102 protein-coding genes, 4 tRNA genes and 1 riboswitch (1 of these 107 running past the window's edge) are annotated in these 115,343 nt (G+C 41.4%); of the genes, 14 read left to right on the top strand and 92 right to left on the bottom strand.

Going from position 1 to position 115,343, the window contains the following annotated elements; all coding sequences use genetic code 11:
• The 24 genes from G631_RS0103390 to G631_RS17820 form a co-directional block, all read right to left on the bottom strand.
• Positions 1–583, bottom strand: partial view of a class I SAM-dependent methyltransferase gene (locus G631_RS0103390; RefSeq protein WP_026488249.1) — the 5' portion only. Its footprint begins 233 nt before the window's first position; the window shows 583 of its 816 coding nt (coding positions 1–583); its start codon is at positions 581–583; the stop codon falls past the left edge of the window.
• A gap of 35 nt (positions 584–618) precedes the next feature.
• Complete coding sequence (locus G631_RS0103385) at positions 619–1,278, bottom strand: flavin reductase family protein (protein ID WP_013280303.1); 660 nt, start codon at positions 1,276–1,278, stop codon at positions 619–621.
• 37 nt (positions 1,279–1,315) lie between these two features.
• Entirely contained in the window at positions 1,316–1,492 is a 177-nt protein-coding gene (locus G631_RS20875; protein WP_155833865.1) for a hypothetical protein, read from the bottom strand.
• A 29-nt stretch (positions 1,493–1,521) separates the two neighbouring features.
• Positions 1,522–2,397 (bottom strand): NAD-dependent epimerase/dehydratase family protein, encoded by an 876-nt coding sequence (locus tag G631_RS0103375; protein ID WP_026488247.1) that lies wholly within the window; start codon positions 2,395–2,397, stop codon positions 1,522–1,524.
• Positions 2,398–2,445: 48 nt separating this feature from the next.
• On the bottom strand, positions 2,446–2,913 hold the full coding sequence (locus G631_RS0103370; protein WP_026488246.1) for a hypothetical protein: 468 nt from the start codon (positions 2,911–2,913) through the stop codon (positions 2,446–2,448).
• 443 nt (positions 2,914–3,356) lie between these two features.
• A tRNA-Leu gene (locus G631_RS0103365) sits at positions 3,357–3,440 on the bottom strand.
• A gap of 96 nt (positions 3,441–3,536) precedes the next feature.
• Entirely contained in the window at positions 3,537–3,764 is a 228-nt protein-coding gene (locus G631_RS0103360) for a phosphopantetheine-binding protein (RefSeq protein ID WP_026488245.1), read from the bottom strand.
• 14 nt (positions 3,765–3,778) lie between these two features.
• The gene (locus G631_RS0103355) at positions 3,779–5,002 is read right to left on the bottom strand and encodes a diaminopimelate decarboxylase family protein (protein WP_026488244.1); all 1,224 of its coding nucleotides are present in this window, start codon (positions 5,000–5,002) and stop codon (positions 3,779–3,781) included.
• Between the two features lie 2 nt (positions 5,003–5,004).
• Positions 5,005–6,546, bottom strand: a complete 1,542-nt coding sequence (locus tag G631_RS0103350) for an amino acid adenylation domain-containing protein (protein WP_035789281.1) — start codon at positions 6,544–6,546, stop codon at positions 5,005–5,007.
• On the bottom strand, positions 6,546–7,595 hold the full coding sequence (locus G631_RS0103345; RefSeq protein WP_026488242.1) for a hypothetical protein: 1,050 nt from the start codon (positions 7,593–7,595) through the stop codon (positions 6,546–6,548). Before G631_RS0103345 ends, G631_RS0103350 begins: the two co-directional genes overlap by 1 nt.
• The gene (locus tag G631_RS0103340; RefSeq protein ID WP_026488241.1) at positions 7,582–9,216 is read right to left on the bottom strand and encodes an MBOAT family O-acyltransferase; all 1,635 of its coding nucleotides are present in this window, start codon (positions 9,214–9,216) and stop codon (positions 7,582–7,584) included. Before G631_RS0103340 ends, G631_RS0103345 begins: the two co-directional genes overlap by 14 nt.
• 370 nt (positions 9,217–9,586) lie before the next feature.
• Positions 9,587–9,670, bottom strand: a tRNA-Leu gene (locus G631_RS0103330).
• A gap of 39 nt (positions 9,671–9,709) precedes the next feature.
• Positions 9,710–9,792, bottom strand: a tRNA-Leu gene (locus G631_RS0103325).
• 20 nt (positions 9,793–9,812) lie between these two features.
• The gene (locus tag G631_RS0103320; RefSeq protein ID WP_026488240.1) at positions 9,813–10,145 is read right to left on the bottom strand and encodes a hypothetical protein; all 333 of its coding nucleotides are present in this window, start codon (positions 10,143–10,145) and stop codon (positions 9,813–9,815) included.
• A gap of 69 nt (positions 10,146–10,214) precedes the next feature.
• The gene (locus G631_RS0103315; RefSeq protein WP_155833864.1) at positions 10,215–10,940 is read right to left on the bottom strand and encodes an arginase family protein; all 726 of its coding nucleotides are present in this window, start codon (positions 10,938–10,940) and stop codon (positions 10,215–10,217) included.
• Positions 10,941–10,951: 11 nt separating this feature from the next.
• Positions 10,952–11,725, bottom strand: coding sequence for an adaptor protein MecA (locus G631_RS0103310; protein WP_026488238.1), 774 nt, complete (start codon positions 11,723–11,725; stop codon positions 10,952–10,954).
• Positions 11,726–12,025: 300 nt separating this feature from the next.
• A complete protein-coding gene (locus G631_RS17830) occupies positions 12,026–12,664 on the bottom strand; it encodes a sortase (protein WP_051196782.1) in 639 nt (212 codons plus the stop codon).
• A 74-nt stretch (positions 12,665–12,738) separates the two neighbouring features.
• A complete protein-coding gene (locus G631_RS0103300; protein WP_026488237.1) occupies positions 12,739–13,821 on the bottom strand; it encodes a Cna B-type domain-containing protein in 1,083 nt (360 codons plus the stop codon).
• Positions 13,822–13,844: 23 nt separating this feature from the next.
• Positions 13,845–14,696: a class C sortase gene (locus G631_RS0103295; RefSeq protein ID WP_026488236.1), complete on the bottom strand. Its 852-nt coding sequence runs from the start codon at positions 14,694–14,696 to the stop codon at positions 13,845–13,847.
• A 160-nt stretch (positions 14,697–14,856) separates the two neighbouring features.
• Positions 14,857–16,299, bottom strand: coding sequence for a SpaA isopeptide-forming pilin-related protein (locus tag G631_RS0103290; protein ID WP_026488235.1), 1,443 nt, complete (start codon positions 16,297–16,299; stop codon positions 14,857–14,859).
• A 72-nt stretch (positions 16,300–16,371) separates the two neighbouring features.
• Positions 16,372–21,387: a Spy0128 family protein gene (locus G631_RS0103285; protein ID WP_081671211.1), complete on the bottom strand. Its 5,016-nt coding sequence runs from the start codon at positions 21,385–21,387 to the stop codon at positions 16,372–16,374.
• 39 nt (positions 21,388–21,426) lie between these two features.
• The gene (gene lepB / locus G631_RS0103280; RefSeq protein ID WP_026488233.1) at positions 21,427–22,005 is read right to left on the bottom strand and encodes a signal peptidase I; all 579 of its coding nucleotides are present in this window, start codon (positions 22,003–22,005) and stop codon (positions 21,427–21,429) included.
• A complete protein-coding gene (locus G631_RS19870; RefSeq protein WP_051196780.1) occupies positions 21,998–22,780 on the bottom strand; it encodes a hypothetical protein in 783 nt (260 codons plus the stop codon). Before G631_RS19870 ends, lepB begins: the two co-directional genes overlap by 8 nt.
• Before the next feature lie 255 nt (positions 22,781–23,035).
• Positions 23,036–23,125: riboswitch (cyclic di-GMP riboswitch) on the bottom strand.
• A 250-nt stretch (positions 23,126–23,375) separates the two neighbouring features.
• On the bottom strand, positions 23,376–24,704 hold the full coding sequence (locus G631_RS17820; RefSeq protein WP_035789280.1) for a flagellar hook protein FlgE: 1,329 nt from the start codon (positions 24,702–24,704) through the stop codon (positions 23,376–23,378).
• Between the two features lie 471 nt (positions 24,705–25,175).
• Here G631_RS17820 and epsC point away from each other — a divergent pair, with 471 nt between their 5' ends.
• On the top strand, positions 25,176–26,078 hold the full coding sequence (gene epsC, locus G631_RS0103265; protein ID WP_026488232.1) for a serine O-acetyltransferase EpsC: 903 nt from the start codon (positions 25,176–25,178) through the stop codon (positions 26,076–26,078).
• A gap of 160 nt (positions 26,079–26,238) precedes the next feature.
• Here the strand turns inward: epsC and G631_RS0103260 are convergent, their stop codons facing one another.
• Positions 26,239–27,255: a tRNA dihydrouridine synthase gene (locus G631_RS0103260; protein ID WP_026488231.1), complete on the bottom strand. Its 1,017-nt coding sequence runs from the start codon at positions 27,253–27,255 to the stop codon at positions 26,239–26,241.
• A gap of 3 nt (positions 27,256–27,258) precedes the next feature.
• Complete coding sequence (locus tag G631_RS0103255) at positions 27,259–28,257, bottom strand: hypothetical protein (RefSeq protein WP_026488230.1); 999 nt, start codon at positions 28,255–28,257, stop codon at positions 27,259–27,261.
• 344 nt (positions 28,258–28,601) lie between these two features.
• Between G631_RS0103255 and G631_RS17815 the strand changes: the two genes are divergently transcribed.
• Positions 28,602–28,943 (top strand): hypothetical protein, encoded by a 342-nt coding sequence (locus tag G631_RS17815; RefSeq protein WP_035789278.1) that lies wholly within the window; start codon positions 28,602–28,604, stop codon positions 28,941–28,943.
• Positions 28,944–29,020: 77 nt separating this feature from the next.
• On the opposite strand, the gene G631_RS0103245 is transcribed toward G631_RS17815, so the two are convergent.
• From G631_RS0103245 to G631_RS21295, 5 genes are all read right to left on the bottom strand, one after another.
• On the bottom strand, positions 29,021–29,239 hold the full coding sequence (locus G631_RS0103245; protein ID WP_026488229.1) for a hypothetical protein: 219 nt from the start codon (positions 29,237–29,239) through the stop codon (positions 29,021–29,023).
• Positions 29,240–29,255: 16 nt separating this feature from the next.
• Entirely contained in the window at positions 29,256–29,672 is a 417-nt protein-coding gene (locus G631_RS0103240; protein WP_026488228.1) for a hypothetical protein, read from the bottom strand.
• Positions 29,673–30,228: 556 nt separating this feature from the next.
• A complete protein-coding gene (locus G631_RS21085) occupies positions 30,229–30,876 on the bottom strand; it encodes a PBECR4 domain-containing protein (protein ID WP_196803808.1) in 648 nt (215 codons plus the stop codon).
• A gap of 847 nt (positions 30,877–31,723) precedes the next feature.
• A complete protein-coding gene (locus G631_RS0103215) occupies positions 31,724–32,050 on the bottom strand; it encodes a hypothetical protein (protein ID WP_026488226.1) in 327 nt (108 codons plus the stop codon).
• A 19-nt stretch (positions 32,051–32,069) separates the two neighbouring features.
• Entirely contained in the window at positions 32,070–33,824 is a 1,755-nt protein-coding gene (locus G631_RS21295; protein WP_242829054.1) for a flagellin N-terminal helical domain-containing protein, read from the bottom strand.
• Between the two features lie 153 nt (positions 33,825–33,977).
• Between G631_RS21295 and G631_RS0103200 the strand changes: the two genes are divergently transcribed.
• Positions 33,978–34,325, top strand: coding sequence for a helix-turn-helix domain-containing protein (locus G631_RS0103200; RefSeq protein ID WP_026488225.1), 348 nt, complete (start codon positions 33,978–33,980; stop codon positions 34,323–34,325).
• A 302-nt stretch (positions 34,326–34,627) separates the two neighbouring features.
• Here the strand turns inward: G631_RS0103200 and G631_RS0103195 are convergent.
• From G631_RS0103195 to pyrE, 22 genes are all read right to left on the bottom strand, one after another.
• Positions 34,628–34,700: transfer RNA gene (locus G631_RS0103195), tRNA-Pro, on the bottom strand.
• A gap of 111 nt (positions 34,701–34,811) precedes the next feature.
• Positions 34,812–35,894 (bottom strand): substrate-binding domain-containing protein, encoded by a 1,083-nt coding sequence (locus tag G631_RS0103190; protein WP_026488224.1) that lies wholly within the window; start codon positions 35,892–35,894, stop codon positions 34,812–34,814.
• A 186-nt stretch (positions 35,895–36,080) separates the two neighbouring features.
• Positions 36,081–36,752 (bottom strand): hypothetical protein, encoded by a 672-nt coding sequence (locus tag G631_RS0103185; protein WP_026488223.1) that lies wholly within the window; start codon positions 36,750–36,752, stop codon positions 36,081–36,083.
• A gap of 17 nt (positions 36,753–36,769) precedes the next feature.
• Complete coding sequence (locus G631_RS0103180) at positions 36,770–37,282, bottom strand: hypothetical protein (RefSeq protein WP_026488222.1); 513 nt, start codon at positions 37,280–37,282, stop codon at positions 36,770–36,772.
• A gap of 16 nt (positions 37,283–37,298) precedes the next feature.
• A complete protein-coding gene (locus G631_RS0103175; protein ID WP_155833863.1) occupies positions 37,299–38,279 on the bottom strand; it encodes a transglutaminase domain-containing protein in 981 nt (326 codons plus the stop codon).
• Positions 38,280–38,294: 15 nt separating this feature from the next.
• Positions 38,295–39,386: a hypothetical protein gene (locus G631_RS0103170; protein WP_026488220.1), complete on the bottom strand. Its 1,092-nt coding sequence runs from the start codon at positions 39,384–39,386 to the stop codon at positions 38,295–38,297.
• A gap of 135 nt (positions 39,387–39,521) precedes the next feature.
• Complete coding sequence (locus tag G631_RS0103165; RefSeq protein WP_026488219.1) at positions 39,522–41,333, bottom strand: hypothetical protein; 1,812 nt, start codon at positions 41,331–41,333, stop codon at positions 39,522–39,524.
• A 121-nt stretch (positions 41,334–41,454) separates the two neighbouring features.
• Entirely contained in the window at positions 41,455–42,834 is a 1,380-nt protein-coding gene (gene radA, locus G631_RS0103160) for a DNA repair protein RadA (protein WP_026488218.1), read from the bottom strand.
• Between the two features lie 66 nt (positions 42,835–42,900).
• Positions 42,901–43,308 carry a hypothetical protein gene (locus G631_RS0103155; RefSeq protein WP_026488217.1) on the bottom strand — a complete coding sequence of 136 codons (408 nt, stop codon included), beginning with the start codon at positions 43,306–43,308 and terminating at the stop codon, positions 42,901–42,903.
• Positions 43,309–43,410: 102 nt separating this feature from the next.
• Positions 43,411–45,993, bottom strand: coding sequence for an ATP-dependent Clp protease ATP-binding subunit (locus G631_RS0103150; protein WP_026488216.1), 2,583 nt, complete (start codon positions 45,991–45,993; stop codon positions 43,411–43,413).
• 70 nt (positions 45,994–46,063) lie between these two features.
• Positions 46,064–46,441 carry a GntR family transcriptional regulator gene (locus G631_RS0103145; protein ID WP_026488215.1) on the bottom strand — a complete coding sequence of 126 codons (378 nt, stop codon included), beginning with the start codon at positions 46,439–46,441 and terminating at the stop codon, positions 46,064–46,066.
• Between the two features lie 658 nt (positions 46,442–47,099).
• Positions 47,100–47,744, bottom strand: coding sequence for a hypothetical protein (locus G631_RS0103140; RefSeq protein ID WP_026488214.1), 645 nt, complete (start codon positions 47,742–47,744; stop codon positions 47,100–47,102).
• Positions 47,737–48,696, bottom strand: coding sequence for a hypothetical protein (locus G631_RS0103135; protein ID WP_026488213.1), 960 nt, complete (start codon positions 48,694–48,696; stop codon positions 47,737–47,739). The genes G631_RS0103140 and G631_RS0103135 overlap by 8 nt, the downstream gene beginning before the upstream one ends.
• A gap of 92 nt (positions 48,697–48,788) precedes the next feature.
• Positions 48,789–50,291: an SH3 domain-containing protein gene (locus G631_RS0103130; RefSeq protein WP_026488212.1), complete on the bottom strand. Its 1,503-nt coding sequence runs from the start codon at positions 50,289–50,291 to the stop codon at positions 48,789–48,791.
• Positions 50,292–50,293: 2 nt separating this feature from the next.
• Complete coding sequence (purD, locus tag G631_RS0103125; RefSeq protein WP_026488211.1) at positions 50,294–51,574, bottom strand: phosphoribosylamine--glycine ligase; 1,281 nt, start codon at positions 51,572–51,574, stop codon at positions 50,294–50,296.
• A gap of 98 nt (positions 51,575–51,672) precedes the next feature.
• Positions 51,673–52,314, bottom strand: coding sequence for a phosphoribosylglycinamide formyltransferase (purN, locus tag G631_RS0103120; RefSeq protein ID WP_026488210.1), 642 nt, complete (start codon positions 52,312–52,314; stop codon positions 51,673–51,675).
• A gap of 79 nt (positions 52,315–52,393) precedes the next feature.
• Positions 52,394–53,419: a phosphoribosylformylglycinamidine cyclo-ligase gene (gene purM / locus G631_RS0103115; RefSeq protein WP_026488209.1), complete on the bottom strand. Its 1,026-nt coding sequence runs from the start codon at positions 53,417–53,419 to the stop codon at positions 52,394–52,396.
• Between the two features lie 110 nt (positions 53,420–53,529).
• Complete coding sequence (purE, locus tag G631_RS0103110) at positions 53,530–54,030, bottom strand: 5-(carboxyamino)imidazole ribonucleotide mutase (protein WP_026488208.1); 501 nt, start codon at positions 54,028–54,030, stop codon at positions 53,530–53,532.
• A gap of 149 nt (positions 54,031–54,179) precedes the next feature.
• On the bottom strand, positions 54,180–56,282 hold the full coding sequence (locus G631_RS0103105; RefSeq protein ID WP_051196779.1) for an aminopeptidase: 2,103 nt from the start codon (positions 56,280–56,282) through the stop codon (positions 54,180–54,182).
• A 65-nt stretch (positions 56,283–56,347) separates the two neighbouring features.
• Complete coding sequence (locus G631_RS0103100; protein ID WP_035789276.1) at positions 56,348–56,710, bottom strand: DUF6142 family protein; 363 nt, start codon at positions 56,708–56,710, stop codon at positions 56,348–56,350.
• 11 nt (positions 56,711–56,721) lie between these two features.
• Positions 56,722–56,874, bottom strand: coding sequence for a hypothetical protein (locus G631_RS21070; RefSeq protein WP_026488205.1), 153 nt, complete (start codon positions 56,872–56,874; stop codon positions 56,722–56,724).
• 57 nt (positions 56,875–56,931) lie between these two features.
• Positions 56,932–57,609 carry an orotate phosphoribosyltransferase gene (gene pyrE, locus G631_RS0103090; RefSeq protein WP_026488204.1) on the bottom strand — a complete coding sequence of 226 codons (678 nt, stop codon included), beginning with the start codon at positions 57,607–57,609 and terminating at the stop codon, positions 56,932–56,934.
• A 251-nt stretch (positions 57,610–57,860) separates the two neighbouring features.
• On the opposite strand from pyrE, the gene G631_RS0103085 reads away from it, so the two are divergent.
• A complete protein-coding gene (locus G631_RS0103085; RefSeq protein ID WP_026488203.1) occupies positions 57,861–59,525 on the top strand; it encodes a bifunctional metallophosphatase/5'-nucleotidase in 1,665 nt (554 codons plus the stop codon).
• Positions 59,526–59,691: 166 nt separating this feature from the next.
• On the opposite strand, the gene pyrF is transcribed toward G631_RS0103085, so the two are convergent.
• The 6 genes from pyrF to larB form a co-directional block, all read right to left on the bottom strand.
• Complete coding sequence (gene pyrF, locus G631_RS0103080) at positions 59,692–60,612, bottom strand: orotidine-5'-phosphate decarboxylase (protein WP_026488202.1); 921 nt, start codon at positions 60,610–60,612, stop codon at positions 59,692–59,694.
• A gap of 28 nt (positions 60,613–60,640) precedes the next feature.
• Positions 60,641–61,411: a response regulator gene (locus G631_RS0103075; RefSeq protein WP_026488201.1), complete on the bottom strand. Its 771-nt coding sequence runs from the start codon at positions 61,409–61,411 to the stop codon at positions 60,641–60,643.
• A 29-nt stretch (positions 61,412–61,440) separates the two neighbouring features.
• Positions 61,441–64,503 carry a response regulator gene (locus G631_RS17795; protein WP_051196777.1) on the bottom strand — a complete coding sequence of 1,021 codons (3,063 nt, stop codon included), beginning with the start codon at positions 64,501–64,503 and terminating at the stop codon, positions 61,441–61,443.
• A gap of 51 nt (positions 64,504–64,554) precedes the next feature.
• Positions 64,555–66,027 (bottom strand): 4Fe-4S dicluster domain-containing protein, encoded by a 1,473-nt coding sequence (locus G631_RS0103065; RefSeq protein WP_026488200.1) that lies wholly within the window; start codon positions 66,025–66,027, stop codon positions 64,555–64,557.
• A gap of 23 nt (positions 66,028–66,050) precedes the next feature.
• Positions 66,051–66,632 carry an ATP-binding cassette domain-containing protein gene (locus G631_RS17790; protein ID WP_051196775.1) on the bottom strand — a complete coding sequence of 194 codons (582 nt, stop codon included), beginning with the start codon at positions 66,630–66,632 and terminating at the stop codon, positions 66,051–66,053.
• 240 nt (positions 66,633–66,872) lie between these two features.
• Positions 66,873–67,661 (bottom strand): nickel pincer cofactor biosynthesis protein LarB, encoded by a 789-nt coding sequence (gene larB / locus G631_RS0103050; protein WP_026488199.1) that lies wholly within the window; start codon positions 67,659–67,661, stop codon positions 66,873–66,875.
• A 179-nt stretch (positions 67,662–67,840) separates the two neighbouring features.
• Between larB and G631_RS0103045 the strand changes: the two genes are divergently transcribed.
• Positions 67,841–68,038, top strand: coding sequence for a hypothetical protein (locus G631_RS0103045; RefSeq protein ID WP_026488198.1), 198 nt, complete (start codon positions 67,841–67,843; stop codon positions 68,036–68,038).
• Between the two features lie 85 nt (positions 68,039–68,123).
• The gene (locus G631_RS0103040; protein ID WP_051196772.1) at positions 68,124–68,783 is read left to right on the top strand and encodes a YczE/YyaS/YitT family protein; all 660 of its coding nucleotides are present in this window, start codon (positions 68,124–68,126) and stop codon (positions 68,781–68,783) included.
• 671 nt (positions 68,784–69,454) lie between these two features.
• Here G631_RS0103040 and G631_RS0103030 read toward each other — a convergent pair.
• From G631_RS0103030 to G631_RS0103010, 5 genes are all read right to left on the bottom strand, one after another.
• On the bottom strand, positions 69,455–70,249 hold the full coding sequence (locus G631_RS0103030) for a hypothetical protein (protein WP_026488195.1): 795 nt from the start codon (positions 70,247–70,249) through the stop codon (positions 69,455–69,457).
• A 132-nt stretch (positions 70,250–70,381) separates the two neighbouring features.
• Entirely contained in the window at positions 70,382–71,143 is a 762-nt protein-coding gene (locus tag G631_RS0103025; RefSeq protein ID WP_026488194.1) for a hypothetical protein, read from the bottom strand.
• Entirely contained in the window at positions 71,140–71,667 is a 528-nt protein-coding gene (locus G631_RS0103020) for a pentapeptide repeat-containing protein (protein WP_026488193.1), read from the bottom strand. The genes G631_RS0103025 and G631_RS0103020 overlap by 4 nt, the downstream gene beginning before the upstream one ends.
• Positions 71,668–71,677: 10 nt before the next feature.
• A complete protein-coding gene (locus tag G631_RS0103015; RefSeq protein WP_026488192.1) occupies positions 71,678–72,022 on the bottom strand; it encodes a hypothetical protein in 345 nt (114 codons plus the stop codon).
• 20 nt (positions 72,023–72,042) lie between these two features.
• Positions 72,043–72,270 (bottom strand): hypothetical protein, encoded by a 228-nt coding sequence (locus G631_RS0103010; RefSeq protein WP_026488191.1) that lies wholly within the window; start codon positions 72,268–72,270, stop codon positions 72,043–72,045.
• Between the two features lie 542 nt (positions 72,271–72,812).
• On the opposite strand from G631_RS0103010, the gene G631_RS0103005 reads away from it, so the two are divergent.
• Complete coding sequence (locus tag G631_RS0103005; protein WP_026488190.1) at positions 72,813–73,061, top strand: hypothetical protein; 249 nt, start codon at positions 72,813–72,815, stop codon at positions 73,059–73,061.
• A 95-nt stretch (positions 73,062–73,156) separates the two neighbouring features.
• On the opposite strand, the gene G631_RS0103000 is transcribed toward G631_RS0103005, so the two are convergent.
• Genes G631_RS0103000 through G631_RS0102990 form a run of 3 tightly spaced genes read right to left on the bottom strand, consistent with a single transcriptional unit; the run spans position 73,157 to position 76,974 of the window.
• Positions 73,157–73,894, bottom strand: a complete 738-nt coding sequence (locus tag G631_RS0103000; protein WP_026488189.1) for a hypothetical protein — start codon at positions 73,892–73,894, stop codon at positions 73,157–73,159.
• Between the two features lie 21 nt (positions 73,895–73,915).
• A complete protein-coding gene (locus G631_RS0102995; RefSeq protein WP_026488188.1) occupies positions 73,916–75,568 on the bottom strand; it encodes a sensor domain-containing phosphodiesterase in 1,653 nt (550 codons plus the stop codon).
• 29 nt (positions 75,569–75,597) lie between these two features.
• The gene (locus G631_RS0102990) at positions 75,598–76,974 is read right to left on the bottom strand and encodes a sensor domain-containing diguanylate cyclase (protein ID WP_026488187.1); all 1,377 of its coding nucleotides are present in this window, start codon (positions 76,972–76,974) and stop codon (positions 75,598–75,600) included.
• Positions 76,975–77,155: 181 nt separating this feature from the next.
• On the opposite strand from G631_RS0102990, the gene G631_RS0102985 reads away from it, so the two are divergent.
• Positions 77,156–78,175: a CPBP family intramembrane glutamic endopeptidase gene (locus G631_RS0102985; protein ID WP_026488186.1), complete on the top strand. Its 1,020-nt coding sequence runs from the start codon at positions 77,156–77,158 to the stop codon at positions 78,173–78,175.
• Positions 78,176–78,351: 176 nt separating this feature from the next.
• Here the strand turns inward: G631_RS0102985 and G631_RS0102980 are convergent, their stop codons facing one another.
• From G631_RS0102980 to G631_RS0102965, 4 genes are all read right to left on the bottom strand, one after another.
• Positions 78,352–79,752: a glycosyltransferase family 39 protein gene (locus G631_RS0102980; RefSeq protein ID WP_026488185.1), complete on the bottom strand. Its 1,401-nt coding sequence runs from the start codon at positions 79,750–79,752 to the stop codon at positions 78,352–78,354.
• 111 nt (positions 79,753–79,863) lie between these two features.
• Positions 79,864–80,310 carry a type II 3-dehydroquinate dehydratase gene (locus G631_RS0102975; RefSeq protein WP_026488184.1) on the bottom strand — a complete coding sequence of 149 codons (447 nt, stop codon included), beginning with the start codon at positions 80,308–80,310 and terminating at the stop codon, positions 79,864–79,866.
• Between the two features lie 190 nt (positions 80,311–80,500).
• On the bottom strand, positions 80,501–81,160 hold the full coding sequence (locus G631_RS0102970) for a DUF1961 family protein (protein ID WP_026488183.1): 660 nt from the start codon (positions 81,158–81,160) through the stop codon (positions 80,501–80,503).
• A 9-nt stretch (positions 81,161–81,169) separates the two neighbouring features.
• On the bottom strand, positions 81,170–81,922 hold the full coding sequence (locus G631_RS0102965) for a hypothetical protein (protein WP_026488182.1): 753 nt from the start codon (positions 81,920–81,922) through the stop codon (positions 81,170–81,172).
• A 286-nt stretch (positions 81,923–82,208) separates the two neighbouring features.
• On the opposite strand from G631_RS0102965, the gene G631_RS0102960 reads away from it, so the two are divergent.
• Genes G631_RS0102960 through G631_RS0102940 form a run of 5 tightly spaced genes read left to right on the top strand, consistent with a single transcriptional unit; the run spans position 82,209 to position 87,902 of the window.
• Complete coding sequence (locus tag G631_RS0102960; RefSeq protein WP_026488181.1) at positions 82,209–84,038, top strand: peptide ABC transporter substrate-binding protein; 1,830 nt, start codon at positions 82,209–82,211, stop codon at positions 84,036–84,038.
• Between the two features lie 10 nt (positions 84,039–84,048).
• Positions 84,049–85,008 carry an ABC transporter permease gene (locus tag G631_RS0102955; protein WP_330365632.1) on the top strand — a complete coding sequence of 320 codons (960 nt, stop codon included), beginning with the start codon at positions 84,049–84,051 and terminating at the stop codon, positions 85,006–85,008.
• On the top strand, positions 85,005–85,922 hold the full coding sequence (locus G631_RS0102950) for an ABC transporter permease (RefSeq protein WP_051196770.1): 918 nt from the start codon (positions 85,005–85,007) through the stop codon (positions 85,920–85,922). Before G631_RS0102955 ends, G631_RS0102950 begins: the two co-directional genes overlap by 4 nt.
• Before the next feature lie 13 nt (positions 85,923–85,935).
• Positions 85,936–86,928, top strand: coding sequence for an ABC transporter ATP-binding protein (locus tag G631_RS0102945; protein WP_026488178.1), 993 nt, complete (start codon positions 85,936–85,938; stop codon positions 86,926–86,928).
• Entirely contained in the window at positions 86,928–87,902 is a 975-nt protein-coding gene (locus tag G631_RS0102940) for an ABC transporter ATP-binding protein (protein ID WP_026488177.1), read from the top strand. The genes G631_RS0102945 and G631_RS0102940 overlap by 1 nt, the downstream gene beginning before the upstream one ends.
• A gap of 823 nt (positions 87,903–88,725) precedes the next feature.
• On the opposite strand, the gene carB is transcribed toward G631_RS0102940, so the two are convergent.
• From carB to G631_RS0102840, 20 genes are all read right to left on the bottom strand, one after another.
• Positions 88,726–92,013, bottom strand: coding sequence for a carbamoyl-phosphate synthase large subunit (gene carB / locus G631_RS0102935; RefSeq protein WP_026488176.1), 3,288 nt, complete (start codon positions 92,011–92,013; stop codon positions 88,726–88,728).
• 3 nt (positions 92,014–92,016) lie between these two features.
• Positions 92,017–93,228 (bottom strand): carbamoyl phosphate synthase small subunit, encoded by a 1,212-nt coding sequence (locus G631_RS0102930; protein WP_026488175.1) that lies wholly within the window; start codon positions 93,226–93,228, stop codon positions 92,017–92,019.
• Positions 93,229–93,442: 214 nt separating this feature from the next.
• A complete protein-coding gene (locus G631_RS0102925) occupies positions 93,443–97,249 on the bottom strand; it encodes a phosphoribosylformylglycinamidine synthase (protein WP_026488174.1) in 3,807 nt (1,268 codons plus the stop codon).
• A 284-nt stretch (positions 97,250–97,533) separates the two neighbouring features.
• Positions 97,534–98,121 (bottom strand): TetR/AcrR family transcriptional regulator, encoded by a 588-nt coding sequence (locus G631_RS0102920; RefSeq protein WP_026488173.1) that lies wholly within the window; start codon positions 98,119–98,121, stop codon positions 97,534–97,536.
• Between the two features lie 85 nt (positions 98,122–98,206).
• The gene (locus G631_RS17785) at positions 98,207–98,692 is read right to left on the bottom strand and encodes a hypothetical protein (protein WP_051196766.1); all 486 of its coding nucleotides are present in this window, start codon (positions 98,690–98,692) and stop codon (positions 98,207–98,209) included.
• A 138-nt stretch (positions 98,693–98,830) separates the two neighbouring features.
• The gene (locus G631_RS0102910; protein ID WP_026488172.1) at positions 98,831–99,745 is read right to left on the bottom strand and encodes a LysR family transcriptional regulator; all 915 of its coding nucleotides are present in this window, start codon (positions 99,743–99,745) and stop codon (positions 98,831–98,833) included.
• Between the two features lie 52 nt (positions 99,746–99,797).
• Positions 99,798–100,691, bottom strand: a complete 894-nt coding sequence (locus G631_RS0102905) for an HAD family hydrolase (RefSeq protein ID WP_051196764.1) — start codon at positions 100,689–100,691, stop codon at positions 99,798–99,800.
• Positions 100,692–100,892: 201 nt separating this feature from the next.
• Entirely contained in the window at positions 100,893–101,384 is a 492-nt protein-coding gene (locus G631_RS0102900; protein ID WP_081671207.1) for an RNA polymerase sigma factor, read from the bottom strand.
• A gap of 119 nt (positions 101,385–101,503) precedes the next feature.
• Positions 101,504–103,681, bottom strand: coding sequence for an ATP-binding cassette domain-containing protein (locus tag G631_RS0102895; protein ID WP_026488169.1), 2,178 nt, complete (start codon positions 103,679–103,681; stop codon positions 101,504–101,506).
• Positions 103,682–103,693: 12 nt separating this feature from the next.
• Complete coding sequence (locus tag G631_RS0102890) at positions 103,694–105,877, bottom strand: NHLP family bacteriocin export ABC transporter peptidase/permease/ATPase subunit (protein WP_051196763.1); 2,184 nt, start codon at positions 105,875–105,877, stop codon at positions 103,694–103,696.
• Between the two features lie 20 nt (positions 105,878–105,897).
• On the bottom strand, positions 105,898–106,314 hold the full coding sequence (locus G631_RS0102885; protein ID WP_026488167.1) for a hypothetical protein: 417 nt from the start codon (positions 106,312–106,314) through the stop codon (positions 105,898–105,900).
• Between the two features lie 4 nt (positions 106,315–106,318).
• The gene (locus G631_RS0102880) at positions 106,319–106,942 is read right to left on the bottom strand and encodes a hypothetical protein (RefSeq protein WP_026488166.1); all 624 of its coding nucleotides are present in this window, start codon (positions 106,940–106,942) and stop codon (positions 106,319–106,321) included.
• Between the two features lie 26 nt (positions 106,943–106,968).
• Complete coding sequence (locus tag G631_RS0102875) at positions 106,969–107,268, bottom strand: STAS domain-containing protein (RefSeq protein WP_035789273.1); 300 nt, start codon at positions 107,266–107,268, stop codon at positions 106,969–106,971.
• 117 nt (positions 107,269–107,385) lie between these two features.
• The gene (locus G631_RS0102870; RefSeq protein WP_026488164.1) at positions 107,386–107,721 is read right to left on the bottom strand and encodes a hypothetical protein; all 336 of its coding nucleotides are present in this window, start codon (positions 107,719–107,721) and stop codon (positions 107,386–107,388) included.
• A gap of 2 nt (positions 107,722–107,723) precedes the next feature.
• On the bottom strand, positions 107,724–108,212 hold the full coding sequence (locus G631_RS0102865; RefSeq protein ID WP_026488163.1) for a hypothetical protein: 489 nt from the start codon (positions 108,210–108,212) through the stop codon (positions 107,724–107,726).
• A 26-nt stretch (positions 108,213–108,238) separates the two neighbouring features.
• Complete coding sequence (locus tag G631_RS0102860; protein ID WP_026488162.1) at positions 108,239–108,646, bottom strand: ATP-binding protein; 408 nt, start codon at positions 108,644–108,646, stop codon at positions 108,239–108,241.
• 17 nt (positions 108,647–108,663) lie between these two features.
• Complete coding sequence (locus tag G631_RS0102855; RefSeq protein ID WP_155833862.1) at positions 108,664–110,325, bottom strand: PP2C family protein-serine/threonine phosphatase; 1,662 nt, start codon at positions 110,323–110,325, stop codon at positions 108,664–108,666.
• A gap of 69 nt (positions 110,326–110,394) precedes the next feature.
• Positions 110,395–110,595, bottom strand: a complete 201-nt coding sequence (locus G631_RS0102850) for a hypothetical protein (RefSeq protein WP_026488160.1) — start codon at positions 110,593–110,595, stop codon at positions 110,395–110,397.
• Between the two features lie 43 nt (positions 110,596–110,638).
• Complete coding sequence (locus tag G631_RS0102845) at positions 110,639–110,872, bottom strand: hypothetical protein (RefSeq protein ID WP_026488159.1); 234 nt, start codon at positions 110,870–110,872, stop codon at positions 110,639–110,641.
• A 912-nt stretch (positions 110,873–111,784) separates the two neighbouring features.
• Positions 111,785–113,500 carry a methyl-accepting chemotaxis protein gene (locus tag G631_RS0102840; RefSeq protein ID WP_026488158.1) on the bottom strand — a complete coding sequence of 572 codons (1,716 nt, stop codon included), beginning with the start codon at positions 113,498–113,500 and terminating at the stop codon, positions 111,785–111,787.
• A gap of 283 nt (positions 113,501–113,783) precedes the next feature.
• Here G631_RS0102840 and G631_RS0102835 point away from each other — a divergent pair, with 283 nt between their 5' ends.
• Positions 113,784–115,082, top strand: a complete 1,299-nt coding sequence (locus tag G631_RS0102835) for an adenylosuccinate synthase (RefSeq protein WP_026488157.1) — start codon at positions 113,784–113,786, stop codon at positions 115,080–115,082.
• Between the two features lie 69 nt (positions 115,083–115,151).
• On the opposite strand, the gene G631_RS17780 is transcribed toward G631_RS0102835, so the two are convergent.
• Positions 115,152–115,343 (bottom strand): IS3 family transposase (locus G631_RS17780; RefSeq protein ID WP_035789270.1); only part of this gene is annotated, 192 nt, incomplete at its 5' end.

The raw sequence follows: 115,343 nt of genomic DNA, 5'->3' as shown, positions 1-115,343 counted from the left end.
TCCTTGAAGATCCTGTATTATCAGTCACCAATGCCTTTTCATGATCATAACCTATTGTGGTTATTTCACCTGCCGGATCTTCAGACATGAATATCTCATGAATAAGCGGCGCATCCTGAAGACAAAAGGCTATAAATACCGGCGCTCCGGGTTTAGCAATCCTGAGAGCCTCTTTGCATGCCTGTTTTCTTTCATCAAAATCTTTCAGACTGTATATCGGCCCCATAAGCAGGACAAGATCATATGCATCATCTTTTAAGAAAGACAGATCCCTCGCATTTCCTTCAAACACCCGGATGCGGTCGTTCCCTGCAAATTCTTGTCTCATCTGCTTAACATATTCCGGTGTAAGTTCTACAGCATCAACTTTATGTCCTTCTTCAGCCAATGCCTTTGTATAAGTTCCGCCACCAGCACCTATATCAGCAATAATAGCCCCATCCTTGAGAAATTTATGTAAGTAATGCATTGTGATAATAAATTCCGTCTCATTGGCTTTTGTATAAGACAATCTTTTTCCTTCCGGAAAACCGGAATATTGTTCTATCACTTTTTTCTCTTGTGCTGTTAACTCCTTGCTCACTGCCTAAACCCTCCATTTTCAGGTTTATTCATTTTTTAATACTCCATAACATCAATTTTCTTTTGCAGTACTCCGGCGTAATCATGTGCGGTTTTGCCTACATTTTCGGGATTTACCTGATAGTGGATGTTATATAGGATCCCGCTTTCTCCGGTTCTGTCAGGTAAATGGTTTTCATCGATATGAAGGCCGATCACCTCCAGGCAAAGCATTGCATGGTCATCACCGGGAACTATTTCCTTTTCCCATTTAAGCTTACATTCAAGATTCATGAAGCATTCCTGTACCAGTGGTGCATTAACCCAAGATGCCTTTTCTACAGTAAGCCCGGATGCTGTGATCTCGTCTTCCTCATACTGATTGTTCTTGATGGTGCTCATACAAGCGGCATGATATTCTGCCGACATGAAATTGATAACGGCTTCTTTGGTTTCAGAGATACTCGTGTATAAGTGGCCGTTTTTATTGACGCTGGCAAGGATAGCATAAAACCCATTACCATGATCTGCGCTTGTAAATGTAGCCCAGGACTGCATACAGGCATTAGGCTGACCGTTTGCCTTATATGTTGTTACAAGAAATAACGGAGATGGTACTGTAACAACAAATTCTTTCCACGAAAATCCGAAGTTACGAGAAAAATCCCCAAATGTTCCTTTCATCTGTTCTGGCATTTCTTTGTATGAATATTTCATCTTCGTACCTCACTCATCTAACATCAGTTTGCCGGCTTTAGCTTTTTTCTGAAGCCGTTCCATTTGTTCCGCTATAGCCATCTTTCTTTGCGTAGATATGCTTCGCGAACGTAGCTTCTATCCCCTGTTCATAAAGGATAGTTTCTAATTCCTCGTTCTGTTTTTCCCATTCTTTCAATTGCCCATCCGAGCATGCAGATATTCCAACTTTCATACATTACCTTCACTTTACTAATGCTATCGTTATTTTACTTTCTCTAAGCTCTTTATACGAAGATCGATTAACGGATACAGCCACTCCTTCAGCTCACGAAATCTATAACCGATAGCTTCCGCCTTTTCAGTATTAAAACTAAGTGTATCTTCAAGGCCATTATAAGGAGCATTATCCCCTTGTCGGTTCATAATGGCTTTCTTACCGAGGTGTTTTTCTATGTACTCAACTATACTTGATATTTTAACTGCTTCTTTTGAACAGCCGTTTATGGGACCAGGTACAAAATGATCAACGAGATATGCGATAAAATCACCGGCATCTTTCTCACATATGAATGCCCTCTCCTTATCGAGATCATCTATGTTCATGGCCTTTTGATCTCTGATGTGTTCTATGTAGAAATCCAGTCTGCCGGTATAATCATTCTCGCCCATAACAATCGGGTATCTGACAAAAGAAATATTGGCAGGGCTCATGAACTCAAATATCGCTCTTTCAGCCTGCCTCTTGGTCTCCTGATAGTTCTGTATCCTGTCTATCCAGTGAAGTTCGTATTCTTCAGGTCGGAACTCATCCTCTGTGATACCAGCATGTTCTTTTGGGTAAACAGAGCATGTAGACATCTGTATATATTTATCACAGCTTACATTTTCCAAAAGCGCCTTAACATCATTGGAGCTGTAAGCAATCTTATCGATTATCAGATCAAAATGCTGACCCCCCAATGCTTCTTTAACACTTTTAGAATCCATTCTGTCTATAACTACATAGTCTACAGGACCCTCAAATTCAGGTTTTGAATTGCCTCTCGTGGCAATCGTGATTTCATGCCCATTTCTGAGCAAGGTATTAACCATAGGTATACCAAAATATCTTGTCCCACCAACAACCAGAATTTTCATGGTCATTCTCCATTTTGAGGTGCCAAATTGGAACCTCAATACCTTTCCTTATTCAATATTGTTAAGTCCATCATATAGGTCGTTGAAGGATTTCATTGTCTTGCATCGGCCATAAGACAGTTCTTTGTTATCTCCAAACTCGAACAAAAAGCATTTCGCCATCTCCTCTACCGTCTGTTCTAATGCATTGAAGAACTGATTATAGGCAAAGTTCCATGCAGGTGTCCCCTCTTCAAAATTGCTGGTAATCAAAGATTCTGTTACCTGATCCAAGGGATACATCTTAATGTGCATTAGCTCGTGTATAATCACTTCCTCAAGATTTTCCTGCTTGGGGTTTTCAATGTTTAACAGCAAAATTGCCTTCTTGTCGTCACAGTCAATCTTAAAATCTCCGGTTTTACGCCATGTTTTATCTTCCACAAATTCTAGGCTTATATCCCAATTTGGCGTGATACGAAGTTTTTTAATATATTTGTCGAATAATGCTGATAATTGCTCTTTAGTGTATTTCATAGAAATGCTTCCTTTCCATCCTGCTAATAAGTTTTAGCAGCTGGCTCACTTTTCAATATATTTTGTCATTCCACGACTTTTAGCAAATCCAAACCGCTCATAAAAGCCTTTTTTACTCAAGCGTCATCCGTCCGAATAGTGCAATAACCCCGCTGTCCTTAAATAGACAGCGATACAACTATTCTATATCCAAATTGAATTGTAATAAATAGGAATTTTAGCTTGATATTAGACAAAATGGTCTCTTAACCCCGTCCCCTAGTTCCACTCCCGGGTCTCACTGCAACGCGGAAGATAGGGACTTGCGACGGTGCCGCAGGCACCTAGTCCTGACAAAAGCGCAGCTTTTGCCAGGAAACCCACGCAGCGAAGCTGCTGGGTGAGAGTCCCCTTCCGCGCAAAACAAAAAGGACCAACTCTTTCGAGTTGATCCTTTTGTTTCGTGCGGAAGATGGGACTTGAACCCACACGATGTAAGCATCACAAGATCCTTAGTCTTGCTCGTCTGCCAATTCCGACACTTCCGCGAACCCGTCGCTGCTCTCTCGCGGCGACTTGTATATAATAGCAAGAATAAGAGAAAACGTCAACAAAAATTTACAAACTTTTTTTCGTAAATTTTCTCAGTCCTCCTGAAGTCTCTCAACCATCTCAAGCAGGGCCTGTGCTGAGTTGAAATTCTCTGGGATAATTTCTGAAGCAGGAATTGAGATATCATATTCCTCATTAAGTGCGCTGATGATCTGCAAAATATCAAAAGAATTTAAAATTCCATCATCGATAAGTGCATCCTCATTCTCGAAATCCACATCCTCTTTTACTTCTGATAAAAGCTCTAATAATTCTTCCATATTAACCTCTCTAGTTACCTTATCGTATTGATAGTGCTACTCTCAAAGAAGTCTCTTGCAATCTGTATCTGTCCATCAGGCATAGCCAAAAGAATTCTCGGCATAGTTCTGGACAAAAACAGGTAAATACCTTCTGTAACTGAATAAGCACCAATATTACAAAATGCAAGTATATCATCTATCTCTAAATTGTCAAAAGAAACTTTTCGAACCAGCACATCAGCTGTGGTGCACAAACTTCCGCAAAGGGCGTAGTCATTGCTTCCCTGGGGCAGTCGGCCGCTGATACCAAGTTCAGTTTCTGAAGCCGCATTTTCTTTTGCCTCGCCCTTAATATGGTGTATTACAGGAACCTTCATGCCCATGATCTGGCCAAGATAGTTCACATGATTCATACCACCATCTAAAATGCAATAATTTGTGTCCTTATTGCTCTTTATGTCCATAACCCTGGTGAGATAATAGCCGCACTCAGAAGCAAAAAATCTGCCCATTTCTATGGTCAGGTCGCACCAGCTCTTTACCTCTTCCAAAACAGGCGCAAGCTCCTTCATTGGAGACAGAGTATCCTCAAAACTATCCCCTACAAAATATGGATAAGAAAGTCCCGGCCCGTACTCAAGCCTTTTAAGCCTTATTCCAAACTCTTTTTCCACTTCATCATAAAGGTCCCTGAGCATAGTCAGCTCTTTTACCTGATGAGATATCTTGGTTCTCTGAGTTCCAGCAAAATAGTGGATTCCAACAATCTCAAGATTGCTATATTCTAAAGCCTTGGAAAAAAGCACAAATAAATCCTCTTTGGACATTCCAAACTGGCTTCCTGCATTAAGTCTTGGAAGAACAGGAAGTTTTTTGCCAAGTTCTATAGCAACCTCATTTAGATATTTGACATGCAAAAGAGATTCCGCAGTATAAACTCCGCAGCCAAACTCTACAGCTTCTCTTATGTTCTCTTTGGTCTTGCAGACGCCGGAATAAACTATTGTCTCAGGCTTAACACCAAGAGACTTGCATATAGAAAGTTCCCCAGGGCTGCACACTTCAAGCCTGTCAGTAACTTCTCCCATTGCAGGAATGAGGAAAGGATTAGCCTTTATGCTATAGCAAAGCTTTACACCATCAGGAACAATTTCTCTGATACTGCTCACTCTCTCCTTGAGCCCCGCCACATCAAAGACGTAGGAAGGAGTTCCATATTCATTTGCAATTTCTTTTAATCTGTTTTTATCAAGCATGCTCATTTCTCTTTATAAACGGATATCAGTTTCTGTCTATCTATTTTACCATTTTTATTAAGGGGAAGCTCTTCCATTTGCCTTACTGCTGTAGGCACCATGAACTGTGGAAGCGCCTCCTTAAGGCTTGCTACAAGCTCCTTTTTATCAAGGTCTCCGCAATAGAAAAGAACTATCTTTTTCTTGTCATGATCATAAATACAGCAAGCTCTTTCTACGCCAGAAACGGCCATGGCTGCTACTTCTATTTCGCCAAGCTCAATTCTCTGTCCCAGATGCTTTATCTGGAAATCCTTGCGGGATACATAATACAAAAGCCCGTTCTCATCAAATTTCCCCAGATCCCCTGTCCTGTACATTTCTTCGTTAAAGAGCTTGTTAAGCGGATTCTGCATAAAAGAAGCCTTTGTCTTTTCATCATCTCCAAAGTAGCCGAGAGCAAGGCTTGTGCCTGTTACGCAGATTTCTCCAACTTCACCCGGCGCTGTAACCTCTTTATCCTCATCATCAAGAAGGAAAACGTGCTCGTTGGGGAAGGTTTTTCCAGCAGGAATAGTCTCTGTAAGTTCGTACTCCCTGTCCAAAATGTGATAGGTGCAATTGCAGGTAATCTCAGTTGGGCCATAGAGATTTACGTATGTTGCATCAGGATAAAATTTCTTCCAGTGATTAAGATGCTTGATAGGCATAACCTCGCCAGAGAACATGATCATTCTGATATCCTCAGGCTTTCTGTATTCAAGGCCGTTCATAATAGCCACAAAGCACATGGCACTTACTGCCCAAACCAGCACAGTCACCTTCTTGTCAGCAAGGTAGTCCATAAGCTTTGTAGGATTGCTGAAATAGTCTCTTGGGATCAGCTGAACCTTAGCACCAGTCATAAGGCCAGAATAAATATCTTTTACCGAAACATCAAAGTCGAAGGGCGCCTGATTGCCCAATATATCGTCATTTGTAATTCCAAAAATATCTGTAAAGTAGCTTATAAATTCAAGGACAGACCTGTGTGAAACCGTAACGCCCTTGGGAGTTCCGGTGCTTCCACTTGTAAAATTAACGTACAGAGGGTCAATATCAAGCGCTGTACTTCTAATTTTTTCAAGCATTCTGTCATCAACGCGCTCTGGATCGTAGCTTATTATTTCGTCCAAAAGAACTACCTCTGCCCCCTTGGGAATCGTCAGTTCTTTTGACTTTTCAAGCATCTGGGAGTCTGTGAAAATGACCTTTGGGGATAGTTTTTCAATTATCTTGTCGATCCTTCCTGCAGGCTGTCTCACATCAAGAAAAGAATAAAAGCCACCTGCGTAGACTATTCCAAACATGCCAACAAGGGCATCGCAGCTCTTTTCCATATAGAAGGCCACCGCATCTCTTCTCTTTATCTTGTCGGAGAAAAAAGATCCAATAAACCTGGCGCCATAGTAAAGATCCCTGTAAGTGATGTCTCTTTTATCATCGCCAAATGCAATAGCATCCGGAGTCTGTCTAAAGCGCTCTTCCAATAATTCAAGTACATTTCTGTAATACCTGTTACCCATCAGTAATACAACTCCTTAAACATATAGCTAATATCCTTGTCCTTATCTGAATCCAGGATAAAGTTTCCAATGATCTTTGAAAATGTTGTTGAGCCAGTATTGTTCATATGGCCGATATCTCTATAATTTCCCAGACTGAGTGTTTCGAAATACTCATCCTTTAGAAGTGCAAGATCATAATACTGCAAACCATATTCAGAAAGTGTATCCCTCACAGTTTCTGTAAATTCGACATATCCAAAATAATCATAGTAGGTAAAATTATTTAAAGCCGGCGGAGATACCACATAGAGCTTCACGCCTTGATTATTGCAAAATGAAGCAATATCTTTTAACGTCTCAAGATTCTCAGGAATAGTTTTTAAAACGTGAAGGTCCGTATGTTCAAGACTCCACTCCTTGGCCTTTTCAATACCAGACTGAACAAAATCAGTGCTATATACAACATCCGATGGGCTATAGCCATTCTCGTCCCTGTGTTCATCAGGATTTAGAACCCGGCCCTCTATTTTTTCCTTAATGTTAAGGCCTATACTGGAACTTCTGTCGTAGGTCCATGGGAAAAAGTAGCTGATAGAATAAGGTTTGGTAAAAAAGTCTGAGTCAAAAACAATACTCATAGTCCTAAATCTGTCATACACAGGAAGAGTATCACTTAAGTTTCTCACAAAGCACTGCTCAGCCCTAAAGTTGCTGCCCCTCTCCATTTCAAGAGTCTGGGGATCAATCAAAAGAACTACTGACTTCACATTTTTCCTGTTAACAGCCTCTTTAATCGCTATAAATGAGCTCTGAATTGACTGCATGTTGGTTCCCATGTTGTAGGAAGAAAGGCCCGTAACCTCGTCTACAACGGCTGGATTTATATCGCATACACACTGGGATGAGCCAACAAAGACCATGTCTACGTCACTTTTTTTATTAAAGCCCCTCCACATCTCGGCCCCAGATCCACTATAGGGTCTAAGGGCAAAAGATAAAGCGGCATTTCCCGCCAGGAACAAGGCAAGAAACAGGGCCGCACCCTTTACTTTATTAGAAATTCGCATACAAAAATCCCCCTGTTGAGGTCATAAATACAAAGGATATAAATATCAAAAAGATAAATAAAAGTGACAGGAAAATCCTGCGAATATCCACAGAATTGTCTGCGCTTTCCACTTTTGTAATTGCTCCAGTTGCTCCGCTAGTTTCATGCGTCTCAGTTTTCCGTGATGAAGCTGGTCCAAAAACGTCCACTCCACTCTCAAACAATACGCTGATCACAAACACGATGATGCAGGAAATTGTTGCCAGGGCCATTCCTCCAAGAACATATGAGGAATCGGCAGCATTTGGATTAAGGAGCACATTTCCAAAACTCCACATAAACTCTACATGGTTAAAATGAAAGGCTGTTCTTGCAAGGCTTGCTATGCACTGGCCAAAGTCCTCAATCCTGTCAAAATACCAGCCAATATTAACTATGATAAAGGTTCTGATGATCCTGAATATATGTACTCCCTTACTGTCACTCTTAATATGAAGTGCAGGGAAAACCTTGCTAAATGCAGGCTCTAAAAGATCGCTAAGGGCGATCACGATACCGTTATAAAGTCCCCACCAAATGTAGTGACTCTCTGCTCCATGCCACAGGCCCACCAGGAAGAATACCAGGATATTGGCAATTCCAGCAGGAAGCACTCTTCCAAAGTGATTTCCAAAGTGCTTGCTGCACCATTTTCCAAACTTCTGCATAGGCTTTAAAAGCGCAAAAGGATAGAAAACATAATCTCTCATGAATGCTCCAAGAGAAATATGCCATCTTCTCCAGAAATCTCCCAAAGATGTGGCAAAATATGGCTGTCTGAAGTTTGGCATCATCTCAAGATCAAATAAAAGCGCCACTCCCAGCACTATATCAATACCGCCTGAAAAATCCGCATACTGCTGAGCGGAATACATAAGTATTGCAAAGGCAATAAGCGCACCTGGCACAACATCAACTGGTGAACTGATCACAGCCTCAATGCTGTCTACAAGCATATTTGCAATGGCATACTTTTTCATCAGGCCATAAAGAATGAGCATAAGTGCCTTCTTTACCCTCTCGCCATCTATCTTATGGGCTCTTTTAAGCTGCTCCCCTAGTTTGTCATATCTATTGATGGGTCCCTGGATCAGCTGTGGAAAAAAGGATACGAACAAGAGAAATCTGAAGTAGTTCTTTTCCGCCTGGTACTTATCCCCATAAACGTCGACAATATAGCTGATTGCCTGAAAGGTATAAAAAGAAATTCCAAGAGGAAGAAGCAGCCCTGTAACAGGAGTAAATACCTTGAAGTACTTGATAAGCGCCAGTATTCCAAGATTAAGAATAAGAACAAGCCAGAGTACAAGCCTCTTTTTATTCTGGAATCTATTCTTGAGAGCCTTCTTATCCTCTTTGGTAAGCTCTTTGTTCTTCTTTAAAACCTTGTGCTGCGCTGACAAATCACTTAGTTTTCTGCCTCCAAGCCACACGCTAAGTGAAGTTATCAGAATAAAAATGATGTTCCACTTGCCACAGATCAGATAAAAAGAAATATTGGCTATCAGCAAAACTACCCACTGAAACCTCTCAGGCAGTCGGTAGTAAAAAATAAGTGCTATTAAAACAAATAATATATATGCCAGCGAAAAAAAATCCATCCCGCAAAACCTCATTTAATCAAATTTCAACTATTGTATAATACCATATTTTCCCCCTGTGCAGAAGTAGCCAGAATGGTACCTGGGGACGGAGTCAGTGGTCCATTTTGGCTGTGCGATCCTACCAAGGAAGATGGAACTGCGGCAGAATTGACGAGATGGGACTTTGAGCAGAGCACTTGGCGAGGTATTTTCGAGCCTAGTATGTAGCAACGCGGAAGATAGGGACTTGCGACGGTGCCGCAGGCACCTAGTCCTGACAAAAGCGCAGCTTTTGCCAGGAAACCCACGCAGCGAAGCTGCTGGGTGAGAGTCCCCTTCCGCACAAAACAAAAAGGACCAACTCTTTCGAGTTGATCCTTTTGTTTCGTGCGGAAGAAGGGACTTGAACCCTCACGATGTAAGCATCACAAGATCCTTAGTCTTGCTCGTCTGCCAATTCCGACACTTCCGCAAACCATATTGAATTCGCAGCCGCTCTAGTTGAATCTAGTGCAGGAGAAGGGACTTGAACCCTCATGTTGTTGCCAACACATGGACCTGAACCATGCGCGTCTGCCATTCCGCCACTCCTGCGAGCGACAAAAATTATATTATCACAACATTGAGAGTTTGTCTACAAACATCTCTAATTTTTTTATAACATCTGCAATAATCTTGTATCTCATGGTCATGTAAGCCGCCAAAACAGCCATAATAGCGGCCAAACAGAAGCTAATAATTTTTCCTCCAAGAAGTCCTGCTGACAAAAAAATACTGGCGCAGATAAGAAAACCAACGATTCCAATAAGGATTCTGACAAGTTCCTGGTGCAAAATAGAAGTCTTAACCTGGAGATTTGTCTTTTCATCCATTATCTCCTCATCGGAAAGAACATCATAATCGAGCTTTTCAAAGTGTTTGAGATATTCCCTGAATCTTTTCTCCATATTCCCCATCCTCTACATGCAAGCATGTACGCATTTTGACTTTTGACACCTATATCATATTATACTATATTACGTTTCTTTTAGTAACCTAATATTGAATTTATCATTTCGCTTAATCTCAGTATCCACTGATATTCCCTCCTGATCAGGAGCGCATTCGCCGCATACGTCAACACCAATCACATTTCGAGTAGAAAGCATCTCTTTTACAAAAGATAAAAGCTCATCCGCTGACATTTGCCCCTGATCCCAGTTGGTAATAAGCTCGTCCGTTGTCAATACGTCCTTGTCAATTGAAAGATACACTGGGTACTGAGGATCTACTCCCTTTGTTGAATCGTAAAATAAAGCCCTGTTTCGAGCGTTTTCATCAAGCTTATCTATTAGCCCCCTATCAGCACCAATAACGTGAATATCCCGGACAAATTCGTTTTTCTCGATAACATCAAGAACCCAGCCGCCGCAGGATAAAATATCTCCAAACATCGGGGCCTGCATATCCGGATGGTGATCTAGGACCACAAGGGAAAATGGCTCTTTTACCTGCTCCAGCATAATGGCCGACATATAGTGATAATTCCCATTATCGATAAAGTGGATTCCATTTGGGCTGATGCCCTTTGAAGCTATGAGACCGCGAATCTGTTCCCTTGCAAAGTCATCACAAAAACAGTTGGTACCTGATATATTCTTCAGATCTAGAAAATCACAAAGATAAGAGCCTTTATCACCTCGATAAAAGCTCTCTGATTCATAAACACCTGTAAAATTAAAAACTGTAAGTTTATTCTCCATGTAGGTCTGTCTCATCTAACAAGGTCTGATAAGTGTACTATCGCATCCTCTCCAATGATGCAATCTCCGTGCTCAGCTATGAACATAGCCTCAGGCGAATTAACAGTAAGCATCTGGGAATACTCAACACCTGCTCTTCTCATCTCATAAATAATGCTCTCATCAGCAGACATGAGCCCTGCCAACATATAGTAACGCCCCTTGTATTTATAAAGAGCTGAATCAACGATTGGAAGCCTCTGAACAACCTTGGAAAATCTCTTGGCCTCTTCAAACTCGTCAAACTCCATCATATAGCGGGCATATTCTGTAAGGGGCTGGTACATGGCCTGTGTGCCTTCCATGCCGCTATCAAGTTCCGCATCTCTGCCATAAATCCTGTTGATGGTATCTGTTACGTTAGTAATAACCTCATTGAGGGCAACACCTTTATCCCTGCCAGTCTTGGCCTTGATCTCGTCTACCCTCTCCTGAGTCAGCATCTTAAGGATAGTCTCGGCAGCGCCTCTGATGCGGTCTGTTGCCTTCTGAATATCCTGATTACTCATCTTAACAGCAAAGATACGCACGCTTCCATCCATCATCATGTTCTTGCTCATCATCATGACCTCAGTCTCGGGATCATAATCAAGCTGCGCTCCAACCTCTTTATTCAGCTGGGCAAAAAAGGAAGTCGTGTTCTCTGCGCCCTCTATAACTGCCTCTGGAGTAAGACCAATTTCATGAAGTTCTGATGCTGCGATACTACATTCTACAGTTGTCTCATTCATCTTAACTATAATCACAATGCATCATCTCCTCTCCTTGGAAATCTATCATACCCGGTAAAAGATATCTCTAAAACAGGTACAATGACAGTTACTCCTTCTGTATAGTCATTATATCACGAAAATTAGCACTGTCCACTCGAGAGTGCTAAAAATTCTATGAATATTAGGAATTTTCTATATCTATTATATCGGATCAGATGATTAATTGCTTTATATACAAATGATGGAGACGACAAAAAATTCTTTGACAGCTACTCCATATAATATATCCATATAAAATTACTTTAAATACTTGAGACTATATAACTCTAAAAGTCACTTCCTGATATGTTTACTCTTTTCCGCAGCGTCAATAACATCAGGCACTTCTCCGATTTCTGTCATCTCACCTGTTGCTTCGCACCTTACTGTAACTCTATTTGCGCCTCCTATAGTACAGGTAAAAAGAGTCAGGTCCCACTCTCCAGCTTCCATCTCATCCACATCGTAAGCTCCAAGAGTTTCAATATTTGCTACCTTATAATAAAAGCTTCGACCATTCATATCTGTGACAATAACATCATCACCTGTACTAAGCTGATTGAGATTTCCGAAATGCTCAGTATAGTTATGTCCGGCAATAATAAGATCATTGTCGTACACAGAGCCCTTATATCTGCACACAGCATATCTTGCAGCCTTACTGTCCCACTCGCTCTGAACTGGTAAAAGAAGTCCCAAAGCCGGAATCTGTACTGTGCCAATAAAGCTGTGTCCATCAACATCCACAACTGGCATGTCTCCAGAAAAATTAAGTACTGTACCCGGCATTTGTGCTATAACTCCGCTCAGGTATTCATCCGATGCATCTCCAGCATCAGCATTTTCCTTTAGATTACTATTTACTATAACAGCTGCCAGAATAATAAGCAGGGCTCCAACAGCAATATATATGTATCCAGATTTCTTTTTCAAAACAATCTCCTATTTTCTATAGTAAACGCAAAACGCCATTGTAAGAATTTCTCCCCACAATAGCGTTCTATATTTTAAGCATTTTTACTGTTTGTCCTGATTCCCTTGAATATAAATATCACCCCAACTATCAAAAGAACAGGTACTGGCCACCACAACTGGCCTGTCTGAGGAAGCCTTCTTGCTCCTAAAACCTCTGGCAGATCTCTTATAGCGCCGAGAACTTCAGGAAGTGTAGGAAGTTCTGGCTCACCAGGAGTATCTGGTGTTTCTGGTGTCTCTGGCGGAGTCTCAGGCGGATTATAAGTATTAGTAATCCTAAAGGTAGTTCCGCTAACAGTTACTGAATTAGTATAAGGAATATTGCCATTTATTATCTCGGCAAAGGTCCACTCATGACCTTCTTCGTAGGTCCATGTAAATCTCCAGTTATTACTCTGATCAAGAGTTGCCTCTGTAAAAAGAACTCCATCGCAGTAGATAAGCACTGTGATCGATGCTGGTCTATAGTTCTCATAGCCTGCATCATCCCAAGTCTTTAGCAGTTCATAAGTAATCTCGTGAGGAAGGTAAGTCCTGCTACACTTTACAAGTCCAATTACATCATATACAGGATTGACCCACTCATCATTCTCGTCAAGTCCTGGTACAGAAACAAGGAAAGATGAGAATGAATAAATACAATCATCAACTCGTCTTGTAACACCGCCTACATAGTATAATCCAAGTTCTATGCCCTGGAAATGAGCAAGACCACTCTCATCAGTAGTAACAGTATAAGAAGGAGTTACATTATTCTGATATATATATCCACCAATTGATGTAGAAATCTCTTTCCATGTATCCTGACTCTTAATAGTATTAAGATCCGTAACAGGGAAATTACTTATATTACTGTAAGTATCTACAAGAGTAAACTCACCATTTGCACTAATATCGGCCACTTTATAAATACTTACATCAGCGCCGGAAATAGTAACAAAGTTACTACTGCCCTCAGTCTCTTCACATCTGTACACAAGGGATAAATCTCCAGGAACAGAAAGATCAATAAGACCTCTAGCGCTTACCTGAAGCGGCAGCCCCAATATAAACAAGGCAAGTACCAGTAAAAAAGCTGGTATATTCAATTTTCGCCACAATAGTTTCATATTCATAAAAGCTTCCTCATAATCGTAGTTTAAGCCTTCTTTTTCTTTCTGCGCCTAAACCACCTGGATGTAACTATAATATATGCTATAAAAGCAATCAATAGTATAGGTGCTCCGATAAATGGTGCTACCACTATATTTCCATATCTTGTAGCATCTGCCGGAACAATAAGCTTTGTTTCTTCATTATAATCAACACGCTTTGCTCTCACAAGGAGCCTATGGGTATTCACACCATAAGGTGTACAGGTTACCAGCGTGACATATTCTTTATCATCTACTATCGCAAGATCTGTTGTTTCTTCTGGTAATACAATATTTATCTGATCTATCTGATAGGCAAAAGTCTGATCAAGTATATGAAGCAGGAATGTATCTCCCACTATCATCTGATCTAAGTCTGAAAAAAGTTTAGAGGATGGAAGTCCTCTGTGTCCTGATAGCACAGCATGTGTACTAGTCTTGCCCGTAGGAAAAGAGGTACCTTCAAGATGTCCTATTCCCACCTGCAGAACAGTTTCCTCTGTTCCATGATAAATTGGAAGGTTTACTCCAATATTTTCAATTTCTATATAACCCATGATACCTGTTCCCGTAGGATCAAGTATACTTTCGTATTTGGCCTTTTCTTCATCAGTAAGCTTGAAGTTTAAAGGCTTTGAAGCAAGCTCTTTATTGTATTCATCAGCAGCCTGCCAGAATTTGGTGTAGTCTTCCTCAGAAATGGCTGCCATGGCCTCTTCATAATTGGATATCGCTCTACTCTGATTTTTTGAATTGATGTAATTACTAACTGAAGGATACAGGAATATCGCAAGTCCCGCCAAAAAAATCAGCCCAAATATTATGTTTGGTAATTGCTTTTTAAGCTTTTTATTCATCCTAATTCCATCAGCGATAAAACAAACTTTTTTGAATCAAATCTGTACTTCCCGAAAGAGCCCCGGCTCTTTCGGAAAATACAGCAAAACAAGATTCAAATATATATTTTTATCGTCAAAACTAATAAAACAAATTAACTTTTTTCAATAACCGGGTCGATTACTCAGCCAATGCCTTTCTGCGAAGGATGAAGTAAGCTACTCCAGCAAGGATAAGTACACCACCAAAGATGTAGAAGATAGTTGTTCCGATGCCACCTGTTGAAGGAAGAACAGAACCTGAGTTGTTCTCAACTGTAATTGTCTGAAGCTCAGTTGTCTCTGATACTGTTACTGGCTTTCTTACTGTAAGAAGGTTATATCCTGTAGGAGCAACTTCCTCCTGAAGGTAGTACTGCTTAGCATCAAGACCAATGATAGTAGCCTCACCATTTTCGTCAACTGCTACATTTACTGCTTTTGCTGCTTCCTCAGCATTTGCAACTCTGTAAGCGTTTGCCTTAGCATCCCATACAAGCTTGATCTCATTGCCACCTTTTTCTGCATCCCAAAGTGTAAACTCAGCACCTGTAAGAGGCTTCTTATCTACTCCGTCAATCTTAAGGATATTAAATCCAAGAGTTACAACTGTAACTTCTTTTGTCTCAGCTGATGTATAGTTGTCATATTTGATATAAGCTGTGTTCTTTTCAGGAACAAGAACTACTGCCTTCTCATTAGGTGTACCTGTGTACTTAAGAACAATTGTCTTTCCTGCATTTGCTGTAACAACTGCCTTGTCAATTGTAAGGCTGTAAATAACGTGTGTATCTGTAGTTTCTGAAACTGACCAAGCATAAGTGCCTGTAAGAGCTACATTATCAACTGTGGCTGTTACAGCTGGGTTGATTGTAAGACCAACTGTAGCCTTATCATAAACTACAATGTCCTTATTCTCTACAGAAGCAGGAATCTTAACTGTTACAGTATAGTTGATAGGTGTCTTTGTATCAAACATTGAATCAACTTTTCTATCCTCTTCCTTAGTAACTGTAGGATATTCATTCTTTTCGTTGATTGTTACGTTACCAAGTGTCTGTAAAGCTGCCTTTGTTCCAAGTGATGAAAGAACAAGGTAATAACCAGGCTCAACTGAAACTGTAGCTGTCTTTGTAGCCTTGTTATCTGCACCTAAGTTATCGAATGTGCCGTGTGCAGAAGCTGCCTTCTTGAATTCCTCTGTGTTAAGCTTTTCAACTATATCAGAAGCTGTTGTCTTGCTATCTGTAAGCTCAACATTCCAACGAGAGTTATCTGCTGACTTAGTTACTGTGAAAAGACCTGTCTTAGTTAAGAGATCTGCAAGTGTTTCACTCTCTACATAATAAGCTGCTGTTCCTGTCTGGAATGCACCATCATTTGATACATTCTTTACATCAGCCTTTAAAATCTGATAGTAATCATAAGTGATTTTTGCAACTTCACCACTATTGTTGTTCTCGTTAGTAATAGTGATAGATGTAGTTGCTGTTGTCTGTGCGTCTGTTGCCATTGCTGTGATACTTGCGCCCATGATCATAGTTGCTGCAAGTATGCCTGTGAGTAACTTCTTAAATCCTTTCATTTCTTCTCTCCTTTGAATCTTGTGTTTTAGTTTTCTAACTAGTTGTATTTAAAATCTCGCGATTCTAAAACCTTAAATAATTGTTTTCTTCCTCTTGTTAACAAGTAGCATTCCAATAAATGCAAGTGTGATCATCAAAATACCCGATGTAGCAAAAGGAATTGTTCCAACACCGCCTGTAGAAGGAAGTGCGTATGTGCTGATGGCCTTGTTTGTAATAGTTACTGATCCATAGCTATTATCATTTCCAAGGTTCATCACGTATCCAGTATCTCTCTGGCTATCTGAGCCAACCTTTATCTTTTTCTGGGCATTACCATCTACAGCTACTCCTTGGTAGGTGTAAGTCACATGGAATGTGGATAAGTATTCATCCGGCTCTTTTACACAGTACTCATATTGACGGCCCTTCTCATCAGTAAGAGGAAGGTTCTCTACAGTCTGTGTCCAGTTATTAGTTGCAGAAAGCTGAATTGTAGTGCCTTCATACAGTTTCCACTTTTTAGTTCCAACTACTCTCTGCCAGATATATAGCGTAAGTGACGTATGACTTGCTGAATTTTCATTGCCATCCTGATCAAGCCACTGTTTACTTACTGTTAGATTACCAACAAGCGAGTTGTTGAAGGCTATATCCTTAAGAGCACCTATTGTCCATATCTGACCGAAGTCATTCAAGAACTGAAGTGATGTATCAGGTCCAATTCCCAGGTATAGCTCACACTGACCAACCTGATTTGTAAAGGAACCATCTGTTGCATAGGTGATATCAGCTCCCAGGTACCAGAAATCTTCAACTACTGTTACAGTCTCCTCTGAGTTACCTGTAGGATTGTGATAACTCTCCGGAAGAGTCATATTGCTATACTTGTAAGTCTTGTTGAACTGAGTGTACTTCTTGGTTACATGGACTTTTAAGTAGTAGGTCGTTGAGTCATACTTAACACCATTTACTCCGGTATTCTGCTCAGTAATCTTGTAGTAATACCATCCTTCATACTTAAACGGTATAGAGCCAAAGTCTACTATAGCTGTATATTGTCCAGTCGTTGCATCAAACTGGGCATTAGCGGATGATACGCTTACCTCAGTTCTCTCAGGCATTGGCTGAGCTCCAAGTACAGCCGTATCAATCTCCTGTCCCTCTGAGTTATAAGAAATATAACCATATCCCTCAATGTTAAATGTAAAGCTCTGGCCTTCTGGCCACTTTCCACCAGAGAAGTTCTTGGTAACCTGTATTGGTCCAACAGGGATACTGTAGTAGTTACATACCTGAACTGTCTGTATTGCTCCGCTTCCAACCTTAACATCGGATGGTGCTTCATCTCGCTTACCATAAAGGTCGCGGGAGAAAACTTTACGTAAATTATTACCGCCAGTACCATAAGAACTACTATTGGCATCACCATCAATTGTCACATCGTATTTTGTTACACGATACAGATGATGCTCATTATCTATTACTGTGCTGGTATTTGTATTCGGATCATAAGTAAATGTGAGGCCATCTGCCACCTCATCTACTGTATATGTTCCTGCCTTAAGTCCCTCAATAGTCCACTGTGCACTCTGGTTGTAGGTTACATCATATTTCTTGCCAGTTTCTTGATGGGTCTTTCCATCGTACTCAGTAGCAACTCCCTTACTATTGGCTCTTCCGGTAAATCCTGTAAAGACAATGTAGTCCTGGGTCTCGTTATTGGTTATGCGGAACTTAACATTTGATAAAAGAGCTGTTCCTGTAGCATCTCTTACAAAGCCTGATCCAAAGTCATTAACAACCATCTTGTGGATTCTAAGCATCGTTGCATTTTTGCTGATGTTATAGAAGGCTTCCTTACCTGATGGATGGCCTATCTTTGACTCATTCTGGGCATTCATGCGATGAGCATTGTTTGCATACCCAGAAGGATTGCCTTTAATAGCATTGCTTACTTCATCCTTGGATAGTCTGTAATAACAAATCTCTTCTATCTCTTTTTCTACCACATCCGAAGCATTTTTCTTGGGATAAAACTTAACCTTTACAAGAATTCCGCTCTCGTCTTTCTCATAGTCCTTGGATGTATCATTCTCAGTCAGAAGGAAATAGTACACCTGATCAGCACCATAAAGCATATAGAACGGACTATCTGCCGGATTGGTTACTGTGTACTTGATAGTATCTCCGACATTCTGAATATTGCTATCTATAGTAGCCCAGTGATCAGCCCATGCCTGGTAGTATCTCAGTGTAAAAGAGAAAACCTGATTAGGATCGGGCTCCTGATTATCCACATACTTGTAAGCAACAATTTCAAATGGATGATTCTCAAGTCCTTTATTAGTAATCTCAAATGTCGCTGAGGAATCAAGATAGCTTCTAAGATCCATCTTGTGGATTTCACAGTACTTGTTTACTCTGTTTGCAATGATTGTTCCACTGTATGAACCGTATACATTTATCGTCGCATCAGGAGCAATCAGAGTTCCTGAAAGAATATCCGTATTAACTGTTCCCTTGAATGGAACGTAATTGCCACTTGAATCCTTCTCAACAAGATTTATCACAACGTGGTTGGCTGCCTGACTCCAGTCACCAGTTCCCTCTCCGTTATAGGTAAATTTATTAAGTGTATAATTCTTGGTTCCTGTAAGATCAACATTGATCACGATAAGCTTATTTTCATCAAGCTTAAATCCAGTATTTACTGCGTAGTTGTTAGGATCTTTTGCATCCTTGAAGTATATGGTACTAAGGTCAGTCTGAAGGTCTCCATATTCCTTGGTAGCTACAATGTTAACAACTTCAACATCCGCATAATTAGCAGCATATACAAGATTCTTGGATAGTTCACCTGCAGTATTACGCATACCAGAAGCACTTACAGGCATTACCTTACCAGTATATTCAGTGTATACGTAGTTAGTCCAACCATAGGTGCCATCAGCTTTTCTGCCATATACCTGATTCTGATGGTATGTAACTCCAACATAAGAATTCCCGGAAGTTGGATAGTAAATAGTTGCTCCATCGACCTTCTGAAGAACATACTCTGCTGTGTAACTTCCAAGTCCAACAGTCTCAACATAGTTATCAGCAAAGGATCCAACTGTATCTGAAGGCGCTTCCGCTGAATTGCCGCCATAGCTTACTTCATATTTACCGGCAAGTCCGCCTTCCATGACAGCTTCATCATTTTCATTAAGCTCAAATACATATAATCTTGGATATTTACCTGTCTTTAACAGTTCTCCGTAATCAGCTGTATATTGTCCTTTACCATTAGCATCTGTAGTAATAGAAAACTCTGTCCCAGGTATCCTGTTCTTGCCATCAGGGTCAGAATACATAGCAAACTTAAATGTTGCCTCTTTAGGAGAGCCATCAACTACTTTGTAAACAGTGATTTTATACTCATCAAGGCTGTAGAACACTTTTGTAGAAATACCAATAGTAAAGTTCTGAATATTAGTAATCTCTCTTACCGCAATGTTAGCCTCACTGTGGTTGTTTCCACCGTTATAGGTATCAGCAACTACACCGAAATAAGTTGCATCACCAAGACCTTTTATGATTTCCTTGGCTCTATATTCCTGATTACCAACCCAGCTCCTGCCATCATCTGTATATTTGATTGCTGCATAAACTGAGAAAGACTCTGTCTCAAAAGACACAACGTCCTTGTTATCTAAAAGCTCAACCTCAGCCTCTTTAAAAATCTCTACTGAGATGTCTGAGCTTGTTATGTCAGTAGCATCGCTTGTTGCATCAAGCTCCTGCATGATCTCTTCTGCAACAGGAAGGTGAACCAGCGCAACTTCATCGGAGTTCTCTGTTCCAAGACCATCAGAAAGCTGCTTGTTATTAAAGCTGATTGATACTGAAACTGAACCGTCCTTAGGTTCATACTCGATATCCTCATACATGAAGGCGATATCAAAAAGAACTGTATTGTTGTCTGTATACTCAATTGCCTCAGCAGCACCATTTGCAGCTGCTATCTTGTTGGCATTTTCGTTGAGTGCATCTATATATGCTGCGTAGTTGTAACCTTCTGTTTCCTTATCCAGGGTCTTAACAGAAAGTTCTGCCCCCTCAGGAAGGATTCCTGGCTTGGAGAGCTTGACCGTTACAGTCACTTCATCATTCTGATATACGAACTCTTCCTTGGTATTTCCTGCAACATAGTTAAATACCAGATCAGTATCTTCTTCGATTTCTATTTCCTGACCATCAGAAGTCTTGGCAACATAGTAGGTGTATGTAAGAGAGTCTTCTAAAGTTTCTTCTTCATCAGTGCTTACTGAGAATGCTGCAGCTGTATCTGTCTGCGCGTTCTCATCTAAATCTTCCTGGTCATCTGTGATAAGTTCTGCCTTAGCAGTCTTCTTTTCAAGGCTTACAACCTTTTTGGAATCAATGGTTGCATTCAGGTAGAAGTATTTCTCTATCTCTTTTGCCTCTTTTGTAAGATCAGCCTTGCCATCCTCAGACTCTATCAAATACTCGTAGCTGTCAGCTATTTCCTGACCCTGTGCATCTATAAATCTTGCTGTAAGGACAACATCTTTAACGTCCTCAGCATTTATCTTTTTAACAATCTTACCTTCCTCAGAGGAAGCGTTTGTGGAAGCGTCTGTGCTCTCTTCATCTGATGAAACATAAGATGAAGCATCTGAAGCATCCTCGGACGAAGCTGAGATAGAAGCATCTGCCCCAGTTTCATCCTCCGGAATAACTTCAATAATTTCCTCCCAGGTTTTAGAAGTTTCAGTAGCAGCATCTTCACTACCTAGTTCTGAAACATCTAAGGTAACAATCTCGTCAGATGATTCTGTTACCTGTGTATCTTCTTGAGCAGCAGCTTTGTCAGCATTCATCTGCTCGATAAGACCCATTTCAAAATCGTCATCCGCAGTTTCTAGTACAAGCCCCACCTGCTTGGCTCCGTCTTCTGTCATAGCTGTTGCAGGCTTGTTCAAAAGATAAAGCGTTACCGTTCCAGTAAAAATCGAAACACACAAAGCAAAGGCCATCCATCTCCTATTACCGCGGTGCTTCTTTATGTAGTTTTGTGCGCGATTCTCGTCAACTTTGCGCATGCTTCATTACCTCAAACTAAGTTTTCTATGCATGTATCTTCACAGGCCACCGAATTCACTGAATGGAAATACCCTAAATACCACTTTGCCGATCAGCTGTTCCTTGGTCACGCATCCTACAACACTTGATCTTGAATCAATGGACACGCTTCTATGATCTCCCAAAACAAACCATCTGTTCTCGGGAACCTGATATGGAAATGTTATGTCAGTGGGCTCCAAGCTAAAATCTGATGCATAATCTTCAACTAGTTCAACTCCGTTAACTGAAACCTTACCATCTTCATCGATGTTCACCCAGTCTCCCGGGGAACCGATAACTCTTTTTACCAAAACTTTGTTGTTATAATAGAACGCCAGTAAATCTCCTACCTCAAACTCCTTGCTGTTCTGGGCTATGACTATCTGCCCCGTCTCAAGTGTAGGAGTCATACTGTCTCCTGTAACCTTCAAAACTGTAACAAAAAAGCTAGATACAAGAACCGCTAAAGCTGCCACAAAAACCACAACTATAAGTGTGTTGCGCAGAACCTTACGGTATTCTTTTTTGCTGTTTTCCCTTTTAAGTTCCTTCCTCAGTTCATCTATCGAAGGTTTAAGGTTTTGTGTATCACTCATCTTTTTTCTTTCTTGCAGAGGTACTCTTCCTGGTTTCCTTGATGTTATCTTCTGTAGTTTTTTTAGCAGTTGTTTTCCTTGATGTTGACTTTTCTACTGTCGCTTTCCTTGATGTCTTATCCTTTGTTGTCTTCTCCCTCGCTGCTTCTGTTATATCCACAGGAATTTCTTCCTGCCTGTCATTCTTGTTCTCGCTCTCAGAAGCTTCTTCCAAAACTTCCTCAACTGTCTTGCCTGCCTTCTCGGCAATTTTCTTAAGCTGAATCTCCTCTGCTCTCTTAACCTTGAGCCTTGAAGTTTCTATCTCCAGCATAAGTTCCTTGTATTCAGCCTCAGCACTCTTTTTCAAAGTGCTGACATAAAGATCTGCTGCTCTCTGAGCCGACTCCATGATGCCTCCAAGCTTGATGGAAGCCTCAGCAAGAGACTGCGAATTCTCCATCTTAAAGAGCTTGTCGTCCACCTGCTCCTGCATCTGAGCCTTTTCTCTCTCAAGCCTTGCCTTGAGTCCTGCTATATCCTTGTCAAATTTCTCCTGCATCTGAGCCTTCTGTTCATTGAACTTGGCTCTCATCTCCGCCTTTTCTTCATCGAAGTTCCTTAGCATCTGCGCTCTCTCTTCAGCGAAATCATGCTGGAGTATCATTTTTTCTTTTTCTAACTCTTCCTTGAGTTCTGCTTCGTGCTGCTTGGCAGCCTCCGCTTCCTCGGAAAAAGAGATCATCATCTCTAATAGTTCTGCTCTGCTCAGCTTCTTAAGATTCAGTTCTGCCATTTTCCCTGCCCTTCAAACGTAAAAAAGGTATCTATCGCAGACAAACTTCGCGTAGATACCTCAACAATAGTAATAAAAAGGCCTCGCAAAGCTTAAATTCCAGTCACAAAAAAATAATTCCTTGTACTAAGTCCGCATAACCAATGCAGACCGTTCATCCATGAACTACCATGTACTTTCATTTCTCCAAAAAAATAGACCGTCTGTGGGAATTACTTCTAACAGTTCGGCCATCATCTTAGTGTCAAAAATGACACCAGCAACTGGCTATCTGGCACTCAAAAAAGTGCTTAAGACCCTTTAGCTTTGCGTCACCATCTTCCGATGGTTTTGCCTTTATATTAAGTATGAATCTTAACTGTTTTAAGTTAATATTATCTAGTGTTTAGCTAAGATTATTTCTCGCCGTGTAAGCCTAATATATACCTTAGCGAAATGAAATACAACTACTTTTTCAAAGTTTTTTCACAGTTTCCAAATATAAAAGAGCTGAACACCAGTCCAGCTCTACGATTCAAAATTTCATAACATTGTAAAAATTTACACAGTTTCCATTTTTTATAAAAACTTTATACATTTTTTATACTATTTACCATTATCTTTTAAGGCCTTTGAGGACCTGTAAAAGCTCGTCAGATGTCGTTATTACGCGGCTATTTGCTTGAAATCCCCTTTGCGTTGTGATCATGTCTGTAAACTCTTTTGCAAGATCAACATTGCTGGCCTCTAACACTCCGCTGTTAATATATCCACCATCAGTCGTTACATCCATAACCTGTGCAGCTCCGGAATTAAGTGAGGCAGCATACAGATTATCGCCTACTTTTTCAAGACCCATAGCGTTGTTGAACTCGGCTACTGCAATCTGTCCTTTCTTAATCGTCTGGCCGTTAGAATATCTTCCATATATAGAACCATCGGTTCCGAATGAAATCTGAGTAAGTTCTCCCTCTGGATAACCTTTGTTTAATCCTTGGGTATCGCCCTTGTAAGCGTAAATAGTTGAATTGTGACCTGACATTGAGCTTGCAAAATTGGTGGTGTTTGAAAGGTCAAGATTAAAGCTGCCTATATTAGCACCCTCGCCGCTTACGTTTATCTGGACATTGTCTCCACTTGTCAGTCTTCCATTATGCTTATCATATTCAAGCTTTATAGGCTCAAACTGGTCAACCGTTACTTTTTTACCGTCCTCATCTATAACAGAATCCAAATTAAGATTGAATGTACTCGGATCTTCGTCCCCTGCTGTATCAATTGTAAATTTTAAAGTGTATGGTTTACCGTCATTTCCATAGATTTCAAAAGCAAGGCCTTTTCCTTCTTTTAATGAAGGATCATCGCTATCGATATTTCCCTTAAAATAAGCCTGAGTAGTTGGCGAACCCGCCATATAATCGATCATTCTGGCCGGATCAGTCGGATTTTTGCCAGGAACAGAAACTCTGTTTATGACATTTAGTTTGGTTACTGTCGCTCCATTAGTAACTCCACCTTCTCCCATTACGCCCATTACGTAATATCCGTTGCCTTGCGTAACAAGATCTCCGTTTGCATCTATGGCAAAAGAACCATCTCTACTATAGTTTCTGGTTGCATTGTCAGGAGTTACTATAAAAAATGAAGGTCCTGTGATCATAAGATCCAGTGCATTTCCTGTAGTCTGCATTGAGCCCTGGGCTGAAATATTTGTATATACTGAACTAACCTTAGATCCAAGGCCCACCTGAGTAGCACTTATGGCACCAGTATTCTGTCCTGCACCAGAACCACTTTTTATGGTCTGATAAAGAACATCCTGAAAACCTGTGGCCTGTGATTTATAGGCTGTTGTATTTACGTTTGAAATATTATTTCCGATGACATCCATCTCAAGTTGGTGTGTGTTAAGGCCTGAAACAGCGGACCAAAGTGATCTCATCATAGGACATGTACCTCCACATTTATAAAGGTTACCGACATTCTTTCGTCAGTTACAATCTTATATTACGTGTACATCCATGTACCTTATGACAAATCCCTTTGTCAGATTTATATGACTTCTTGTGAATCTAAAACTTTTTTTCTTTAACGCAATTCTATATAAATATATTCCCTCGCTACATTTATCGACATGTTTCTTATAATATATTAGAGAAAAAATATTTTTTTATTGGAAACACTCATGTTATAGAATAATTATTTCCTCAGAAACACAGAAAACATATTGGACTAGTTTTCACAATCTATAGGTAGAGATACCATTTATAGAATTAGATTATAACTCCCAACAGCAGATTTATCTTTTACACAATGGATTTTGTGGTACAATATAAAAAAATCATTCACCGCTAGAGATACCTAGGTTTTGGGCAAAAACATGGTGAAGATATTGAATATAGGTAGGAAGATCATTATGGATTTCAAGTCAAAGAAAAACACTGATGAATTAAAAAATGAGATAAAAAATATAGTAGATCTGATCCTGGATGACTACACCAAAGGCCGCGATGTGGATCAGATGGATGTCTTTAACCAGCCAGACAGGGACGCGGTAAAAGATATTGTGGTTAAGCTGTTAAGGATTATTTATCCCGGATATTCAAGAGATAAGATTTACAAGAGCTACAACGACAGTAACCGCATATCTATTGTCATTGAGGACGTTATTTACAACATGCAGAAGCAGATTGCAATTGCTTTTCATCATAGTCCAGAGTATGCAAATGCTTCTGATGAGACTCTTGAGTGCGGCGCAAGATGCATCACTCACGAGTTTTTCAAACAGCTTCCTAAAATAAGGGAATATGTAGATACAGACCTTCAGGCCTGCTACGACGGCGACCCGGCAGCTTACAGTAAAGGAGAAGTTATCTTGTCCTATCCTGGACTTCTTGCAACTACAATTAACAGGATAGCCCATGAACTGTACCTTCTAAAGGTGCCGCTTATCCCCCGCATGATGACAGAGTATGCCCACAGCAGAACTGGAATTGATATCCATCCCGGAGCTACAATTGGCAAGTATCTTATGATTGACCACGGCACAGGTATTGTTATTGGCGAGACTTCAATTATCGGAGATCACGTCAAGATTTATCAGGGAGTTACAATAGGCGGTCTTTCCACAAGAGGCGGTCAGACACTTAAGGGTGTAAAAAGACATCCTACTATCCAGAACAATGTTACTATCTACGCTGGTGCTTCTATCCTGGGCGGCGAAACCGTTATCGGCGAAGGCTCAGTTATTGGAGCTAATGCCTTTATCACCGAGTCAGTTGCTGCTGGTAGCAGGATCAGCATGCAGAGATGCCAGTAATAAAGCTCATCTTTAGCTAGTTTTTTCCTTTGAGAGTATAATGATAAAATTATATTATGCAAAAAGAGGTTATTACTCGTTCATCACAAGATTACGGGTAATAGCCTCTTTTTTATTCACATATTATTTTGAACAGCATCTGATAACAGCCATCAAAAAATCAAACAAACTTACAGTCATGAAATATTGCGTTAACCGCTGCAAAGTACTCACCCTTACTGCGGGCCTTGCGGATTAGCTTGAGGTTTCTTTCACAGTCCTCAAAGTGAACATGAAGAAAAGCCCAGTGCTCTAGCATCTTAAAGATCACATTTCTCTCTTCAGGAATGAACTCAGCATACTCTTCATAGAGTCTTTTCAAGTATTCTCTAAGTTCTTCTGACTTTAATGCATCGCCTCCGCTTAGAACTCTTGCCAAAGCGGGATCTGTCAAAAGGCCGCGCCCCAGCATCACAGAGGAGATATTCTCTGATTTTATTGTCGCATCAAGCCCTGCAAGGTCATCTGCGGAAAAGATATTTCCGTTGTAGCAGATATCCGCCTTTCCGCCTTCGTTTCTATAGACTTCTGCAGCTCTTTTAAAAGCTTCAAGCCTTGGCTGACCTTTATAAAAATCTTCACGAACTCTGGCGTGGATAGTTAGCTCTTTTACCGGATATTTGGCATAAATACGCATGAGGGAATCTGCCTCTGCTTCATCAGTAAAACCAAGGCGGGTCTTAATGGAAATATCAGGAAGTGTCCTTGCATCTGCGTTTGAAGCGCTTTGAACATCCTTGTCATATTCCATAAAAATATCGCCTAGCATCTTGTCAAGATACTCAGTATCTGTCAGGAGTCCAGCTCCCTTATTGCTGTTTGTCACAGTGGCGGCTGGGCATCCAAGGTTTATGTTAACTTCTTTATATCCAAGCTTTTTCATCTCTCTGGCCGCCCACAGAAAAGTATCTGGGCGGTTTGCCATGATCTGAGGAACTATCTGCTCTTCATAGTTTTCAAAGCCGGCAATATACTCAGGCTGGGCATCTCTCTTTTCCCTCTTCTTGAAATGGAAATTGTGATGAGCCGTAAGGAACGGAGTGTAGTATTTGTCGATAGTTCCACCAAACATTTCATGGTGGATATTTCTAAGAGGATAAAGAGTTATCCCCTCCATTGGTGCAAAATAAAACTTCATAAATCAAAAACTTCCATTTGAATCATCGTTATTATAGGTTCCGTGTTCATTGTACCACTGTTTCTCAGCCTTTTTAGTTTTAATCTTGTTGATCACAGCAATTATAATGATAACAAATACAACTAATAAGCCTCTTGCTGTCCATTTACCTATAAGAAAGAAAATATTTGCTTTCTTCTGTGCTTCTTCCTGTTCTTTCCAAATATCGCCCATTTTCTTACTGCTATTTGGATCATTTTTTAATCTGTCAAGCTGCTCCTGAACATACTCGTCCTGCGTCAGAGTTTGTGGAGTACTGGTGCTTTCTGCAGCCGCATTATCCAGCATTTCTTCCTCTGCCTTATATGCATTGTAGTAAGTAACGCCTTCAACCAGCGCCTCTGTAGACTCCTTCAGAGAATCCATCGTGGTTTCTGGTGCATAAGACCTGGTGTAATAATAATAGCCCTTGCCATCAACTATTGTTCCCAGGCAGTAAGAGGTGCCATCGCCATTTTCATCATGAGTAAATGTCATCTGAAGGCTAACATAAGGTATTCCATTTCCGTCCTTGTATACTCCATCAAATGTTGCCTTCAGGTTGTTCTTATAACCTTGCATGGTCGCTGAAGCAGCTGCGGACTTACCAAATCGATCAAGATCTTCGTCAGACAAAACTTTAAGATTTTTAAAGTCTGTATCTGACACGTTGTAGGTCATATAAGATTCGCTGAAATAATCGTTATCAATATAAAGAGCCTCAAAAAATGTATTTGCGCCTTCAAGACTCTCCATAGCAGCATTGACATCTATGCCATAGTCCCCCAGATCTCCGCGATAAGACTGGGTTCTATCAAAAACAAATTCATAGAAATCAGGAACAGCAACTTCCATGTTCAAATCTTCAAGCTTTATCACCAGCTCATCAGTATTGTCAGCCTCTGCAGCGTATGCAGTAATAGGAGATGCAGCAATAAAAACAGTTCCTATAGCGGCTGCTATTCTTGTTAAATTTCTTTTCATCGTATCCTCCCAAATTTAAAAATCTAAAATAACATATCATTAATGCGTTCAATTAATCAACATATTCACCGCCTTATCCATTACACATATCAGCAGAGATTTTGTTTGTATTTTGTTATCTTTTCATAACACTTTTATCACATTTAGGGTATAATATATTCTTGTCTAACAAAAAAGAAATATGGTTGCAGTTATAGGTATTGGGAGAGTTGATGTCCAGACTGTGCTATACAAATAGCTGTTTGGATTGATCGGGTGTAATTAAGTCTTAGATTCCTGTATTGTTAGAAAAATGGAATCGTATGACAATCTTATTACTGCACCAGGAAATGGGGAATAAGGAAATGAGTCAGGAAAAAGTCGACGCTTACAAAAAAGAAAAAGCAGGACGTAAGGCAAGGATTGCCAAGCATGAGCTGCACGTTAAGATTGCTAAGATTACAAGTATTATAGTTGCTATCGCACTTGTTGCCGCAATCGCAGGTTCTATCATCTATAGCAAGGTTGGCGGATCAAGCGAAGCTGCAGAAGGTGCAACCGCAGAGGTTTCTTTGGATATCACAGGAACAGAGGAGTCTGCTGATGATTCTGTTTCAGAAGCTTCCGATGATGCTGCAAGCACAGAGGAATCTGCTGCTACAGCTGAAGAGTCTACCGAGGCCGCAAGCGAAGCTTCTTCAAACTAATAATATTAAATGTATAATAAAAACCTCTGGAGAGACATTTGAATTGTTTTTCTCCAGAGGTTTTTCTATTATTCGTTTTACTTAGTTTTTATAGGAATGAGTTTTAAATTTCCTGTACCAAAGAACAAGGAATTTCTTACCATTCCGATCCTGAATAGATTCAAAATATAGAACATCATACATATGATGGTAGGAACCCCAAATGTTCTAATGAGTTCCTCAACAGTTGGCGGATAGCCATGCTTTCGTGAATAATTTCCTACATATTCTGCAATTTTTGATTGAAGTTTCTCCATGAAATAACCTTCCTTTTTATCTGAGCATTGTTTGTAAGTCATGCTTTATTTTTGTAACCTTCTCTATTGCCTGTTCACATTCTCTTTTGGCTTTTCCAATTTGTGACTGCACGATGACATCCATAAGAAAACCATCGCAGAATAGGTCTCCAAAAGTAAGAAGTCCGTTAATATGAATTGAAGAGTAGCCTTGAACATCTCGCAGTTCTTTTGAGAACCTTTCAAGAGCCTTCTTGGCAGCATTTATTTCTGCTTCTGCATCGCCCATCTTGGCATGTTTGATCAGACCACTTATAAATCCACCACCTAGTGTATCAAAGAGCCCCCAGCCGCTAGCGCTTGAAAGGCTTTTCTTTGCTCTAAAGAGGTGCTCAAGTGCAACGTCAGCAGCTTCTATTGCTTCCTGTATCTCTCGTTTATTTATTTCATACATTGTGTATTCTCCATTTGGACGTGATAGTGTTCTACTACAATTATTATGGTAGTACCTTAAAAGAAATTAAAAAATATTTAAAGGTGCAAAATATAATAGCTTATTTTTCTCCCATATAAATCGTTCAATACCACTTTAATTCTTCATGTTAAAAACAAGCTAACTTTTTCTTCTACAATTCTTATATTCAGAGGTCTCTCAAGAGTTTCCATCGTGACAATAAGATTATCTCCTAATATCAGTCCATTCTTTTCATAATCCATGAGCTTACTCATATTCCTAATGACATATGATGCATCATCTACTTTTCCAAGATGTTCCCAATATATAAGCTAATACACACAAGCCAATACATATAAGCCAATACATATAAGCCAATACATATAAGCCAATACATAAAAAGAACCGCATAAATATGCGGTTCCAGCAATCGGAGTGACGTGATTCGAACACGAATTACACTTCTCCGAAACCAGCGTAGAAAGGAGGTTTGACGGCACCGACTTGACCTCTGGTCAAACAACTGGTCAAACACTTTTCTATACATATGTATTAATCATTCCTGATTGCTTACTTCTGACTCACAAAGCTCTTTGGTTATGAGCATTCGTACGCTTTCAGGTATCTCTTTGCGTTCGTCCTTAATCGTCAAAGTATCATAGATTGCTTTACTTGCATCTTTAGAAAAGATAAAATCGATTACCTCTCCACCGCCACTTTTGTTAACAGATGAATCTTCCACACGTAGAGTCATTGGAATAAACCTGTTAGGCATTGCGTTACCATTATTATCAGTCTGCTGTACTAATCCCAAAGTAAACTCCAAATTAGTAACACTCAACTTATATGTTATAGAAAGCGTTTGCATATCTTTCAATACACATACCATAGTATTTGTAAGCTCAGGAGCTCTTTTTAAGCACGGCAGTTTCTTTCGAGCCGAGTTATAAGGGTGTTCAGAATTAAAAAAGAACTGATCACATGTTAAAGTTGCATTCTTAGCATTTTTATAAAATTCTTTACCAGACAAATAAGTTGCAACACCAGTCAGATGCAGAAATCTGTTTGTTGGAAAGTATAATTCAAAATATTCCTCCCCATACACATATAAAAAAGACCGTCCTGCAAGATTCTGACTGTACACAATAGCAGCATCTAATATCTCTTGACGTATGTTGTTTTTCTTTTCGGCCTTAGTTAGCATTTATTCTCCGTACACATAAAGAGGAGTGTGCGGTTAAACACACTCCTCAAATCTTTTTTTGCTAAGAGTTTTCTGCTGGTTGTCAGCCTTGGCACCCAGTTAAGATGCCTTAAAGGTGCAGAAATAATTAAGTCCCCTGCCTGGACTACAACGTTTATCCCCGTTGCCGGGCTCGATACCTGCAAATGGTATCTTATGAGATGGAATAATTACCCTGCTCCATCCGCAGCACAACTTTTTACGATGCTCTTACATCGGAAACATCTCTATTTCTACTTTCATTATATCGATTAGAGACCAAAAATCAATGCACATTTTTACCAATTCATAGAATTTTAACAGGCATCTTTAACAGTTATCTAAGCTTGTTTAAATATTTTTAATTCTTCACTTATCAGATTTTCAATAAGGATTGTATTAGAGTTGTATTTGTCACGACTTTTTTGTCTTGCAAACTTGACTAACAAAGAATGCCCGCTCTCGTCATTAACTTTTAGCAGCATACAATCTGCTAATTCCATTTGTCCTAGCAAATGATACTTACAGATAAAATCGGCAACAAACCATTGCAGTTCTGTCTGCCTAAAGCCATTGGACTTACTTTCGGGCGATTCAAATTTGCATTCTATCAGAAGCAGCTTTCTCTTGTCTCCTATGTTATATGTTACCGCAAGATCGGGCTTACAATTCATCATAGCGAACAGATGTGCACGCTCATCGCTTTTCAATGGGGGGATTCTATTGAGGAGGCTCATTGTGGCCGTAATTTATTTCAAGTATCTTTCCATTATCAAAAGCATTTTTAAGTCCATCATCATCACCCTTTACATATTCCAGCAATTTGTAGTTAAAATCTTTGTTTTATATTGTCTACCTTATAATTATTTCGTTTGGGAGTAAAGTGCGTCTGCAATATAGTCTTTTCAAAATCTTTTGACAAGTAAGTTCTTCTGTTTCTTTCAAAATAATCTCGCATAAATGAAGCTTCAATGAAAACCTCATCGATAGCAGCATCAGGAGGAATGGCACATGCGTTGAAAATCTTCTTGGCATCAGGAACAGCACTTCTTCTGGATTCTGTATTGTAATATCGAAGAATATTACTTAAATATAAAGCATATTGTCGTTCTTCCCGACACACTGAAAGCTTGTCCGATACATATTTCTCACACATTTTTTACACCTATGGATTTCTACTGAAGCAGTGACAATACGCCCTGGTTGGTCTGATTGGCTTGGGCCAGAATAGCCTGACCTGCCTGTGCCAGAATGTTTTCATTAGAGTATCTGACCATTTCTGTAGCCATATTTGTATCACGTATAATTGACTCTGCAGACTGAGTGTTCTCAATAGTATTATTCTGGCTCTTTATAATATGCTCCAATCTATTCTGCTGGGCACCGATATCACTGCGAATTCCGCTAAGAGCAACAATTGCATTCTTGATACGATCAATAGTGTTGAGAGCTGTCTGCTGAGTTAAGACGTCCAGTCCACTTATACCAAGGATGTTGGTATCCATTCTGCCAAATGCCAAATATAATCCATCATTTGATTCCGAACCTGAATGTATCCAGACATTCTTATCTTCATCGGAGGAAATTCTTTGTTCCGGAGTTATGATTTTTCCGTGGTAATTGGTTGAAATGGTTTTATCTAAAGCAAGTGTTACATTGGTTTCTATTATTTTGTCGTTTGGGTAATGGATGCTTCCGTAACTACCATCATTAACTCTGTAGACTTTTGAAGACTCATAACTATCTTCAAATTGTTCATAGTCCATTGTTATCCCTGTCAAGATGTCAATTGCGTCCTTCACTGTCATATCTTTAACAGCAGCATAATCGTCATCTTCAATCCCGAAGTATTCTATCCATAATTGCGGTATAAATAAATCTGAAACGCCCTCAGATCTAAAGTCAAAATGCGCAACATTTATATGTTGAGAATATTCATCAAATATTTTTGTATCTAAACTTATGCTTTCTCCATAAGGCGTTTGATCCCAGTGAGAATGATTATTCAAGTCGCATATGCCTACTATTTCTTCACCGGAGTAATAATCCAAAAGTCCTGTTTCAAACGAAAGCATCATGTCTTCAGCACTAAAAGTGATACGAGGTTCTTTTTCTGTAGGAATCCCATTTGCCGACCAACCGGGATTGAAGCTAATTTTAATTAGATCAGAAAGCTTTTTTGTCTCAGAGCTTGTTACTTTTGTTGTGAATCCTGCCCCATTCAATGTACCAACAACATCATCAATAGATGCATCATTTTCAGCATCGACTGACATTGTTACTCCGTTATAAGTAAACGAATATGTTCCTGGAGAAATGAAAGAATCTCCTAATGATCTGCCTGTCCCATTTGTGAATTCTGACCAGGAATGGTTTGTGCCATTTATTGTAAATCCACTCTCATTTGCAGAAATCCTGTACGTTCCTGCACTATTTCCAGTCGGAGTGCCGGATACTCTGTAATTACTTATCGTAGTTGGCTCATATATTGCAGGAATAATAGTAACGCCTGTTGCTCCTTGAAAGATTGGCTGTTCATTAAAGGTTGTAGTATCACATACTCTGTCTATCTCAGTTAATATCTGATTTATTTCTTGTTGAATGTATTGTCTGTCATTAGAGGTGTTAGTATCATTTGCAGCTTTAACCGAAAGTTCATTTACTCTCTGGAGCATTGCACTTACTTCGTCAAGAGCACCCTCAGCGATCTGACACATAGAGATTCCATCCTGAGTATTCTCGGTTCCTTGTGTTAACCCACGTATTTGCCTGCGCATCTTCTCAGAGATAGCAAGCCCTGCCGCGTCATCTGCAGCGCGATTAATTCGGTAGCCTGAAGAAAGCTTTTCAGATGATTTTGCTGTAATGCCCGTAGTAATATTGAGTTGTCTATTGGCATTCATGGCAGCCAGATTATGTGAAATAACCATACTCATCCCCAGATTCTGATAGTCTCACTATTTATATCGAAATAATACGTCAGAAACATTAGCTATAACTAAACGTTTTGTAATAACTCATTATTCTAATAAAAAACCCTCTTTACAATTAGAGCATATATGAAAATATAAGAGGTCTTTTGTATGAATGAGCTTAATTATGTGATGATTGGGAAGCAAATAAAGAAGCGTAGAAAAGATATGGGAGTTACACAAGAACAGCTCGCTAATTATCTTGACGTAAATTCCTCACATATAAGCAACATAGAAAACGGAAGAGCACATCCATCATTATCAGCGCTTATCAATATTGCCAACTATTTGAAATGTAGTGTTGATCTGTTTATAGCATCTGAATATGATTGCGATTTAGAGAAGATTAATTCAAAGGTTCATTCAAAAAGCAAAATCGATAAACAGCTTGAGCTTAAACTAAAAACATGCGATGACGTGGTAAAAGAAAAGCTAATCAAGCTTATAGATATCCTGTAGGCACACAAGATGCCATTTTGAGTCTATTTGCAACCGCCAGCAGTCAAAGTGAGACTTCCAGCTAATTTCACAATCGTTTTTAATATGATATTGTTATACTGGCAAAAAGATATGCTTTACAAAAAGATACAGCAAAAAGTCGTGGACCTTTTTGACCTTTTTTTGCCCCTAACTTCACCTTTTATATTTTTACTGAGTATGATAATGTTAAGCTAAGATGTCCTGTTTGGTCACTCACTTGGTCACTCACTTTTTTGAAAAGTGAAAATAAAAAAGCCGCTAAACAAGCGGCTTTCCGACAATCGGAGTGACGTGATTCGAACACGCGGCCCCTACCTCCCTAAGATAGTGCTCTACCAACTGAGCCACACCCCGATTCTTGCTAGTCCAAGTAACAAGCGTACTTGAATCAGCGACGTTTTTCATTATATAACGCAAGTCCAAATAAAGCAACCCCTATTTTTTCGCACCATCATGTCAACCAGATTAGTTTTCTTGGCCCTGGTCCTTCTTCTCATTATTACTGTTCTGGATCATCTTCTTGATAACCTGAGCATTTTTAGCGCTGACCTTTTTGTAGTCGCAGCCGACATAATGCTCATTACCATTTCCCTGAAGGTAATTCATCACAGCATCTGCTGCCCTGTGGGACTGCAGGATATAGTCATTAAACACTGTACCAGCAATGTCACCATCTTCAATAGCAGCAATAGTTTCCGGAAGAGCATCAACTCCAACCACATAGATATCCTTGCCTGGAACAAGTTTTCCACTTTTAATTGCATCCACTGCTCCAAGGGCCATGGCATCATTGTTACATATAACAAGTTCCGGGATAAGTCCCTGAGAAAGTCCCTCCCTTACAAGAAGCTTGGAAGTAGCCCTGTCCCAGTTTCCAACCTCATCCAAAAGACATTCCATCTTAACACCGGCATTCTTGATAGTCGAGACTGAATACATAGTTCTGTAGCCAGCATCAACATTCTCTGGAGCGCCCTCTATCATGAAATACTGAATTACCCCATCTCCATTTTTATCAAGCTCATCCAATCCAAGGTCCAGAACAAGTTCCCCCTGGTAAATGCCTGACTGTCTGGCATCGCACCCTACATAAGTAACATCAAAACCGTAATTTTCCCACCTGAGTTCCTCTTCTCCACTAGGCTCACGATTGATATATACAAGCGGAATCCCGTTAGATACCGCTTTATCAGTGATAGCTCGGGCTACAGAGGAATTAACAGGATTGATTATAAGCGCATCAACCCCCTCGTCTATCAGCTTCTCAACTTGTGATAGCTGGATAGATTCGCTGTTAGCACTACCATAAACTATTATATTATTCTTGGAAAATCCCTTAGAAACAAGGTAATTAACGAGTTCATTATTAAACAGAGTCATAAAATTATCAGAAATCTGATAAATACACACTCCCACCTTTGTTCCACTATACGAACTAAGGGTTACAGCTTCCTGCGGCTTTTCTTCTACTACTTGACTAGAGCACCCCACTAGTAGGGAAAAAGCCAGGGCTGCCATAACCATATAGCAAACTAATTTTTTCTTCATTACAAAACGCCCCGCACTGCTTAAGCTAAAAAAACTAATTTTAGCAACGTATCTAATATTATCACAGATTGTGAAAATATAGAAGATAATTTCCGACTATTCTCATTAGTACGGCTCTCATCAGCATTAGTATCCCACTGTCTGAGTCATACTCAAGCAATTATTATGTACTTTCCAAATAGCCTTTTACCATCGCTTACTATTTTTGTGCAAGCGGTCGAGAACAGCCCATAATATCACCAGCGCAGCAATTCCTATAATTGCCAGATGCGTTGTCTTTATCCTAAAAACCTTGTCATCTCTTTCTACAAGACTTTCTCCAATATCCTGGTAAAGCACGACCCCTGGACACATAATATCTGTGCTGATGGTAAGGACATCCGCGTCAGGAGAGGCATCTTCAATAAGTTCACAGTTTCCCATATTGCTTGATAAAAAGAAATATGACCTGCCCTCACCTATAAGATACAGCGGAATATCCATCTGTACATCGACATCAGAAGAAAGCGTTACTAAAGAATTCTCTTTATCATCAGATATTGTCTTGCTTGCTTTGACATCCAAATATATTCCTTCAGTCAGCCTTCCTATCTGCTCTTCATTTTTCTCTATTGCCTCGCTATATTGAGCCAGAAGCTGCTCATCATCCACCTCATCTGACACAACAAAATAGAAGGTGAGAAGCGCATTTTCACCTTCACTTATCCTTTCAAGTTCTTTTTGAGTAAAGCAGGATGTTACAACACTCGAATAGTCACCAAAGCGAAACTCTGGTGCTGTGACTTCCATCTGACTGGAAGAATCAAGAACTATATTTACAGAACCTTCTCCATAAGAAATATTTGTCACCTGATGCATATGTAGCCCCCAGTGCTTTATTTTTCAATGCTGGTTGTGCCATCCTCATAGGTAATGACCCAGTAGCCTTTATCGCTACCGCAGTCCTCGTAATACTTCTTATCAACTACGCGCTTTTCGCATTTTTCCTGGGCCTTAGCATCTTCTTTTCCAGTGCCTGAATGTTTCTTCTGATCTGCATCATCTTTTTCTGCCTGCTGCCCGGAAACCATTTCATCCTCCAGCTCCTGAGCACTAGAATCTATAGTCCCGGAAAGAGGAACACTCTCATCAATCCCAATTTCTGTAGTATCCAGCACACTAAGTGCCTTTGAAGCCTTGCTATTTCCAAAAGTCATCTCATCTCTTCTGATCACAACAGCTTCGTTATTTTCATCAATAACAACCATCGGAATCTGGCTGTCTCCTGCAACTGCCATCTCAAGCGCATCATGATAGGATGGAACATAGTTAAAGAGAAGCAGGTTCGCCAAAAACAGTAAAAGCACCGATCCTGATATAGTTAATGAAATAAAAGCTAAACGTCTCATAAATCCTCCATGATAATTATTCAAAGCTCACTAAAAAGCTTCCCGTTTTTTCTAGCGGCCCTGCAGGGTAGCTATCATAAGTCTGCTTGTAGTAGCCCCCGCCCTTTGCATCCTGCATCTCCGGATCAAAGACATACCATCGGTTTCCAAGTCTTACCTCTGTCCAGGAGTGTAAGGTCCTGCCTCCAAGTGATGAAGTGACTGTTCCTACGCAAACTCTTGATTCATAGCCAAGGCCACTGGCCAAATAGGCAAAAGCTGCAGCATATCCATAGCAATTAGCCTTACCTGTTGAAAGAGCTTTTTCTGCATAAGCCTCAGCCCAATCGCCCGTCGGTATTTCTGTGCTGCGCTCATAAGATAAAATTTCTGTGAGATAGTCAAAGCTACTCTGAAGCTTGTCTGTTCTTCTCATATTCATAGTTGTACAATCATTTAAAAGAGCTGCAGACATAGCCATGAGACTGGTGTTTGGCACGATGATAGTGCCATCAGCGCATTTCCACTTAACAGTTCCACCATCATGTACAAAATGTGCTCCCGGAACATCAACTTCCGGTCCATATTCAAGAGCCTGGCTTTCAACCACAGAAACTATACTATCCTTTAAATCCTGCGGCACTCCGTGAAGAGCATACTCTCCAATAGAAACAACCGTATCCGGGATATAGGCCCCCGAAAGAGCCGGTGGAAAGCACAAAAGTTCTGTCATCTGCTTGTCATATAGGCATCCACTGTAGGAAGCATATATTGGATTATTTGCACTCACAGTTATCGCCTGAAGATTGATCAGGTTTCTGAAGGCATTTGCTGTGATCTCATACACATCACTTCCTATGTGGATAGTAGTGATCTTATAGTTGCTTTTGAAAGTGGAAGAGTCAATGACTTCCCCGGCATCACCAGCAAAAGCCCTGCATGTAATTGTATTGGCGCTCAAAAGAGCTACCGCCATAGCCAAAGATGTAACTCTGGCAAGCATACTTTTCATCATCATATCCCCGCAAAAAGATTAGTAGTCATTGGATACGCCCTTCATAGGGTTAGCATTTTTAGGAAGGTCCTGAGTACTAGCCTTGCCATTGTCAGCATATGGCGGCCTTGTATTCATAATCTGGGAAATTGTTGCATAAGTTACATATTTCTGTATATCCTGCTCTACGCCGCCCTGCAGAGGATGCTTGCCATAACCGGCAATTCCATAGATTGCATCTGCGTATGCCTCGTGATTATCGCAGGCAATCTGGCAGTATTGCTGCTCCCAGGTATTTGCATTCATATGTACCCATTTTAGTGGCGGAGCACCCGGATAATTCTGCTGTATCATGGCATCAAGGTAATCAAGGATAAGACCCAAGGCTCTCGTTGCACCTGCGCTAGTAAACTCATGTGCACAAAAGACTCCATAAGCTGTCCTATATACTTTGCTGTTAGTGCTCTGAACCTCTTCCCTTGTCAACTCTTTTCCCGCATTGCAGTATGCCTGGACTATTCCCGTTGCATAGGCTACCATCTGGATTTCATTTACCGGAGAAGCATTTGCATCCTTCTTATTGCTCTTCTTATTATTGTCACTGCTGTTAGCGGCCATTACCTGGTTGTAAATATTGGTCGCAAGCTGCTTGGCAACGCTCCTGGCCTCTGTCTCCTGGCGTCTATTCATACCGCCATTACCATGGAGCTGCTCCGGAATAACTACCATCCCATCTTTCTTATCCTTGGTCAGCTGATAGGAAGGAACAATGTACTCATTGCTACTGCCCCAGGAATGGGCGCCCCTTGTTATCTGCGTGTTAGCTACTCTGTTCTCTTTTAAACCATAAATCGCATAATGCTCAACCAGCTTGGCTGGATTAGCCCCATATGCAATTCGAAGATCATTGTAGTTCAGGAAATAGTAAAGCGGATTATATCCATACTTTGCCCCATAATCCACGCCATTATACACAGTAGTGCCCTTTATAAGCGTATTATAGGTATCTTCTGATAAAGAAACCGTATCATCATAGGCTCTGCAGCTTATAGGAGAGTGCAAAAGAACTGCCACTGCCAAAACAAAACAGGTGATAACCTTACAAGATCCTTTAAGAAAACTACCAGACATAATAAAGCCTCCGTCACCATATCCGTGGTGAAGCGTTCTTGTGTTCTAAGAAAGTTTTGTTTTTCCGCAACACAAAAAGTGCCAACAAGATTTCATACATTAATCTTATCGACACTTTTTCAAATTTATTTAACTCTAATTTTGTTTATTTCTTTTAATATTTATGACCATTATGATCATAACACACAGGATGATAAGGCTAAGCCTTGCTCCCGACGGAATTCCTTCATCTGAAGTTTCTGAGCTTCGCACCCCGTGGGCTCTCTGCCCATCAATGCTATCTGAGTTTCCGTCTCCACCCCTCTGTGCACCTAAAACCATCGGTTTATTATCTACAGTAGTTTTCTCCTGGTCCCTTACAAGAATGCTTGTAACTGCTGATCCAGTGCTGTTGGTTCCATTAGAATCTTCTCCTGATACAGGAACCAGCACAAGCTGGCCATTTACAAGACTGACATTATAGAACTTCTTGACACTATTACCATTTTCATCAACTATATCATAGCTTGTGATCTCATTAAGGGATGTTCCAGGACCTGTCTGGCTTCCCACAATCGTAGTTACCAATTTGTGGCCCTCTATAAGGCTTCCGGACGTTATACTGACCTTATCGTTTGTAAGAGTCTGCCCGTCATCATTCTGGACTGTACTTCCAGCAGTTACAGTAATACTGCGTTTTAAAACCTCTGTCTTGTCGCTTCCGCCCTTGGGATTCTTGCTGATTCCAGTATCTATAAGCTTGCCACTCTCATCCCAGATTCTGATATCGTCCAGTGAAATCTCTTTCCCACCGCTCAAAAATGGAATGCTATACAATCCTGGCTCTGTCACAGACAAATATGCACTGTCCACATTTACTTTATAAGATGCTCCAGCAAAAGAAAAAACGGTGCCAGAAAGGGCGCTTTCACCTTCTGTCCTAAATGACATCCGCATCCCAAGCCTGTTACCGAAAGGCCCATAGTCAAATTCCTGCAGAAGTTCTCCCGTTTCCTTATCCAGAACCTCTATGACATATCCACCAATAATATGCTCCTGCCCGTCATACTCAAAAGGTTCTGCAAAGTTCTTGGTATAGATATTAAAGCTATACTCTGAAGGAACTGTCTCTTCTACAGGTTCCTCGATTGGTTCATCTATCGGCTTCTCTCCTGGCTCTGGTTCAGCAGGTTCTTCTATCGGATTCTCTCCAGGTTCTGGTTCCGTTGGCTCATCGGGCTCAACACCATACTGCGAATAAACCCTGCTTCTGATAACTCCGTCCACATGTACCAAAACATCAGCATTTGGAGGCGTCGTTAAGCTACTCTTAATAACATACCAGACAATGTAGTGTTTAGCCGGATCAAACTCAGGCGCAACCTCTTGTATCTGTTCAAGCGTTGGCCTGGCCAAAAGGCAACTGGTCACCTCATTCTTTATAGTGCAGCCATCCTCATCCAGATTGTCCTCTTTATCTTCAAGATCCTGTCCTAATACTGTTCCAGTATATTTCACAGCATCATTGACTCTTATAGCATCAGAATATGCATCAAATAAATGCACTGACGGTTCATATGGAATCTCAGCATCTATACCACCTCGAATATAAAAACACACATCCTCTGTATATGAGTCTTGAGCGTCTTCCTCACTTTTTCCAATTTCAATTACAATTAGCTTACTCTCAGATATATCAATCTGATTCCCCTCATCAGATGCATCTGTAGTAGCCTCATCAGCATATTCTGGTTTCAGATTTCCCTCTAAAGAAATCTCTGTAGTACTCTCATCACCTAAGGCTTCAAAATCCCCCTTCTCATACACGGCCTGTTCTGATTCATCCACAGATATTAAGGTCTGGTCATAATCACTGGCAATAGCAATAACCCTACTGCTCCCCATAGCAGCTATCACAAGAAGTGATAAAAAAACTCTTACCAGCGCTATTATTTTCCTCCTCGACATCTAATTCACAACTCCCTAATCGTATTACCAAAATCTATGATCAACATACTTGAATATAATATCAAAAGAAAAATCACAGATTCAATCATATTCAAACTATTTTTTGATTTGTTTGAGATTTTTATGATACATATTTCATGGCATCGCTAACTGAAGAAACTCCAATTATCTCAATGCCTTCAAAGCTCTTTTTAAGCTTACTCTCAAGAGCCTTAGGAACGATCACAGTCTTAAACCCAAGCTTAAGAGCCTCTGAAACTCTGCTCTCAGCCATGTTAACTGATCTGACCTCTCCAGATAGGCCGACTTCTCCAAAAGCCACCACATCATCGCTTATTGGCCTGTTCTTGAAGCTAGAGATGATTGCAAGGCAGATTCCAAGGTCAAGTGAAGGCTCTGCCACTTTCATGCCACCAGCAAGGTTCACATAGGCGTCAAAATCCCCAAGCTGAAGACCTATTCTCTTTTCCAGCACAGCCATAAGGAGATTAACCCTGTTATAATCTGTGCCGTTAGCCTGTCTCCTTGGAAAGCCAAAATTAGTGTGCGATACAAGGGCCTGAACCTCTATAAGAATAGGTCTTGTTCCCTCTACAGAGCAGGTAACTATTGATCCACTTGCCCCCTCTGGTCTTCCATCTAACATAAACTCAGAAGGATTAGTCACCTCCACAAGCCCCTTTTCCAGCATCTCGAAAACTCCAATCTCGTTAGTGGAGCCAAAACGATTCTTGACCGCTCTCAAGATTCTGTAGGAAGCATGCCTGTCGCCTTCAAAATAAAGAACCGTATCAACCATATGCTCTAAGACTCTTGGGCCTGCTACCTGCCCTTCCTTGGTCACATGACCCACTATGAAGATAGAAACATTCATGCTCTTGGCAATGCGCAAAAGAACTGACGTGGACTCTCTAACCTGTGACACGCTGCCAGGTGCTGATGAAACAGCCTCACTGTACATGGTCTGGATAGAATCGATTATAACAACCTCAGGCTTAGTGCGGGTTATAGCCTCCTCTACATTCGAAAGATTGGTCTCGCACATGAACTTAAGACTTTCAGAAAAATCCCCTATTCTATTGGCGCGAAGCTTGATCTGCCTAAGAGACTCCTCTCCTGATATATATAGAATGTCCTTTTTGTCACCGGAAAGATTGCCTGCCACCTGCAAAAGAAGTGTAGACTTACCAATACCCGGATCTCCGCCAACCAGAATAAGAGACCCTCTTACAAGGCCTCCTCCCAGTACTCTGTTAAGTTCACCAATATGAGTATCCGCCCTGTCTTCATCCTTCATGACTATCTGGGACAAAGAAACAGGTGCTGTGTATTCTCCAGAAACTACAGATGCTGATTTGTTAGCCACAGCCTTAGCCGCAGGCTTAACTGTTTCCTCAACAAAGGTATTCCACTCTTTACATCCTGGGCACTGCCCCATCCATTTGGATGATTCATAGCCACAGCTCTGGCAAAAGAAAACTGTCTTTATCTTAGTTGCCATTTTCCCTCCAATAAACTAAAAAAGGGCTTTCCGCATCAAGCGGAAAGCCCTAAACTTACTTAATTCTTATTTCTCAACTCTTACCTGAGCCTTTCCTCCAGAAAGCTCAACGCTGAGATTAAGCTTCCCCCCAAGGTTTGTGCTCATCTTACCGATACTTGTATTATTTACAAATACGCTGTACTCTGTGTTTTCTAGAAGTCCAAGTGTGATCTGGGCATCACTGTCGCCCTCTACACTAAACTCTACTCCCTTATCTGTTTCCTTAAATCCAAGAACCGCTGTTCCCGGAACAGATTCATAAACGAAATTCTCGTTGCTCTCAAGCTTTGTGATGTCCTTGAAAGTCTTGACCTTGAGCAAATCCCCGTTGTGCTCAAAATTCTCAACCTTCTGTTTCTCTGGAAGCTTGTAATTACCAAAGCTAATGCTTCCATCCTTCTCAGCTCGAAGAAGCTCCTCTACGACAGCCATAAATTACCTCCTAAGTGAAATCTGACTACTTCGAAAATATGTTGTCTGCATTTCTGCACCTTCATTATAAAGCATAAGGCCCATATATAAAATTAAATCTTTTTAAACTTTTTTAGTCTTTTTTGTGGCCTTTGCACCAGCTTTTTTAGTGGGCTTTTTAGTAGTTATAGCAGCCTTACTCTTCACCTTGCGAGTAGTCTTTGTAGTCTTTACGTTGGCTTTTTTGACAGAGGTTCTGCCTTCTCCTGTTGTAAAAACAATCTTCTCGTCCTTGAGTGATACTGTAACATCGCTGTTAGCCTTGATATTGCCCCTAAGAAGCTCTTCTGCCATAGCATCCTCGATAGTAGACTGGATAGCCCTCTTAAGAGGTCTTGCGCCCATCTTGGCATCTGAATGCTTGGTCACAAGGAACTTCTTGACTGCTGGAGTAATTGTAAGATTGATACCCATCTGAGTCTTACATCTCTTGGCAAGATTCTGAGACAGAAGTGTAACAATATCCATCATCTCTTTTTCTGTGAGAGTATGGAATACCATGATCTCATCTATACGGTTGATGAACTCAGGTTTAAAGAGCTTTTTAACCTCTTCCATTACTCCTGACTTCATGTCCTCGTAATCCTTCTTGGCATCCTGACCTGCGCCAAATCCAAGTTTCTTAGGGTCTACAATCTTCTGAGCTCCAACATTTGAAGTCATGATAAGGATAGTATTCTTGAAGCTGACCTTTCTGCCCTTGGAGTCTGTGATATGGCCATCATCCAGCACCTGCAACAGTACGTTAAAGATATCAGGATGAGCTTTCTCAATCTCATCAAAAAGAATTACTGAGTAAGGATGTCTTCTGACTTTCTCAGAAAGCTGTCCGCCATCGTCAAAACCAACATATCCTGGAGGTGATCCGATCATCTTGGAAACGGAGTGACCTTCCATATATTCTGACATATCAACTCTTATAAGAGCGTTCTCATCTCCGAACATTGCCTCTGCAAGAGCCTTGGAAAGCTCTGTCTTACCTACACCAGTAGGTCCCAAAAACAGGAAGGAACCAATAGGTCTGTTAGGATCCTGAAGTCCAACTCGTCCTCTTCTGATAGCCTTGGATACGGCCTTTACAGCATCTTCCTGTCCAATAACTCTCTTGTGAAGCACTGATTCAAGTTTAAGGAGCTTTTCAGTCTCCTTCTCAGCTATCTTCTTGACAGGGATTCTGGTCCATTCAGCCACTACTTCTGCAATGTCATTCTCATTAACTATAAAGCCCTGGCTCTGCTCCTTCTTTTTCTCAGTATTTTTGGCTCTGCCCAGCTTACTAAGGAGTGAATTCTGTTCCTTGTTAAGCTGTCCTGCCTTGTCAAAATCGCTGTTCTTAAGAGCATCCTCAATCTCAATATCGAGATTTCTGATCTTATCCTCTATCTCTTTAACCTTGGGTGATACACCCATAGTGCGAAGTCTTACTGCACTTGCTGCCTCGTCGATTAGGTCAATTGCCTTATCTGGAAGGTTTCTGTCATTGATATATCTCTCAGAAAGATCTACAGCAGCCTTGATGGCTTCCGGAGTAATTGTAACCTTGTGGTGCTCCTCATATTTGCCAACTATTCCCTTAAGAATCTCTGTAGCCTCTTCCTTGGTAGGTTCATCTACATTTACAGGCTGGAATCTACGCTCAAGTGCTGCATCCTTCTCAACATATTTGCGATACTCAGTGATGGTTGTGGCACCAATCATCTGAATCTCGCCTCTTGCAAGAGAAGGTTTAAGGATGTTGGAAGCATCAATAGCACCCTCAGCGCCACCGGCACCAATAAGGGTATGCATCTCATCTACAAAAAGAATGATATTGCCATCCTCAGATACTTCCTTGATGACCTTCTTGATTCTCTCCTCAAATTCTCCACGGTACTTGGAACCAGCAATCATTCCAGACAGGTCAAGAGTTACAAGTCTCTTATTCTGAACAGTAAGAGGCACATCGCCTGCAGCAATTCTCTGGGCAAGTCCCTCAACTACTGCGGTCTTACCTACACCGGGCTCACCGATAAGGCAAGGGTTATTCTTGGTTCGTCTTGAGAGGATCTGGATAACACGCTTGATCTCACGCTCTCTTCCAATTACAGGGTCAAGTTTATTCTCAAGAGCAAGAGCTGTCATATCACGGCTGTACTGAGCCAGGATAGATGCCTTCTTGCCAGCCTTGGGAGCTGCCTTCCTGCCAAGGTCCTCTTTCACCAGATTGGGGTCTTCTCCCATTGCAGCAAGAGTCTCTGCATAAATCTTCTGAGCAGGAACGTTAAGAGTGCTGATAAGTCTGACAGCTACGTTCTCTCCTTCCTTGATAAGAGCAAGGAGAATATGCTCTGTTCCTGTCTTGTCAGCGTGAAAACGCTCTGCCATTCTGTGGGCCTCCTCAAGAACCTTCTCAGCTCTTGGAGAAAAGCCATCTTTATCAAGGGTACGAACGCTGCTGTCTGGAACGATAAGGTCTCTTATCATATCCATCATCCTGTTCTCATCGATTCCATTGTCAATAAGAATCCTGGATGCAACACTGCCATCCTCAAGGATAAGTCCCATCAGGATGTGCTCAGTACCCACGTAGTTAAGTTTAAGGCTTCTGGCTGTGCGCTTCGCAAGTTTAAGGGCGTCAGCCGCCATAACGGTAAACTGTGAATCCATTTAATATTTCCTTTCTATAAATCTGCTCGGCAGTTATAGCACATGTCAAATTGCGCTATCTATCTGCCACTCATGAGTTACGCTCATAGTTATCGTAGAGCTTGTCCACCAGTCCATGAATGTCCTCCCTGCCAATTCCCTTGCAGATTGCTCTTGCAAGTACAACTGCCAGCTCTGACTGGGCTTCCTGAAGTGCCTGAAGTTTGTTGATATCAATGGCTATGATAGCTCCTCGCCTTCTGTCTATCTTGACAAAGCCGTCCTGCTGCAAGATAGAGTAGGCCTTGTTGACAGTGTGCATATTGATACCAATTGTCTCCGCAAGCTGCCTTACGCTAGGAAGCTGCTCACCCTCACGAAACTGAGACGTGGCAATACCCAATATGATCTGGTTACATAGCTGAACATAGATAGCTTCATCACTATTAAAATCTATTTCTATGATCATAAAGCGCCTCCTTTTCTGTGATAACTTTAGTATAACAGATGCTACAGATATTTCAAGGTGGTGGAATTGAGTAGCATCAACCACGTTCATAAGGCACAAAACGTTAATATTGACACATTCGAGAAAGAGCTATTCGCAAAAAGAAATAATTACACTAAAATAGGCTATCCTAGCATAATGCATAGGGTAGCCTTTGTTTTGTATGTTTGGAGCATTTTCGTGGTTTACTGATGAAGTAAGGTCAGTTCCATTTATCGTGCAAGTCATATTCAGACAATTTCAAACAAATCGTCAATCGTGAGCACTTCTGAGACTTGTTCCATATGCGCCGTGCCAGAAGTACCTTGTGCGGAAATAAGTATTATCTTTACAGCGTTTTTTGTTCCAGTTATTTCCTTGAAAATATCACAAAAGACCAATTATCTGCAATTTTTTTGAGATATTTGGTCTTTTGTTATGTTTTTAGGTGCGGTAAGACCAATTATCTACATTTTTTTGCAGATAGCCGTTTTATGAGTTGGGATTTATAGATATTGAGAAAATCTTTACATATCAATACGCTCTATCAAAGGGAAATGCTTGCTTTGTGATGCCTTAGCATCATAATAATTTAATGTAAAATTGTGTATCTGTTTGCGCTATCTAACGGTTTTGTCGCTCATGTTGATTCTTCTGAATCTTTTTCGTCTTCAAAGGAAGTAGGATCTATCTTTTCTGCGTAGTTTTTGGGGTTGGCACTTACACTCAGCATTAAGATAGGACGAAACGCAAAGGCAGCGAAAAAAATCAGCGTGCCGATAGCATTATCTAAAATAGCATCGATTACATCAGATCTGCCCTGGTCTACCACATTGAAAAAAATAAAAAATTCCACAACGATATTTGCGCATATCCACAGAATCTTCATTGTCTTTTCGTAGTAATCTGAAATTATAAAAGTAAATGCTACTCCTTCCAATAGTATTTCCGTAATATACATAATTGAAAAGGCATAGTAAATAAGATTTTCTGCTTCAAATGCTGATGAATTATAGTTGTTAAGTGTTATAAGGTTCAAAGCAAAATCCAGTGAAAAAGCTGCAAACAGAAGTTTAAACATTACTAGTGCTTTTGATAGTCTATACTCACTGCATAGTTCTTTTACATTGCGTACTGCCAAATAGGCTAACGGTATCTTGATAAAGGTCAATAAATACAAAAGATAATTTAGAATTCCGTTTTTATATGGGATACATACTTCAGCTATTGATACCAGAATAATTCCAATAGAATACATCAATAGTCCTTTACTCTTTTTACTCATGGCCATTCTCCAATTCATTTCCCTGTAAATCGAATATCTGATAATAGTCATACCGATAGGCTGTAATAGTTTCCTTGTCGTCATCTATTACGATTGAAGTATAATTGTCAGGAGCAACAACTATATTTCCATTTACATCAATAACCGCAAGACCATTCATAACCGGAAAGCCATCTTCACCTATGACATAAATCTTTGCTACAGCAAGGTTAGAAGTATGAAACTGCTGCGGTAAATGTCCCATTCTGTCGGTATACTCATCCTGGCAATAAAAATCAAAAGCCTTCTTTCCCTCTGTATTTATATACACGAAAAAGCCTGGTGAGACAGGAAAATAGGCCAGTCCTGATTCATTAAAATCACCCATTATGGACATATGCAAGCTACTATTTCTAATGCCATCGCTTGACTTAAGGAATTTTCGCCTCACCCATCTATGGTTAATTGCATAGAAAGTATCAATGGCATGTTTTCTGGGATTGCCATCGTAGTTATCAAATCTTTCATCCTCAAAAAACAGTTCCACTGTTATCTGCTGCTTACCTGCTTCATCCACAAAATGTCCCCTGTAGTCCCAGGCAAGTCCATCCTTACCAAAGATCAGCTTATCTGTATACACATCATCTGAAACGAACCCTGTATTCAAATTAACGAAGCCATAATATTTTTTGTGAAAAAGAGTTCCTTCAGGCCACCTGTTAGAGTTTGAATAAAGGACTATATAATCAGGATTGTAGTACTTATCATAAATCCAATTATCACGATCCCAATCTTCTTCTCTGTCATCATAGAAGTGCTCTATCTGTCCAACCTTTGTGCTACCAACTACATTTCCGTCAGCATCTGTAATAATGACTTTTCCTAGCTTTTTGGTGAACATAAAAGCTATGGCACACACGGCAATAACACCTGCAGCCAATAATATCTTTTTAGTTTTGTCTTTGTGAATCATATGAAAATCCCCAATCTTAGAAAAAAGAAGGAAGACAATCAGTATGTCTTCCTTCGATTATGTGTTTTTATTACGCAGAACTGCGCAAGTTTTTAATCATCAAGATCAAGGAATTCGAACTCGAAGTCGTCATCATCCCCTACGAAGTTGCGGGCGCGGCGCTTTGGTGCCTCTTCCTTTGTCTCAGCTGCGCGGCGCTCCTCTGTGGATCTGCGAACTGGCCTGTCATCTTCCTGGGCTGGACGTCTTGATGGACGCTCAGCATCGCGATCATCTGCCACTCTCTTTGATGGGCGGTCATAATCACGCTCCGCATTTCTCTCAGGTCTTCTTACAGGACGCTCATCAGCCTCTCCCTGAGGTCTTCTGGTAGGTCTTACTGTTCTCTCCTCAGCCTCTCTCTCAGGTCTTCTTGATGCTCTCTCTGGCTCTTCATTTCTGCCTCTAGGACGTCTGTCCTCATCAGAACCTCTGTCAGCTCTTCTAAGAGGTCTCTCCTCTTCATTTCTAGATGGACGCTTGCGGTTTGTGCTATAGCGGTCGTACTCTTCCTCTTCTTCCTCATCCTCGTAGTAAACTGAATCTCTAAGTCTGATGATAAGGAATACGATAACTGCTACAAGAATTGCTGCAAGAACTCCCAGGAAAATAGCTATTTTCTTGTAGTTATCACTCTGCTTGCGAAGATTGTTGACTGCATCTGCGCTCTGGGCTGCAGCGATAAGATCATCAACCTTTACTCTGTATCCGCCCTGTCCGCCTTCATCATATGCGTACAGATACCAGATACCTGAACCATCTTCCTCTGCTGAATAAACAAGAGAATACTTGCCATCTCCCTGAGTCTGGCTGGTAGTTGTAGCAGGCTGACTCTCACTCTGCTCCTGAGAAGCCTCTCCCTCTGCAGGAGTTTCTGCATTCTCAGCACCGGCATTATCGCCGCCTTCTGTATTCTCAGTAGTTTCTGTGTTCTCAGCAGGTGCTCCCTCAGAAATAGCTACAAGATCATTTCTGACAAAGCCTGTCTTGCCATCACCAAAAGTTATCTGATACCAGGTCTTGCCATCTGTTCCAGATGCCTCGCCTGTAATTGTAACTGTCTGTCCCTTTGTTACCTTGCCTACTGAATCATAGGCTGTACCTGCGCCCTTGCGGACGTTAACGCTCTCAGATGTTACTGTAGCGCTCTTCTGCTCAGTTGCTGTAACCTGTGTCTCAGGAAGTGAAGCAGTTGAAGTTGTTGTGCTGGTGCTGGTACTTGTAGTTGTAGTATTAGAAGAACTGCTTGATCCGCCTGACTTGGAAACCAGGTCGCTTCTAACATATCCATATTCGCTCTTGTTGACGAAAATCTTATACCATACGTAACCTGAAGCATCTGTTGCCTCATCTACGATATCTACAACATCTCCGTTCTTGAGAGAAGAAACCTGCTTGGCAGTTGTGCTGGCAGATTCTCTAACCTTGACATTGTCGGATACAACCTTACCTGATGTAGTATAAGCCATGGATGTAACAGGTGTAGCAACAAATAAAGATAATGCAACGCCTGCAGCAAGCATAATGCCTGCTACTCTCTTTCCCAACTTATTCATATTCATACCTCCTTCGCGTCATCGATAGCCTTTCCTATATCATGACGCATGTACTTATTCTCGAAGCTGACCCACTCAGTCGCTTCGTACGCCTTGGCTCTGGCCTCGGCCAGCGTATCGCCCTTGGCAGTGATACCAAGAACTCGTCCGCCATTTGTCACTATTCCCTCTGGTGTGCTCTTAGTGCCTGCGTGGAAGCAATAGTAACCGTCCTTGCCCTTGAAGTTATCAAGGCCAGTGATGAGCTTGCCCTTCTCATAGCTTACAGGATAACCATCACTTGCGAGAACAACACAAACCGCTGCCTTGTCCTCAAATTCAATGTCGATGCTATCAAGTCTGCCATCAATGCATGCATTCATCACATCAATTATATCAGTTTTGAGTCTAGGAAGCACTACCTGAGCTTCAGGGTCTCCAAATCTTGCATTATACTCCAAAACCTTAGGTCCGTCAGGAGTCAGCATAAGTCCAAAGAAAATAACTCCCTTAAACTCTCTACCCTCTGCAGCCATAGCCTCTACAGTCTTGCCATAGATATGTTCTCTGCAGAATTTATCAACTTCCTCTGTGTAGAAAGGACTTGGTGAGAGATTACCCATGCCACCAGTGTTAAGTCCTGTATCCCCATCTCCTGCTCTCTTGTGGTCCTGGGCTGATGACATAAGCCTGTAGGTCTTACCATCTACAAAAGATAAAACAGAAACTTCTCTGCCTGTCATGAATTCTTCGATAACCATGTGATTACCAGCATCACCAAACTTCTTATCCTCCATGATCTCGCGAACGCCAGCCTTGGCCTCCTCAAGATTCTGGCAGATTAGAACGCCCTTACCAAGAGCAAGTCCGTCAGCCTTTAGTACTATAGGAAACTTGGCTGTTTCAAGGTATTCAAGAGCCTTGGCAGGATCATCAAAAGTCTCATAAGCAGCCGTAGGAATACCATATTTTTTCATAAGATCCTTGGAAAAAGCCTTACTGCCCTCAAGAATAGCTGCATTCTTGCGTGGTCCGAAAACTCTAAGACCTGCTGCCTCAAAGGCATCAACGATACCGCCTACAAGCGGATCATCCATACCAATTATTGTCAGATCTATCTCTTTTTCCTTGGCAAAAGAGACAAGCTTGTCAAATTCCATTGGTGTGATAGGAACACACTCGCAAAGCTCAGCAATTCCGCCGTTTCCTGGAGCACAATAAATCTTATCTACCTGCTTACTTCTGGATACAGCCTCAGCAATTGCATGCTCACGGCCGCCTCCGCCAACTATCAAAACTTTCATACGCTCTTCCCTTCTGCACTTTCTGTATCGTAACGCTTAAACTATCACTTCACTATATTCAATCAGTCTATGTATGTACTCATCCTGCGTGGAACCTATTATAATTCCAGTGATTCATACCCCTTTATCATTACCTTGCCACCTTCGACGCTCACTCTGTCGTTGGCAATAAGGTCAATGGCCATAGGAAGTATCTTCCACTCAGCCTGCTCCATTATCCTCTTCTGAAGGGCCTCAGGAGTATCCCCTGGCTGTATCATCACTGGTTTCTGCAAGATAATTGGGCCTGTATCTGTTCCTTCATCCACAAAATGAACTGTGGCGCCGGAAACACGAACGCCTCTCTCCAAGGCCTTTTCATGAACCTTGAGTCCGTAAAAACCTGTTCCGCAAAATGCCGGAATAAGTGATGGGTGAATATTGATGATCCTATTAGAAAACTCCCTGACTACAATATCTGGAATCACCACAAGACATCCCGCCAGTACTACAAGGTCAGGAGAAGCATCCTTAAGAATCTGCAAAAGAGTTTCATTGAACTCTTCTCTATTTGCAAACTCCTTAGGACTTTTTACAGCTGTAGGTATTCCTGCCTTCCTTGCTCTTTCTATGGCATAGGCCTTGGGATTATTACTATAAACCAGGCATATTTCAGTATTTGTTATCTTGCCTTGATCAATAGCATCTATTATCGCCTGTAAATTAGTGCCGCCTCCGGACACAAGTACTGCAATTTTCATTTGCTCATGTTCCTTATAAAAATATGATTTCTTCACTAGTCCAATACGATTTTAGAATTTCTGAGGAATTTCAATAATCTTATACCAGCTCTACACCCTTTTCTCCTGCGGCGCACTTACCAACAACCCATGCCTTGTCGCCAGAAGCCTTGATAGCCTCAAGAGTCTTGTCAACATCAGCTGGATCAACAGCAAGGACCATACCAAGTCCCATGTTGTAGGTGTTGTACATCATATGCTCCTCAATCTGGCCCTTCTTTTGCATAAGAGTAAAGATTGGAGGAATGTCATAGCTGTTTTTCTCAACAACAGCCTTGATTCCATCAGGAAGCATTCTGGGAATATTCTCATAGAAACCACCGCCAGTGATATGGCTGCAGCCTTTAACCTTAACTCCGGCATTCTTGATGGATTTCATCATCTTTACATAGATTCTTGTAGGTGTTAAAAGAGCTTCTCCCAGCGTTGTGCCAAGCTCATCATAATATGTTTCAAGGCTCTCTTTTGTCATGTCAAAGACCTTACGAACAAGAGAAAATCCATTACTGTGAACGCCTGTTGAAGCCACGCCAATAAGGACGTCTCCATCCTTGATGTTGCTGCCATCGATCATATCCTTACGATCAACTACGCCAACTGCAAATCCAGCTACATCGTACTCATCCTCAGGCATAAGTCCTGGGTGCTCAGCAGTTTCTCCACCGATAAGTGCTGCATCAGACTGCTTGCAGCCCTCAGCGACTCCCTTAACGATTGCTGCAATCTTCTCAGGAATATTTTTGCCACAGGCAATATAATCAAGGAAAAATAATGGTTCGCCACCAGCACAGGCAACATCGTTAACACACATTGCAACTGCATCAATTCCGATAGTGTCATGCTTGTCAAGAAGGAACGCCAGCTTAATCTTGGTTCCAACTCCATCTGTACCAGATAAAAGAACCGGATCTTCCATTTCCTTTATCTTGCTAAGAGAAAAAGCTCCGGAGAATCCGCCAAGTCCGCCCAAAACCTCTGGTCTCATGGTACCCTTAACGTACTCCTTCATAAGCTCAACAGACTTGTAGCCTGCCTCAATGTCAACGCCTGCCTTCTTGTAATCCAGTGCCATAATTACTCCTCATTTCTTTATATATAAATTTTTATGATGAACCTAATGATATGCTGATAAGTGAATTGCTACATAACTATGTTATTATCGCCAATCACAAACAATCAATAATTCTTATAACCAACTTCCTGAAGATGCTTATCTTTTTCTACGACAGTGTCCTTCAGGGACTTGGTATACTCTTTTAACTTCTGTAACAATGCAGCATCACTTGTTGCCAAAATCTTGGCAGCCAGGATACCAGCATTGGCTCCGCCATTTATTGCTACTGTTGCCACAGGAATACCTGTAGGCATCTGAACTATACTGTAAAGGGAATCTCGTCCACCAAGAGAGGTGGTGTGCATAGGAATGCCAATAACTGGCATAGGGAAAATTGCGGCGCACATTCCTGGCAGATGAGCTGCCATTCCTGCTCCTGCAATGATGACCTTGAAGCCTTTATCTTCTGCGGTCCTTGCGTACTCAAAAAATTCATCCGGTTCTCTATGGGCAGAAATAATCCTCATCTCGTAAGAAATGCCCAGTTCATCAAGAATGCCTGCCGCCTTGGCCATAACAGGCATATCAGAATCACTCCCCATCACAATTCCAACTTGTGCCATATTGCTCCTCCAAAATATCATTTTATCTTGTAGAACTAAATCTTTTGTATCATACCATACAGCAAAATATAGTTCTATATCATTTTCTTATTTTTTTAACTGAAACAGGCGGTAAGTTTCCAAAGTCACTTACCGCCTAATGTTATGGATCATTCATCCATTGGTTTATTAAGTTCTTCTGTTCCAGGAAGTACAAATCGGCCATCTTTTATGATAGTAGCTGTGCTTCCATCCTTACTAACAACTGTGATCTCTCCAAGTTCATCGTAAGGAATTGTAATGTCAGTATGACAACTAAAGTAAGCCTTGTCTGGCTCTGTCTTTCTCTTTATGGAAATCTCGTTATCCCTAGCTATGATTGCCTTACCATCTGGATTGTAGGTCATAGTATCCTCTTCATAGGAATAGCAGGTATCACCCACTGCAAAGTGAGGACCTGTCTTTTCTGCAATAAGGATAGGGAGCTTGTCTGCAATGTTGTACTTTCTTGCAACCACATATGCTGTAGTATTTGTTCCAATAGCAAACTCGCCAATAGGAAGAGTCTTGTGGTTAAAGAGAATATTATCGCTGATATACTTCTTGCCCTCTTCCGGGTCATCAAAGTTAGTACAACCGTATTCTGTAATGCAGCCGTTTTTAAACTTAAGCTCAAGATTCTTGTAGAAAAGGCCATCAAGATAAACACCTGTAACATGAAGTGTGCCTTCAGTTCCAGCAAGAACTGGTGATGTGAATACTTCACCCACAGGGATATTAACATCTGCAACGCAGTTCTCAAAGTTAGTTTCCTTGGAGCTATCCTTAAGTTCATGGAGCATAACCTTCATATCTGTATGGTTGTCACCCATTCCCTTAACGATCACGTACTGGCCCTGATCCAGGCAGTCGATGATCTTCTGCTGGATAGTCTGATAGAGCTTGTAATCAAGTGTGTTTATCTTAACTGTTTCGTCAAAGATTGCCTTGAAGTTATCACCAATGTCAGGAACTGGGAATGCAATGATAGTAAAGCTTCTCTCCTTCATGATGATGTAGTTATTCATAATAAGGCTGTTCTGCACTCTGTATTCGCTGAGCATCTTCTGCTGAGCCTTGGACAGATGTACCGCATCTGCGTTAGCCTCAGGAGAAAATGGAATCTCTCCAAACACTTCTATTACTGCTGGTCCGCCAAAGAGGCGAGCCTTATCTTTGTACATCTCACCTGCTGCCTTGGCTGCCTCAAGCTTTCTTGTCACGAAATTATTATCAAGGAAAAGAGCTACGTCTTCCTTATGATCATACTCAAGCTGCTTGTTAGGATTTGCTCCATACATGCCAGATCTTCCAGTTGAACTTGTCATCTTGAAAATATTGTCAGGCTCAAGCACAATTGTAGACTTAAGTCCAATCTCTTCAAGGTTTGAGATAGCTTTTTTGACCATTCTCTCAAATCCAAGATTGTAGTGAAGTCCTGCTGTCTTCTTGATAGTTATATCCTTGCCAGTCATAGCAAAACCAATGCGGTAGCCTTCTGTATAGGTTGTTGCAAGCTTGTCGATATCTTCCTGTGAAAGAGAATTAAGGTGTTCTGCAGTCTTAATCTCATTGTCAGTAATATACTCACCAAATCTGTACAGATATCTAATATCTGTAAGGTCAGCAGAAAGAACTATCTCTCTTACAAAATTCCTGTCAGAATCCACCATTTCTGCAAAATTATGCTGCCTGAATTCCTCAGCGTAGTCACTTCCATACCAGTACAAGATCTTACGAACTTCCTCATAATTAGGAAGCGCCTTGTTCTGATCAGCAGATACAAACACTCCATATACTTCTAAAAAGAGCTCTGTAGCCACAGCAAGATTAAAGATATTCTCCTTGTAAGCTGCTGTTATAAGGCCTCTAAGCTCATAGTAAAGAGCTGCCAGGAGTTTTCCAAACTCCTCACCAAACTCAGCTACTGCAAAGCTTGGATTTGCATAGCTCTTTTTATAGCTCTCAGGAAGGATATCTTCGTAAAGCTTTTTATTTCTATCCTTAAGTTCTTCTAATGTAGCCTTGTCAAAAGATCCATCTTTTATGAATCTATAGTTATCATCTACCATGAGAAGGAATTCTTTTACAAAATGGAAGTACTTGTCATACTTCTCATTTGAAAGGTGCTCATCCTCCATGCTTGCAAGTCTCTCTACAGAAAGAGCATATCTCTCTGCAAGGACTTCATTTCCAGTTTCAAATTCATAAATTAGTTCTTCGTTGTTACTCATTAATTATTTTCCTTATCTCTTTGTTACTATATTACATTGCTGTAATGTTATTATCGAAAATAACATCACAGGAAGTTCAGCACGATCAGAAATACCACAAATATAACGGCCAGTGAATTCAAGATGATTCCAATATTAGGAAACAGCTTGAATATATCCTTCTCAAATCTTGACATAATGCCAAGCACCAGGCCTGCGATAGAAAAAATAGCCGCAACAAAAGCTGCTGCTGCATATTGCATAAGGGCCTGGCCTCCATTGTTATATGTAAAAACCACAGCCAGTATATATGTAGTTACAGAAATACACCCCAAGACGGCACTAAGAATGCCCTTCTCCGGGTGTCTGTTATCTGTAAACATGAATCTGTCTCTAACAGGTTCAAGACGTTTAATGTGAAGTTTGAATTTAGACTTCTTTTTTGACATAAATAAATCGCTTAGATAATTACTTTTTTCCTTGCTGAGAGGAGTTTGCCACCACTTATGATGAGGAGGACTCCTGTTGCGATGCCTGCTACGATTGAGATTACTCCAAATGCTATGTTAAGGCCGCCTGTTGCACCTAATACCTTATATGTATGTTCGTCCATTTTGCCTGCTCCTTCCATTTATTATAAAAATGTGTCTGCATAAATGCAGTTCCAATCTTATTTTGCTCCGTACTCTGCGTAGTACTCGTCGATAGCTTTCTTGATTTCTTTGTTGATCACTACTTCGCCATCGATAGGTCTGTTGTAGAGGTGCTCAACTACATCTTTCATTGTAACGATAGAAGCTGCGCTGAAACCGTATTTCTCCTTGATCTCATCGAGGGCGCTCATATCTGACTCAAGGCCCTTCTCCTGTCTGTTAAGAGAAACCATAAGGCCAACGATATCGCAGTCAGCCTGCTCCTGGATGATTGGCACTGTCTCCTCGATAGATTTACCTGATGTAGTTACATCCTCAATGATAAGGACTCTGTCTCCATCGCGAAGCTTTGTTCCAAGAAGGATACCCTTATCGCCGTGATCCTTGATTTCTTTTCTGTTAGAGCAGTATCTGATCTCTCTTCCGTAAAGTTCGCTGATAGCAGCACATGTTATTACTGAAAGTGGAATTCCCTTATATGCTGGTCCAAATAAGACATCGAACTCAAGGCCAAATGTATCATGAATTGCTCTTGCGTAGTATTCGCCAAGCTTACGAAGCTGAGAACCTGTAACATAAGCTCCTGCGTTCATAAAAAATGGAGACTTTCTACCACTCTTAAGTGTGAATTCTCCAAACTTAAGGACATTGCTGTCCACCATAAACTCGATAAACTCTTCCTTGTACCTCTCCATACCCCTGACTCCTTTGTAAAGTGAACTAAATGAATTGCTAATATTTCATTTTTATTTGTCCGCGTCATAAAACGCACTGTTTACAACATGCGCATATTATAACACCTCATAGAAACATATACAATTTAGAATATGAAACTATTAAAAAGCTTACAAACCTAATGTATTATTTGCCCCTATGAGATATAATTAAACATGCAGGAAACCTATATGATTTATAGGTAAAAACAAAATTTTATAGGAGGCAGTGTATGAAGAGGAAAAAGTTTTTGAAGGGAGTAGTTTCACTACTCATGGCACTGATGATGGTTCTTACGCTGAACGTTCCAGGCTCTATGGTTAAGGCCGCAGGCGTTTCTGCTACAATCAAGACCATTTATGATGTGCCTGCAGATCTTACAGGCAAGACAGTTATCATGCATACCAATGATATCCATGGTGCTATCAGCAAATATGCCTATATCGCATCTGTTAAACAGAATCTCCAGAAGAGAGGTGCTGAGGTTATCCTTGCAGACGCAGGTGACTTTAGCCAGGGAACACCTTATGTTAGTACCAGCAAGGGTCTCAATGCTGTAACCATGATGAATGCAGCAGGTTACGATATTGTAACTCTTGGAAACCATGAGTTTGATTATGGCTATTACAAGCTTGTTTCTAATCTCTCTACAGCCAAGTTCAAGGTAGTCTGTGCAGATATTCTTGACGCATCAGGCAATCCTGTTTTCAATCCAAACTACATGTACACAACCAAGTCAGGTGTCAAGATCGGTTTCTTTGGAATGGAAACTCCTGAGACTCTTACAAAGGTAAATCCAGGTCTTATCCAGGGTCTTACATTCCTTAAAAAGGATGATCTTGCAAAATGTGCTCAGGCTCAGGCAGACACCCTTAAAGCTCAGGGCGCAGATATCGTTATCTGCCTTGCACACCTTGGAGTAGATGATGAGTCTGCACCAGATGGACACAGAAGCATTGATGTATACGCTAAGACAAAGGGCATCGATCTTATGCTTGATGGCCATTCACACACAGTTATGACTATGGGCCCCAAGAACGAGCCTGTTCAGTCAACTGGTACCAAGGTTGAGACAATCGGTCTTGTATTTATTGATAACGCTACTAAGAAGATAGAAGACAGATACCTTATAAATCTTGAAGGTCTTCAGGAAGAAGTAACTACAGCAGCCAAGTCAAACAAGATGTTCAAGGAAGTTGACAACGTTTATGGTGCTGTATTTGCAAACTCAGATATTAAGCTCAATGGTGATCGTGATCCTGGAAACAGAACTGAGGAAACAAACCTTGGTGATCTTATCACAGACGCTATGCTCTGGAGCGTACTTAGAGCTCCTGGCGCTCTTACAGTAGACAAAGACCACGTTATCAGCATCACAAACGGCGGTGGTATCAGAGCTTCAATTGACGCAGGCGCTGTATCCATGAAGGATGTTAATACTGTTCTTCCTTTTGGCAACACAGTAGCTGTTGTTTACGTAACTGGTGAAGAGCTTCTTGAGGCTCTTGAAGCTTCAACCTATTGCACACCTAAGGCAATCGGCGGTTTCCCACAGGTATCAGGAATAAAGTTCACAGTCAACACAACAAAGTCCTTTGCTCAGGGTCCTGCTTATCCTGGTTCAACCTATTACAAACCAGCTTCTATAAACCGTGTTTCTATTGATTCCATCAACGGACAGCCATTCGACAAGGCTGCAACCTATGCAGTTGTAACTAACAACTTCTGCGCAGCTGGTGGCGATACTTACTACGTATTCAAGAATGCAAGTGCTCAGTTCGACACAGGTATTCCTCTTGATGAAGCTGTTATGGATTACGTAAAAGAGACACTTGGTGGCAAGATTACATCTGAAGCCTATGGCTCAACAAACGGAAACATCACAATTATCAAGTAAGTAATCGAGTAGAAGACGGTCAGTCTTCCTACTCGTCTGCGAGCCGCTGGTCAGCTTAGCTGACATATTTCATATCAGCGGCTCTGCAATAAAAAAGCCGGAATATTCGCAATTGAATATTCCGGCTTGTTTATTCTTATCAGTATTTATCTGCTATAATGCATCTTTACTTCAGCGCATCTGCAATATCTTTTTTCATATCAAGCGCTGCTGCCCTTGCAGCCTCACCAACCTTACCGTCAGCAAATTGCTTGTAGTTATCGCTCTTCCATGCTGCAATTATTCCGCGGGAAGAATTAACGATTGCTCCAAGGCCGTCCTTGTTAAAGAAGTTCACAAGGTCTTTGCCCTTTCCTCCCTGAGCTCCATAGCCAGGAACCAGGATGTATGCATGTGGCATGATGTCTCTTAAGATCTTGCCCATTTCAGGATAAGTCGCACCAACAACAGCACCAACATTACTATAGGAACCATCCATTGATTCAAGGCCCCATTTCTCAACCTGCTCACCAACATGCTCGTAAAGTGGTCTGCCATCTATTAGTCTGTCCTGAAACTCTCCACTTGATGGATTAGATGTCTTAACAAGTACAAAAATTCCCTTGTCCTCTTTGTTACAAACTGAAATAAAAGGCTTAACTCCATCCGATCCAAGATAAGGATTTACTGTGGCAAAATCTTCCTCAAAGCCTCTAAATACCTTGCCCCCAATCTCTACTCCGCCAAGATGTCCTACCGCATAGGACTCAGAGGTTGAGCCAATGTCACCTCTTTTTATATCTCCAATTACGTAAAGTCCCTTTTCTCTGGCATAGTCTACAGTCTTCTTAAATGTGATAAGGCCTGGAATTCCAAGTTCCTCATACATAGCAATCTGTGGCTTAACAGCAGGAACGATATCATAAATATTATCGATGATCTCTTTATTAAATTCCCAGAAGGCATCAGCTGCGCCTTCAAGATTTTCCCCTTTTTCACCAAAGCTCTTATTTAAAATCCTGTCAGGAATAAATGAAAGCTTGGGATCAAGTCCCACAACAATAGGTGCCCCAGTGTCAACAATCTTGTCTACCAATTTGGATATCATAAACTTTTTCCCTTCCCTGTACTTATTACTACTTATTTCTGCCTGCTCTTGCGACGAAGAAATCATCTATAGCGCCAGTTAGCTTTTCCTTGGACATGGATTTTAAAAGGTACTTCTCAGGTTTAAGAGAAACTACCTTCATAACACTTTCCTTGTCGTCCTTGGCTGTAAGGAAAATAACGGGTAAATGCTTAAGATTCGGATTATTCCTGATCTCTTTTAACACATCAGGGCCACTCATTACTGGCATCTCATAGTCCAAAAGGATCAGATCAACCGAGTTCTGTGCAAGAAACGAAAGCGCTATCTTGCCAGAACTAGCCATATATACTCTGTACTTGACAGAAAGCCAGGTCTTCATCATTCTGAGCATGGCACCGTCATCGTCGATGATAAGAATCTTCTTTTTAAGGTTCTCATCCACCGCACTATAATCAACAACAGTATCCAGCTGCTCAGCCAGCATCTTAACATCCAGCGGTCTAAGATAAGTCTCCTGAATCTTCTCTTTGGCAATATAGGTGATTCCAAGGCTCAGTTCCTCGTTGTTACCAATAAGGTACAAAAGAAATCTCTCTGAATCGATAGCTTCGTTGAGATACTTGAGCACATCAGCATCGTCTATCGTTATATCACCAAGATATAAAAGATAAATAGACGGACGGTTCTCTATTGCTTTTATAAGATCTGATCTGGGAGGCACACACTCAACCTCATAGTCTTCCTTCTCAAGACCCTTTGCTATAGCTGTGATCATAAAGCTTTTCTGATTACCTATCAGTAATACTCGCTTATCCATAGTTTTCCCCTTTGATAATGGCGCTATTATTAAAGTACATTCAAAAGACCATCTCTGTCAACAGCCGCAAGAAGTCTTTTGATCTCGGCATGTTTTTCTTTATACTGGTCAGGGATCCTGTATTCATCAAGCATTTTCATAATATCATCTGCGCTGTCAAAAAATGATCCGGAGATAAATTCCTTCATTGAACTATAGGCTCCTTCAAGTTCTTCGGGGTCAATTTCCTCTTTTCCCGAATCATCTTCAATTGCCAGAATTTCTAGTTTAGATAAATAACTTCTATACAGCTCCAAAAGCGGCGGCGTAAGATCATGGATCTCATCAACCATGTTATCGTTGCCACATTTTTCCAGGTATTCTGCCTTGTCTCCAAGGTCCACAGCACCTATTGCCCTGGCTGAGCTCTTAAGTCCATGAACATATATAGTGTAATTCTTTATGTCTCCCTCTTTTTCATAGCGTTCAATAAGGCCAGCTCTCTCAGCTATCGCCATTCTAAAATCCTTCATTACATTTCTGGCAGCATCAGCAGAGCCGCACCTTTCAATAGCCATTTCAAGGTCAACACCACTTACCTTTAGAAGCTCCTGCATAGCCTCCTTTTCCGTCTCATTTATGTTGTCAGCATCAGAGACAAAATCCTTATCTCCAGGCTTTACGACCTTGTCCGGTGGCAGATACATGAGGATCATCTCCTCTAACTTACTAGGATCCACAGGCTTGGACATGTAGTTATCAAAGCCTTCCTGATAGTACATTTCTCTGGAGCCTGAAATAGCATTTGCAGTAAGAGCTATTACAGGAGTATCTATGCTTGCATTATCACTCATCTCCTTCATGGCATGGAAAGTCTGGATTCCATCCATTTCAGGCATTCTGTGATCCAGGAAAATAATATCGTACTTATTTTCTTTTACCATCTCTATCGCATCAAAACCGCTGATGGCAGTATCTATCTGGATCTTGGTCTTCTTAAGAAGGCCCTCGATTACTGTAAGGTTAGTCTTGGTATCATCAACCACCAGAATCCTGGCTTTGGGAGCATGGAAACTCTCATGGTAGGTCTCCGCATCTCTTATGGCATCTCTGTAGCTGTCGCTGAAATTGCCGATAGGCTCTGGATCCACAACTCTTTGCTTAAGGTCAAAAGAGAAAATGCTTCCCTTTCCGTATTCGCTCTGAGCATGGAGTTTGCTGTCCATCATGCCAAGCAGGCTGTTAACAATATTGATCCCAAGGCCAGTACCCTCAATAGTCCTGTTTCTCTTTTCATCTATTCTCTCAAAGGCCTCTGAAAGTTTGTCCATATCCTCTTCTTTTATACCAATGCCGGTATCTGTTACCTTGATCTTCAAAAGAATATAATCATCTTCAAGGTCAATATCATCGTAGTTATTCTCATCATGAGGCACTTTCTCGTAGTCAACATCAAGGGTAACGCTTCCCTTTTCAGTGTACTTAACGGCATTGGTAAGGATGTTAAGTATACACTGCTTGATCCTGACCTCATCTCCATACAGGACATGTGGAATATTGTCATTCACATTAACGATGAGCTGAAGGTTCTTTTCCTTAGCCCTCATAGATGCCATGTTTACAAGATCATTTATCACCGACCTAAGCTCATATTCAACAGGAATGATCTCCATCTTGCCAGCTTCAATCTTGGAGAAATCAAGCACATCATTTATCAGAGCCAAAAGAGTTTTACCAGAGCCCTGAATATCTCTTGCATATTCAAGGATTGATTCGTCCATACTCTCTCTAAGGATCATCTCATCAAAACCAAGGACCGCATTTATAGGGGTTCTGATCTCGTGAGAAATATTTGAAAGGAACCTTGACTTAGCCTCATTAGCAGATTTCTCAATTTCAAGCTGATCCTCTATGTTCTGCCTTGTCTTAACAAGGACTATGTATTCCATGAGCCTGTAAAAGGTCAGATCCACGGCATGATACAGATCTTCTATTTCATCATTGGTGTTTATTTCAAGGGCATGAACCTCTGCCACCTTGGCATTGATATCTTCATCATCAGAAGTGTAAATACCAGACACCGCCTTGGACAGGTCCCTTATTGGCGTCGCTATTCGCCGTTGAGCATAACGGTTTACAAATACCGACAGTGGAATGACAATAATAGAAATAAGCATGGCAAGCTTTAGACTAAACTGCGCGTTTCTAAAGCCAACATCCACAGAATATTTCTTTTCCATTTCAATAGACTGCTGGCCTTCTATAGCAAGCTTAACACTGACCTTGCTCTCCAGGATGCCTGCGTTTGTAACATGGCTTAGGTCCTCCACCGCAGGCGGAATCTGAATTTCTGAATCTACAGCATACTTCATAGTTGGAATAAGAGTATTGGATGCAATTTCCGCAGAAACACCAAGAACAATAGCTTCAAACACTACTATCCTAAGTATTACGCGCTCAATCTTGGACTTTCTATTAAGCTCATATTTTTCATCTTCCGTCAGCTGATCTTCAGGAATATAATATTTGCCATTATTTAATAGTCTCTTGTTGCTGGAGGGCGCATATTTATAGTAAAAATGCGCTATAAAGCAGGATGTAAAGCATCCCGGGAGCTCATTTAGAAAACAGAAGATTATCAGTTTGGGATTTATAGCACCAAAACCTTTCCCTGCTAACAACCAGAGCACCGTACTCCAGAATACTCCCGTCAAAAACTGCAGAATAACAGCAGTCATAACTGTGGTATACCATTTTTGGAAAACTTTCTTCCTGGCCAGAGCATCAGTCACAATGACTACTACAAGATATATAAATGTAAGATATGAGAAACTGCTATAGGAAAAAGATCTGTGAAAAAAGATAATAAGCACAGCCATCATTCCTGGCACTGCCCCACCAAAGGCACCTGACAGGATGATAGGAATGTACTTAAACACATAAACAAAACCGGCAACAATGTTGCCTTCATGGGGGATCCTGGTGATCCCCCAGTTATACAATATCGATGCAATTGCCGTAAGTGATACGATAGCTGTGTTTACAGCTATTCTCCGCGGCTCGTCATAGGCTCCTAAAAATGCAAAATGTCCAAACTTTTTCTTATTGTTCATTAATTGTGCCTCATAAGAAGACAAGAAAAAATGCATTCTTGCAACACTTAGTTACATGTGACCATCTCTATGCATAGAAAACTTATCCATCGGATAGTTCTCAAGATTTTCAAGTATCTTTCTATCATCAGCCTTAGACAAGAGCTGTTCTCTGGCTTTGGTGATCTCATTGATACTCCTGTGTTTGGAAGGTCCGCCGACACATCCTCCAGGGCAAACCATTCCTTCTATAAAATCTTCTGGAAGCTTGCCAAACTTAAGAAGTGTAAGGGCCTTCTTACACTCAGGTCCTCCATGTGCTGCCAGAAGCTTGATATTCTCAGTATCGATTCCCCTCTCCTGCATGCACTCAATAACTGCCTTAGCTACGCCGCCGCTTCCAGCAAAGCGTTTTCCAAAGATTGAGGATTCCTGATAATTCTCAGATACAGGCTCAAACTGAACGCCCTTTGATCTCATAAGAGCTCTAAGTTCTCCGTATGTTACTACGTAATCAGCGTTGTCCTTAACAGACTTATCCTGAGCTTCAGCCTTCTTGGCAATACAAGGGCCAACAAAAACTGTAACGCAGCCAGGTCTTGTAACCTTTAGATATCTGGAAATAGCGCACATAGGTGAAATTGTTGAAGACATATTATTCTCATACTGCTCCGGGAAGTGCTTTTTAAGCATTCCTATAAAGGCCGGGCAACATGAAGTTGTCATCTTCTTGCCTTCCTTGAAGGCTTCTGCCCATTCCTCAGCCTCGTAGGCAGCTGTCATATCTCCGCCAAGTCCTACTTCTATCATGTCTGCAAACCCGAGCTTTTTAAGGCCTTCTCTTATGGATGCCATAGAAATGTCTTCTCCAAACTGCCCCTCAGTTGCAGGTGCACACATGGCGATAACTTCCTTGCCAGCTTTGATCTCTTTGATAATGTCTACCAGGAAGGTCTTGCTACCAATAGCTCCAAATGGGCAGCTGTGTATGCAATGTCCACACTGTATGCATTTATCTTCATCAATCTTGCAATAACCGTACTGGTCATAGGTTATGGCACCTACCGGACAAGCCTTTTTGCAAGGTCTCTCGAGATGCACGATTGCCGTATATGGACAGGCTGCAGCGCACTTTCCACATTCCTTGCACTTGGCAGGATCAATGTGCATATGGGTATCACCGGGTGTAATAGCACCAAATTCGCAGGAATTAAGGCAAGCCTTACCCATGCAGAATCTGCAGTTATCAGTAACAGAATAAGCAGAGATTGGGCATTCATCGCAGGCTGGGTCTATTACCTGAACAATATTTGTTGAATCCGGATTATAGGTAGGATTCTTGGCCATCGCCAGATTAATCCTCTGTCTAACAATCTCTCTTTCCTTGTAAATGCAGCATCTGTACTCAGGCTTGGGCCCTGGGATTGTCTTAAGAACCAGCTGCTCTATATGCTCCTGATCATTGATACCTTCCCATTCCAAACGGCAAACTTCTTCCATAATCTTATGTTTAAAGCTAACCATACTTTCGTCATTATTGATCATCTCGTACCCCCTCATGGTGTGAATCAGTCCAAAGATACTATTCTTGCAAATTCAAGGTCTGTCGTATCCCTGGTAAAAATTGTTAGTGAACCTTTGCCCTGCTTGTCCCTGATATAAGGAATAAGCTTTAGTTTCATGTTGCGATCTATTCCTGCAAAGGGCTCATCCATAATAAGGACATCGCTTGGTATTGCCAACGCTCTTATGATAGCTACCACGCGTCTCTCCATCGGAGTAAGCCTTCTGACCGGAATAAATAATCTGTCTTCTGGAAGAAATTTAAGTAATTCTTCAGCCACAGTCTGTCTAAAAATCTTGTTACTGACCATGACTATATTTGTTACGGCGTCAAGGCTTTCAACAAGCCTATCCTCCTGAAAAACCACACCAGCATTTATAAATGGATACTTGTAATCTCCAAGGAGACCAACTTTTCCACTATCTGGCTGATCCAGTTTTAAAATAAGGCGCATGAGAGTTGTCTTCCCGCATCCCTCAGAGCCAGTAATAACATATGAATGCTCATCTTCTATGTTCAAGCTAAAGTTCTCAAGAACTTTCTTCTCCCCATAGTTCTTGGAAACATCTTTAATTTCGATTATCAAAACTCTTTTCCTGCCTCTTCAAAATTATGTCCTGTAATAAGTAATTCAAGTGATCAAGAAATCTATTTATGTTCTATGCACAAGATTTAAGATCTGAACATATTCCTGATCTTCTCAAACGCCATTGGAATATAAATATATCTGATTATATTCCCAGTCGGCATGCGATAAACCTTCGCAAGCTCCAATAACTCTTTCATATATAATTTCTCCTCCCGTTAGTCTGTCTGTACTGAGATCTCAATCCACTAAGTGCTGGCTAAATCCCTTGTTTATCATGTTTGCAAGGTATCCTGCTCCAAATCCATTATCGATGTTTACCACGCTCACACCACTTGCACAGGAATTAAGCATAGACAAAAGAGCTGCCAATCCGCCAAAGGCTGCCCCATATCCCACACTTGTAGGCACCGCAATAACAGGGCAGTCCGCAAGACCTCCAACTACACTGGCAAGAGCCCCTTCCATTCCTGCAATGGCAATGATAGCATTGGCACTCATGATCTCATCCATTGCCTTATTCTCAAGGAGTCTGTGGATTCCGGAAACGCCTACATCATAAAGCCTTACAACCTTGTTACCCAAAATTTCTGCAGTCTTGGCAGCCTCTTCTGCCACAGGAATATCACTGGTTCCTCCGGTTGCAACAACTATCTTGCCAATTCCAGTTCCTGGCTCTATCTGCTGCCCGGCTAATCCAATCCTTGAGAGCTTGTCATAGCTAAACTCAAGATCATCTGCTTTATTAGCAAAAAAGAAGTCCGCTGCCTCAGGATACATTCTGGTTATCAGAACACTCTTTTGCCCATTATCAATGAGCTTTTCGGAAATCTTAAGGATCTGCTCAGGAGTCTTACCCTGTCCAAAAATAACTTCAGATGTGCCCTGCCTTAATCCTCTGTGGATATCTGGTCTTGCAAAGCCCATATCCTCAAAGGGAGCCTTCTTAAGCTCTAAAACTGCATCCTGTATTGTTGTATTTCCATCCCTGACGGACTGTAGTAACTTTTCTATATCTTTTTCTTCCATGCCATCCTCAAAATGTAAAAAATGTGTATAATGTTATTTGGTTTTATGCATAATCATACTTAATATCATTTTATCATAAATCCAGCCAATTCCCCTTGGGATATATCTGAAAATTCTATAAATAGGCGGAGTTGCGCACATAAAAGAATTAAGTGTTTTTATAACAAATGGAGATAACTATGAATATACATCTATGCAAAGGGGATGAAACCCTGGATCAGGCACTTGAGTACATAAACGAACACGATGCAGAAGGCCGCAAGTACACCTTCGACAAGGAAGCTGACCGCTGCTACATAGGAGATGAGGCCTTTATAAACGCGCCAGTACTTATCAATTTCAAGAATCAGTACTGGGCTCTGCACATTGTGGAATAAGACAATCTGCATATACATGCCCTTAATTGTTAGAGAGGGAATAAAAGGATTTTAAAAAAATGAACCGAAAAGAAAGTGAACTCACATGAACAGCATAAAGAAATTTTTTAAAGACTATTTTTCACAAAAAGATTTTGTTAAACGCCTTATCATCATGAACATCGGCGTTTTTCTTATGGGCTTTTTCCTGTCATTTCTGATAGAGGTGAACCTCGGAACTGACCCCTGCACCTTTATGAACCTTACCTTATCAAGGTTTCTTGGCTTAAGCTTTGGAAACTGGCAGCTTCTTTTAAACAGCTGTCTTTTCATCCTCGTGATCCTCTTTGGAAGAAAGCTTATTGGTTTTGGAACCATTGCAAATATGGTATTTATCGGATACATCGCAGACTTCTTCTGCATGGTATGGGGAAAAACTATTCCTGAACATATATTCAAAGAATTTCCTTCAAGAGCTATTGTCTTTGGAATAGCACTGGCAATGTTCATCTTTGCTGTTTCTCTGTACATAAACGCCAACATGGGCGTAGCCCCCTATGATGCCATCCCGCAGATCATTTCAGAAAGGATATTAAAGAAGGTTCCCTTTGCAGTTATAAGGATTGCCTTTGATTTTACTGCGATCATAATCGGAATAATCTTTGGTGGAATTCCCAACATTGGCATGATACTCATGGCCCTCTTCCTCGGCCCGGTAATAACCCTTGTAGGCAAATTCCTCAACAAGCACGTATTCCACCTGTAAACCACCGCTCCGCACCGCATATTAAGCGGGGCACTCATTCAGAAAGTTTTTTTCGTCGGCTCCAGTTCGGATATTCATGGGTTCCTGACAGATGCATAAGAATTCTACGGTTCAAAACTCGCGCCATGACAGCGCTTGCGAAGCGTCCAGTTTCCTATGCGAGTCTTATCTGGCAAATGCAATTTTCTAATGTTTCCACAGCAGTTTTTCCCGCGCGTGCGAAGCGTTGTCTGAAGCAGGACGGAGTAAGTTTTTTTAATAAGAAAATGCCATTTGGCGCATCGCGCCATAAAGAAATGCGACATCAACTTCTTCAAGCTCGCTTGAGAGGATTGATGTCGCATTTCTTGTATACGCCCGCATTGCGGGCTATGGCATTTTCTATTGTAATGTTCTCTTCCGTCCTGCAAGTTTACGCTGCAGCATGCGCATTGAAAGAAAAACTGCGGAAACATCTAAGAAAATCTGCATTTGTCAGTGACGAGCACTACGGGAACTGGCGTGAGTAAAAAGCTGTCCCTGGCGCTCAGACATGTTGAACCGAAGCAGAATTCTTATGTACTGTCAGGAGCCTCATGAATAATTCCTCCTATGCACAGACGAAAAAAACTTCCATGAATATCGCTTCCCGCTTAATATGCGGGGCGGAGCGGTATTTATCTTACTCAGTATTACTGGAGTGGTGTAATCATTGAGAACATAGCATCTGTCTGGTCATCGATGAAGCTTGTTGTTCCGATAGCAAGCATGTAGTTGCCCTTCTGGATGTTAACCATCTTGCAGAAGTAGCCTACGCCCTGAACTTCACCTGAAATCTTAAGAACTGTATGAGTTTCTCCAGCAATTTCTTCCTCTGTGATATCTGTCTTTACATTTTCAATTCCCTGAGCCTCAAGTGCCTGCATAACTGATGGCATGCTCATTGTCATAACAGCCTTCTCATCAAAGAAAGCATTAGCAAGCATTACATTCTGCTGAACAGTTGCATTTACTGTGTTGCCAGTAGCATTGTAACCAAGAGCAACGATCTGAGCATCTCCGCTCTCAAGTGTCTTGGCAACAGCCTTGTTATCTGTCTCTGAAAGAACATCTGTAGCATATCCGTAAACTGTTGAAAGCATCTCTTCATCTGCGAACTGATATCCGTCCTCAAGAGCGATCTGAAGTCCGAAATACTCGTTTGTGTAGTTAGTTCCATCCACCTTACCAAGTGCTGGAATTGCGTTTTCTTCAAGGTCAGCCTCAAGTGCCTCTGCGTCCTCTACTACCTCATCAGCCTGAGCCTCAACTGAATCCTCTGAGCTTGCTGCATCTGCGCTCTCTGTAGTTTCCTCTGTTGTAGCCTCTACAGTAGCTTCTACAGAAGCCTCCTGTGTTGTTGCATCTGCAGTGTTAGCGGAAGTACATGCTACAGCTGAAAATGCGATTGTCATTGCCATAAGAGCAACAATGATTTTCTTCTTCATAATATTCTCCTTTATTAGTATTAGTCATAGTCTTTCTTTACCTTTTCTATGGGTTCGACTATGCTCTATAAGATACTGTGGATTAGTTTAATTCTCCAACCACAGTTTCTTTGTTTATTTGTTGTTTTAAAATCATAGATTATTCTTTTGTTCCAAACCCTTGCCAAATCTTGACAAAAATACCTTCGCATTTGGAGCTATGTTATGAATATATTCACTGCCTTCCCCTAGATCGTCATTGCCTTCAATAAATACAATCACATTAGTGCACTCTGAGCTTAGTTTTAAGCTACTATAGCTTTCTTCAGAATTACAACCATTCGCACCAGATTGCCTTATGATTACATTAGGGAAGTCAATACTAATCCCACTTTCAGCTAGTTCCGCGCTTGATGCACTATAGTACTCTACATAAGAAAAAAGAGCATTATTCTTTTCACCAATCAGAGCAGAATCACTTAAAGTACCATAATTAGTCAAAAAAGAAACCTCTGGTACCGGTGCGCCTCCACGTGCAACATCAATTTTTATTTGGACATAATCGCTGAAATACTCGGGATTATCCTTCACAAAAGAATTATGTCTTTCTATCAACAAAAGTACATCCTGATATCCATCAAATGTATTATCTGTCATACGAATGCCAATATCTAAGGCATTGTCACTTTCTTCATAGCTTTGTACAAGAAAGGCCCCATTAGTATCTAATCCAACAGCATTGAACCATTCTTCATAACTTGTATGAATCTTATCCATAGATATCGATTTCTTTTCATTATTAGCACATCCGCTAAGATTTATAATCAAAACACACATTACTACAAGCCAAGCTATAGACCGTATTGATAGCTGCCTTACGATTTTAAAATTGTTTTCCCATTTTACTAAGATCATCTAATAAATACTCCTTCGATATCATCAAACTTATGCGTCTCAATCAAACAATCCATAAAAGTAACATTAGAAAATGTACATCCATCAAAAGAAGCACTGCATATTTTACACTTCTCAAATATTACATTATCCATCGATGAGTTATCGAACATACATCCTTCAAAGGTTCCATTTAAAAATTTAACATTATTGAACTTACCATACATAAAAGATGATCGTTTTGATTTTAAATTGCTATACACTGTGTCTGAAATAGTTACATCATCCCACTCCGCTTTTACAAGCTCATTATTATTGAACTGGCATCTGATCAAACTGCTCCCTCCAAAATTAGATCCGCTCAAGTAAACATTAGAAAAATTACAATCGCAAAACTGAACGCCACCAAAATAGGAGTTATTCAAATCATATTTTGAAAAATCAAAATCATTTATTTCCTCATCCTCTACTTCTAACTTACAAGCACTTGTCAGGTCACCATTCGCATATTTCTTATAATTCTCTAGCAGGTCTACTAAATTCATTGCTCATCCCTTAATTACCAAGTTTTTCGTGTGCAATTTTCAACAACGCTTCAAGTTCTTCCTTCTCAAATAACTCTTGATTCTCTGGTATCTCTAACAATAATTCTGGACACTCCCGCAAAAAATCCTTATCAGCTTCTTCGTCCTCTTCTGCAGTTAATGGCCATATACCATTCTTGCAAAAAAACAACACCTCATTAGCATCTTTCTCCGACTTTTTCAGCTTTTCGAAGTTTTCATCCGTAATATCATAGTAAACAGATTTTCCAATCAAGCCCTCTGCCCAGGAAACTTTCTTCTTCCCATCTATTTCCAATACTGCAAATCCTTTACCTTGAAGTATCGTTTTTTCCATTTTTATTCTATCTCCTCATGTCACCCAATACTGCACCTTGGATCGTATAATAATCCAAAGATACCTATGCCGCTTCCATAACAGCTTACCAGATAATAGTTTCCATCTGATACATCAGTCAAAAGATAGTCTCTATCAAGCTTAGAAGCTGCATGTACTTCCGATAGCTGTTGTGTTTCCTGCTTTTCCACCTCATAGATATATCCCTGATATGGATATTTATGAAAATGCTCTTTCAATTCTTCCATTCCGAAATTCTAAATTGATAAACTGCTACTGCACTCTTGATCAAAACACTTTTTAATTTTCAATTATCTCAATGCTTACAGCCTCAACTTTTTCAATCGGCTCATGCATATTTCCTCCCAATAATAGAAATAAAACGACAAAAGTCAGATTACCAAAATAAAAAGATAAATGCAACCGCAAATACAGTATCCATCGCATTTTGCACAATCTTTTTGCTTTGGGAACCATCTAATAAGAATACAATAAAATAATAGAAATGTTGCAAATATTTACTATATTTACGAAATTATATATAGAGCAGTTTCCATGCCGCTTTTGGGAGCAACAATTTACGAAATATTGATACTTACTGTGCTGAAATAAATTTTCATAAAATTTTAATGATTTATCAAGGCAAAGTATGTTTACTTTTTCTATCGTTGTTATATAATAAACGCATTAAATGAAATTTTGTTCTAAAGATTAACGGTTGAGGGGCCATTACTAATCTTTATTAGTCGTTTCATTTAATAATTTCTTATGAGATGGAGGAAACAGAATAATGAGAAGTTCCGCTAAGGCAAAAAGAGGCATGAGCCAGGGCTGCATCGAAATCATGTCAGACGTAATCAAGGCAAAGGAGCAGAACCTATCATACGGCAAGTTCAAGGCTCTTGACATGTTAGGAGCCGGCAGCATGCAGGACGAGGGTTACGAATCAGAGTACCAGGTGTACACGGACAACATCGTTCGCAAAACAGAGCACACTGAGACCAAGAAGGCAGTTGCTTTCGTTAAGGTCAGAGCATAAATCTAGTTTTACAACTGAATATTGATAATAAAAGCTCATGGATTTCACTGAATCCATGAGCTTTTTTTACAAAATATTGCTAAACAGAGGCTCTATTACTTCTGCACGCTGATCCTGTCATCACCAGCAAGATAACGAAGAAGAGCCTGTCTGGCATGGTCCTTGTCAGTGGCCTCAACGCTTACAGTAAACTGATAGGTGTGAAGCTTGAGTTCTTCTTCCTGACTTCTCCTCTCAGCTTCCTCAAGAGATTTCTCCTTAGTATCTTCACTAGTCATCTCCATGATGTCAGCTACTGCGAATTTCCTAAACAGCTCCTTGTGAGCCGGATCTGTCAGAAACTTGTCAATCAGCATAAGAGTATTTCCAAGGTTAAGATAATCTCCGTGCAGGAACTTTTCCATGTCCATGAGGTCGGTTTCTGTCTTGATTCTCTCCTCATCCCATTCAATTTCCCTGTTCATCATCTCCTCGCTCTGGTCTTCATGGCTCTTTTGCCAGTCAAGGATATACCATTTCCATATCTGAAATCTCTTACTGTTTACATCCTCATCACTAAGTTCAGACATCTTCTGACAAGCATGTCTAACGCCTCTGGAAACAAGGTCATCAGTAATACTTTCTACTTCATAGGTTCTCTCGCTTACAACGGACTTCTTTTCATCATTAAGTATCTTAAGTCCCAAATTGCCATCCACAGCCTTCTCCATCAAAAGAGAATAGTCTCCATGGCGCGCAATAACCACAGGCCTCTCAGAGAGTATAGTATCCCTAAACTCTTTAAAGGTCTTAAGTGCGTCATCATATTGGATGTACTTAAAGGTTTTGCTCATTGTTTCTCCAATTTCAAAAAATCATTTACGGTAGAGCTCAAGCTTTTTGAAATCTTCAATCCTGCAAGGTCTTCCGTAGAAATATCCCATAAGGTCAGAAACGGGATATTGTCTGGCTATCTGAGCTGTTTCCTCATCCTCAATTCCAGTAAAGCAGGTTCTGATATGCAACCTGTGCGTAAATGAGGTAATAGTCTCAATAACATATTTATTAGTCATATTCTTGTCTATACCATCAGTAAGCGCAGGTACAATATTAACAAGATCTATAGGAAGATGCCGCACATAATCAAGTGAAGCAAAATCTGTAACATCAAGTCCTATCCTGACTCCACAGGATTTAAGGAACTCAACCTGGCTCTTTAAATGTTCCATGCTAAGCTGTCTGCTACTCTGAGTTAATTCTAGACAAAGTCCTGTAGCAGGGTACCCTGTCTTCCTTAATATGTCAATGAGCGTCGTTCTAAACTCAGACCTTTCAAGTTGCATAAAGGCCAGATTAACGCACAAATAGAAGTCTTTTTTATTCATTCTGATCTCAAGGCAGTCTTTTAAGGCATTTTCAAGGATCCAGTTTCCCAGATTGTAAAAGACCTGGTCCTGTTCAAGCCAAGGCACAAACTCTGAGGGAGATACCGCACCAAATGGCTCTTTTTGCCATCTGACAAACACTTCCATTCCCACAAGCCTGCCGTCAACAGAAGAAACAATAGGCTGATACTCCAGATAAAATCCGTCCATGCCGTTTAAAACACTGTTTCTAACTGCGTCCACAAGATCAATGTTGCTCTTTTTGTTATCAAGCTCATCATTGTGGAAAATGATAAGATTTCCATGCCTTTGAGTCTTTGAAAATTCAAGAGCATACTTGGCACTTGTGTAAATTGAATGTTCGTCTACCTCAAAGTCAGCGGCCAGAATAACTCCGCCTCCAATCTCAGCTCCCACCTTCTTGCCATTTATAGCAAGCGCCTCTCTCGTAAAGGCTCTCATGACCCCATAGAATTTTTTTATCTCATCTATGTCCATGGTGTCCGTTATAACAGCCAGTGTGGTTCCTTCACCCCTGTATACCTTGCCTCTGTCAGCACATTCTGCTATGAGCTTTTTGGCAGTTGCTCTTAATATGTTATTACCTATCGAATATCCATAACGCCTGTTGATATCACCAAAATCTATGAATGTGATCATGAGGATGGCATATATCTTTTTCTGAAGCTTAAGCTGCCTCATGTGATTAAGCATCTCATAGTGGTTCGGCAAAAGAGTTATTGGGTCGTTGTTATCCACAATTCCCTTGTTGATTATTGAGCAGGCATAGAACACCGGCTTCCCGGCGTAGTCCTTTATCACAACTCCTCTGCAGGAGCACACCACATACTCCCCATTCTTGTTCTTGGCTCTGTACTCTATGTTAGGATTAACCTTTTTTCCTGCATAGACAGCAGTCAGATATTCATTGTAGTTATCCCTGTCGTCAGGATGGATGCGGTTATCCCACACTGTCGACGCATTATAAACATACTCCCCAGTAAGACCAAAATAATCCACAGCATTTAATGACCATCTGGAAATATTCTTTTCCATGTCATAAACGAACACATACCGGCTTCTGGAAGTTACCGCAAAGGTGTCAAAAATCCTGTTGATAGTATCGTATGATCCTCCAGCCATAGCTCTCCTCTTTTGTCATTCCCCCAAGATCATTCCATTATGTCTTTGGCTGTGACGCTTCCCGTTCCGCTCTCCTGCGCGCGTCTTGCCTTTAACAGCCTCTTGTTATAGTACATGGCATCATCTGCCTTTTTAACAACATCCTCAAGCTTGGAGCCATCCTCAGGGCATCTCGCATAGCCTGCACTGATGGACACCTTTAAAGTGATATCTCCGATTACCACATCTCTAGCCACATTCTGCCTCATACGAGCGATAACACCCTCATAGAATTTCTTGTCGTGAGTTCCGTGGATAACAACTACAAACTCATCTCCGCCTATTCTGAAGGCTCTATCCTTCTCTCTTATGCTGTTCTGGAGCCTCTTGGCTGTAATATTAAGAAGCCCGTCTCCAGTCTCATGTCCGTAGGTATCGTTGACCTGCTTGAAATCATTAAGATCCATATAGATAATGCCGTAAGGAAGCTTTTTCTTGGACAGTTCCTCCATATGCTCATGGTAGCTTCTTGGGTTATAGAGGTTTGTAAGAGCATCTCTGTAGGAGAGAACCTCAAGTTCCTTGGCATTGGCCTTCATGTTCATATATGCATACATGAAAAGAGCTGACAAAACGCTGATAATAAGGGCAATCAGAAGGACGATAACAACCTCGTAAATCTTCATCCAGGAATTTATAGGGGCAATATCCAATGTCCAAAAGTCGCCGCCCACGGTACTGATCATGGAGCCTACAGGAGCTTCCAGTTTTTTGTCAGAATGCTCTACAATTACCCTATTCTCGCCTGTTATGGTATTATTCCCCACAAGTTTAAAATCGTAGCCTTCTTCTGCAAGGCCCTTGAGATTAACATCTGACATAAAAAGAGACTGATCTACAGTAACTGTAGCAAATCCCCAGAAAGAACCATCTCTTAAAAAGACTGGTCTGGTGATGATAATACTTTCTTTTCCATCATTCAAAGTCGCAGGAGCTATGATAACAGCCACCTGGCTCATCTTACTGTAATCTGCATAGATTCCAAATCTGGAATCATTAAAAAAGTTAGTTCCCATATCAAGGCTTGATTCCCTTGGGAAAACGTTACTTACTATTCCATCTTTGGCAAGTGAAATATCCACAATATCCAGATAATCATCAAAAAGAGCTTCTGAAATCGTATTAAATTCGCTCTCAGAAATTCCTCCATTGCTTCCTTGTATCTGGATTTCGTAAACTCTTGTTATATATTCTCTATTATTAATTTCAGCTTCTATCCTGTCCGCAATGGAGTCCGCTATAAAAGACGCCCTTTCCTTGCGGGAGTTAGACGTACTGATCAGATAAAAAGCCGCAATGGCAGTTGTGATAATAAGTGTGATGACAAAAGTAATTAAACTAAAAGATATGCTTTTTTTCTTTGACATTTTACCCTCTGACACGCTTACACAAACAACTAAATGACAATTTTTGAGCCATATATAGTTATTATATCACACTTTAAGTTAGAATACCGATTAGGGAATTTGATATATTTGTTGCGCAGCAGGAACTTTATAGATATAATAATGCAGCAACCGCATGAAAAAGGTATTTTGGAGGAAACGAATGGATTATTCACAAGCAAAAAAGGTATTTTCAAAAATCGGATTGGTTTACACCGTCTGCTACTGGGCGCTTTGTATAGTATTGACAATATGTGCCCTGATTGCAGGTGCTATAAGCGGACAAGATATGAGTGCTCAGTGGTCTCTCATGCTAGAAATTGTTCTCCGCTTTGCAATCATATATCCAATCATGATTCTGCTCGTCAAGAAAGAACCCAAATTTGAAATTGAGAAAAAAAGACTTGGCATAGGCAAGTTCATAGCTTGCATCTTTATTACATTTGCAGTTATGTATATTGCTTCAATTGTTGGAATGATACTTAACAATCTCCTTGGCAATGTCACAGGCCAGGGTGCAACCAATCATTTTGCCAATGTGGTAAGCAATATGCCAACAGTTGTGAGAATAATTGTAGTTCCTATACTTGCACCTGTTTTTGAGGAATTGTTATTTAGAAAAGTCCTTATAGACAGAATTGTAGGCTATGGCGAAGTGCTTGCAATGCTCATCTCAGGTATTATGTTTGGTCTTTACCATGCTAACTTTTTACAGTTCTTCTACGCAACATTTTTAGGAATGTTCTTTGCATTTATCTACATCAGAACAGGAAAAATAGGTTATACAATAACTCTTCATCTGATCATCAATGGTTTTTCAACACTGATGGGAGTTCTTACATCTGACATAATTGATATGACAGCAGTAACTTCATACCTAAATAGTGGCGATATGGAAGGCTACCTAAATTATATCAGCGAACACTCTGCTGCATTTGCTAGTCTGGGATTTGCTGGAATGTTTATTATTCTTGCAGTTATCGTGGGTGCTATCCTTATGATCGTTATGAGGAAAAAGTTTGTATTCGTTCACCGCGACGGCGAAATTGAAAAAGGAAAGCGTTTCTCTACAGCTATCTGCAATCCTGGAATGCTGTTATACGTTATCTTTTACATTATCGAAATCATTCTTGCACTTTATAACACAACTATTATAGAACTGGTTGCAAACCTTTTTAGTTAAGAAAGCATGTTGCTTGCAACATGCTCGCGCCGAGCGCGGTTGCATTTATGCAACATTTGCCTATCGCGCGAGTGCGCATCCACAGCGGAGCGTTTTTTATTGAATAGGAAAGCAATTTCCTATTCAATAAAAAAGGCCATTGGTGTCACAAACGCCAATGGCCTTTTCCAATAAGCTTAATTATGGTAAATCCTATACAAGTCAAAATCATTATGTTCTATTCCATAGACTCCGAGATATTCCATCCCCAGATTATAGTTAATACAATCATTTTCCGTAACCGGCCAGTTGTTTAATGTATATAAGAACCATGCATTGTCATAATCGCTTGATAGATCGAAGTCTTCAACATATATCAGCCTGTCTTCCGGGAAATAAAACTTATACACAAATCCCATAGCTCTATAATTGTATATAACATAATCATTCTCACCAAGATTATCCTCAAAAAACTCCATAGTCTTGTCGATATACGAGCTCTTGTATTCCTGTCTGAAGCATTCCTTGTACTGAACAGCACCGCTAAAAAGCATAAACAACACAAATAAAACAACTAGATATTTTGCTTTACTTTTCAGTTTATCGGCACATACGATTCCAACATATGTTGCAAGCAGGCCCAAAGCCGGTAAGACATACTGATCACGGTAAATAGGCGATTTTGTAAGAGAGATCAAAACTCCGGAAACTGTTGTCGCTGTAGGAACAAGCATACATAATATCGCAAATCTGATTCCTTTTTTCTTGACTCCCATGCATGCCCAAACAAACACGATTGTCAGAAGGATCAGATATGCAATCTCAACGCCTTTCACCAGTTCAAGTCCAAACGTCCAGGTTATATAGCTTTTTAGTACTTCACCTGTTATCGGTGGTATCCAATAGCTCTCCCTTACACTGGTATATTGTTTTACAAAGCTTGGAAGCCAGGGAGTATATCCTATTAGCAATACGAGGGAGCATATAAGCCAATTTTTTACCAGCTTTTTCTTGCTGATAAGAATTGCCACTAATAAAAAGAACATGACAAAGCATACGCTCACAAATGCAAAATAATGCGTATATGCAGCTCCCAGCACTCCTATTCCCATAAATATCCAGTGCTTTATATCTTCATGGATATATGCTCTGTATCCCTCAATTCCCGCTAAAGTCACAAAAAACAAAGCAAGTGAATACATCCTTATCTGCACTGCAAATTCCATTGTACATGGAAGGCATGCAAGAAATAATATGGACAAAAAAGCTTGCGCCTCTCCAAATTCCTTCTTTATAACAACTCCCATGTACACCAAAATTGCAGCCATAGGTAAGATGGCCGCAATCTTTTGTATCTGTATGTTCTGTGGACTAATTAATTCAAAAATCTTAGCGTAAAAATAATATAGAGGAGGATGAACATCCTCAGCTGTCTTCTCAACTATTCCTTTCAGATCATATCTAAGAAGGTCAAATGTAAAAACTTCATCAGTCCATACATTTTTATTAAAGATCAGGCTGAAATAAAGGATTGTAAAAAAAGCTACTGTTCCCCATATCAGTATCTTTCCCATGTTCTTTTTAATAGAATCTTTCATACCATGCTTTTCCTCTTTAATCTGCAGGTTTCTTGCGGGCTATTTCTGCTTTTGCCCGCAAGAAGTCACAGTTCTCATCAGATAACAGTATACAGGTTTGAAATAATCTCATCAAGCGCGGTCGTGCAGTGCATCTGCGATGAAGTCCATGGCTTCAAGATATCCGGGAAGTCCATGTCCGTAGATTTGCTTGTCGCAGGCAGGAGCGGTTACTGACACCTTTCTGAATTCCTCCCTGGACTGAATATCAGAAATGTGGACTTCTACCTTTACAACATTCTCAAGGCTCTTTAAAGCATCATGAATTGCATAGCTATAGTGGGTATAAGCCCCTGGATTTATGACAATTCCGTCTGTGCCATCGCTGTAAGCTTCCTGAATTCTGTCTATTATGGCTCCCTCATGATTAGACTGAAAAAGAACTACCTCATTGCCATCTTCTGCTGCCTTTTTGCGGATCATATCGCACAAGTAGTTGTAGTCCTGATTGCCGTAGACTGCTTTTTCTCTGATGCCCAGGAAATTTAAATTGGGGCCATTTATCACCAAAATTTTCATTTTTCACTCCTCATATAAATGTATTGGCACGATTACTTCGTAATCTTGCCCTTTCGGTCGGAACATTCCAGTTCATGACTTCGTCATGATTGTTCCTCCCTCTTAACAATGTATTGGCACGATTACTTCGTAATCTTGCCCTTTCGGTCGGAACATTCCAGTTCATGACTTCGTCATGATTGTTCCTCCCTCATAACCAGGTAACTCGCAAGTTCCTGTACTCTGCAACCATAGGTGCAAGCTGGCGAAAACCTATGCAGCCGCCTGTGAGGATATCTCCGTAAGTTACGCCGTCATCATCAAATTCAAATATCTGAAGGCCCCCTACAAAAAAGGTAACCTTGCCGGATTTCTTTACAACTGAAATCTGGTACCAATCAGAATCAGGACTGGCATCAGGGATTGGATCTGCCCCCTGGGTTACAAGGTGAAAGCCGTAGCTCTTTCTAAGGTTACAGGTATGGAAAGCCCTCTCATCAGGCTCTTTTCTTCTAAAATAGGAAACATGAAAGGCGTTGATATCGCCGCTATGATACTGCTTGTATTCACCAGTTCTCTTGCTAAGAGTATCATCAAATATTGAGACGCCGCTCCTTCCCTTGGCTGCAAAAAACATCATGGCAAGTCCAGGCTCCTCAAGAGGCCTAAACTCCCAGTCAATCCTCACATCTGAAGGGAATGATACAGGACACCACAACACGAAATTGGCCTTCTGTCCCTCCTCAGGACTAAGTGCGTTTTTAAGGCGCATTGCTCCCTCGGGAAAAGAAATCTCGGCCTTCCCCTCCAAAATAAAGTCCCCTATGCATTCCTGTGAATTCAGCGGATTTTCGTAGATTATCTTAGACATATATACCCCCTATTTCCCCATGAAATCTGATAATTTAAACTCCTTGCCTGTTCTCTCCTCATAGATCTGGATAAATGATTTGCCCTGATCTTCCGGGTTAAAGTCCACATCCTTGGATTTTACCCTCCACTCGTTGTCCTCCGGAAGATACTGATAGGCAATATTGTGCTGTATCCACTCATAGGCCATATCCTCTGCTGTTCTAAAGCTCTCCATATCAGCCCCGTGGATAGGATACACGTTGATAAGAGCCTGGCAGATAAAGACCATATCCGTTGTATTTTCTATCTTGTAGGAATCAATGATTTTCCAGTGCTCATCCCAGCGAACCACTGAAAATTCCTCTTCTCCATAGGAAAAGACATAATTCTTGCCATCACCTGACGGATTACTAAGATTCACATCAGATACAGATGTAAAAAGAGCTGAGGATTCCTCTCCATCCCCTGATAAGAGTTCACTAGACTTCTCTTCCACAAAGGATTTCCCCATACTGGCGTAATCATCTGCATTATCTCTGATATAGGACATTCCCATACTGGCATAGTCGTCTGCATTATCCCTGATGTAGGACATTCCCATGCTGGCGTAATCATCTGCATTATCTACAACATATGATATCCCAGCACTTGCCAGGTCATCTGCCTTCTCATCTATGTAGTTATCCACAATCGGAATCCCGGTATAGCTGCAGCCTGTGCAAAAAGCGCAGCACATGATCAAAGATGCGCCAAGGCACATCACCACTAATCTTTTTTTCATAATAGTCCCCTCGCAAATACTCGACCTCTTGCAGGCAAAACAGAATCAGCCTGCAAAGCTTTGCTCTTAGTGTATCACATTTTTGTAGTCAAATACCGGCCAGTTATCCTCATTTCTCGCAATTTTCATCAGTAATTTTGTATCTTGCGGACAAAGCTAGCGAAAACCACCATTTATCTGTAGCGATAATATCCTCTTAATTTACATTCCCATGACTGTGAGATAAATTAGTTTTACGCAATTCAAACGTGCAAACACATGATAAATACTTGAAAAGGAGACGATTATGAAAAAGAAATCACTGGCACTAGCACTAACTTTAGTAACAACTATTACAGGAATCCTTGCCGGTTGTGGAAATAATACATCAGCACAGAATGATTCAACTACTACTTCAGGCAGCACTACTGCAAGTACAGCGGCAGCTGCAACAACTGAAGCTGCAAATTCAAATTCAGGAGCTTCTGCAGATTCAGGAGAGCTTGAACTTGCAGATGAGCAGGTACTGAACCTTACCTATTCAGATCTTGCTATTCTGGACGTAAATGACGTAAGGAACTCCAATGAGTTCCAGGTACTGTCACAAGTTCAGGAAGGACTCTTTAGAACCTTCACTGACGAAAACGGAATTGACCACACAGAGCTTGCTGGAGCTACAGGCTATACTGTTTCAGATGACGGTCTTACCTATACTTTCAGCCTTAGAGATGATGCCAAGTGGAGTGATGGAGAAAAGGTAACAGCACAGAACTATGTTGATTCCTGGTTCAGACTTATAGATCCTGAAAAAGCCTTCTCCTATGCCTTCCTTGCAGCAGATGATATCAAGGGAGCTCAGGATTACTACGACGGAACAGGTTCAAAAGAGGATGTGGCTATTAAGCTCATTGATGACTACACCTTTGAAGTAACCTTAAACTCAGCAAATCCTTCCTTCTTAAAGAAGGCTGGAATGCTTCCTCTTTTCCCAATTAGAAAAGACCTTATTGATGCAGCAGAAAGTGCTGGAGAAAACTGGGGTAACGACTACACTCTCCATGTATTCAACGGACCCTTTGTTATCTCTGACAGAGTACTTGAAAATTCAATGACTCTTAAAAAGAATGATCAGTACTGGGATGCTGAGAATGTTCATCTTACACAGGTCAACCTCCGGGTTGTAGATGAGTTCTCAACACAGGCTCAGCTTGTTGAGTCACAGCAGGTCGATATCTTAAAGCTCTCTGACCTTGAGTATGTGGATAAGTGGCAGTCACTTGTTGATGATGGAACTCTTGTAAGGATCATCTCAACATCACCTTCTGTTACATATATCTCTTTTGACCAGCACCCAGCAGGAAACGGTGGCCCTTCAGGCCTTATGCTTAATGCCAAGGTTCGTAAGGCTATAACACTTGCCCTTGATAGAGAAGAATACAATCTTCTGTTTAGAAACGGCCTTTCAACAACTGCTTATGGACTTGTACCTTACGGAATCACAGTAGGCGGCAAAGAATACCGTTCTGAAGCAGGCGACATCTTAAACAGTTCAGAAAATGCAGCACTTACAAGCGATCCAGCAGCACTTAAGGCTCTTTTTGAAGAAGGTATGGCAGAGGCAGGCGTAGAAGGAACTGCTGAGGATGTAACTCTTACTACAATAAACTACTCACCTAGCACACTTGATAACAACATCTATGAGTGGTACGTACAGCAGCTTGAGTCCAAGCTTGGCGTAACAGTACAGGTTGAGACCTTCCCTGATGTTACAGGCTGGAAGGAAGCCCGCGACAGCTATCAGTATGACTTCTACACAATGGGATGGTTCGGAGATTATGACGACCCAGCAAACTTCCTGGGACTGTTTGTAACAGATAACGGATATGCAAGATTCATGGGTGGCTACTCAAATCCTGAGTACGACGAGCTCTACAACAAGGCTAACGCAAGTCTTGATGAAAATGAGCGTCTAGAGCTCTTTACTCAGGCAGAGAACCTTCTTCTTGAAGAAGGCGGTGTTGACCCTCTCTATTTTGACAATGCCCAGATCTACGCTCAGTCATATGTTAAGAATGTAAGCTACCCACTCTTTGGAGCAGACTTCGAGTTCTCAAGAGCCTATATTGTAAAACACTAAGGATGACTTTATGAATATCTTAAGATACATATTTAAAAAGTTAATCATTGCACTTGCTACACTTTTTGTGATAGCAAGTGCAACCTTTTTTCTACTGGCACTTACTCCAGGTGATGCTCTGTCAAAAAGAGTTGAAAAGCTACCGGATGTAGTCACTCAAAGGCTCTATGCCAAGTATGGCCTTGATAAACCAATAATGGAAAGATATTTCATCACCATGAAAGGTCTTTTAAAAGGAGACTTTGGAGAGTCTGTAATCTACGAAGGAGAAACTGTCCAGCAGATAATTGCAGAAAAAGGCCCAGTAAGCGCAAGGCTTGGCATTCAGCAGATGCTACTTGGAGTTACTCTTGGCCTTCTTCTGGGAGTTTTGGCGGCTGTCAAAAAAGGCTCTATCTGGGACTATCTGGTGGTAGTTTTATCAATACTTCTCATATCAGTCCCGACTCTTTTGTTTGCCCTTTTATTGCAAGCCTTCTTTGCAGGTAAGCTTGGCTGGTTTCCGGTTATCGGATGGCCTTCTTCAAACCAGTGGTTTGGAGGCTGGAAATACACTATTCTTCCTACCTTTGCAGGATGCTTTGGCTATATTGCTTCCTACGCAAGACTCCTTAAGGTGTCTATGCTTGATACCATGAATCAGGACTATATCCTGACAGCAGAATCCAAGGGCCTTTCAAGAAGAGAAGTCATAACCCGCCACGTTCTAAGAAACTCCCTGATACCTGTCATGACAAGACTTCCCATGTCTGTCGCCATGTGTATCACAGGATCGTTCTTTATTGAAAGTGTCTTTTCTATTCCTGGCCTTGGCCTATACTACGTAAATGCAGTTGCCGCACAGGATGTGACCATAGTAATGGGCGAAACCGTAATCCTGTCAGCCATCTACATTTTTGTGATTTTTATCACAGATATTCTGTATACAGTGATTGATCCAAGGATACGTATCAGCGGAGGTAAGCGATGAATAGGATACTAACTTTAGAAGAAAAAGCCCACGTAGGAATCAGCAATAATGCCGATGTTATAACAAGGCCTGTTATCTCCTACTGGCGCGGCGCCTGGATAAGATTTAAGGAAAATAAGATAGCTATCTTTGCACTATATTCCCTGATACTTCTTATTTTTTTCATTATCTTTGGTCCGGTTATAAGTAACACAAATTACACGGAAATAGATGCTGCAAATAGAAATATATCTCCCAATTCAGTGAACTGGTTTGGAAGTGACCAGCTGGGAAGGGATCTCTTTTCCCGCATATGGATTGGGGCAAGGCTCAGCCTTATCATTGCTCTTGTGTGCTCTATGATACAGCTCCTTGTAGGCTGCGCCTACGGCGGAATAATGGCTTACTTTGGAGGCAAGGTTGACTCTGTCATGATGAGAATAATTGAAATCGTTACATCTTTTCCGTCACTTCTTGTGACACTGCTGATCATGATGGTTGTTGGTAAAAACGTGGCTGGACTTCTCGTTGCCATGTGCATAACCTCCTGGGTTGGAACCGCAAGGATCGTAAGAGGCCAGATCATGCAGCTTAGGGAATCTGAATATGTTCAGGCTTCGCAGATGCTTGGAAGCAGCCCTTTCAGGATCATATTAAAGCACCTTCTGCCAAATACTATTTCGCTGCTGATCTTGGATCTGTGTTCGTCAATCCCTGACTATATCTTTACGGAAGCTTCGCTTAGCTTTCTTGGAATGGGGCTTGGAGGCGACATCATATCTCTTGGCGTCCTGATTTCTGATGGCAAGACTAAGATGCAGTTCTATCCCTGGCAGATGTTCTTTCCTGCAGTGATTCTGGTCATCGCAGTTTTGGCCTTCAATCTCATTGGAGATGGGCTGCGGGATGCTCTCGATCCCAGAAATATCCGTTAAATGGAGGTTTACTTTGGCTAATGAATTATTAAAGGTTGAAGACCTTAAAGTTGATTATCATACCTATGCCGGCATTGTACAGGCTGTAAGAGGGGTATCCTTTTCTCTTGAAAAGGGAAAGACTCTGGCTATAGTCGGAGAGTCAGGCTGCGGCAAGTCAGTTACTGCAAGATCGATACTAAAGCTCATTCACGAGCCTGGCCAGATTGATAAGAGCAGCAAAATCTTATTTGAGGGAAAAGATGTTAATTCTTTTTCCGCAAAAGAGCTACAAAGCTACAGGGGAGGCGATGTTTCTATAATCTTTCAGGATGCTATGGCTTCCCTTAACCCTACAATGACTGTAGGCAAGCAGATTGTTGAAAACATCCTTCATCACAACAAGATGAAAAAAGTGGATGCAAAAAAAAGAGCTGTTGAGCTTTTGTCCTTGGTCGGCATCACAGATCCTGAGCGCCGCTACAAACAGTATCCACACGAGCTGTCAGGTGGCATGAGGCAGAGAGTCATGATCGCAATTGCCTTTGCCAACAATCCAAAGCTTCTGATTGCAGATGAGCCAACAACTGCTCTTGATGTGACTATACAGTCCCAGATCATGGAGCTTTTAAGAAGTTTAAAGAATGAGTATGGTTCATCAATCATACTGATAACCCACGATCTTGGCGTAGTTGCTGGAATTGCAGATGAAGTAGCTGTCATGTATGCAGGAGTTATCGTAGAGCATGGAAGTGCCAAAGATATTTTCTATAATCCCAAACACCCTTATACCAAGGCGCTTCACGAGGCAGTTCCAAGGGTAGATAATAAACGCTCTGACACTCTTGTTTCTATTGCAGGTTCACCGCCAGATCTTATAAATCCAAATCCAGGCTGTCCTTTTAGTTCCAGGTGCAAGCACTGCATGAATATCTGTACAAAAGAGATGCCGCCTTCCTACAGTTTTGATAATGGACACGAGGCTAGCTGCTGGTTACATGCACTGGATGAAAGTGAGTTTAAATAATGGAAAATGAAGTGATTTTTGAAGTTAGACATTTAAAGAAGCATTTTAAGTTGGAAAGAGGACAAGTCCTTAAGGCTGTTGACGATGTTTCTTTTGCCATAAGAAAAGGTGAAACTCTGGGGCTTGTTGGAGAGTCTGGCTGTGGGAAGACAACCTGCGGAAGAACTGGAATTGGTATCTACGAGAAGACTTCCGGTGAGATACTGTTCAAGGGACATGACATATCCACCTTCAAGCACAAGCAGCTTAAAGAGTACAAGAAGAAGGTTCAGATGATATTCCAGGATCCTTACGCAAGCCTCGATCCGAGAATGACTGTGGCTGACATAGTGGCCGAGGGGCTTGATGTTCACAAGCTCTACCAAAACAAGGCTGAACGCATGAGCAAGGTTTACGAACTACTTAAGCTGGTTGACCTTACCAGTGAGCACGCAGGCAGGTTTGTCCACGAGTTTTCCGGCGGCCAGCGTCAGAGGATTGGCATAGCAAGAGCTCTTGCAGTCCAGCCTGAATTTCTGGTCCTGGACGAGCCAATATCTGCTCTTGATGTGAGTATCCAGGCTCAGGTGGTAAATATGCTTATGAATCTTCAGAAAGAAATGGGGCTTACGTATCTTTTTATAGCGCATGACATGGCTATGGTGCGTCATATTTCTACCAAAGTTGCCGTAATGTACATGGGAAAAATAGTAGAGATGGCAGAAACAAACGAGCTTTTTGAAAATCCACTCCATCCCTACACCAAGGCTCTTTTATCAGCAATCCCAATCCCAGATCCTCTGGCCGAGGAAAAGAGACGTCAGAGCCAGATAACTCTCGAGGGCGAGGTCCTAAGTCCCATAAACCTTGGCGCCGAGTGCAGCTTCTGCAGACGCTGCCCCTCAAAGTCCGACGCCTGCCTCCACACCGCCCCCTCCCTCATCGACATCGGAGGCGGCCACCTCGTCGCCTGCCACACCGCCGCCCGCACCTAAACCCGCGCACCACAACCGCACCGCCAGAGCTCTTCCCACCAGAGCAGGTCCGCCGAAGCAGTGCGCTCAGAACCGCCCCGCCGGCCGGCATGACGCGAGCTCATTCAGAAAGTTTTTTTCGTCGGCTTCAGCACGGGTATTCATGGGCTTCTGGAAGGCGCATAAGAATTCTACGGTTCAAAACTCGCACCAGGGCAGCGCTTGTGAGTCGACCAGTTTCCTATGCGAGTCTTTTCTGGCAAATGCGATTTTCTAATGTTTCCATAGCAGTTTTTCCCGCGCATGCGAAGCGTTGTCTGAAGCAGGACGGGAAAACTATGTATATATGAAAATGCCATTAGGCGCTTTGCGCCATAAAGAAATGCGGCATCAACTTCTCCAAGCTTGCTTGAGAGGATTGATGGCGCATTTCTTGTATACGCCCGCATCGCGGGCTATGGCATTTTCTGTTGTAAATTATATTTCCCGTCCTGCAAGTTTACGCTGCAGCATGCGCATTAGAAGAAAAACTGCGGAAACATCTAAGAAAATCTGCATTTGTCAGTGACGAGCACTACGGGAACTGGCGCGAGTAAAAAGCTGCCTTCTGGTGCTCGGACATGTTGAACCGAAGCAGAATTCTTATGACCTTCCAGGAGCCTCATGACTACATCCTTCTTACACAGACGAAAAAAACTTCCATGAATATCGCTCGCGTCATGCCCGGGCGGTGGGGCGGCCTGCGCTGAATGGCTCTGGCAGAGTGGCTCTGGCTGGTGCGGGTCTGATGGCAGCTCCGGAGGCAGTGGCGGTTCTGATGGCCGGGCGCCTGTGCGGGCGCGGGTTAGATCTTGGCGATGTCGACGAGGGTTAGAGCTTCCTCGGAGCTTGCGCTCTCAAGGCTGGTTACGAGGGCTCTTGCTGTGTCGAGGGCGGTGATTACGTTGACACCAGTCTCGATGGCGGTGCGGCGGATTATGAAGCCGTCACGGGTCTTGTCGCGGCCCTGAGTAGGTGTATCGATTACAAGGTCGATCTTGTGGCCTAGGATAAGGTCGATGACCGTAGGTGACTCCTGGCTAAGACGGTTGATTTTTCTTGCGGATACTCCGTTTTCGTTTAAGGTATCTGCAGTAGATCTTGTGGCGTAAATGATATAGCCAAGCTTCTTGTAGCGCCTTGCTATATCAATTACTTCGCCCTTATCTGCATCTTTTACAGTAATGATCATCTGCTTGTACTTAGGAAGGTTGATTCCTGCACCAAGGAAGGCCTTATACAGAGCTTCATCAAAGCTCTTGCTGATTCCAAGACACTCACCTGTACTCTTCATCTCAGGTCCAAGGCTGATCTCAGCTCCTCTTATCTTTTCAAAAGAGAATACTGGCATCTTGATAGCTACGTAGTCAGCTTCTGGCTGAAGGCCTGGTGTATAGCCAAGATCCTTTAGCTTTTTGCCCATCATTACCTGAGCTGCAAGATCTACGATAGGAATACCTGTAACCTTGCTGATATAAGGAACAGTACGAGATGACCTTGGGTTTGCCTCAATGATGTAAACCTCATCTCCCACTGCAATAAACTGTACATTGATAAGACCAATTACATGAAGAGCCTTGGCAAGTCTCTTTGTGTATTCAGCAATAGTCTCTTTTACCTTATCTGAAAGAGACTGGGCTGGATAAACTGATATGGAATCACCAGAGTGGATACCTGATCTCTCGATGTGCTCCATGATACCTGGGATTACAATGTCTTCTCCATCACATACAGCATCCACTTCTGTTTCCACACCCTGAAGGTACTTATCCACAAGAATTGGATGGTCCTGAGCATATCTGTTGATAATGTTCATGAACTCTTCGATTTCTTCATCAGAAAGAGCTATCTGCATGCCCTGACCTCCAAGAACGTAGGAAGGTCTTACAAGAACAGGGTATCCAAGGCGATTTGCAACTTCCTTGGCTTCCTCAGCAGTGTAAACTGTTGCTCCCTGAGCACGCTTTATCTGTGTCTGTTCAAGGATTTCATCAAAGATTTCTCTATCTTCTGCAGCATCAACATCCTTGGCATCTGTACCGTAGATCTTGACACCCATCTTCATAAGGTCTGCTGTCAGCTTGATTGCTGTCTGTCCACCAAACTGAACCACTGCTCCGTCTGGCTTTTCAAGGCGAACGATATTCTCAACATCCTCAGCTGTAAGAGGCTCGAAGTAGAGCTTGTCAGCAATATCAAAGTCGGTACTTACTGTCTCCGGGTTGTTGTTGATTATGATTGTTTCGTAACCCTCTTTTTTGAAGGCCCATGTGGCATGAACTGAGCAGTAGTCAAACTCAATACCCTGTCCGATTCTGATAGGGCCAGAACCAAGGACAAGAATCTTTTTCTTGCGCTCAGCATTTTCTCCATCAGCTGCGTTTGCCTGATCTCCAGCTTCATTTTCTGAATCTGGTCCATTATAAACTGAATAGTAGTAAGGTGTCTCTGCCGCAAACTCAGCTGCGCAGGTATCTACAATCTTGTAGGTTGCATGGATGTTGTAGAAATCACGAAGCTCTTTTAACACATCCACAGGGAATCTAGTAAGTCTTGAAATAACTGTGTCAGGATATTCAAGGCGCTTTGCTTCCAAAAGTGTCTCAAAGCTTATTACTTTCTTGGCATCTTCTAAAGTACCTGTTTTACCTGCAGTATTTTTTTCTCCGCATCTAAGGAGCTTTAGTTCCATCTTGACCAGGGTATGAAGCTTATCTATAAACCAAAGGTCGATCATGGTTATGTCGTGAATCTGATCGTGGCTTATTCCGCGCCTCAAAGCCTCAGCTATAACCCAGATTCTCTGGTCATCAACTATTTTTAATCTCTCTAAAAGCTCATCATCATCAAGGTCAGAGAAGTCATAGCTTGTAAGGCAGTCTACGTGCTGCTCCAAACTTCTGATGGCCTTCATCATGGCGCCTTCAAAGTTAGTGCAAATGCTCATAACTTCGCCTGTAGCCTTCATCTGAGTTGTAAGAGTTCTCTTGGCTGTAATGAATTTATCAAAAGGAAGCCTTGGGAACTTAACTACGCAGTAGTCAAGGGTAGGCTCAAAGCTTGCATAGGTCTTGCCTGTGATGGCATTTTTGATCTCATCAAGGGTGTAACCAAGGGCAATCTTGGCAGCAACCTTGGCGATAGGATATCCGGTTGCCTTACTTGCAAGGGCTGATGAGCGGCTAACTCTTGGGTTAACCTCAATTACGCAGTACTCAAAGCTTGTAGGGTGAAGTGCAAACTGAACGTTACAGCCTCCAGTAATCTTAAGCTCGTCGATGATTGAAAGAGCTGCGCTTCTGAGCATCTGATATTCTTTGTCAGAAAGAGTCTGAGAAGGAGCAACAACGATTGAGTCACCTGTGTGAACGCCTACAGGGTCAATGTTTTCCATGTTGCAGACTGTAATGCAGTTTCCAAGGCTGTCACGCATTACCTCGTACTCAATTTCCTTCCAGCCAGCGATACATCTTTCAACTAAAACTTCGTTGGCTCTTGAAAGTCTGAGTCCATTCTCCAGAATTTCTTCGCACTGGGCCTGATTATAAGCGATACCGCCGCCTGATCCTCCAAGAGTATAGGCAGGACGCAGAACTACAGGGTATCCAATCTTATTGGCAAAAGAAATACCGTCTTCAACGTTATGTACAACCAAAGAAGCTGCTACAGGCTGGCCCAGCTTTTCCATGGTGTCCTTAAATTCCTGTCTGTCCTCAGCCTTTCTGATAGTCTCTGCTGTAGTACCAAGAAGTTTTACATTGTGAGAAGCAAGAAATCCTGACTCGTCAAGCTCCATTCCAAGGTTAAGTCCAGCCTGTCCTCCAAGGGTTGGAAGAATTGAATCAGGCTTTTCTTTTTCTATGATCTGCTCAAGGACCTTGACTGTAAGAGGCTCAATATAAACCTCATCAGCAATATCCTTATCTGTCATGATGGTAGCAGGATTTGAGTTTACAAGGACAACTTCAATTCCTTCTTCCTTAAGGGATCTGCAGGCCTGTGTTCCGGCGTAGTCAAACTCAGCAGCCTGTCCTATTACTATAGGTCCTGAACCAATTACCAGAACCTTTTTTACATCTTTATTCTTTGGCATAACTTATCTTTCCTCGCACATATCTATAAATCTATCAAACAGGTAGCTTGAATCCTGAGGTCCAGGACATGCCTCCGGGTGGAACTGAACCGTAAAAATGTTCTTGCCCACATATTTAAGGCCCTCATTGGTTCCATCATTTACATTTATAAATGCTGGCTCAGCAACATTCCTATCAAGTTTATCCATATCAACTACATAGCCATGGTTCTGGGATGAAATGTACACTCTGCCGTTAGTAAGGTCTTTTACCGGGTGATTTCCACCTCTGTGACCATACTTAAGTTTGAAAGTGTCAGCTCCTGTGGCAAGGGCCATAAGCTGATGTCCAAGGCATATTGCAAAGATCGGCACATCAGAAGCATAGAGCTTTTTGATTTCCTCTATAACTCCACGGCAATCCTTGGGATCTCCAGGACCATTTGACAGCATGATTCCATCAGGCTCATCTCTTAAGATTTCCTCTGCGCTTGTGTCAAAAGGATAAATTGTAACATCGCACCCTCTTGCAGCAAGGGAATCTGCTATGTTCTTTTTGGCTCCAAGGTCAAGAAGTGCAATCTTAAGTGGTCTTGTTTTTCTTCCATTCAGTTCCTTGACAATTGCAGGTCTTTTCTCTCTCTTTGAGAGATCTCCCTTAAGGGATGCCTCATAATCTTCCTTGTTAAAAGATGCACTTCCAGACAAGGGGCCATTCTCTGAAAGGCTCTCTACGCCTTTTAGGAATTTCTTTTCCTTGCAGGAAACCTTGCTGACAACATCTCCGGTTGTGTAGGCATGGAGCTTATCTTTTACCTGGTCGTAGGTAAGGCTCTCATTGGTTGTGATAAGGCCGTTCATGGTTCCCTTATCTCTAAGAAGTCTTACCAATGCTCTTGTATCTATTCCTTCAATTCCAGGAATCTGGTATTTGTCCATAAATTCCTGTACAGTCATATCGCATCTAAAGTTTGATGCCACGTGAGACAATTCCCTTACTATGATGGCATCAACCCAGGGCTTTTCTGACTCCATGTCATCCAGGCAAACTCCGTAATTGCCTATAAGGGGATAGGTCATGCACACAGCCTGTCCCGCATATGAGGGATCAGTAAAAACTTCTGTGTAGCCAGCCATTGATGTGTTGAACACAATTTCGCTTACCACATCCTTGTCTGCACCTATATGTTTGCCTGTAAAGACTGTCCCGTCTTCAAGTATCAGTCTTGCTTTCATTACTCCTCCATTCTTTGTGTAACCTTACGCCAGTTTTTTCGAAATATGTACATGTCAGCTCTCATAGTTCTAAACGTTCCGATGAGCCCTAGACATCAATATCATCGTGCATAGGCACTCGATATTGATAGGTCTCATCTCCACAGAACTAAAATCAATCTGACTATGTACATATTCTCGAAAAAACCTGGCTGTGTATCTATACCACTACTAATTACATAAAATATTTTACACCGCTCTCGAAGATGCGAAGGTCCTGCTCGCCGTAGATGTTGATGGCAACACCGTCACCGCGACGCTCTGAGTGAGCCATCTTACCAAGGCAGCGTCCATCTGGTGAAAGGATACCCTCAACCGCTCTGTAAGAACCATTGATGTTCCACTCATCATCCATAGTCACATTTCCATCAAGATCGCAGTACTGAGTTGCAATCTGGCCGTTAGCAAAAAGCTCATCAAGAACAGCTTCTGGAGCAACAAAACGTCCCTCTCCGTGAGAAGCTGGGTTTGTGTATACTCCGCCAAGCTTAGCCTGTGACAGCCATGGTGAATTATTGGATACAACCTTGATTGTAGCCATCTTGGAAATGTGTCTTCCTATTGTGTTAAAGGTCAGTGTAGGTGAATCAGCATTCTGACCTGTGATCTTGCCATATGGTACAAGTCCAAGCTTGATCATTGCCTGGAAACCGTTACAGATACCAAGTGCAAGTCCGTCTCTGTTCTGAAGAAGGTCTTCTACTGCTGCCTTGATCTCCTCATTCTGGAAGGCTGTTGCAAAGAACTTAGCACTTCCGTCTGGCTCATCACCAGCTGAGAATCCGCCTGGGAACATGATGATCTGTGCATTCTCAATAGCCTTCTTGAACTCTTTTACAGACTCCTCAATATCCTGTGCATTTCTGTTTCTGAAAATCTTGATATTTACATCAGCGCCAGCTCTCTCAAAGGCCTGAGCACTGTCGTATTCGCAGTTTGTTCCTGGGAATACAGGGATAAATACTGTAGGCTTTGCCACCTTGTTCTTGCAAATGTGGATGCTCTCTGCCTTGTAAAGAGGTGACTCTACAGGTGTCTTTTCTTCGTTAACTGTTGAGTGGAATACCTTCTCAAGCTTGTTCTTCCAAGCCTCAAGAGCTTCATCCATTGAAACCTTAACACCACAAGCCGCAAACTCTGCTGTTTCAGTAACTTCACCGATTTCTCTTGCGCCTTCTATCTTAAGTGCCTCTGCTACCTTGTCAGCTGAAACCTCTGCTACAATATCAGCTATCTCGTTGGCAAATAGCTCTTTTGCCTCAACACCATCAGAAATCTTAACCCCCAGACCGTTACCAAATGCCATCTTGCAAAGAGCTGCTGCAAGTCCGTAGCAGTCCTCAGCATAAGCTGAAACGATGATGCCCTTTCTCATAAGGCCTGTAATCTCTCCATAGAGCTTCATAACCTTTTCATAATCAGGAAGATCATACTTATCCTTGGCAATCTTGAACTGAACAAGCTTATTACCTGCTGCCTTGAGCTCAGGTGTAACGATATCCTTGCCATTTGCCACATCTACAGCAAAAGAAACAAGTGTAGGAGGAACATTTATCTCATTGAAGGATCCGGACATTGAGTCCTTACCGCCGATTGAAGCAATGCCAAACTTCATCTGGGCATCGTAGGCACCAAGAAGTGCAGTAAATGGCTGGCTCCAACGCTGTGGATCCTGTGTCATTCTCTTAAAATACTCCTGGAATGTGAAGTGGAGGTTTCTATAGTCACCACCATTTGCCACAATCCTTGCTACAGACTCAGTTACAGCATAAGCAGCACCGTGATATGGGCTCCAGCTTGAAAGGAATGGATCAAAGCCGTAGCTCATCATGGTTACTGTATCTGTCTTTCCTCCAAGAACAGGGAGCTTAGCTACCATAGCCTGTGTCTCTGTAAGCTGATACTTACCACCGTAAGGCATTAGAACTGAGCCAGCTCCAATAGATGAGTCGAACATTTCTACAAGGCCTTTCTGTGAGCATACATTAAGGTCTGAAAGCTCAGCCTCAAGAGCTGCCTTAACATCGCCCTTTGTAAGAGCAGCCTCAACTTCCTTACTAGCAATCTTGTTAAAATAGTTATCTGCCTGAACAGGAGCTTCTACTTTAACTGTAGTTTCCTGGTGTGCTCCATTTGTATCAAGGAAGGATCTCTTTATATCAACAATTCTTTTGCCTCTCCAGTTAAGAACAAGTCTTGGCTCCTCTGTTACTACTGCAACCTTAACGGCTTCAAGGTTCTCCTGTGCTGCAAAATCAAGGAACTTGTCTGCATCCTTTGGCGCAACTACAACAGCCATTCTCTCCTGAGATTCTGAGATTGCAAGTTCTGTTCCATCAAGACCTGCATACTTTTTAGGAACAAGGTCAAGGTTTATATCAAGGCCTGGTGCAAGTTCTCCGATAGCAACAGAAACACCGCCGGCACCAAAGTCGTTACATTTCTTTATAAGTTCACTTACTTCTGGTCTTCTAAAGAGTCTCTGGAGTTTACGCTCTGTAGGCGCATTACCCTTCTGAACCTCTGCTCCGCAGCTTGTAAGTGACTTGGAATTGTGAGCCTTGGATGAGCCTGTAGCTCCGCCGCAGCCATCTCTACCTGTTCTGCCACCAAGAAGGATGATGATATCTCCTGGATCAGCACTTTCTCTTATTACGTGTTCTTGAGGAGCAGCGCCCATTACAGCACCAATCTCCATTCTCTTAGCTACATAGCCCGGGTGATATACCTCTTTTACATAACCAGTTGCAAGACCAATCTGATTACCATAGGATGAATAGCCGCTTGCTGCGCCTCTTACAAGCTTTTTCTGTGAAAGCTTGCCCTTCATGGTCTCAGCTACTGGCACTGTAGGATCTGCAGCGCCAGTTACACGCATAGCCTGGTATACATAGCCTCTTCCTGAAAGAGGATCCCTTATAGCGCCACCAAGACATGTAGCAGCTCCTCCAAATGGCTCAATCTCTGTAGGGTGATTGTGAGTTTCATTCTTAAAGAACACAAGCCAGTTCTCAACCACAGGGCCGTTGCCATAGTCAACCTCAACTGGAACAACTACTGTGCAGGCATTGTTCTCCTCAGACTCTTCCATGTCTGTGAGCTTGCCATCCTTTTTAAGCTTCTTCATGCCCATAAGAGCAATGTCCATAAGAGATATGAATTTCTCTTTTTTCTTGTCATCTGTTGTGTAAAGAGCATCTCTTGCTGCAAGGTAGTCTTCATAGGAAGCCTTGATTGGCTCAGCATAGAAGCCCTCTTCAAAAGAGATATCTTTAAGCTCTGTTCCAAAGGTTGTATGACGGCAGTGATCAGACCAGTAGGTGTCAAGAACTCTTATCTCAGTCATTAATGGATCACGCTTCTCATCGTCATTAAAGTACTGCTGGATCCACTTGAAATCATTGAAGGTCATAGCAAGGCCAAGTGACTCATAGAGAGCTTTCAGGTCAGCCTCAGCCATATCCTTGAAGCCATCAAGGATCTTTACATCCTCAGGATCATCATAGTTTTCCACAAGTGTCTCAGGCTTTTTGCCATCTGCAATCCTTGAGTCAACAGGGTTCATTGTGTAGTCCTTGATTTTCTCAAGTTCTGCATCTGATATATTTCCAATGAGCATGTAAGTTACTGCTGTTTTGATAACAGGTTCTTCGTCGCCCTTAATAAAGCGTACGCACTGCTCCGCAGAATCTGCTCTCTGATCAAACTGTCCTGGAAGTGCTTCAATGCTGAATACTCTTGCATTTTCAGGAATATCTATATTTTCTCTATAAAGAATATCTACTGGTGGCTCAGAAAAGACTGTTGTGCAGGCCTTTTCAAAAACTTCATCTGAAACATTCTGAACGTCATAACGGATAAAGATCCTTACATTCTCGACGCTATTGATGCCAAGGTAGCCCTTGATTTCATGGCGAAGCTCTCTGGCCTTACCAGCAAATGGTTCCTTTTTTTCTACGTAGATTCGTCTTACACTGCTCATAATTTCTCCTCTTCCTTCTTATATATCTATGAACTGGATATTACTCCAGAAACATACTATTTTGTAGGTGTGAATTTTTGTATGATATACGAATTGCTCCATAACTTCGTTATTGTCGCAATTCTACAACCATTCGGAAATCGCTAATTTACTTCGTAAATTGCTTTTTCCTCATGTTTGTTCGGGTCATGAAGTCAAATTGCTTAACATGCAAGCATGTACGCAATTGTGACTTATGACGCCTATATCATACAAAAAGTGCTTAATAGAAATTATTAAGCACTTTACTCTTCCGGGACTAATCCCTCTAAAATATACATTAATTCATTATCAATAGCTTCTTCCGAAATAGAACAAGTCTTGGACATAACCTTGAGCCCTTCCACCACGTACATTAAATTGCGAGCAAATCCAAGCGGATTTTCGCAATAGAATTCACCATTTTCAATTCCGTTTTCTACGAGTTTTTCGACAATGGTTACAGCTGTATTAAATTGTTTTTTAAGTGGATTATCTTTTGAAGAAACTTTATGATTAAAAAAATATTCGTAGGTAGCGATAGTGATGTTGTTCTTTTTTCTGAGAATGCTTTTTTTCTGTTCCTTAAGGAAAAGAGCTAGCATGTCACCAGCAGATGCTTCGCCAGACAGTGCTGCTGCAACTGCCTCTTCATCATCCTCATCAAATTCATTTTCAAGAACTGCCAGAAACAGTTCTTCTGTACTGGAAAAATAAAGATAAAGACCCCCACGACTAATGTCGCAGGCATCAACAATGTCCTTCATAGTTACGTTCTTGTAGCCTTTTTCAGAAAAAACAGCTCTGGCCTTATCCAGAATATGCTTTTTCTTCTGTGCGGACTTCTCTCCCATTTACTTCTCCCATTCCCTTATTTTTTTCCTAATGCCTTCCGTTCTCTCATCGATTTTCGTAAGACATTCAAGCTATCAGGTTCTCTTACGCTATTGGCTTGTCGCTCTCGTGTCCCCACACTCTGCAGAGCTCATCCATCTTCCAAACCGTATTGTAGAGCACTCCGTTGGCAACTCCCTCTGCCCAGACTGTACCCTTTGTCATACCTGACAAAATATACTTGGACAAAATTCCTGCCAGATCCTCCATATTCCTGATGTCGGCATCAGCAATGAACAAGAGCTCATCCTTGGCACTATTCAAACGATTCCTGGAATAAACATAAACATAATTGCGATCTAATAAATTAGTAGACTGTGCTGCCTTAACAAAGGCAAGTAGATTAGAATCATATACCGGAAACGGCATTGACTTGAGGTCACTAGAGTTGTAACTCTGAGCCACCTCTGATTTGGCATTATCCTTGAGCCATCTTAAATATGGAACTAACTTGGAAACTTCGGGTCTGTATCTTGAAACGATATCCTCAACACTGTTTTCATTGACATTGTTGTCATTTTCAAAACTCATTGAAAGCCGCTCCTATTCTGGCTTGTAGCCGTTTTCAAACTCGCGTGTCACTTATCTTTTTCAGTTCTTGATAAATAATAGCATGAAAGTATTTAGTCTTCAATATTTCTTTTTATTTTTTGTGATCATTTTTTGTAATTAAAATGGTCCCTTGACCCCGTCCCCCAGGTCCGTTTTTATCAATTCAATGAGCCTCGACGCCGCAATAGACAGTGGCCTTGATTCATCCGTGATCACGCATATCTTTCTCTTGGGAATAACTGAATTAAAACGAAGCTCAAACAAAACACCACTTTCCAGGTATTCCTCTGCAAAATCCTTAACCACACATCCAACGCCCAGATTTCTAAGGGCAAACTGAACTATCATGTCACTGGTAGAAAGCTCAAATTCAGGCTGTATATCCACTCCGTGGTCACTTAAAAAAGTGTCTATATAGTTTCTGGTGCTGGAATTGCCTTCAAGAAGAATAAGGGGAATCTTTTGAAGGTCACTAAAGTCCAGCATTCTATTCTTGTACTGGATAAAGCGTCTTCCTGCCACAAAGGTATCTTCTATAGTTGAAACAGGGAAATAGCTATAGCCCTCTTTTTCTTCAAAAGGCGTAGAAATAACGCCAAAGTCAATCCTGTCCTCGTTGAGATACTGAAGGGTCTCAGGGGTGGGGCCATTGGTTACAGTAACCTTGATCCCTGGATAGAGCTCATGGAACTTCTCAAGGTATGGCAAAAGAAAAAACCTAAGCGTCATATCGCTGGCTCCAATCCTGACTTCTCCTGCATCAAGATGCTGGATCTGGCGCAGTCTCTGTTCTCCCAGTTCTATCTGCTCGTAGCCTCTTTCCACATACCTGTATAAAAGTTCGCCCTCTGAAGTAAATCGCATGCCTCTTGAGGTTCGCTGAAAAAGAGCACAGTCCAGAGTTTTCTCCAGCTGGTGAATGGACTGGCTGACAGCAGGCTGCGATATAGACAGCTCTTTGGCTGCAGAAGTAATACTATTTAATTTTCCGACATAGTAAAAAACTTTGTAGTACTCAAGATTCTGGATCATTGTCAGAAACCTCTTTCTACTATTATCTGTAAATTGTGGACATTGACGCTACTTATAGCTGTACACCCATTTCTGAAAGTTCTTCTACTGTCTGCTTATAATCCTTATAAATGATTCCCTTCCAGCCAATATTTCTTGCTGCTTCTATATTAACAGGAGTATCATCAATAAACACAGTCTTTGCCGGAGTGAGATTATATCTTTCTTCTAAAAGGTGATAGATTGCTGGATCTGGCTTAACCACATGGTCCCTGTAGCTGAGGATTCCACCATCTGTTTCCTCAAGGAAAGCCATAGCATCGGGGCAACCTTCAAGAGCCTGCCTGGAGAAGTTAGAAAGATATAAAACCTTGTAGCCTGCTGCCTTAAGAGCCCTGATCCAGGGAATTGTCTTTTCTCTCTTTAAGATAATGCCGTCAATATTCTGGAAAGCATTCTTTAATTCATCCCCAATTTCAGGATCGTTTTCCACAAATCTTTCAACTATTTCGTCATTGGTAAGGTTTCCCTTGTCATACTCAACCCAGTCATCACTTTCAACGGTAGCTCTGGCTATACGCTTTATCATCTCATCGTCATAGCCCTTAGCCTTAAGGAAACCGTCCCAGGCAAAATCGGTAAGGACATTTCCTATATCAAATACAACAGTGTCTATCTCTCCATCAGGGATCACATTGCCGAATTTGTCGTGCTGTTTGTTGGATGAGCCTGCATCAAGGGAAGCTATATTGTGTCTTCCTGTAATAGCGCTAAGCCCCCACAGAAGGAGCCAGAGCATAATAGGTACTGCAACGATTGCTCCAGCAAGTCCCATAAATAAATCCTTGGAATCAGGGCCTCCAAATAAAGCCACACAAAGAAATGCTATGACAAGTCCCGCGATCAGTATAAGTCCGATCATGGCAAGCACTCTTTTATATGTTGGTGTTTTCTCATTATTGTTCATGAAATCTTTCCTCTTCTTCGATCAAATAATATAGTGCACTGTATTTATCTAGCTTCATGTATCATACACTAGCAATCCAATTTCGCCAAGAGGCACAATCTGTTCTTGGAATAAGATATGGATGCGAGACGACCAGTTTCCTATATCATAGGAAAATGCCATAGCCCGCATCGCGGGCTATGGCATTTTTTATTGTAAATATTAATCCCCTAGTATATCTTTTAATCGGCCAAGGGCTTCTCTGTGGCGGAGCTTAGTGACGCCGTAAGAGAGGCCTACCTGCTGTGCCACTTCCTGAAGGGTAAGACCACGATAGTATCTCAGAACAATAATGTCCATTTGCTCCTGCGGCAGGCTCTTTAAGGCCTTCGCAAGGTTATCAAGCGATTCCATGTTCAGGATCTCGTCCTCAATAAGGCTCTTATCTTCAGCAAGATCCTCTGGAATCTCAGAGTGGATGTGATTAGTTCTGTAAAAGTCGATAACAGTATTGCTGGTCATTGCGTAAATCCAGGTTGATATGCTGGCCTTCTTCTCATCAAAGGTGTCTATCTTGCTGTAGATCTTCACAAAGACATCCTCGCACAAATCCTCTGCATCCTCTATCTGATTAACATGATTCCTGATATATGCAAAAACCTTGTCATGATACTGCTGATAAATTTCTTCGTTTGTAAGTCTCTTCCCCATCATCTTCTCTCCATCTATGTGATTCCTGCGAATTGCTACATAACTTCGCTGCTTTCACAATTACACAACTAGTATTTTACCAAAACTCCTTGCACTCACACAAATTAAGTAATTATAAACTTCTACAGCTGCTGCCTCTTAACAAGTTCAGCAAAAAAGCCATCTTTTGCAATAAGCGTATCGTAACTACCCTCTTCAACTATCTTGCCGTCATCCATTACAAGAATCCTGTCACAGTTTCTGATGGTGGATAACCTGTGGGCAATCACTATCCTGGTGCATTTAAGTCCGTCAAGAGCATTTGAGACTTTCTTCTGTGTGATATTATCCAGGGCACTAGTAGCTTCATCAAGCATCAGGATCCTGGGCTTTGGTGCTACAGCCCTTGCAATCATAAGCCTTTGCTTTTGCCCTCCGGAGATTCCTCCCTGCCCCTCAGCAATGATAGTGTTCATGCCCATTGGCATTTCCCTGATATCATCGGCAATCCCGGCAATTTCTGCTGCCTCCCAGGCATCATTAACTGTTAAAAGAGGGTTCGTGATAACTATATTTGAATAAATGTCCCCCTGGAAAAGGCTTCCATTCTGAGTTACAGAACCAATTTTTCTGCGAAGAGAGGTCATGTCAAGTTTCGAAGTTTCTTTTCCATCATAATAAATCGCGCCTTTATCAGGAGTTTCAAAGCCAAGTAAGAGTCTCATAAGAGTACTCTTTCCACAGCCTGTCTTACCTACAATAGCCACGTACTCGCCGGCTTTTATCTTGAAGCTTATCCCCTTTAGCACTTCAGGGCTTACATCATCGTATCTAAAATGAACGTTTGCTATTTCAATACTTCCACTCAGGCTCTCAATTTGTCTTTTGCCCTCTGTAACCTCAGGAACTGCATGGAGTATAGGTTCTGCCAGAGTGAGAATAGGCTTGATATTGGCAGTTGAAAGGGCCACTCCCGAAATGGAAGCCATAGCACCTGTCAAAAGACCAAAAGAAGTGTTAAAGGCCATGTACTCTGAGGCTGAGATACCGCTGCCGACAGCAACATAGTACAGGACCATAGTTCCTATAAGTCCAATAGCAAGGTTTATCGTCTTATTAAGCTTTATGATAATAGGAGGGCTGTAGTTTAAATTAGCACTGTCGTTAAAATCATTGGCCCATTTAGCGAAAGCTCTTTTTTCTGCCCCTGCAAGCCTTATCTTCTGTATACCATTGATGAGAGCATAGGTAATTCCGTCTTCGTGGGCATCGTACTGGAGGGTCTTTCTTGTTATTCCCGTCTGGATCACTATAGAAACAATAGAAAACAAGAGCGAAACAAAAGTTATCACAATTGCAGGAAGAACAAGCTCAGGAGCAAAGTTTTTTATCTGCGCCAGATATACAAAAGAAAACAGAAGCGTTATCGGCATAGATATAAGGTTTGTGCTTATAAGATCGCACAAGGTTGTAACTGAGTTAATCCTTGATGAAAGCTCACCAGAGGTATAATTTCTGAAAAACCTGGCAGGAAGCCCCAATACTCTGTTCATAACCGCCGCTTCTACGCTGATTCCGGTTTTTATCTCTATTCTCTCCAGTACCATATCTGCGCTACTTTTAATAAGTAGTTTAGACAGACTGACAGAAATCAAAAATATTCCTGTTCCAACCAAGATGGAATAATTTCCACTATCAAGAACAAAACTTGTTATAAACTCTACAAGTGGAGCTGCCAGATAAGCAACAAACGTATATATGAGCATAAGGGCCGCGTAAAAAGCAATGTCTGAAAAGTCAAGGCAGCCTTCCATATAAAGGATCAGGTCCTTAATACCAAGTTTTTTCCCCGGAAGTGGCTTGTAGAAACACACCGCTTCTTTGTCTATGTCTTCCATTACCTTTTTGGTGACTTTAACTTTTTTCCCCTTCTCATAGTCAATGTAGTAGTAGCCTTTAAACGGGGCTGGTAAAAGAGCTATCACAAGGTCTCTGCTGACAAGCTTTCCTATTACAGGACCATAGCCTTCATTCATCCATTCATCATCCAGCTCCACATCCCTATACACAATGCCATAAGGCCTTAGAATGTTCTGCATGTCAATACCTTCCTGCAGATCATTAAAGGCGTTGTTCTTTGGTTTGAAGCCAAAATATTTAATTATCTCATCCAGCGCAGCTTTTGTGACTATTCTGTCATCACTGATCTGCTTGGCAGCTTTTCTTCCGATGACGGAGGAAGCCATATTAAATATAGAATCCTCAAATATTTCCTGGTCACTTTTTATTCTCTGCCTGATCTGTTCATCAAACCAGCCCACTTAAGTCCCCTCTTACTCATTAGTTACGAGTTCTTTATAATATTTGCCATTTTCCATCAGATGTTCATGGCTTCCCCTCTCCACGATCCTGCCCTTATCCAGAACCACAATCTCGTCGCAGTCTCTTATGGTTGAAAGTCTGTGTGCAATCACGATGCAGGTTATTCCTCGCATTTTGATGGCATTTATTACCTTCATTTCCGTCACAGCATCAAGAGCGCTGGTAGCCTCATCCAGAATGATTATAGAAGGATCCTGGGCAAGGACTCTTGCTATCTCAAGACGCTGCTTCTGTCCTCCAGAGAAGTTTTTTCCATTTTCTCCGACGCTGGCTTTGTAGCCTTCAGGTCTTTCCATGATCTCATCATGAACGCCCGCATCCCTGGCTGCCAGAATAACTTCAAAATCTTCAATGCTGTTATCCCAGAGCTTGATGTTCTGATCTATGGGGTCTTCAAAAAGAGTTATGTCCTGATCAACAACTGCAACAGAGCCGGTAAAAATATTTCTGTCTATTTCAAAGGCGGTCTTATCTCCAAAAAGGATTTCTCCACTCCAGGGCTTATATAGTCCCGAGATCAGCTTGGAAAGCGTGCTCTTTCCGCATCCTGATGAACCAACAATTGCAACTTTACTTCCATGCTTTATATCAAGACTAAAATCAGAAATTATTGGCTCTGACAGTCTTGAATAGCCAAAGGTAACATTCTTTATATGGATATCTCCTGTAAGCTTTTTGTATTCCTGGTCCTCTTCTATCTGAGGGCTGTTAAAAATTTCATCTTCGGGATACTCCATAACATCGTCAAGTCTCTCCATGTTAGAGCGCATCTCCTGAAGTTCCTGGGAAGCGCCAATTATTCTCATGGCAGGAGCCGTGAATAATGATAAATACATCTGGAAACTCAGTACCATACCAATAGTGAAATTGCCGTTCATAACAAGCATTACGCCTATTATCAGAACCAGAAAGCTAGCAATATCATTTATAAAGGCAGGGATACTTCCAAGCCAAATGTTTATATGGGAATATTCAATCTTTTCCTTGTTGACTGCTGCCTGATAACCAGCCCATTTTTTGAAAAAACCTATCTCTGCGCCGCTGCTTTTTATAGTCTCTATCATCATGACTCCGGAAAGAGTTGCAGACTGTAGTTTTGCATTGTCCCTAAGGCTTCTTCTTGTTATATTTATTCTCTTGTCAGAGATCACTCTTGCAAGGATTCCATTAATTGCAATTGAAAAAAGCCCTATCAGTGTCAGGATACAGCTATATCTCAGCATAAAAGTGAGGTAAAAGATCATCATAGCCAAATTTAGTAAAAGAGGTGCAAAGGTATTTACCAGAGTTCCTGCGACCTTGGCATTTGCGCTTTTTCTCTGAAGTATGTCCCCAGAGAGTCTCTGGCTAAAGAAATTCATTGGAAGATGCAGTACTTTCCATACGTAGTTACTGTTTCCAAGAACAGACATTTTTCCGTCGATCTTAAGGGAATAGATATCGGAAATAGCAGATGTAAGGATATTTAGTCCGCCTACAAGGGCAAGCAATACGATAAAAGGCACCAGCAGTTCCTTATTTTCTCCAGATAGAAGTCTGTCAATAAAAAACCTGGTAAAGCTTGGATTTACTGCATTAAAAATATATGCAAGAATAGTGGAAAATATAACAAAGACAACTGCGGCAGATGCGCCGCTAAGGCGGGAAGCTGCAAATTCCAGCGTACTCTTTTTCTTTCCCCCTGCCTTAAAATCTTTAGAAGGGCTGAACATGAGACATATTCCGGTAAAGCCCTCATCAAATTCATCCATTGATAGTCTGACTGTTCCTCTGGCTGGGTCATTAATATAGGCGTATCCACCCTTAAAGCCGTTGAGTACCACAAAGTGGTTAAACTCCCAATGAATTATGCATGGAAAAGAACCGCTTTTAACTAGTGATTCTGGTTCAAAGCGGTATCCCTTTGCTTCAAGGCCATAACTCCTTGCAGCTAACAATATGTTTTTTGCATTAGAGCCGTCCCTGGAAACCCCGCAGTCAAATCTGACCTGTTCAAGGGGTATCCACTTTCCGTAGTAAGCAAGAATCATGGTAAGGCATGCAGCGCCGCATTCAAGGGCTTCCATCTGCATAACAACAGGGACTCTTACCTTTTTGCCTTCGGAAGGCTTCCCAACAGTTTTTCTGGCGTTCATACACGCCACCTCTTTTTTTCTTAATTAAAAAGCATACTTATGACCTTGGTCTGCCTGTAACAGGCCTTGGCCTCATAATCTCCATCTGGGAAATTAGTATCTGATACTGTTACCACATGGCCATTCTTGTCTCTGCCCACAGTATCTATCTCCATGTAGACATCACCAATTGAAACCAGCATATCATCAGTAATGTTCCTGGCTACACGCTGATCCTCGTAGGTTACAGTAAGAATGCCGTCCTTGACGACACCTTCTCCATATGCGTAGCTATTTATAACAACGAAATTGCTCCAGACAAAGAGCCCCAAAAGCACAATAGCCACACCTGTCAGTATTATCCACATGGCAGGTGTAGTTACTCGCAGATATTCAGAAAGATTCTCAGGTGAAGAGATTCTTTTAATGCTCTTTTCCCTAAAAATTTTATCATTCATATTTTTATTTACCGGTCAAATCAGCTGTGATCGTTAATTCAACCTGATCCATCTTTACACCAACAGTCACATCCTTGGCAAGACTTGCCACAATTGACTTTTCAAGCTCATCCCAAGCATATCCGGCAGCGTTATCGCTTCCTCTTGCTTCATCAAGAGCATCTCTATACTGGTCAAGACTCCACACAAACATTGAGTCTGACGGATTTCCACCAAGTGCAGCATAATCAACATAGCCACCGCCATAGACCTGCTGCAGCTTCATTACATTCTCATAGTTTAAGATACCATTTTCGATGATCTCACCAATCTTACCCATGAATCCCTTGTGAAGGGTATTCTCACCAGACTTTGAAACAGACAAAAGCTCTTTTTTCTTGTCCACATCCATTTCTGTCTTGGCAACCAGCTTGACCTGGCACTGGTTGTTATCTTTTTCAACCCAGATAAGTGCATGATAATCCCCGGTCATGGCTCCCAGCATACCAAGGGTCTCCTCCATGAGAAGTCTCATGTGAAGAGTATCCTTCTTTCCAAGCTCCAAATCTTCAAGATAGCTGTCTATCTTTGAAAGCGCATCGTAGATCTTGAAATTCTTGTTAGTTATAAGCATCTTTTCAGATTCCATATCATTATCTCCCCGTCAAAAAATATTTATTCAATAGTAAGAATGTCTGAGAAGCCTGTAACTTCAAAAATCTCCTTAACTTCCTCTGTGGCGTTTCTTACAACCATTGTTCCCTGCTTGTTCATAGTCTTCTGTGCTGATAAAAGAACACGAAGTCCTGCTGATGAAATGTACTCAAGCTTGGCAAAATCAAAAACAAGGTTCTCTACACCACCAAGACTTGCTGTAAGCTGCGCCTCAAGATCAGGTGCTGTCATAGTATCAAGTCTTCCCTCCAGACTAATGTTTAGATCATTTCCTGCCAAAGTTTTGTTAATGTTTAACATATGCTTTCCCTCCTATAGCATTTATGCCTTATTAATATATGATAAACGAATTTCATTATTCTGAAAACCGTTTATTTCCTAATATTTTCAAGTTTTATTTTCCAGAAAACGTTTTGTTCACTGATAAAAATTTTCTGGATATTGGTCAATTCCTAGTATCAGGCGAATCTGTTTCTCAATTTCAGCTTCATCAGCTGAAAATGGTATTGCTTCTATATCTTCCAGCATGCCGATTTCAGCATACTTCTCGTTATCGATACAGCTTACAACCATGTACTTTTCTGCATCTTTCTCAGACAATAGCTTTCCTACTCTGTAGTAATTGTCTTGGTAAAAGAAAATCCTTCTCTCACCAAATTTCTCGCGATTCCTTTTATTTATTTCCAGAGGCTTTGCTCCGTATTTTTCGAATAGTTTCTCTGCAATAACGAGTTTGTTCTCATTCTCATCCATAGCTATCTCCCACCTTGCTGCGCCTCTTCAAGTTTTCGTATCCTCTCAGCTTCTGCAAGGATTTTTTCTGCCCACTCATCATCCGGTTCACATACTCTCATGACTCTGAAACCATATTTTTTACCATTTTGTATAATGGCATCCTCATCATCGATGTGAAGGGATATTCTGTAATGGCTTGGCATCTTCTGAGGAAGCGTTATGGCTCTGTCCCCCTGCACCTCAGCTTTGTGCCTGTATCCGTTTACAATATCGTCAAAGTGGATATTGTAGTGTCTAAATAGCGCTTTGATATAGACATCTGTGCGAAAGGAGGAGGTATACACCCAGACTTCAAAGCCTCTTTTCTGAAGCTCTTTTATCAGGTAAACCGTTCCTTTCCTAAGTCTTTCAGGAAACATTCTGTTAAAGGGAAATCGAAGTTCTGGCTCTGTTTCAAATCCATCCGGATTTACGAACAAAACTTCATCAAGGTCAAAGGATACTTTCATAGGACTAAACCTCAAGTTATCCGTTTCTACAGTTTCTTGACTATGGTAAGCACGTTTTTGCCATCTTCGTATTTATATTTCATGTCATCCATGCTCTTTTTAACCATAAATATTCCAAGACCACCAATTGCTCTTTCCTCTGCAGAAAGAGTGATGTCCGGATCTTCCTTGGCAAGCGGATCATAAGGAACTCCGCTGTCCTTAAAGGTTATGCTGACCGAATTTAGTGCCTGATCATGGTCGATCAGGATCTCAGCCATTCCTGTGCTATCTCCATAAGCGTAGCTAGCAATGTTGATATAGATTTCCTCCACTGCAACGCTTATCTGCATCATAGCCTTCATTGGGCAATCAAGCTTTTCAAGATAGCCCTCAACAAAGGCAGATACTTCAAGGAGATTTTCTTTAGTTGCCTGAACTTCTAATCTTTCCATTATTAGTCCCTCTTAATTTATCCCTTATACCACAGGCACAAAAGCGTAGTATCATCAAATCTTTCCGCGCCTTCTGTAAACTTCTCGATTTCCTCCTGAACGTGTTCGATGGTCTGCTTAGGATTTTTGTCTGAGCACTGATTAAGTGCGCTTAGCATCCTGTCTGTGCCAAAGAATTCATTATTGTTATTGGCTGACTCCGGCACTCCATCAGTATATATAAAGAGCCTTCCATTCCTTGGAATATCAAATTCGTAGTCCTTGTATCTGACTCCTTCCATGCCTCCGCAGACAAATCCATGCTTGTCCTTCATAAGAGTATAAGTTCCATTTTCATCAGCTACAGCAGGATACTCATGGCCTGCATTTGCTGCAATTACATGGCCTGTATTTATATCAAGTATTCCTAGCCACACTGTGACAAACATATCCACAGAATTGTTGGCTGATAGCCTGTCGTTTACATACCTTAATATTTCAGAAGGGTTTCCGCCCTGCTCAGCCCTTGTCTTTATAGCTATCATGGAAACCATCATGTATAGAGCGCCAGGTATTCCCTTTCCAGATACATCTGCCATAACAAGGCACAGATGAGTATCATCCAGTAAAAAGAAATCGTAGAAGTCACCACCAACTGCCTTGGCAGGCTTCATATCGCCATATAATTCAAACTCACTTATATGCTTATAATCATCAAAGTTTCTAGGAATAGAAGCTGCCTGGATCCTTGTGGCTATCTCAAGTTCTGTATTTGTTCTTGCCTTCTCACCTGCAAGTCTGTCTATATCCTTGATGTAGCTGTTGGTCTCAAGCTCCATACTGGAAAGTGACCTTGAAAGATTCTGAAGTTCGCTTACATCTCCATTATAGAGTTCCTCAAAGATATGAGTTTCCAGGTGCTCTCCGTATCTCTTTTCATAGCTGTCCACAAAGTCTTCAGCCTTTTCAGCAATATTGTTAATTGGCTCAACAGCAGTCTTTTTAACTGCCAGATACACAAAGATACAGGAAAGTGCAGTGATTATTATGGCAAGCACAGCAGTATTAAGGATAAAAAGATATCCCTTCTGCCTTACTTCACTAATTGGAATATCAGCAAGGAGGTAGGCGTATATATCTTTCTCCTCATCAATATAAGCCGGTACTCCGTCCGTTCTCACTCTTCCATAGGTAGGAGAAATAGTCACAAAGCCATCAAACTCTTTTCCAGGATGGCCATCATACTGTGAGAAATCATCAAGTAAAAGAGTTCCACAGGGAATTACGTTGTAGTCACTTGCATCCATTACATAGACCCAGTAGTTCTCCCTAGGGCGCAGCATTACAAGGACAAAGCAGGTGCTCTCTGTACTCTTTCTGGTAGTATTAAAGTAATTCCAGAGTGTTTTATAGTCCTGGCTGTCCTGGATTTTTGCAAAATTTAGAAGGTATTCCTGCTCATGGCTACTATATTCTGCTGCGGGATCTTCTATCTGATCAAGAGCTTCCTCTGTTTCAAGGATGATTTTCTCAAGAAGGGCATGGTCTGCATTTTGCAGCGCAGAACCTGTGATGGAGGTTTCCATCTGCTCATAAATTCCGATTGAAATCCGCTCGAAGAAGACACTTGCAACTAAAAGACATGCAAGTGTCATTATGAGTGAGGAGATGGTGGTTATGGATACCGCTCGTCTACTCATAGATATAGATTTTTTTACGCCACTTTTTTTCACTAACTTCCCTTTTATGCCTTAATTCCAAGATTATATTTATACGGTCATCTGATGACCACATTTTGTGCATTTACCTCTCGCACCAGAGTACACAATAAAAGTAGTTGTTTCCTTGCACTCAGGGCAAAATACTTTTACTTTATTCTCCCCAGCACTGTCTTTTGATGTACTGGTGCTTCTTCCGCCATTCACATTTAAAAGTTCATTGTCGTTAATGGCATTCTCCATATTCATCATAGATAATACCTCGCTTTCATGGGCTTTTAGTGATCAGAAGTATTTACTTCAATCTGCCAAGAAAAGCTACTGCATCTGGCGTATATCCGGCAGCTTCCCACTCATCAAAAAGTTCTGCCCTCATATTTCCTGTGTAGCCCTTCTGCTCCATTTTAAGCGCATCCCAGGCATTCTCGAATTCGGCCTTTCTAGTAGTAAAGCCCTGCAATTCATTTTCAGTCATGTTCTTGCCGCCTACAACATTCATAAGTTCATCGTCATTTAAGTGTTTCAGCATTTTCTTTTCCTCCAATATCCGATGTTCCTTGCACATCTAAGATATCTATTTATACGAACATAATCTGGTCCTGGCAAAAATAATTACAGATTAATTATACGTTAAATTTGTCCACTAAATTATTAAATAAAAAGAAACTTGTTATCATTCCCCTTCACTACATCTGCGCCCCACCAAAAGAAAGCCTACCCTCGCTCATTCAGAAAGTTTTTTTCGTCGGCTCCAGTTCGGGAATTCATGGGCTCCTGACAGATCCATAAGAATTCTACGGTTCAAAACTCGCGCCTAGGCAGCGCTTGCGAGGCGTCCAGTTTCCTATGCGAGTCTTAGATGGCAAATGCGATTTTCTAATGTTTCCACAGCAGTTTTTCCCGCGCGTGCGAAGCGTTGTCTGAAGCAGGACGGGGTAAGTTTTTTTAATAAGAAAATGCCATTTGGCGCTTGCGCCATAAAGAAATGGGGAATCAACTTCTCCAAGCTAGCTTGAGAGGATTGATTCCCCATTTCTTGTAACGCCCGCTCTGCGGGCTATGGCATTTTCTGTTGTAATATTGCTCACCGTCCTGCAAGTTTACGCTGCAGCATGCGCATTAGAAGAAAAACTGCGGAAGCATCTAAGAAAATCTGCATTTGTCAGTGACGAGCACTACGGAAACTGGCGTGAGTAAAAAGCTGCCCCTTGGCGCTCGAACATGTTGAACCGAAGCAGAATTCTTATGTAGTGTCAGGAGCTTCATGAATTTTCCCTCCTATACACAGACGAAAAAAACTTCCATGAATATCGCTAGCGGCTTTCTTTTGGTGAGATGGCGTATGTGACTATGATGGGGATGATGACAAGTGCGCATACAGAAGCCCCTCCCGCAGGGGCATGCCTACGAAAGGGGCTTCACATCTATGTAGTGATGGCAGTTATTCGCTTATTGTGAACTGGCCGATGAGGTTGTTAAGACTCTCGGACTGTTCTGAAAGTTCCTGGGATACAGCGCTGGATTCTTCGGCTGTAGCGGAGTTGTTCTGAACTACGTTGGAAATCATATCGATTCCCTTGTCAATCTCATCCATGCTCTGAGCCTGTTGCTCTGCAAGATCTCCAGTCTGGATGATCATCGAAGTGATTTCCTCTACACTGTGCTGCATAGCATCGAGAGCTTCTGTGGTTTCTGCAACTACGGAGTTACCATTGTTGATCTCATCCATTGTATCTGCAATGAGCTGATGTGTATTCTTGGCAGCTTCAGTACTCTGATCTGCAAGCTTACCAATCTGATCAGCAACAACTGCGAATCCTTTTCCAGTCTCACCTGCTCTTGCTGCCTCGATAGAAGCATTAAGTGCAAGGAGTGATGTCTGCTTGGCTATTGCTTCGATAGTATTTGTTACCTGCTCAATCTCTGCAGAAGCTTCAGTGATCCTTGTCATTGCATCTGTAACAAGATGCATCTTTCTGGCACTTGTTTCTGCATTATCTCTAACTTCTGTAGCCATTGCCTTACTCTTTTCAGCAACATCAGCAAGCTGCTTGGTCTGTTCAGTAACTGAGTTAACTGAAGCTGTAAGTTCCTCAACAGCTGCTGCCTGGTCTGTTGAGCCTTCTGCCAGGTCATTGGCACCCTGTGACATATTTATTGCGCCCTGTGATACCTGCTGAGAAGAATTTCTGACTTCCAAAAGCGTACTGCTAAGGTTATCGGAAATATCATTTAATGCATCACGAATCGCTACATAATCTCCAATATACAAATCTGGATTCTGGGTTCCAGAAGAGAAATCTCCGCCGGACATTCTCTTAAGTGTCTCATTGATATCTTTTACAATATCTTCTATAACATCTGTTGAATAAGAAATGTCTTTTGCCAACTTACCAAGCTCATCCTCAGAATCAGCTTCGATCTTAAGTTCCAGCTTACCTTTTGACATTTCATCTGCAGCTTCTGAAATTGCGTTGATTGGTCCAAGAATGCTGTTTGTAAGTGCTCTTCTTGCCTTTGTAAGGTACAAGATTGCGTAAACAACAACTACAAGAGATACTGCTGTCATTATAATGACCATTACAAGGGCCATAATATATGCGGCCTGAGCCTGCTCTTTTGCAGAGATACCAATCTGCTTGAAGTCCTTAACTACAACCTTGATAGCCTCATTGACTGTTCCGACATAGTATTCATAAATTTCCGCATCAGAAGCACCGTTATTAAACATCTCAATAAACTTGTCATCAGCAGTATCTATGTCTGCAATATGCTGATATGCAGTAGAAAGATCTCCCTTATACACTTTCTTGAGAGTGTCCAGACCGTCATTTAGCTCCTGGATTTTCTCCTGAGCGCCTGAAATCTGCTCGTTTCTGTCATCAGCATCCTGAGCTGACAGCGCCCACAGATAATACTTGGCAAGGGCCTGGATTGTAATACGCACCTCTCCCTGCTGGGTATTCTGCTCATAGTAAACATTGTAGATATTATTCAAATTGAAAAGAGCTACTACGTCAATCAAAATGATAACTACAAAGATAGCTATAAGGTTGTTTCTGAAGCTGTTGAAAACTTTCTTAAACTTATCGCCTACAGATAGTTTTTTGAAAGCACTCTGACTAAAAGTATCCTTCTTCTGAGCCTTTTCTGCCATAACGACCTCCTACTCAATACTTCTCAATGAACAAAAATATGGTCCAATCACAAATGTAATATCGTCAGTTTATACTATATATTTTATGCAATTATTTGTGATAATGTCGAAAAATTATATAAATTTATATAAATTTTCAAGAAATAAGTTATGCTTATGGCTAGCATAAAAAATATTGATTTTACTTATGTTTTTAATATTGATATTATGGAATAGGTTTCAAGAGAAAGATATTTCTTTTGCAAAACTATCCACAAGTAGAGTATGAAGAGAGGGAATTATAATGGTAAAAGCAGTAGTAGGCGCTAACTGGGGAGACGAAGGTAAGGGTAAGATCACAGACACTCTGTCAGATCAGGCAGACGTTGTTATCCGCTTTCAGGGTGGTGCCAATGCAGGTCACACAATTGTAAATGATTATGGTAAATTTGCACTCCACACAATGCCATCTGGTGTGTTCCACCAGAACATCATGAATATCATCGGCAATGGAGTAGCTTTCGATATTACAAAGTTCATGAAGGAGCTTGATGAGATCACATCCAAGGGAGTTCCTGCTCCACAGATCATGATCTCTGACAGAGTACAGGTTATGATGCCTTATCACGTACTCTTTGATACTCTTGAAGAGGCTAGACTTGCTGGTAAGAGCTTTGGTTCTACCAAGTCAGGTATCGCTCCTTTCTATTCAGACAAGTATTCCAAGATTGGCTGGCAGATCAACGAGTTCTTCCAGGATGATGAAGCTATTAAGGAGAAGATTGCTCGTGTAGCTGAGATCAAGGACGTAATCCTTGTAAATCTCTATCATGCAGATCCAATCGATCAGGAAGCTCTTTTCAATCAGATCGTTGCTTGGAGAGAGCAGGTTAAGCCTTACATCGGAAATGTAGCTCTTTATCTTGATAAGGCTATCAAGGAGGGCAAGACAATTCTCCTTGAGGGACAGCTTGGAACCATGAAGGATCCAGATCACGGTATCTATCCTATGGTTACATCTTCTTCTCCTCTTGCAGCTTATGGTGCAATCGGTGCTGGTATCCCTCCTTATGAGATCAAGCAGATTGTTACTGTTTCCAAGGCTTACTCTTCTGCTGTAGGCGCAGGTGCTTTTGTTTCTGAGCTCTTTGGAGACGAGGCTGAGGAACTTAGAAGACGCGGCGGCGACGGCGGTGAGTACGGCGCAACAACAGGAAGACCAAGACGTGTAGGCTGGTATGACTGCGTAGCAAGTAAGTACGGCTGCAGACTTCAGGGCACAACAGATGTTGCTTTCACAGTACTTGATGTACTTGGCTATCTTGATGAGATTCCAGTTTGCGTAGGCTACGACATCGACGGCGAAGTTACTACAGAGTTCCCTGTAACTCACCTTCTCGACAAGGCTAAGCCAGTTTACAAGACTCTTCCAGGTTGGAAGTGCGAGATCCGCGGCATCAAGAAGTACGAAGATCTTCCAGAGAACTGCCGCAACTACATCGAATTCATCGAAGAGCAGATCGGCTATCCTATCACTATGGTAAGTAACGGCCCTGCCAGAACAGATATCATCTATAGAGAAAGTAAGCTCAAGAAGGCTTGATAGATTTAGGCGAAAGTTAAGGCCGCTTCCCTCTGATATGTACCCAGAATCCTGGACACATGTTAAAAGTTAAGCGGAACACATGGATGCTTCCCTGTATTTAACAGGAGGCATCCATTTTGTTTTTGATTGGATCCTTCTGTTGTTATAATAATCTATGTATTCTTCTAATGCCATCTTAAATGATTCAAACGAGTCATAACAAGACTCATAGCCATAGTACATCTCATTCTTTAATCGCCCGAAAAATGTCTCCATGAT

The organism is Butyrivibrio sp. XBB1001 (genome assembly GCF_000424505.1).
In the GTDB taxonomy this organism is placed as follows: Bacteria; Bacillota; Clostridia; order Lachnospirales; family Lachnospiraceae; genus Butyrivibrio.
Note: the sequence above shows the minus strand (reverse complement) of the source record. Positions and strands in the feature narration are given on the sequence as shown.

What these genes read in the sequence shown, in the direction of transcription:
- G631_RS0102965 (WP_026488182.1), bottom strand. Translation starts at nt 81,922, where the DNA reads ATGAAAAAAAGATTAGTGGTGATGTGCCTTGGCGCATCTTTGATCATG.
- G631_RS0103180 (WP_026488222.1), bottom strand. Translation starts at nt 37,282, where the DNA reads ATGAGACGTTTAGCTTTTATTTCATTAACTATATCAGGATCGGTGCTT.
- G631_RS0103285 (WP_081671211.1), bottom strand. Translation starts at nt 21,387, where the DNA reads ATGCGCAAAGTTGACGAGAATCGCGCACAAAACTACATAAAGAAGCAC.
- G631_RS0102930 (WP_026488175.1), bottom strand. Translation starts at nt 93,228, where the DNA reads ATGAAAGCAAGACTGATACTTGAAGACGGGACAGTCTTTACAGGCAAA.
- G631_RS0103190 (WP_026488224.1), bottom strand. Translation starts at nt 35,894, where the DNA reads ATGAAGAAAAAATTAGTTTGCTATATGGTTATGGCAGCCCTGGCTTTT.
- G631_RS0103005 (WP_026488190.1), top strand. Translation starts at nt 72,813, where the DNA reads ATGAGAAGTTCCGCTAAGGCAAAAAGAGGCATGAGCCAGGGCTGCATC.
- G631_RS0103345 (WP_026488242.1), bottom strand. Translation starts at nt 7,595, where the DNA reads ATGCGAATTTCTAATAAAGTAAAGGGTGCGGCCCTGTTTCTTGCCTTG.
- G631_RS0103260 (WP_026488231.1), bottom strand. Translation starts at nt 27,255, where the DNA reads ATGAAGTTTTATTTTGCACCAATGGAGGGGATAACTCTTTATCCTCTT.
- G631_RS0103370 (WP_026488246.1), bottom strand. Translation starts at nt 2,913, where the DNA reads ATGAAATACACTAAAGAGCAATTATCAGCATTATTCGACAAATATATT.
- G631_RS0102855 (WP_155833862.1), bottom strand. Translation starts at nt 110,325, where the DNA reads ATGAGTAGACGAGCGGTATCCATAACCACCATCTCCTCACTCATAATG.
- G631_RS0103255 (WP_026488230.1), bottom strand. Translation starts at nt 28,257, where the DNA reads ATGAAAAGAAATTTAACAAGAATAGCAGCCGCTATAGGAACTGTTTTT.
- epsC (WP_026488232.1), top strand. Translation starts at nt 25,176, where the DNA reads ATGGATTTCAAGTCAAAGAAAAACACTGATGAATTAAAAAATGAGATA.
- G631_RS0103385 (WP_013280303.1), bottom strand. Translation starts at nt 1,278, where the DNA reads ATGAAATATTCATACAAAGAAATGCCAGAACAGATGAAAGGAACATTT.
- G631_RS0103045 (WP_026488198.1), top strand. Translation starts at nt 67,841, where the DNA reads ATGAATATACATCTATGCAAAGGGGATGAAACCCTGGATCAGGCACTT.
- G631_RS0102845 (WP_026488159.1), bottom strand. Translation starts at nt 110,872, where the DNA reads ATGCTGAAACACTTAAATGACGATGAACTTATGAATGTTGTAGGCGGC.
- G631_RS17785 (WP_051196766.1), bottom strand. Translation starts at nt 98,692, where the DNA reads ATGAGTTTTGAAAATGACAACAATGTCAATGAAAACAGTGTTGAGGAT.
- larB (WP_026488199.1), bottom strand. Translation starts at nt 67,661, where the DNA reads ATGGAAGAAAAAGATATAGAAAAGTTACTACAGTCCGTCAGGGATGGA.
- G631_RS0103300 (WP_026488237.1), bottom strand. Translation starts at nt 13,821, where the DNA reads ATGAATATGAAACTATTGTGGCGAAAATTGAATATACCAGCTTTTTTA.
- G631_RS0102835 (WP_026488157.1), top strand. Translation starts at nt 113,784, where the DNA reads ATGGTAAAAGCAGTAGTAGGCGCTAACTGGGGAGACGAAGGTAAGGGT.
- G631_RS19870 (WP_051196780.1), bottom strand. Translation starts at nt 22,780, where the DNA reads ATGGCAGAACTGAATCTTAAGAAGCTGAGCAGAGCAGAACTATTAGAG.
- G631_RS17820 (WP_035789280.1), bottom strand. Translation starts at nt 24,704, where the DNA reads ATGATGAGATCACTTTGGTCCGCTGTTTCAGGCCTTAACACACACCAA.
- G631_RS0103340 (WP_026488241.1), bottom strand. Translation starts at nt 9,216, where the DNA reads ATGGATTTTTTTTCGCTGGCATATATATTATTTGTTTTAATAGCACTT.
- G631_RS0102885 (WP_026488167.1), bottom strand. Translation starts at nt 106,314, where the DNA reads ATGAATGATAAAATTTTTAGGGAAAAGAGCATTAAAAGAATCTCTTCA.
- G631_RS0103290 (WP_026488235.1), bottom strand. Translation starts at nt 16,299, where the DNA reads ATGAAAGGATTTAAGAAGTTACTCACAGGCATACTTGCAGCAACTATG.
- G631_RS0103145 (WP_026488215.1), bottom strand. Translation starts at nt 46,441, where the DNA reads ATGATCATAGAAATAGATTTTAATAGTGATGAAGCTATCTATGTTCAG.
- G631_RS0103295 (WP_026488236.1), bottom strand. Translation starts at nt 14,696, where the DNA reads ATGAATAAAAAGCTTAAAAAGCAATTACCAAACATAATATTTGGGCTG.
- G631_RS17795 (WP_051196777.1), bottom strand. Translation starts at nt 64,503, where the DNA reads ATGAACAATAAGAAAAAGTTTGGACATTTTGCATTTTTAGGAGCCTAT.
- G631_RS0103360 (WP_026488245.1), bottom strand. Translation starts at nt 3,764, where the DNA reads ATGGAAGAATTATTAGAGCTTTTATCAGAAGTAAAAGAGGATGTGGAT.
- G631_RS0103170 (WP_026488220.1), bottom strand. Translation starts at nt 39,386, where the DNA reads ATGTCTGGTAGTTTTCTTAAAGGATCTTGTAAGGTTATCACCTGTTTT.
- G631_RS0103075 (WP_026488201.1), bottom strand. Translation starts at nt 61,411, where the DNA reads ATGGATAAGCGAGTATTACTGATAGGTAATCAGAAAAGCTTTATGATC.
- G631_RS0102890 (WP_051196763.1), bottom strand. Translation starts at nt 105,877, where the DNA reads ATGAACGCCAGAAAAACTGTTGGGAAGCCTTCCGAAGGCAAAAAGGTA.
- carB (WP_026488176.1), bottom strand. Translation starts at nt 92,013, where the DNA reads ATGCCAAAGAATAAAGATGTAAAAAAGGTTCTGGTAATTGGTTCAGGA.
- G631_RS0103215 (WP_026488226.1), bottom strand. Translation starts at nt 32,050, where the DNA reads ATGTGTGAGAAATATGTATCGGACAAGCTTTCAGTGTGTCGGGAAGAA.
- G631_RS0103100 (WP_035789276.1), bottom strand. Translation starts at nt 56,710, where the DNA reads ATGTCAAAAAAGAAGTCTAAATTCAAACTTCACATTAAACGTCTTGAA.
- pyrE (WP_026488204.1), bottom strand. Translation starts at nt 57,609, where the DNA reads ATGGAGAGGTACAAGGAAGAGTTTATCGAGTTTATGGTGGACAGCAAT.
- radA (WP_026488218.1), bottom strand. Translation starts at nt 42,834, where the DNA reads ATGGCAACTAAGATAAAGACAGTTTTCTTTTGCCAGAGCTGTGGCTAT.
- G631_RS0103030 (WP_026488195.1), bottom strand. Translation starts at nt 70,249, where the DNA reads ATGAAGAAGAAAATCATTGTTGCTCTTATGGCAATGACAATCGCATTT.
- G631_RS0102985 (WP_026488186.1), top strand. Translation starts at nt 77,156, where the DNA reads ATGGATTATTCACAAGCAAAAAAGGTATTTTCAAAAATCGGATTGGTT.
- G631_RS0102880 (WP_026488166.1), bottom strand. Translation starts at nt 106,942, where the DNA reads ATGGAATCTGAAAAGATGCTTATAACTAACAAGAATTTCAAGATCTAC.
- G631_RS0103135 (WP_026488213.1), bottom strand. Translation starts at nt 48,696, where the DNA reads ATGATTCACAAAGACAAAACTAAAAAGATATTATTGGCTGCAGGTGTT.
- G631_RS21295 (WP_242829054.1), bottom strand. Translation starts at nt 33,824, where the DNA reads ATGGTTATTTCACATAATCTGGCTGCCATGAATGCCAATAGACAACTC.
- G631_RS0102850 (WP_026488160.1), bottom strand. Translation starts at nt 110,595, where the DNA reads ATGATGAATATGGAGAATGCCATTAACGACAATGAACTTTTAAATGTG.
- G631_RS0103010 (WP_026488191.1), bottom strand. Translation starts at nt 72,270, where the DNA reads ATGGAAGAATTGAAAGAGCATTTTCATAAATATCCATATCAGGGATAT.
- purD (WP_026488211.1), bottom strand. Translation starts at nt 51,574, where the DNA reads ATGAAAGTTTTGATAGTTGGCGGAGGCGGCCGTGAGCATGCAATTGCT.
- G631_RS0103350 (WP_035789281.1), bottom strand. Translation starts at nt 6,546, where the DNA reads ATGGGTAACAGGTATTACAGAAATGTACTTGAATTATTGGAAGAGCGC.
- G631_RS0103140 (WP_026488214.1), bottom strand. Translation starts at nt 47,744, where the DNA reads ATGAGTAAAAAGAGTAAAGGACTATTGATGTATTCTATTGGAATTATT.
- G631_RS0103375 (WP_026488247.1), bottom strand. Translation starts at nt 2,397, where the DNA reads ATGAAAATTCTGGTTGTTGGTGGGACAAGATATTTTGGTATACCTATG.
- purN (WP_026488210.1), bottom strand. Translation starts at nt 52,314, where the DNA reads ATGAAAATTGCAGTACTTGTGTCCGGAGGCGGCACTAATTTACAGGCG.
- G631_RS0102950 (WP_051196770.1), top strand. Translation starts at nt 85,005, where the DNA reads ATGAATAGGATACTAACTTTAGAAGAAAAAGCCCACGTAGGAATCAGC.
- G631_RS0102925 (WP_026488174.1), bottom strand. Translation starts at nt 97,249, where the DNA reads ATGAGCAGTGTAAGACGAATCTACGTAGAAAAAAAGGAACCATTTGCT.
- G631_RS0102995 (WP_026488188.1), bottom strand. Translation starts at nt 75,568, where the DNA reads ATGGCTGGAGGATCATACGATACTATCAACAGGATTTTTGACACCTTT.
- G631_RS0103200 (WP_026488225.1), top strand. Translation starts at nt 33,978, where the DNA reads ATGAATGAGCTTAATTATGTGATGATTGGGAAGCAAATAAAGAAGCGT.
- G631_RS0103355 (WP_026488244.1), bottom strand. Translation starts at nt 5,002, where the DNA reads ATGCTTGATAAAAACAGATTAAAAGAAATTGCAAATGAATATGGAACT.
- G631_RS0103245 (WP_026488229.1), bottom strand. Translation starts at nt 29,239, where the DNA reads ATGGAGAAACTTCAATCAAAAATTGCAGAATATGTAGGAAATTATTCA.
- G631_RS0102970 (WP_026488183.1), bottom strand. Translation starts at nt 81,160, where the DNA reads ATGTCTAAGATAATCTACGAAAATCCGCTGAATTCACAGGAATGCATA.
- G631_RS0103020 (WP_026488193.1), bottom strand. Translation starts at nt 71,667, where the DNA reads ATGAATTTAGTAGACCTGCTAGAGAATTATAAGAAATATGCGAATGGT.
- G631_RS0103105 (WP_051196779.1), bottom strand. Translation starts at nt 56,282, where the DNA reads ATGAGTAACAACGAAGAACTAATTTATGAATTTGAAACTGGAAATGAA.
- G631_RS0103025 (WP_026488194.1), bottom strand. Translation starts at nt 71,143, where the DNA reads ATGATCTTAGTAAAATGGGAAAACAATTTTAAAATCGTAAGGCAGCTA.
- G631_RS0103320 (WP_026488240.1), bottom strand. Translation starts at nt 10,145, where the DNA reads ATGGAGAAAAGATTCAGGGAATATCTCAAACACTTTGAAAAGCTCGAT.
- G631_RS0102940 (WP_026488177.1), top strand. Translation starts at nt 86,928, where the DNA reads ATGGAAAATGAAGTGATTTTTGAAGTTAGACATTTAAAGAAGCATTTT.
- G631_RS0102905 (WP_051196764.1), bottom strand. Translation starts at nt 100,691, where the DNA reads ATGAACAATAATGAGAAAACACCAACATATAAAAGAGTGCTTGCCATG.
- lepB (WP_026488233.1), bottom strand. Translation starts at nt 22,005, where the DNA reads ATGAGTGATACACAAAACCTTAAACCTTCGATAGATGAACTGAGGAAG.
- pyrF (WP_026488202.1), bottom strand. Translation starts at nt 60,612, where the DNA reads ATGATATCCAAATTGGTAGACAAGATTGTTGACACTGGGGCACCTATT.
- G631_RS0103085 (WP_026488203.1), top strand. Translation starts at nt 57,861, where the DNA reads ATGAAGAGGAAAAAGTTTTTGAAGGGAGTAGTTTCACTACTCATGGCA.
- G631_RS0102900 (WP_081671207.1), bottom strand. Translation starts at nt 101,384, where the DNA reads ATGATGGGGAAGAGACTTACAAACGAAGAAATTTATCAGCAGTATCAT.
- G631_RS0102870 (WP_026488164.1), bottom strand. Translation starts at nt 107,721, where the DNA reads ATGGATGAGAATGAGAACAAACTCGTTATTGCAGAGAAACTATTCGAA.
- G631_RS0102865 (WP_026488163.1), bottom strand. Translation starts at nt 108,212, where the DNA reads ATGAAAGTATCCTTTGACCTTGATGAAGTTTTGTTCGTAAATCCGGAT.
- G631_RS0102860 (WP_026488162.1), bottom strand. Translation starts at nt 108,646, where the DNA reads ATGGAAAGATTAGAAGTTCAGGCAACTAAAGAAAATCTCCTTGAAGTA.
- G631_RS0102975 (WP_026488184.1), bottom strand. Translation starts at nt 80,310, where the DNA reads ATGAAAATTTTGGTGATAAATGGCCCCAATTTAAATTTCCTGGGCATC.
- purE (WP_026488208.1), bottom strand. Translation starts at nt 54,030, where the DNA reads ATGGCACAAGTTGGAATTGTGATGGGGAGTGATTCTGATATGCCTGTT.
- G631_RS20875 (WP_155833865.1), bottom strand. Translation starts at nt 1,492, where the DNA reads ATGAAAGTTGGAATATCTGCATGCTCGGATGGGCAATTGAAAGAATGG.
- G631_RS0102875 (WP_035789273.1), bottom strand. Translation starts at nt 107,268, where the DNA reads ATGTTAAACATTAACAAAACTTTGGCAGGAAATGATCTAAACATTAGT.
- G631_RS0103015 (WP_026488192.1), bottom strand. Translation starts at nt 72,022, where the DNA reads ATGGAAAAAACGATACTTCAAGGTAAAGGATTTGCAGTATTGGAAATA.
- G631_RS0102990 (WP_026488187.1), bottom strand. Translation starts at nt 76,974, where the DNA reads ATGTCAAAGAAAAAAAGCATATCTTTTAGTTTAATTACTTTTGTCATC.
- G631_RS0103130 (WP_026488212.1), bottom strand. Translation starts at nt 50,291, where the DNA reads ATGAATAAGTTGGGAAAGAGAGTAGCAGGCATTATGCTTGCTGCAGGC.
- G631_RS0102840 (WP_026488158.1), bottom strand. Translation starts at nt 113,500, where the DNA reads ATGGCAGAAAAGGCTCAGAAGAAGGATACTTTTAGTCAGAGTGCTTTC.
- G631_RS0103040 (WP_051196772.1), top strand. Translation starts at nt 68,124, where the DNA reads ATGAACAGCATAAAGAAATTTTTTAAAGACTATTTTTCACAAAAAGAT.
- G631_RS0103175 (WP_155833863.1), bottom strand. Translation starts at nt 38,279, where the DNA reads ATGATGATGAAAAGTATGCTTGCCAGAGTTACATCTTTGGCTATGGCG.
- G631_RS0103155 (WP_026488217.1), bottom strand. Translation starts at nt 43,308, where the DNA reads ATGGCTGTCGTAGAGGAGCTTCTTCGAGCTGAGAAGGATGGAAGCATT.
- G631_RS0102955 (WP_330365632.1), top strand. Translation starts at nt 84,049, where the DNA reads ATGAATATCTTAAGATACATATTTAAAAAGTTAATCATTGCACTTGCT.
- G631_RS17815 (WP_035789278.1), top strand. Translation starts at nt 28,602, where the DNA reads ATGAGTCAGGAAAAAGTCGACGCTTACAAAAAAGAAAAAGCAGGACGT.
- G631_RS0103065 (WP_026488200.1), bottom strand. Translation starts at nt 66,027, where the DNA reads ATGATCAATAATGACGAAAGTATGGTTAGCTTTAAACATAAGATTATG.
- G631_RS0103165 (WP_026488219.1), bottom strand. Translation starts at nt 41,333, where the DNA reads ATGTCGAGGAGGAAAATAATAGCGCTGGTAAGAGTTTTTTTATCACTT.
- G631_RS0103315 (WP_155833864.1), bottom strand. Translation starts at nt 10,940, where the DNA reads ATGGAGAATAAACTTACAGTTTTTAATTTTACAGGTGTTTATGAATCA.
- G631_RS21070 (WP_026488205.1), bottom strand. Translation starts at nt 56,874, where the DNA reads ATGGACGAACATACATATAAGGTATTAGGTGCAACAGGCGGCCTTAAC.
- G631_RS0103240 (WP_026488228.1), bottom strand. Translation starts at nt 29,672, where the DNA reads ATGTATGAAATAAATAAACGAGAGATACAGGAAGCAATAGAAGCTGCT.
- G631_RS0102960 (WP_026488181.1), top strand. Translation starts at nt 82,209, where the DNA reads ATGAAAAAGAAATCACTGGCACTAGCACTAACTTTAGTAACAACTATT.
- G631_RS0103000 (WP_026488189.1), bottom strand. Translation starts at nt 73,894, where the DNA reads ATGAGCAAAACCTTTAAGTACATCCAATATGATGACGCACTTAAGACC.
- G631_RS0102920 (WP_026488173.1), bottom strand. Translation starts at nt 98,121, where the DNA reads ATGGGAGAGAAGTCCGCACAGAAGAAAAAGCATATTCTGGATAAGGCC.
- G631_RS0103150 (WP_026488216.1), bottom strand. Translation starts at nt 45,993, where the DNA reads ATGGATTCACAGTTTACCGTTATGGCGGCTGACGCCCTTAAACTTGCG.
- G631_RS0102980 (WP_026488185.1), bottom strand. Translation starts at nt 79,752, where the DNA reads ATGAAAGATTCTATTAAAAAGAACATGGGAAAGATACTGATATGGGGA.
- G631_RS21085 (WP_196803808.1), bottom strand. Translation starts at nt 30,876, where the DNA reads ATGCTAACTAAGGCCGAAAAGAAAAACAACATACGTCAAGAGATATTA.
- G631_RS0102910 (WP_026488172.1), bottom strand. Translation starts at nt 99,745, where the DNA reads ATGATCCAGAATCTTGAGTACTACAAAGTTTTTTACTATGTCGGAAAA.
- G631_RS0103185 (WP_026488223.1), bottom strand. Translation starts at nt 36,752, where the DNA reads ATGCATCAGGTGACAAATATTTCTTATGGAGAAGGTTCTGTAAATATA.